The organism is Mycobacterium sp. UNC410CL29Cvi84 (assembly GCF_000686745.1).
GTDB lineage: Bacteria > Actinomycetota > Actinomycetes > Mycobacteriales > Mycobacteriaceae > Mycobacterium > Mycobacterium mucogenicum_B.
The window spans coordinates 1-105264 of the sequence record NZ_JMLM01000019.1 but is presented as its reverse complement, the minus strand read 5'-3'; the positions used below and the strand labels follow the sequence as shown (position 1 = coordinate 105264).

At 66.3% G+C, this 105264-nt stretch carries 100 protein-coding genes; 48 read left to right on the top strand and 52 right to left on the bottom strand.

The window, feature by feature from the left end; all coding sequences use genetic code 11:
* From BR47_RS0123570 to BR47_RS0123560, 3 genes are all read right to left on the bottom strand, one after another.
* The coding region (locus tag BR47_RS0123570) for a DUF222 domain-containing protein (protein WP_029120983.1) at positions 1-413 on the bottom strand (413 nt) is incomplete at its 3' end.
* A gap of 294 nt (positions 414-707) precedes the next feature.
* Positions 708-1466, bottom strand: coding sequence for a DeoR/GlpR family DNA-binding transcription regulator (locus tag BR47_RS0123565; protein ID WP_029120982.1), 759 nt, complete (start codon positions 1464-1466; stop codon positions 708-710).
* 24 nt (positions 1467-1490) lie between these two features.
* Entirely contained in the window at positions 1491-3464 is a 1974-nt protein-coding gene (locus tag BR47_RS0123560; RefSeq protein ID WP_029120981.1) for a PTS mannitol transporter subunit IICBA, read from the bottom strand.
* Between the two features lie 213 nt (positions 3465-3677).
* On the opposite strand from BR47_RS0123560, the gene BR47_RS0123555 reads away from it, so the two are divergent.
* Complete coding sequence (locus tag BR47_RS0123555; protein WP_020102520.1) at positions 3678-4751, top strand: zinc-dependent dehydrogenase; 1074 nt, start codon at positions 3678-3680, stop codon at positions 4749-4751.
* Between the two features lie 3 nt (positions 4752-4754).
* On the opposite strand, the gene BR47_RS0123550 is transcribed toward BR47_RS0123555, so the two are convergent.
* Positions 4755-5120 (bottom strand): hypothetical protein, encoded by a 366-nt coding sequence (locus BR47_RS0123550; RefSeq protein ID WP_029120980.1) that lies wholly within the window; start codon positions 5118-5120, stop codon positions 4755-4757.
* A gap of 137 nt (positions 5121-5257) precedes the next feature.
* Between BR47_RS0123550 and BR47_RS0123545 the strand changes: the two genes are divergently transcribed.
* The 10 genes from BR47_RS0123545 (at position 5258) to BR47_RS0123500 (ending at position 14379) form a co-directional block, all read left to right on the top strand.
* Entirely contained in the window at positions 5258-6670 is a 1413-nt protein-coding gene (locus BR47_RS0123545; protein WP_029120979.1) for an NAD(P)H-hydrate dehydratase, read from the top strand.
* Positions 6671-6686: 16 nt separating this feature from the next.
* Positions 6687-8066: a glutamate decarboxylase gene (gene gad, locus BR47_RS0123540; protein WP_029120978.1), complete on the top strand. Its 1380-nt coding sequence runs from the start codon at positions 6687-6689 to the stop codon at positions 8064-8066.
* Between the two features lie 99 nt (positions 8067-8165).
* Positions 8166-9311: an alanine racemase gene (gene alr, locus BR47_RS0123535; RefSeq protein ID WP_029120977.1), complete on the top strand. Its 1146-nt coding sequence runs from the start codon at positions 8166-8168 to the stop codon at positions 9309-9311.
* Between the two features lie 5 nt (positions 9312-9316).
* Positions 9317-10408: an alpha/beta fold hydrolase gene (locus tag BR47_RS0123530; RefSeq protein ID WP_029120976.1), complete on the top strand. Its 1092-nt coding sequence runs from the start codon at positions 9317-9319 to the stop codon at positions 10406-10408.
* On the top strand, positions 10401-10862 hold the full coding sequence (gene tsaE, locus BR47_RS0123525; protein WP_029120975.1) for a tRNA (adenosine(37)-N6)-threonylcarbamoyltransferase complex ATPase subunit type 1 TsaE: 462 nt from the start codon (positions 10401-10403) through the stop codon (positions 10860-10862). Before BR47_RS0123530 ends, tsaE begins: the two co-directional genes overlap by 8 nt.
* Positions 10859-11482, top strand: coding sequence for a tRNA (adenosine(37)-N6)-threonylcarbamoyltransferase complex dimerization subunit type 1 TsaB (gene tsaB, locus BR47_RS0123520; RefSeq protein ID WP_029120974.1), 624 nt, complete (start codon positions 10859-10861; stop codon positions 11480-11482). The genes tsaE and tsaB overlap by 4 nt, the downstream gene beginning before the upstream one ends.
* Positions 11479-11979, top strand: a complete 501-nt coding sequence (rimI, locus tag BR47_RS0123515) for a ribosomal protein S18-alanine N-acetyltransferase (protein ID WP_029120973.1) — start codon at positions 11479-11481, stop codon at positions 11977-11979. Before tsaB ends, rimI begins: the two co-directional genes overlap by 4 nt.
* The gene (gene tsaD, locus BR47_RS0123510) at positions 11976-13001 is read left to right on the top strand and encodes a tRNA (adenosine(37)-N6)-threonylcarbamoyltransferase complex transferase subunit TsaD (protein WP_029120972.1); all 1026 of its coding nucleotides are present in this window, start codon (positions 11976-11978) and stop codon (positions 12999-13001) included. The genes rimI and tsaD overlap by 4 nt, the downstream gene beginning before the upstream one ends.
* Positions 12998-13435 carry a nuclear transport factor 2 family protein gene (locus tag BR47_RS0123505; RefSeq protein WP_029120971.1) on the top strand — a complete coding sequence of 146 codons (438 nt, stop codon included), beginning with the start codon at positions 12998-13000 and terminating at the stop codon, positions 13433-13435. The genes tsaD and BR47_RS0123505 overlap by 4 nt, the downstream gene beginning before the upstream one ends.
* Positions 13432-14379, top strand: coding sequence for a DMT family transporter (locus BR47_RS0123500; RefSeq protein WP_029120970.1), 948 nt, complete (start codon positions 13432-13434; stop codon positions 14377-14379). Before BR47_RS0123505 ends, BR47_RS0123500 begins: the two co-directional genes overlap by 4 nt.
* Positions 14380-14386: 7 nt before the next feature.
* Here BR47_RS0123500 and BR47_RS0123495 read toward each other — a convergent pair whose 3' ends face one another.
* Genes BR47_RS0123495 through BR47_RS0123480 form a run of 4 tightly spaced genes read right to left on the bottom strand, consistent with a single transcriptional unit; the run spans position 14387 to position 19383 of the window.
* Positions 14387-16102, bottom strand: a complete 1716-nt coding sequence (locus tag BR47_RS0123495) for a GMC oxidoreductase (RefSeq protein ID WP_029120969.1) — start codon at positions 16100-16102, stop codon at positions 14387-14389.
* 10 nt (positions 16103-16112) lie between these two features.
* A complete protein-coding gene (locus tag BR47_RS0123490; protein ID WP_029120968.1) occupies positions 16113-17138 on the bottom strand; it encodes a Rieske 2Fe-2S domain-containing protein in 1026 nt (341 codons plus the stop codon).
* Positions 17135-18109 (bottom strand): PDR/VanB family oxidoreductase, encoded by a 975-nt coding sequence (locus BR47_RS0123485; protein ID WP_029120967.1) that lies wholly within the window; start codon positions 18107-18109, stop codon positions 17135-17137. The genes BR47_RS0123490 and BR47_RS0123485 overlap by 4 nt, the downstream gene beginning before the upstream one ends.
* Positions 18106-19383, bottom strand: a complete 1278-nt coding sequence (locus BR47_RS0123480) for a cytochrome P450 (RefSeq protein WP_029120966.1) — start codon at positions 19381-19383, stop codon at positions 18106-18108. Before BR47_RS0123480 ends, BR47_RS0123485 begins: the two co-directional genes overlap by 4 nt.
* 166 nt (positions 19384-19549) lie before the next feature.
* Between BR47_RS0123480 and BR47_RS0123475 the strand changes: the two genes are divergently transcribed.
* From BR47_RS0123475 to groL, 6 genes are all read left to right on the top strand, one after another.
* A complete protein-coding gene (locus tag BR47_RS0123475; protein WP_029105466.1) occupies positions 19550-20818 on the top strand; it encodes a PucR family transcriptional regulator in 1269 nt (422 codons plus the stop codon).
* Between the two features lie 110 nt (positions 20819-20928).
* Positions 20929-22107: an Abi-alpha family protein gene (locus tag BR47_RS32250; RefSeq protein ID WP_141772292.1), complete on the top strand. Its 1179-nt coding sequence runs from the start codon at positions 20929-20931 to the stop codon at positions 22105-22107.
* Between the two features lie 29 nt (positions 22108-22136).
* Entirely contained in the window at positions 22137-23558 is a 1422-nt protein-coding gene (locus BR47_RS0123465) for a DUF445 domain-containing protein (protein WP_020102502.1), read from the top strand.
* Positions 23551-24363, top strand: a complete 813-nt coding sequence (locus BR47_RS0123460) for a universal stress protein (RefSeq protein WP_231388080.1) — start codon at positions 23551-23553, stop codon at positions 24361-24363. The genes BR47_RS0123465 and BR47_RS0123460 overlap by 8 nt, the downstream gene beginning before the upstream one ends.
* A 208-nt stretch (positions 24364-24571) precedes the next feature.
* Positions 24572-24874, top strand: a complete 303-nt coding sequence (gene groES / locus BR47_RS0123455; protein WP_029367666.1) for a co-chaperone GroES — start codon at positions 24572-24574, stop codon at positions 24872-24874.
* Between the two features lie 79 nt (positions 24875-24953).
* Positions 24954-26573, top strand: a complete 1620-nt coding sequence (gene groL, locus BR47_RS0123450; RefSeq protein WP_029120965.1) for a chaperonin GroEL — start codon at positions 24954-24956, stop codon at positions 26571-26573.
* Between the two features lie 1255 nt (positions 26574-27828).
* Here groL and BR47_RS0123445 read toward each other — a convergent pair.
* Positions 27829-29139 carry a carboxylesterase family protein gene (locus BR47_RS0123445; protein ID WP_020102499.1) on the bottom strand — a complete coding sequence of 437 codons (1311 nt, stop codon included), beginning with the start codon at positions 29137-29139 and terminating at the stop codon, positions 27829-27831.
* 58 nt (positions 29140-29197) lie between these two features.
* Entirely contained in the window at positions 29198-29368 is a 171-nt protein-coding gene (locus BR47_RS33590) for a hypothetical protein (RefSeq protein ID WP_020102498.1), read from the bottom strand.
* 203 nt (positions 29369-29571) lie between these two features.
* Here BR47_RS33590 and BR47_RS0123435 point away from each other — a divergent pair, with 203 nt between their 5' ends.
* The 4 genes from BR47_RS0123435 (at position 29572) to BR47_RS0123420 (ending at position 33356) form a co-directional block, all read left to right on the top strand.
* On the top strand, positions 29572-29946 hold the full coding sequence (locus BR47_RS0123435) for a group I truncated hemoglobin (protein ID WP_020102497.1): 375 nt from the start codon (positions 29572-29574) through the stop codon (positions 29944-29946).
* A 170-nt stretch (positions 29947-30116) separates the two neighbouring features.
* Positions 30117-31400, top strand: a complete 1284-nt coding sequence (locus tag BR47_RS32245; protein WP_020102496.1) for an adenylate/guanylate cyclase domain-containing protein — start codon at positions 30117-30119, stop codon at positions 31398-31400.
* Positions 31400-32170, top strand: a complete 771-nt coding sequence (locus tag BR47_RS0123425) for an enoyl-CoA hydratase (protein WP_020102495.1) — start codon at positions 31400-31402, stop codon at positions 32168-32170. Before BR47_RS32245 ends, BR47_RS0123425 begins: the two co-directional genes overlap by 1 nt.
* Positions 32171-32252: 82 nt before the next feature.
* Positions 32253-33356 carry a ferritin-like domain-containing protein gene (locus BR47_RS0123420; protein ID WP_020102494.1) on the top strand — a complete coding sequence of 368 codons (1104 nt, stop codon included), beginning with the start codon at positions 32253-32255 and terminating at the stop codon, positions 33354-33356.
* On the opposite strand, the gene BR47_RS0123415 is transcribed toward BR47_RS0123420, so the two are convergent.
* The 3 genes from BR47_RS0123415 to BR47_RS0123405 all read right to left on the bottom strand — a co-directional run bounded on the left by BR47_RS0123415 (position 33337) and on the right by BR47_RS0123405 (position 34960).
* The gene (locus tag BR47_RS0123415; protein ID WP_029120964.1) at positions 33337-33819 is read right to left on the bottom strand and encodes an OsmC family protein; all 483 of its coding nucleotides are present in this window, start codon (positions 33817-33819) and stop codon (positions 33337-33339) included. The genes BR47_RS0123420 and BR47_RS0123415 overlap by 20 nt on opposite strands.
* 46 nt (positions 33820-33865) lie before the next feature.
* Positions 33866-34243 (bottom strand): nuclear transport factor 2 family protein, encoded by a 378-nt coding sequence (locus tag BR47_RS0123410; RefSeq protein WP_029120963.1) that lies wholly within the window; start codon positions 34241-34243, stop codon positions 33866-33868.
* A gap of 102 nt (positions 34244-34345) precedes the next feature.
* On the bottom strand, positions 34346-34960 hold the full coding sequence (locus BR47_RS0123405) for a TetR/AcrR family transcriptional regulator (protein WP_029120962.1): 615 nt from the start codon (positions 34958-34960) through the stop codon (positions 34346-34348).
* 92 nt (positions 34961-35052) lie between these two features.
* On the opposite strand from BR47_RS0123405, the gene BR47_RS0123400 reads away from it, so the two are divergent.
* Both BR47_RS0123400 and BR47_RS0123395 read left to right on the top strand, forming a co-directional pair.
* A complete protein-coding gene (locus BR47_RS0123400) occupies positions 35053-35526 on the top strand; it encodes a nuclear transport factor 2 family protein (RefSeq protein ID WP_029120961.1) in 474 nt (157 codons plus the stop codon).
* Positions 35519-36202: a hypothetical protein gene (locus BR47_RS0123395; protein WP_029120960.1), complete on the top strand. Its 684-nt coding sequence runs from the start codon at positions 35519-35521 to the stop codon at positions 36200-36202. The genes BR47_RS0123400 and BR47_RS0123395 overlap by 8 nt, the downstream gene beginning before the upstream one ends.
* Here the strand turns inward: BR47_RS0123395 and BR47_RS0123390 are convergent.
* A complete protein-coding gene (locus tag BR47_RS0123390) occupies positions 36199-36858 on the bottom strand; it encodes a potassium channel family protein (RefSeq protein WP_029120959.1) in 660 nt (219 codons plus the stop codon). The two genes, BR47_RS0123395 and BR47_RS0123390, sit on opposite strands and share 4 nt — an antisense overlap.
* A 94-nt stretch (positions 36859-36952) precedes the next feature.
* Between BR47_RS0123390 and BR47_RS0123385 the strand changes: the two genes are divergently transcribed.
* On the top strand, positions 36953-38449 hold the full coding sequence (locus BR47_RS0123385; RefSeq protein WP_029120958.1) for a potassium/proton antiporter: 1497 nt from the start codon (positions 36953-36955) through the stop codon (positions 38447-38449).
* 87 nt (positions 38450-38536) lie between these two features.
* Here the strand turns inward: BR47_RS0123385 and BR47_RS0123380 are convergent, their stop codons facing one another.
* Positions 38537-38827, bottom strand: a complete 291-nt coding sequence (locus tag BR47_RS0123380; RefSeq protein WP_029105464.1) for a WhiB family transcriptional regulator — start codon at positions 38825-38827, stop codon at positions 38537-38539.
* 413 nt (positions 38828-39240) lie between these two features.
* Between BR47_RS0123380 and BR47_RS0123375 the strand changes: the two genes are divergently transcribed.
* The 3 genes from BR47_RS0123375 (at position 39241) to BR47_RS31240 (ending at position 41975) form a co-directional block, all read left to right on the top strand.
* On the top strand, positions 39241-40065 hold the full coding sequence (locus BR47_RS0123375; RefSeq protein ID WP_051634957.1) for a tetratricopeptide repeat protein: 825 nt from the start codon (positions 39241-39243) through the stop codon (positions 40063-40065).
* 88 nt (positions 40066-40153) lie between these two features.
* On the top strand, positions 40154-40732 hold the full coding sequence (locus BR47_RS0123370) for a sigma-70 family RNA polymerase sigma factor (RefSeq protein ID WP_020102485.1): 579 nt from the start codon (positions 40154-40156) through the stop codon (positions 40730-40732).
* Positions 40725-41975 carry an anti-sigma-D factor RsdA gene (locus BR47_RS31240; RefSeq protein WP_036427692.1) on the top strand — a complete coding sequence of 417 codons (1251 nt, stop codon included), beginning with the start codon at positions 40725-40727 and terminating at the stop codon, positions 41973-41975. The genes BR47_RS0123370 and BR47_RS31240 overlap by 8 nt, the downstream gene beginning before the upstream one ends.
* A gap of 192 nt (positions 41976-42167) precedes the next feature.
* On the opposite strand, the gene BR47_RS0123360 is transcribed toward BR47_RS31240, so the two are convergent.
* A complete protein-coding gene (locus BR47_RS0123360; protein WP_020102483.1) occupies positions 42168-42572 on the bottom strand; it encodes a DUF5319 domain-containing protein in 405 nt (134 codons plus the stop codon).
* A 143-nt stretch (positions 42573-42715) separates the two neighbouring features.
* Here BR47_RS0123360 and guaB point away from each other — a divergent pair, with 143 nt between their 5' ends.
* The 3 genes from guaB to BR47_RS0123345 all read left to right on the top strand — a co-directional run bounded on the left by guaB (position 42716) and on the right by BR47_RS0123345 (position 47209).
* Positions 42716-44257 (top strand): IMP dehydrogenase, encoded by a 1542-nt coding sequence (guaB, locus tag BR47_RS0123355; RefSeq protein ID WP_020102482.1) that lies wholly within the window; start codon positions 42716-42718, stop codon positions 44255-44257.
* A gap of 32 nt (positions 44258-44289) precedes the next feature.
* Positions 44290-45417, top strand: a complete 1128-nt coding sequence (locus BR47_RS0123350) for a GuaB3 family IMP dehydrogenase-related protein (RefSeq protein WP_029120956.1) — start codon at positions 44290-44292, stop codon at positions 45415-45417.
* Positions 45418-45484: 67 nt separating this feature from the next.
* Positions 45485-47209 carry a GMC family oxidoreductase gene (locus BR47_RS0123345; protein ID WP_029120955.1) on the top strand — a complete coding sequence of 575 codons (1725 nt, stop codon included), beginning with the start codon at positions 45485-45487 and terminating at the stop codon, positions 47207-47209.
* Positions 47210-47270: 61 nt separating this feature from the next.
* On the opposite strand, the gene BR47_RS0123340 is transcribed toward BR47_RS0123345, so the two are convergent.
* The 3 genes from BR47_RS0123340 to BR47_RS0123330 form a co-directional block, all read right to left on the bottom strand.
* The gene (locus tag BR47_RS0123340; RefSeq protein WP_029120954.1) at positions 47271-49631 is read right to left on the bottom strand and encodes a glycoside hydrolase family 65 protein; all 2361 of its coding nucleotides are present in this window, start codon (positions 49629-49631) and stop codon (positions 47271-47273) included.
* A 7-nt stretch (positions 49632-49638) separates the two neighbouring features.
* Positions 49639-50373 (bottom strand): beta-phosphoglucomutase family hydrolase, encoded by a 735-nt coding sequence (locus tag BR47_RS0123335; protein WP_029120953.1) that lies wholly within the window; start codon positions 50371-50373, stop codon positions 49639-49641.
* A 70-nt stretch (positions 50374-50443) separates the two neighbouring features.
* On the bottom strand, positions 50444-51313 hold the full coding sequence (locus BR47_RS0123330) for a TauD/TfdA dioxygenase family protein (RefSeq protein WP_029120952.1): 870 nt from the start codon (positions 51311-51313) through the stop codon (positions 50444-50446).
* 66 nt (positions 51314-51379) lie between these two features.
* On the opposite strand from BR47_RS0123330, the gene BR47_RS0123325 reads away from it, so the two are divergent.
* Positions 51380-51937, top strand: a complete 558-nt coding sequence (locus BR47_RS0123325) for a TetR/AcrR family transcriptional regulator (protein WP_029120951.1) — start codon at positions 51380-51382, stop codon at positions 51935-51937.
* 9 nt (positions 51938-51946) lie between these two features.
* Complete coding sequence (guaA, locus tag BR47_RS0123320) at positions 51947-53506, top strand: glutamine-hydrolyzing GMP synthase (RefSeq protein WP_029120950.1); 1560 nt, start codon at positions 51947-51949, stop codon at positions 53504-53506.
* A 24-nt stretch (positions 53507-53530) separates the two neighbouring features.
* Here the strand turns inward: guaA and BR47_RS0123315 are convergent, their stop codons facing one another.
* The 3 genes from BR47_RS0123315 to BR47_RS0123305 are packed head-to-tail and all read right to left on the bottom strand — an operon-like array spanning position 53531 to position 57398.
* Positions 53531-55441, bottom strand: a complete 1911-nt coding sequence (locus BR47_RS0123315; protein WP_020102474.1) for a hypothetical protein — start codon at positions 55439-55441, stop codon at positions 53531-53533.
* Entirely contained in the window at positions 55438-57072 is a 1635-nt protein-coding gene (locus tag BR47_RS0123310; protein WP_020102473.1) for a S53 family peptidase, read from the bottom strand. The genes BR47_RS0123315 and BR47_RS0123310 overlap by 4 nt, the downstream gene beginning before the upstream one ends.
* 59 nt (positions 57073-57131) lie before the next feature.
* Positions 57132-57398: a hypothetical protein gene (locus BR47_RS0123305; protein WP_029120949.1), complete on the bottom strand. Its 267-nt coding sequence runs from the start codon at positions 57396-57398 to the stop codon at positions 57132-57134.
* Between the two features lie 209 nt (positions 57399-57607).
* Here BR47_RS0123305 and imuA' point away from each other — a divergent pair, with 209 nt between their 5' ends.
* The 4 genes from imuA' to BR47_RS0123280 all read left to right on the top strand — a co-directional run bounded on the left by imuA' (position 57608) and on the right by BR47_RS0123280 (position 61045).
* A complete protein-coding gene (imuA', locus tag BR47_RS0123295; protein ID WP_029120948.1) occupies positions 57608-58303 on the top strand; it encodes a DnaE2-dependent mutagenesis accessory factor ImuA' in 696 nt (231 codons plus the stop codon).
* A gap of 1 nt (position 58304) precedes the next feature.
* Complete coding sequence (locus tag BR47_RS0123290) at positions 58305-59873, top strand: DNA polymerase Y family protein (RefSeq protein ID WP_036427691.1); 1569 nt, start codon at positions 58305-58307, stop codon at positions 59871-59873.
* 266 nt (positions 59874-60139) lie between these two features.
* Positions 60140-60571, top strand: a complete 432-nt coding sequence (locus BR47_RS0123285) for a MarR family winged helix-turn-helix transcriptional regulator (protein ID WP_020102469.1) — start codon at positions 60140-60142, stop codon at positions 60569-60571.
* Between the two features lie 51 nt (positions 60572-60622).
* Entirely contained in the window at positions 60623-61045 is a 423-nt protein-coding gene (locus tag BR47_RS0123280; RefSeq protein ID WP_020102468.1) for an organic hydroperoxide resistance protein, read from the top strand.
* Positions 61046-61144: 99 nt separating this feature from the next.
* On the opposite strand, the gene BR47_RS0123275 is transcribed toward BR47_RS0123280, so the two are convergent.
* From BR47_RS0123275 to glnT, 8 genes are all read right to left on the bottom strand, one after another.
* A complete protein-coding gene (locus BR47_RS0123275) occupies positions 61145-62230 on the bottom strand; it encodes a nucleoside hydrolase (RefSeq protein WP_051634956.1) in 1086 nt (361 codons plus the stop codon).
* A 63-nt stretch (positions 62231-62293) separates the two neighbouring features.
* A complete protein-coding gene (locus tag BR47_RS0123270; RefSeq protein ID WP_020102466.1) occupies positions 62294-62941 on the bottom strand; it encodes a helix-turn-helix domain-containing protein in 648 nt (215 codons plus the stop codon).
* Complete coding sequence (locus BR47_RS0123265) at positions 62895-64211, bottom strand: allantoate amidohydrolase (RefSeq protein ID WP_029120945.1); 1317 nt, start codon at positions 64209-64211, stop codon at positions 62895-62897. Before BR47_RS0123265 ends, BR47_RS0123270 begins: the two co-directional genes overlap by 47 nt.
* A gap of 34 nt (positions 64212-64245) precedes the next feature.
* Complete coding sequence (locus BR47_RS0123260) at positions 64246-65424, bottom strand: NAD(P)/FAD-dependent oxidoreductase (RefSeq protein WP_029120944.1); 1179 nt, start codon at positions 65422-65424, stop codon at positions 64246-64248.
* Positions 65424-66779: an FMN-binding glutamate synthase family protein gene (locus tag BR47_RS0123255; RefSeq protein ID WP_020102463.1), complete on the bottom strand. Its 1356-nt coding sequence runs from the start codon at positions 66777-66779 to the stop codon at positions 65424-65426. The genes BR47_RS0123260 and BR47_RS0123255 overlap by 1 nt, the downstream gene beginning before the upstream one ends.
* A 13-nt stretch (positions 66780-66792) precedes the next feature.
* On the bottom strand, positions 66793-67473 hold the full coding sequence (locus BR47_RS0123250) for a protein glxC (protein WP_029105460.1): 681 nt from the start codon (positions 67471-67473) through the stop codon (positions 66793-66795).
* The gene (locus BR47_RS0123245) at positions 67470-68381 is read right to left on the bottom strand and encodes a class II glutamine amidotransferase domain-containing protein (protein WP_029120943.1); all 912 of its coding nucleotides are present in this window, start codon (positions 68379-68381) and stop codon (positions 67470-67472) included. Before BR47_RS0123245 ends, BR47_RS0123250 begins: the two co-directional genes overlap by 4 nt.
* A 65-nt stretch (positions 68382-68446) precedes the next feature.
* Positions 68447-69784, bottom strand: a complete 1338-nt coding sequence (glnT, locus tag BR47_RS0123240) for a type III glutamate--ammonia ligase (RefSeq protein ID WP_029120942.1) — start codon at positions 69782-69784, stop codon at positions 68447-68449.
* Between the two features lie 205 nt (positions 69785-69989).
* Here glnT and BR47_RS0123235 point away from each other — a divergent pair, with 205 nt between their 5' ends.
* Positions 69990-71234: an ammonium transporter gene (locus BR47_RS0123235; protein WP_029105459.1), complete on the top strand. Its 1245-nt coding sequence runs from the start codon at positions 69990-69992 to the stop codon at positions 71232-71234.
* Positions 71235-71317: 83 nt separating this feature from the next.
* On the opposite strand, the gene BR47_RS0123230 is transcribed toward BR47_RS0123235, so the two are convergent.
* A complete protein-coding gene (locus BR47_RS0123230) occupies positions 71318-73330 on the bottom strand; it encodes an SDR family oxidoreductase (RefSeq protein ID WP_029120941.1) in 2013 nt (670 codons plus the stop codon).
* A gap of 87 nt (positions 73331-73417) precedes the next feature.
* Here BR47_RS0123230 and BR47_RS0123225 point away from each other — a divergent pair, with 87 nt between their 5' ends.
* Together BR47_RS0123225 and BR47_RS0123220 are read left to right on the top strand one after the other, a co-directional pair.
* Positions 73418-74284 (top strand): MaoC family dehydratase, encoded by an 867-nt coding sequence (locus BR47_RS0123225; RefSeq protein WP_029120940.1) that lies wholly within the window; start codon positions 73418-73420, stop codon positions 74282-74284.
* 159 nt (positions 74285-74443) lie between these two features.
* The gene (locus tag BR47_RS0123220) at positions 74444-74935 is read left to right on the top strand and encodes a DUF5994 family protein (protein WP_225433715.1); all 492 of its coding nucleotides are present in this window, start codon (positions 74444-74446) and stop codon (positions 74933-74935) included.
* A 34-nt stretch (positions 74936-74969) separates the two neighbouring features.
* Here the strand turns inward: BR47_RS0123220 and BR47_RS0123215 are convergent, their stop codons facing one another.
* The 11 genes from BR47_RS0123215 to BR47_RS31230 all read right to left on the bottom strand — a co-directional run bounded on the left by BR47_RS0123215 (position 74970) and on the right by BR47_RS31230 (position 85531).
* Positions 74970-75173, bottom strand: coding sequence for a cold-shock protein (locus tag BR47_RS0123215; RefSeq protein WP_020102455.1), 204 nt, complete (start codon positions 75171-75173; stop codon positions 74970-74972).
* Between the two features lie 83 nt (positions 75174-75256).
* Entirely contained in the window at positions 75257-75712 is a 456-nt protein-coding gene (locus tag BR47_RS0123210) for a DUF5994 family protein (RefSeq protein WP_029120938.1), read from the bottom strand.
* A 291-nt stretch (positions 75713-76003) separates the two neighbouring features.
* Positions 76004-76489 carry an SRPBCC family protein gene (locus BR47_RS0123205; RefSeq protein ID WP_029120937.1) on the bottom strand — a complete coding sequence of 162 codons (486 nt, stop codon included), beginning with the start codon at positions 76487-76489 and terminating at the stop codon, positions 76004-76006.
* Positions 76486-77193, bottom strand: a complete 708-nt coding sequence (locus BR47_RS0123200; RefSeq protein WP_029120936.1) for a DUF899 domain-containing protein — start codon at positions 77191-77193, stop codon at positions 76486-76488. The genes BR47_RS0123205 and BR47_RS0123200 overlap by 4 nt, the downstream gene beginning before the upstream one ends.
* Positions 77194-77245: 52 nt before the next feature.
* Positions 77246-78706: an FAD-dependent monooxygenase gene (locus BR47_RS0123195; RefSeq protein ID WP_029120935.1), complete on the bottom strand. Its 1461-nt coding sequence runs from the start codon at positions 78704-78706 to the stop codon at positions 77246-77248.
* Between the two features lie 451 nt (positions 78707-79157).
* The gene (locus tag BR47_RS0123190; RefSeq protein ID WP_029120934.1) at positions 79158-80048 is read right to left on the bottom strand and encodes a 2-hydroxy-3-oxopropionate reductase; all 891 of its coding nucleotides are present in this window, start codon (positions 80046-80048) and stop codon (positions 79158-79160) included.
* 34 nt (positions 80049-80082) lie between these two features.
* Positions 80083-81030: an alpha/beta fold hydrolase gene (locus tag BR47_RS0123185; RefSeq protein ID WP_081831373.1), complete on the bottom strand. Its 948-nt coding sequence runs from the start codon at positions 81028-81030 to the stop codon at positions 80083-80085.
* Positions 81031-81035: 5 nt separating this feature from the next.
* A complete protein-coding gene (locus BR47_RS0123180; protein ID WP_029120932.1) occupies positions 81036-82058 on the bottom strand; it encodes an alcohol dehydrogenase catalytic domain-containing protein in 1023 nt (340 codons plus the stop codon).
* A 28-nt stretch (positions 82059-82086) separates the two neighbouring features.
* The gene (locus BR47_RS0123175) at positions 82087-82950 is read right to left on the bottom strand and encodes an alpha/beta fold hydrolase (protein ID WP_029120931.1); all 864 of its coding nucleotides are present in this window, start codon (positions 82948-82950) and stop codon (positions 82087-82089) included.
* 204 nt (positions 82951-83154) lie between these two features.
* A complete protein-coding gene (locus BR47_RS31235; protein ID WP_036427689.1) occupies positions 83155-84156 on the bottom strand; it encodes a GlxA family transcriptional regulator in 1002 nt (333 codons plus the stop codon).
* A 382-nt stretch (positions 84157-84538) separates the two neighbouring features.
* Positions 84539-85531 (bottom strand): helix-turn-helix domain-containing protein, encoded by a 993-nt coding sequence (locus tag BR47_RS31230; protein WP_051634955.1) that lies wholly within the window; start codon positions 85529-85531, stop codon positions 84539-84541.
* A gap of 277 nt (positions 85532-85808) precedes the next feature.
* Here BR47_RS31230 and BR47_RS0123160 point away from each other — a divergent pair, with 277 nt between their 5' ends.
* The 5 genes from BR47_RS0123160 to BR47_RS0123145 all read left to right on the top strand — a co-directional run bounded on the left by BR47_RS0123160 (position 85809) and on the right by BR47_RS0123145 (position 88635).
* Complete coding sequence (locus BR47_RS0123160) at positions 85809-86729, top strand: alpha/beta fold hydrolase (RefSeq protein ID WP_081831372.1); 921 nt, start codon at positions 85809-85811, stop codon at positions 86727-86729.
* Positions 86726-87016, top strand: coding sequence for a putative quinol monooxygenase (locus BR47_RS0123155; protein ID WP_029120929.1), 291 nt, complete (start codon positions 86726-86728; stop codon positions 87014-87016). The genes BR47_RS0123160 and BR47_RS0123155 overlap by 4 nt, the downstream gene beginning before the upstream one ends.
* Positions 87017-87165: 149 nt before the next feature.
* The gene (locus BR47_RS33865; RefSeq protein WP_231506760.1) at positions 87166-87471 is read left to right on the top strand and encodes an MBL fold metallo-hydrolase; all 306 of its coding nucleotides are present in this window, start codon (positions 87166-87168) and stop codon (positions 87469-87471) included.
* 48 nt (positions 87472-87519) lie between these two features.
* Complete coding sequence (locus BR47_RS33860) at positions 87520-88008, top strand: MBL fold metallo-hydrolase (protein ID WP_231506759.1); 489 nt, start codon at positions 87520-87522, stop codon at positions 88006-88008.
* A gap of 168 nt (positions 88009-88176) precedes the next feature.
* A complete protein-coding gene (locus tag BR47_RS0123145) occupies positions 88177-88635 on the top strand; it encodes a cupin domain-containing protein (protein ID WP_029120928.1) in 459 nt (152 codons plus the stop codon).
* 519 nt (positions 88636-89154) lie between these two features.
* On the opposite strand, the gene map is transcribed toward BR47_RS0123145, so the two are convergent.
* A complete protein-coding gene (gene map / locus BR47_RS0123135) occupies positions 89155-89925 on the bottom strand; it encodes a type I methionyl aminopeptidase (RefSeq protein ID WP_020102430.1) in 771 nt (256 codons plus the stop codon).
* 84 nt (positions 89926-90009) lie between these two features.
* Here map and BR47_RS0123130 point away from each other — a divergent pair, with 84 nt between their 5' ends.
* A complete protein-coding gene (locus BR47_RS0123130; RefSeq protein WP_029120927.1) occupies positions 90010-90276 on the top strand; it encodes a helix-turn-helix domain-containing protein in 267 nt (88 codons plus the stop codon).
* Between the two features lie 172 nt (positions 90277-90448).
* On the opposite strand, the gene aspA is transcribed toward BR47_RS0123130, so the two are convergent.
* The 7 genes from aspA to BR47_RS0123095 all read right to left on the bottom strand — a co-directional run bounded on the left by aspA (position 90449) and on the right by BR47_RS0123095 (position 98229).
* On the bottom strand, positions 90449-91867 hold the full coding sequence (aspA, locus tag BR47_RS0123125; RefSeq protein ID WP_029120926.1) for an aspartate ammonia-lyase: 1419 nt from the start codon (positions 91865-91867) through the stop codon (positions 90449-90451).
* 5 nt (positions 91868-91872) lie between these two features.
* Complete coding sequence (locus tag BR47_RS0123120; RefSeq protein WP_020102427.1) at positions 91873-93360, bottom strand: amino acid permease; 1488 nt, start codon at positions 93358-93360, stop codon at positions 91873-91875.
* 125 nt (positions 93361-93485) lie between these two features.
* Entirely contained in the window at positions 93486-94193 is a 708-nt protein-coding gene (locus BR47_RS0123115) for a FadR/GntR family transcriptional regulator (RefSeq protein WP_051128537.1), read from the bottom strand.
* Between the two features lie 33 nt (positions 94194-94226).
* On the bottom strand, positions 94227-95162 hold the full coding sequence (locus BR47_RS0123110) for an asparaginase (protein ID WP_029120925.1): 936 nt from the start codon (positions 95160-95162) through the stop codon (positions 94227-94229).
* Positions 95163-95387: 225 nt separating this feature from the next.
* Positions 95388-96200 (bottom strand): alpha/beta fold hydrolase, encoded by an 813-nt coding sequence (locus BR47_RS0123105; RefSeq protein WP_029120924.1) that lies wholly within the window; start codon positions 96198-96200, stop codon positions 95388-95390.
* Positions 96201-96325: 125 nt separating this feature from the next.
* On the bottom strand, positions 96326-97711 hold the full coding sequence (locus BR47_RS0123100; RefSeq protein WP_029120923.1) for an aspartate aminotransferase family protein: 1386 nt from the start codon (positions 97709-97711) through the stop codon (positions 96326-96328).
* Positions 97708-98229, bottom strand: coding sequence for an Lrp/AsnC family transcriptional regulator (locus BR47_RS0123095; RefSeq protein ID WP_029120922.1), 522 nt, complete (start codon positions 98227-98229; stop codon positions 97708-97710). Before BR47_RS0123095 ends, BR47_RS0123100 begins: the two co-directional genes overlap by 4 nt.
* A 114-nt stretch (positions 98230-98343) precedes the next feature.
* On the opposite strand from BR47_RS0123095, the gene BR47_RS0123090 reads away from it, so the two are divergent.
* The 3 genes from BR47_RS0123090 (at position 98344) to BR47_RS0123080 (ending at position 102638) form a co-directional block, all read left to right on the top strand.
* The gene (locus tag BR47_RS0123090; protein WP_029120921.1) at positions 98344-99837 is read left to right on the top strand and encodes a gamma-aminobutyraldehyde dehydrogenase; all 1494 of its coding nucleotides are present in this window, start codon (positions 98344-98346) and stop codon (positions 99835-99837) included.
* 631 nt (positions 99838-100468) lie between these two features.
* Positions 100469-101941 (top strand): APC family permease, encoded by a 1473-nt coding sequence (locus BR47_RS0123085; RefSeq protein WP_020102420.1) that lies wholly within the window; start codon positions 100469-100471, stop codon positions 101939-101941.
* Positions 101942-102323: 382 nt separating this feature from the next.
* Positions 102324-102638, top strand: a complete 315-nt coding sequence (locus tag BR47_RS0123080; protein ID WP_020102419.1) for a hypothetical protein — start codon at positions 102324-102326, stop codon at positions 102636-102638.
* A gap of 156 nt (positions 102639-102794) precedes the next feature.
* Here BR47_RS0123080 and BR47_RS0123075 read toward each other — a convergent pair whose 3' ends face one another.
* The gene (locus BR47_RS0123075; RefSeq protein WP_020102418.1) at positions 102795-103424 is read right to left on the bottom strand and encodes a TetR/AcrR family transcriptional regulator; all 630 of its coding nucleotides are present in this window, start codon (positions 103422-103424) and stop codon (positions 102795-102797) included.
* Positions 103425-104474: 1050 nt separating this feature from the next.
* Positions 104475-105264, bottom strand: a 790-nt coding sequence (locus BR47_RS0123070; protein WP_029120920.1) for a sensor histidine kinase, incomplete at its 5' end; no start/stop codon positions are given.

The window sequence follows — 105264 nt, the reverse complement described above, 5'->3', positions numbered from 1 at the left end:
GTCACCTGCGCGAACCGGGCGGCTTCATCCACCGGGCCGGGTGCGCGGGCCTGAATGTGGTTGATGCCTTTGACGATCGCATCGACATGCTCCCCGGAGATCGCCCCATCAGCAGCATGCGCCGCCAGGGTGGGTAACGCCGGCAAGGCGCCCGATACCCGGATAAAGCGCTCGGCCACCGACGGGGCACATCCCAACGCCATCAACAACTCCCGCGGCGTCTGCCCCTGCGCGGCCGCCACCCCGCGGCGATCCAGCGCCCCGGTCAGCATCGCTGCCAGATGATCGATCACATTGCGCAGTTTCATCACGCACGTCATCGCCGCCACCGCGTCGTCCCTGGACATGTCGTCGGTGACGGCCACGTCGCGAAGGCGCTCGAGAAGAGCGTTGAGATCCGGTGTGATTCCCATGCCCAATTGTATCGAACATATGTTCGAACAGCAAGGAGTTTTTCGGCCTACATCAGGAGATCGGTGACGGTTCGGCTGTTCGTGGTGAAGGCAGTTGGGCCCTCAAGCTCGGGCTTTGCAACTGCGTAGCGCATCGCGCGAACCGTCCGGAAAGGTTGGGCGCCAACTCGGCCGGGTAGCGCATGTGCTCAGCCAGGCTCGCCTGCGCACCGATGTAGCGATACACGTTGACACCCCGACCCGGCGGGCCAACGGCGCTGCGGGATCGGCTCGATCGCAACGCTCACGCGCTACTCAGGCGCGCACCACCGCCGGCCCTAGTGCCTCATAGCGCGCAGCCTCCGCGGCCGGCAGTTCCGTACCGGTGACGATCGCGTCGAAGTCGGACACGTCGGCGAACCGGCAGAAGCTGGTCTCGCCGAATTTGGAATCGGCGGCCACCAGGATGCGGCGCATCGCGACCGACACCGCGGTTTGCTTGACCGCGGCCACCGCGGGATCGGGGGTGGTCAGCCCGTGCTCGGGCGTGATGCCGTTGGTGCCGAGGTAGGCGACGTCGATGACGAGGCTGCGCAACCGCTCCACGGCCCAGTTGTCCACCGTGGCCAGGGTTCGTCCGCGCATTCGTCCGCCGAGCAGCATCACCGTCACGGTCGCGCTGTGGGCCAGCGCTTCCGCGGCCAGCAGTGACGACGTCACCACCGTCAGCTCCTGATCCGCCAGCTGCTCGGCGATCAGCCGCGGAGTGAAACCCTCATCCAGATAAACGGTTTCGGCTCCGTGCAGCAGATCCGCGGCGGCGGCCGCGATGCGGTGTTTCTGGGCCAGATCGACCTGGCTGCGGTACTCCACCGTCGATTCGAATGCCGCTGTCTCCAGTGGGATGGCTCCACCGTGGACCCGTTTGAGCATGCGGCGCCCGGCCAGCACCTTCAGGTCGCGGCGGATGGTCTCCGAGGCCACGTTCAGTTCTTCGGCCAGCGCCAGCACCTCGACCCGCCCACGGGTGCGGGCGAACTCGACGATCTGGCGCTGGCGGCTGTCTGAATCCACGGATGACATTCTTGCGTCCGTCGTCTACCGCGCTTCGCTCAGCACCGCCCGGACCTCCTCGGCTGTGCTGGCCCGGCGCAACCGGTCCACCTCGTCCTTGTTCAGGAACACCTGCGCGATCCGCGTGAGCAGCGCCATGTGGTCCTTGCCTGCGCCGGCGATGCCCACCACGAACTCGGCGGGCTTGCCGTTCCAGTCGATGGGCTCGGGATAGCGGACGAACGAGATTCCGGAATGGCGGATCGCGCTCTTGGCATCGTTGGTGCCGTGCGGGATCGCCAGGCCGTTGCCCATGTACGTCGACACGGATTTCTCCCGCTCGTGCATGGCTTCGACATAGGAGACGTCGACGGCGTGTGCGGACACCAGCAGGTTGCCGGCCTCGGTGATGGCGGCCTCGGCGGTGGTGGCCGAGCCGGCCAGCACGATCGAGTCGAGCGACAGCACATCGTCGGACTCGGCAGCGGGTTCGCTTGGCGCCGTGGCAGATTCGGCCGAGGATCCAGGGGCGCCGTTGGTACGCCCGAGCAGTTCCAGGATTTCGTCGTAGCGGGGGGAATTCATGAAGTCGTCGACCGAGACGTGGATCGCCGACGGGGTCTTCTGCCGGGCGCGGTCGGTGAGATCGCGGTGGGTCACGGCCAGCCCGTAGGTGTCGGTGAGATTGGAGATGGCCTGGTTGACGACCGTCACTCCAGTGAAGCCGGCGTCACGGATCTTCTTGCGCAGCACCGAGGCTCCCATCGCGGACGAACCCATGCCGGCATCGCAGGCGAACACGATATTGGTGATGGGAGCGGACGCGGAGCTGCCGACCAGTGCCGAGGCCACGCTGGAACGCTTGCCTTTCAGCGCCTCCATTTCGGCGGTGGCGGCAGCCAGATCGGGCTCGTCGGTGGCGCGGTCGGTCTTGAGTAGCACGGAGGCTACCGCGAACGAGACGGCTGCGGCCCCGAGCACCGACAGCGTGACGCCGAGGTAGCTGCCGGACGCGGTCTGGGCGTAGACGGCGATGATGGAACCGGGTGCGGCGGGTGCGCGCAGGCCGGAGCCGAACAGCACATTGATGAAGACGCCGGTCATCCCGCCCAGGATGGTGGCGGCGATCAGCTTCGGCTTCATCAGCACGTACGGGAAGTAGATCTCGTGGATGCCGCCCAGGAACTGGATGATGGCCGCGCCCGGTGCGGATGCCTTGGCGGCGCCGCGGCCGAACACCATGAACGCCAACAGGATTCCCAGGCCAGGTCCCGGATTGGCTTCCAACAGGAACAGCACGGATTTGCCGGTGGCGAGCGCCTGGGTGGTGCCCAGGGGAGTGAGCACGCCATGGTTGATGGCGTTGTTGAGGAAGAGCACCTTGGCAGGCTCGATGAAGATCGAGGTCAGGGGCAGCAGGTCGTGGCCGACGAGGAAGTCGACGCCGTGGCCCGCGCCGCGGGTGAACGCCGATACCACCGGACCGACACCGAAGAACCCGATGACGGCCAGCACCAGGCCGGCGATGCCGGCCGAGAAGTTGTTCACCAGCATCTCGAAGCCGGGGCGGATCTTGCCGTCCCACAACGCATCCAGCTTCTTGATGACCCAGCCGCCCAAGGGCCCCATGATCATTGCGCCCATGAACATCGGAACATCGGATCCGGCGACCACGCCCATGGTGGTGATGGCGCCGACGACGGCTCCACGGGTTCCGTACACCATCCGGCCGCCGGTGGATCCGATGAGGATCGGCAGCAGGTAGGTGATCATCGGCCCGACGATGCCGCCCTTTTCGTAGGCGCCCCAGCCGCCGATGTGGGCCACCCAGCCGTCCGGGTTCTGCAGCGCGTGAAAGAGGCCGGGCAGCCAGCCGGTCTTGATGAACAGCGCGGTGATCAGGCCCCAGGCGATGAAGGCGCCGATATTCGGCATGACCATGTTCGACAGCGCGGTGCCGAGCTGCTGCACCCGCACGCGCAGACTGGCGCGCTGCGGTGTTTCCGTCGTTGCGTTCACTGTGCTGGACCTCCACCTTGACCGGCCGCGAAGGTGATGCCCGTCACATCACCGTGTGTTTATGAGTAAAGCCCACATGTGGGCACGATGGCAAGCAAATGGGCAAAAATGGGCAGAGAAAAGTTTGGATTTATGCCCGAATTGCCGTTAGAGTGGGCACAGAGTGAATCACGACACACTTGCCGGCCAGGCCGGAGAACCGGAAGGAACGCCATGAAAGCGCTGCGCTACTACGCACCCGAGGACGTCCGGCTCGAAGACGTGCCCGAGCCGGTATGCGGACCCGACGAGATCAAGATCCGGGTGCGCAACTGTTCGACCTGCGGGACGGACGTGAAAATCCTGCACAACGGGCACCAGAACCTGACGCCGCCGCGGACCATCGGTCACGAGATCGCCGGCGACATCGTCGAGGTGGGCGCCGATGTGAACACCACCTACGGCACCGAGTGGGCCGAGGGCGACCGGGTGCAGGTGATCGCGGCGGTCCCGTGCGGTGAGTGCCACGAGTGCCGCAAGGGCTGGATGGCGGTCTGCCAGAACCAGACCTCGATGGGCTACCAGTACGACGGCGGGTTTGCCGAGTACATGATCGTGCCCCGCCAGGTACTCAAAGTCGATGGGCTGAACCGGATTCCGGACAACGTCGGCTACGACGAGGCGTCTGCCGCGGAACCGTTCGCGTGCGCCATCAACGCCCAGGATCTGCTCGGCATCGAGCCGGGTGACACCGTCGTGGTGTTCGGTGCCGGCCCCATCGGGTGCATGCACATCCGCATCGCCCGCGGTGTGCACGACTGCGGGCCGGTGTACCTCGTCGACGTCAACGACGCCCGCCTGGCGATGTCCGCCGATGCCGTGCACCCCGATGCGGTGATCAACGCGGCGGAGGTCGACGTCGTCGAGAAGGTCATGGAACTGACCGGCGGCCGCGGCGCCGACGTGGTGATCACCGCGACCGCCGCCAACATCACCCAGGAGCAGGCCATCGCGATGGCCGCGCGCAACGGCCGCATCTCGTTCTTCGGCGGCCTGCCCAAGACCAACCCGACGATCACCTGCGACTCCAACGTGGTGCACTACCGGCAACTGCATATCCACGGCGCCAACGGATCTGCGCCGGAGCACAACAAGCGGGCGCTGCACTACATCTCGACCGGCCAGGTTCCCGTGAAGGACTTGATCACCCGGCACATCGCGCTCGACGAGGTTCTCGATGCGTTCTCGATCGTCCAGAACGGCGAGGCCATCAAGGTGACGGTGGAGCCCAGCGCGGTTCTCGTCTGAGTCTCAGCCGCCGACGGCAGCGATATAGCCGCCGATCGCCAGCCCGCACAGAACGGCACACAACCCCAGCGTGCCGACGGCAAATGGCCAGGCGCGCAGGCGCTTCACCAGCCGGATGACGGTGACGACCGTGCCGGCCAATGCCACCACCATGGCCGCGATGAATCCCGCTGCCATGGCGTTGATCCCGGCGTCGATGTGACACGTCGCCGGCGGACAGTAGTCGGTGAACGCCAGCGCGAACACCGCGAAGAATGCCGCCACGCCGCCGCCGACGTAGGTGAGCACCAGCGCGCTGATCGACGCGGCGAGGTCCCCGCTCGAGAGCGGGGGCTTGGCCGGTGGCGGCGCCGGATAGCCGTAGGTCATGGCGGGATGTTATCCGCGCCGAACGTGAGCGTGTGTGCGAAAAATCGGCAGAAGTTCGCACACACGCTCACGCTCGACGCTCGAATTTGACGCACATGCCAACCCCCGCGGGGCGGATGTGCGTAACCTTCGGAGCTATGCGGCACTACTACACCGCCGAGCAGATCCGCGCGGCCGAGGCGCCGCTGTTGGCTTCCCTACCCGATGGCGTGTTGATGCGCCGCGCGGCCTACGGGCTGGCGACGGCGATTGCCACAGAACTCAAAACCCGCATCGGCGGCGTGAGCGGGCGCAGCGTCTGTGCGGTGGTGGGCTCGGGGGACAACGGCGGCGACGCGCTGTGGGCGGCCACCTTCCTGCGCCGCCGCGGTGCGGCCGCAACAGCGGTGCTCCTGAACCCGGACCGCGCCCACCCGAAGGCGCTCGCAGCATTTCGGAAAGCCGGCGGCCGAGTAGTTGAAAGCATTCCGCCGTCAACCGATTTGGTGATCGACGGCGTCGTCGGCATCGGCGCCAGCGGGCCGCTCCGGCCCAATGCCGCGGCGGTCTTCGACGCCAACACCGCGCCCGTTGTCGCCGTCGACCTCCCCAGTGGTGTCGACGTCCAGACCGGCGCCGCCGACGGCCCCCATGTGCACGCCGCGCTGACCGTCACCTTCGGCGGACTCAAACCCGTACACGGACTGGCCGACTGCGGGCGGGTCGAACTCATCGACATCGGACTCGACCTGCCCGAACCGGCGTTCCTCGGATTCGACGCGCACGACGTCCGCGTCCGCTGGCCGGTGCCGCACCCGGCGGACGACAAGTACAGCCAGGGCGTCAAGGGCGTGCTCGCCGGGTCGGCGACCTATCCGGGTGCGGCGATCCTGAGCACCGGCGCCGCCGTCGCCGCCACCTCCGGCATGGTCCGGTACGCCGGCTCCGCACACGCCGAAGTGGTGTCGCACTGGCCGGAAGTCGTTGCGGCGCCGGATGTGACGGCTGCGGGGCGGGTCCAGGCGTGGGTGGTCGGCCCGGGACTCGGCACCGACACCGCCGGCGACGATGCGCTGCGGTTCGCGCTGGACACCGACCTGCCCGTGATCGTCGACGCCGATGCGCTGACCTTGTTGGCCGCCGACCTCGACTTGGTCGCGGACCGCGCGGCACCGACGGTCTTGACCCCACATGCCGGTGAATTCGCCCGGCTCGCAGGACATCCGCCCCGACCCGACCGGGTGGCCGCCACCCGTGAACTGGCCGAACGTCTGGGCGCCACCGTCCTGCTGAAGGGCAACGTCACCATCATCGCCGACGCGGACGGCCCCACCTATCTCAATCCCGCCGGCCAATCCTGGGCTGCCACAGCCGGATCCGGCGACGTGCTGTCCGGCATCATCGGCGCGCTGCTGGCCTCGGGCATCGCACCGGGCGAGGCCGCCGCCATGGCGGCCTTCGTCCACGCCCGTGCAGCGGGCCTGTCTGCAGCTGACCCAGGTCCCAACCCCGTGCCCACATCGGCGCACCGCATCCTGGCCCATGTCCGGGCCGCCGTCGCATCGCTCTAACCAAGGGGGAATCAGTATGTCGCGCAAGCATGTTCATGGACCGACCATGAGCCCGGCCTACACCGGGCGGTTGTCCACCGCGCCGGTCCCGTCGCTGCGACTGCCCGACGACCCGCTGGACCCGCAGGCTGCCTACCGCTTCATCCACGACGAGCTCATGCTCGACGGCAGCTCCCGGCTGAACCTCGCGACGTTCGTCACCACGTGGATGGACCCCGAGGCCGAGAAGCTGATGGCCGAGACGTTCGACAAGAACATGATCGACAAGGACGAATACCCGGCGACGGCGGCCATCGAGTCGCGCTGCGTGTCCATGGTGGCCGACCTCTTCCACGCCGAAGACCTGCGCGACGATGACCCGGCGTCGGCATGCGGGGTCTCGACCATCGGTTCCAGCGAGGCCGTCATGCTGGCCGGCCTGGCTCTCAAATGGCGGTGGCGCGAGAAGGTCGGCGACTGGAATGGACGCACCCCCAACCTCGTCATGGGCGCCAACGTCCAGGTGGTGTGGGAGAAGTTCTGCCGCTACTTCGACGTCGAGCCGCGGTACCTGCCGATGGCCGAGGACCGCTACGTCATCACCCCGGAGCAGGTGCTCGCCAATGTCGACGAGGACACCATCGGGGTGGTGGGCATCCTGGGGACCACGTTCACCGGTGAGCTCGAGCCCATCGCCGAGATCTGCGCGGCGCTCGATCAGCTCGCGCAGGAGAAGGGCCTGGACATCCCCGTCCACGTCGACGCCGCCAGCGGCGGTTTCGTGGTGCCGTTCCTGCACCCGGATCTGCACTGGGATTTCCGGCTGCCGCGGGTGGTCTCGATCAACGTCAGCGGCCACAAGTACGGGCTGACGTACCCCGGCATCGGCTTCGTGGTCTGGCGCAGCAAGGAGCACCTGCCCGAGGACCTCGTCTTCCGGGTCAACTACCTGGGCGGCGATATGCCGACCTTCACCCTGAACTTCTCTCGGCCCGGCAATCAGGTCGTCGGCCAGTACTACAACTTCCTGCGCCTCGGCCGGGCCGGCTACACGCAGATCATGCGCTGCCTGTCGGACACCGCCCGGTGGATCGGCGACGAGCTGCGGGGCAGCGAACACTTCGAGGTCATCACCGACGGCTCGGCGATCCCGGTGATCGCGTGCCGGCTCAAGGGCAAACGGCCCTACACCGAATTCGACGTGTCGCACGCGCTGCGTGCCTACGGCTGGCAGGTGCCGGCGTACACCATGCCCGAAGGTGCGACGGACATCGCAGTGCTGCGTGTGGTGGTGCGCGAGGGCTTCTCGGCGGACCTGGCCCGCGCCCTGCGCGACGACCTGATCACCGTGCTGAACAGCCTCGATGAGCTCAAGCCGAAAGGCCAGTTCGACGACGTGCAGCCGTTCGCCCACTAGCGGGCGAACCTGAGCTTGTGTTCCAGATCTCCCGAAATCGTGGTGCACGAGCTCAGGCTCGACGCGCACCGGAGCGCGTCTGGGAGAATCGGAGGCGATATGAGCTCGCCCGATCCTCAACCTGCTGCCCAGGCCGTCATCGACCTGGGCGCAATTGCGCATAATGTGCGGCTTCTGCGGGAACGCGCAAGCAGCGCCGCGGTGATGGCGGTGGTCAAGGCCGACGGTTACGGGCACGGTGCGCCGCAGGTGGCGCGTGCCGCCCTGGCGGCCGGGGCCGCCGAGCTCGGCGTCACCAACATCACCGAGGCACTGGCGCTGCGGCAGGCCGGCATCACGGCGCCCGTGCTGTCCTGGCTGAACCTGCCCGGCACCGACTTCGCCCCCGCGCTGGCCGCCGACGTGCAGGTGGCGGTGGCTTCGGTCCGCCAGTTCGACGACGTGCTCGACGGCGTGCGCCGAAGTGGTGCGCCGGCCACACTCACCGTCAAGGTCGACACCGGCCTGAGCCGCAACGGCGTCAGCCCCGCCGAATACCCGGCCCTGCTCGACGCCATCGCCCGGGCCGCCGCCGACGGCGCGGTGCGTCCCCGCGGCATCATGAGCCACCTCGCATGCGGCGACGACCCACAGCACCCGATGAACGACACCCAGGCCGAGCGCCTCACCGCGGCTCGGAAACAGGCAGCGGCGGCCGGCGTGCATTTCGAAGTGGCCCACCTGGCCAACTCGCCCGCGACCCTGACGCGGCCCGATCTGCATTTCGACGTGGTGCGGCCGGGTATCGCGGTCTACGGGCAGACGCCGATCCCCGCGCTCGGCGATTTCGGCCTGCGGCCCGTCATGACGCTGAAATGTCCTGTCACCGCGGTACGTTCGATCAAAGCCGGCGACGGAGTGTCCTACGGACACACCTGGATCGCCGACCGCGACGCCACCGTCGGGCTGATCCCGCTCGGCTACGCCGACGGCGTGTTTCGCAACCTGAGCGGACGCATCGACGTCAGCATCAACGGCGCCCGGTACCGCAACATCGGCCGAATCTGTATGGACCAGTTCGTCGTTGACCTCGGACCCGACGGTGCCGGTGTCAAGGTCGGCGACGAGGCGGTGCTGTTCGGCTCGGGCGCCGCCGGTGAGCCGACGGCGCAGGACTGGGCCGAACTGCTGGGCACCATCAACTACGAGGTCGTCACCAGCCCGCGGGGCCGGATCGCCCGGACCTATCGCGAGTCGACGGGCTGACGTCCATGAGCGACAACAGGAATGCCCGGTGGCTGGCGGGCATGGCCGGACTCACGGCCGTGGGGTCAGTCGCCGGGATCAGTGTCGCCCGCTCGTTGCGCCGCCGTGGTGGTGAAGACCCGTACGCGGGTGAGGATTTCACCACGCTCGACGCCGACCGCGGCTATGTGGTGACGGCCAGCGACGGCGTGCCGCTGGCGGTCCGCGAGGTCGGCCCGAAAGACGCCCGGCTGACGGTGCTCTTCGCGCATGGCTTCTGTAACAGCATGGGCTCCTTCCACTTTCAGCGGGCCCGGCTGGCCGAGCGGTGGGGCGATCAGGTCCGCATGGTGTTCTACGACCAGCGCGGGCACGGCCGTTCCTCGGCCGGTCCGGTCGATTCGTACACCGTCCCGCAACTGGGGCAGGACCTCGAATCGGTCATGCGGGTTATGGCGCCGCGTGGTCCCGTCGTGCTGGTCGGCCACTCGATGGGCGGCATGACGGTGCTGTCCCACGCCCGGCAGTTTCCGCACAACTACCCGGCCCGGGTGTGCGGCGTCGCGATCCTCGCCTCTGCGGCACAAGGGGTTACCCGTTCACCGCTGGGTGAGGTGCTGCAGAATCCCGCGCTGGAGGCGGCGAAGGCGGCGGTGCGGTTCGCGCCCGGAGCGGTCAGTGCGGGCCGTGGTGCGGCGAAGGCCGTCATCGGCCCCGTGCTCAAGGCCGCGTCGTTCGGTGACGACGCAGTCAGCCCGTCGGTGGCGCGGTACGTCGAGAAGATGACGCACAACACGTCGATCCGCACGACCGTCGAGTTCCTGCACGCCCTCGAAACCCACGACGAGGCCGGCGCGTTGCCGGTCCTGCAGCACGTGCCCACCCTGATCGCCTGCGGCGACCACGATCTGCTCACCCCGCTGGCCAAGTCCCAGGCGATGGCCCGGCAGTTGCCGAAGTCCGAGCTGGTGATCGTCGAAGGCGCCGGGCACATGGTGCACATGGAGCAACCCGAACTGATCAACGAGGCGCTGGAGCGCTTCGTCGAGCACGCCACGCCGTCGCGGCTGGTGGCGCTCACCCGTCATCTGCGTGGAAAGGCCAAGCGCAATGGATGATTCGCACGGCACCGTGCACCTGCCGACCGAGGCCGACACCATGGCCCTCGGCGCCCGGTTCGGCGCCGAGCTCAAGGTCGGTGACGTCGTGGTGCTGACGGGTCCGCTGGGTGCCGGGAAAACCATGCTGGCCAAGGGGATTGCGCAGGGAATGGACGTCGACGGCGCGGTGACGTCGCCGTCGTACGTGCTGGCCCGGGTGCATCCCGCCCGCCGCGCCGGATACCCCGCGATGGTGCATGTCGACATGTACCGACTGCTCGACTCGGGCAGTACCGACCTGCTCGGAGAACTCGACTCGCTCGACCTCGACACCGACCTCGATGATGCCGTGGTGGTCGTCGAGTGGGGCGAGGGCCTGGCCGAGCGACTGTCGGCCAGCCATCTGGACATCCGGTTGGAACGCGCCGACGACGACACCCGTACCGCTGTCTGGCATTGGAGCCGTGGATGATTCTCGCCATCGATACCGCCACCCCGGCTGTCACTGCCGGTGTGGCGCGGCGTACCGCAGCCGGCGTCGAGGTGCTGGCCGAACGGATCACCATCGATGCCCGCGCGCACGCCGAGCAGTTGACGCCCAATGTGATTGCGGCCGTTGCCGATGCCGGTATCACGTTCGGCGACCTGGAAGCCGTGGTCGTCGGGTGCGGGCCTGGCCCGTTCACCGGGCTGCGCGTCGGGATGGCCACCGCGGCCGCGTATGGGCAGGCGCTCGGCATCCCCGTGTACGGCGTGTGCAGCCTGGATGCGATCGCCCCGGCCACTCCGGGAGAACTGTTGGTGGTCACCGATGCCCGTCGCCGCGAGGTCTACTGGGCGCGGTACCGCGACGGCGTGCGGGTCGACGGACCGGCGGTGAGCGCCGCCGCCGACGTCGAGCCCGGTTCGGGTTCGGTGGCCGGCCCGGCCGCGCAGGCCGCGCTGTTCCCGTTGCCGTCGCTCGACGTCGAGTACCCGACGGTGACCGGACTCGTGACCGCTGCAGACTGGGATCAGGCGCCCGCCGCGCTGGTGCCGCTCTACCTGCGCCGCCCCGACGCGAAAACCCTTGCCGAGCGGGGACTCTCGTGACCATCGAGTACGGGCCCCTGACGGTCGGCGACGCCGACCGGTGCGGCGAGCTGGAGGCGATCCTGTTTCCCGGCGACGACCCGTGGCCGGCAGTCGCCTTCATCCGCGAGCTCGACTCGGCGCACAACCACTACGTCGCCGCGCGGGACGGCAAGCTCCCGGTGGGGTATGCCGGCATCAGCCGGCTGGGCCGTAAACCGCCGTTCGAGTACGAGGTACACACCATCGGGGTCGATCCGGCGTACCAGGGCCAGGGCATCGGCCGCGAGCTGCTGGACCGGCTGTTGACCATCGCCGACGGTGGCACCGTGTTCCTGGAGGTGCGCACCGACAACGAGCCGGCGATCGGCCTGTACGAAAGCGTCGGGTTCGTGAAAATGGGCGTGCGCAAACGGTATTACCGGATCAGTGGCGCGGACGCGTACACCATGCGGCGGGACGCACATGTGAGCAGCGTGTCAGGCGACGCGGACGTGAGGAGCGAGTCAGGCTCATGACAATCATCTTGGCCATCGAAAGTTCCTGTGACGAAACAGGTGTCGGCATCTGCGAATTGGCGGACGACGGCACTGTGACGCTGCTGGCCGACGAGGTCGCTTCCAGCGTCGACGAACACACCCGCTATGGCGGCGTGGTCCCCGAGATCGCCTCGCGCGCGCACCTGGAGTCGTTGGGGCCCACCATGAGCCGGGCGCTGGCGACCGCCGGCATCGAGCGGCCCGACGTCGTCGCAGCGACCATCGGGCCCGGCCTGGCCGGGGCGTTGTTGGTGGGGGTTGCTGCGGCCAAGGCGTATTCGGCCGCGTGGGGTGTGCCGTTCTACGGCGTCAACCACCTGGGCGGGCATCTGGCCGCCGACGTCTACGACCACGGCCCGCTGCCCGAGAGCGTCGGTCTTCTGGTGTCCGGTGGCCACACTCATCTGCTGCATGTGCGATCCCTGGGTGAGCCGATCGAGGAGCTCGGCAGCACCGTTGATGACGCGGCGGGCGAGGCCTACGACAAGGTGGCCCGGCTGCTCGGGCTCGGCTACCCCGGTGGCCGCGTGCTCGACGAACTGGCCCGCCAAGGCGATCGGAACGCCATCGCGTTCCCGCGCGGCATGACCGGCCCGCGAGATGACCCGTACGCCTTCAGCTTCTCCGGCCTCAAGACCGCCGTCGCTCGCCACATGGAGAAGCACCCGGACGCGTCGCACGCCGACGTCGCGGCCGGTTTCCAGGAGGCCGTCGCGGATGTGTTGACCCGCAAGGCCGTTCGCGCGGCCACCGACCTGGGCGTGTCCACGCTGCTGATCGCCGGGGGAGTGGCCGCCAATTCGCGGTTGCGTGAGCTGGCCGAAGAACGTTGCGCCGAGGCCGGTTTGACACTTCGGGTGCCGCGGCCGCGACTGTGTACCGACAATGGGGCCATGATCGCCTCGTTCGCCGCGCACCTGATCGCGGCGGGAGCCAAGCCGTCGCGTCTCGACGTGCCGAGCGACCCGGGGCTGCCGGTGGTGAAGGGCCAGATCGCGTGAGCCTGCAGGGTGCCGCGGACAAGCTGGAGATCACCGAGCTGCTGTACCGGTACGCCGAACTGATCGACGCCGGCGACTTCGACGGCGTGGGAAACCTGCTGGGGCGCGGGAACTTCATGGGCGTTGCCGGCGCCGAGGCCATCGCGGCGCTGTTCGCCAAGACCACCCGTCGTTTCCCTGAGCACGGGAACACCCCGCGCACACGGCATCTGGTGCTCAACCCGATCGTCGAGCTCGACGGCGACACTGCCCGCGCGCGGTCGACGTTCTGCGTGGTGCAGCAGACCGACACGGTGCCGCTGCAGCCCATCGTGGTTGGCCGCTACGCCGATACGTTCGCGCGCGACGAGACGGGTTGGCATTTCACCGAACGTGTTGCGGATGTGCAGATGGTCGGCGACGTGTCCGACCACCTGAACATCTCGCTGCAATGAGCAACAACCTCACCCGGCATCTGGGCCTGCTGCAGATCTCTGCCGCGAGCGTGTTGTGGGGTACGGGTGGCTTGGTGGTCACCGTCATTCACGACCGGAGCGGTCTGGGCGCGATGACGGCCAGCGCCTGGCGAATGGCACTCGCGACGGTCGCGCTGGTGACTTTCATCGCGGTCACGGGCCGTGCCGGACAGGCGATCACGATGATGCGGTCGCGTCCGGTGGTGCCGATCGTCGTCGGCTGCGGTACCGCCCTTTATCAGGGCCTATATTTCGCGTCGGTGCTGTCCATCGGGGTGGCGGTCGCCACCGTCGTCGCGCTGGGGCTGTCGCCGATCCTGGCCTCGATCTGGCAGCACATCCATGCCCGGACCGCACCGTCGCTGCGCGAGATTGCGGTGCTCGCTGCCGCCCTGGGCGGGCTGTGTCTGGTTACGTTCGGCGGCGCACCGCATGAACGTGGCGGCGGCGCAACCAACTTCACGGCCGGGCTACTGCTCGCCATCGCCGCGGGCGCAACATATGCGGCCACGACGATCCTCGGGCACCGGCTTGCGAGCCGGACCGACCCCGTCGTCATCGCCACGTGCACCACCACTGCCGGCGCGGTGGCGCTGGCACCACTTTTCCTCGTAGCTTCTCTCAAAGGCGAGCCGGTTGTCCCGTCGGACCCGACGTCCCTGGGGCTACTGGTCTATCTCGGGGTTTTCACACTCGCATTGTCGTATGGACTTCTCTACGCCGGTCTGCGCACCACGTCAGGGGCAGCCGCGACCGTGGTGACCCTCGTCGAGCCGATCTCGGCTGCGGTACTGGCGGCGGTGCTGCTCGGACAGCAGCTCACCTGGATGTCGGTGGTCGGCGCGATTCTGATTCTGGGGGCCGTCGTTGGGCTGCCCGCAGGCCGGGACGTCCCTGATGGACGTCCCGACCCGGGCGTTTAGTCGGCCGCTATGCGTCGTTCGCGGCCGGCGAGAGCGGGATGAGCGGCAGCCGCAGCGCCCCCGGAGCGCCTTCCGGCACAACCGGTTTGATCGGAGCGACAGCGTCCACCCGACGATAGGGCTGCCCCTGCTCGGGGCGCAGATCGTCCTCACCCTTGTTGGGCCACATGGCCGCCGCACGCTCGGCCTGGGCGGTGATGGTCAGCGACGGGTTCACCCCCAAGTTCGCCGAAACCGCCGACCCGTCAACAACACTCAGCGTCGGGTAGCCGTAGACACGGTGGTACGGATCGATCACCGCGTGCTCGGCGTCCGAGCCGATGGCGCAACCGCCGAGGAAATGCGCGGTCATCGGGATGTTGAACAGCTCGCCCCACGTACCGGCCGTCACGCCGTCGATCTTTTGGGCAACCCGGCGGGTCGCGTCGTTTCCGGCCGGTATCCACGTCGGGTTGGGCTCGCCGTGCCCCTGCTTGCTCGACAAGTGCCGGCCGCGCAGACCCCGTTTCGTGAACGTGGTGATCGAGTTGTCCAGGTTCTGCATCACCAGTGAAATCACCGTGCGCTCACTCCAATTGCCCACCGTCAGCACCCGCAGCAGCGCGCGCGGATGCGTCACGGCCAAGCCCAGGGCCTTCAGCCAGCGCGGCCACCGGCCACCGCCATCGGTCATGAGGGTCTGCAACAGGCCCATCGCGTTGGAGCCCTTGCCGTAGCGCACCGACTCGATATGGGTGTCGCTGGTCGGATGGAACGACGACGTGATCGCCACGCCGCGCGTGAGGTCCAGCGCCGGGTCGACCTTGTATTTCATTGCGCCGACGATGGATTCGGAATTGGTGCGGGTGAGCACACCGAGCCGGTCGGACAGTTGGGGCAGGGTGCCGCTGTCCTTCATCTTGTGCAGCAGGTTCTGGGTGCCCCAGGTTCCGGCGGCCAGGACGACGTGCCGCGCCGTGAAGGTACGACGGTTCTTGCGCAGGGTCCGGCCGGTGCGCACCGTGTCGATCTCCCAGATGCCGCTCGGACTCTGCCGCACGGAAGCGACCGTCGTCAGCGGATGCACTGTGGCGCCGGCATTCTCGGCCAGGCCGAGGTAGTTCTTCAGCAGGGTGTTCTTGGCGCCGTAGCGACAGCCCGTCATGCAGCTGCCGCATTCGATGCACCCGGTGCGGTCCGGTCCGACGCCGCCGAAGAACGGGTCGGGCACGGTCTTGCCGGGTTCGCCGAAGAACACTCCGACCGGGGTCTGGACGAACGTGTCGCCCACGCCCATGTCCTCGGCGACTGCTCTCATGATCTCGTCGGCCGGGGTCATGCTCGGGTTGATCACCACCCCGAGCATGCGCCTGGCCTGGTCGTAGAACGGCGAGAGTTCGTCGGACCAGTCGGTGATGTGGGCCCACTGCGGGTCGTTGAAGAACGTCGCCGGCGGCTTGTAGAGGGTGTTGGCGTAGTTCAGCGACCCGCCACCGACGCCCGCCCCGGCCAGGATGACGACGTCGCGCAGCATGTGGATGCGTTGCACGCCGAAGCACCCCAGCTTGGGAGCCCACACGAACTTCCGGACGTCCCAACTGGTTTTCGGGAACTGGTCGTCGGTGAACCGGCGGCCGGCTTCCAGAACGCCGACGCGGTAGCCCTTCTCGGTCAGACGCAAGGCGGTGACGCTGCCCCCGAACCCGGACCCGACGACGATCACGTCATAGTCGGTGTTGGACATGTACTTCTCCTCAGTTGAAACGGCTGGTTTCGTCGTCGACCATGTCCATCGCGATACGGCGGGCCCGGATCGCGGCCCGGTCGGACTTGACGTTGATGTCGCGCCGGCGGCCGCCGGGTTCGTCGAGCCGCCGCTGGATCGTCTCCAGGATCGTGGCATTGCGGATGGCCCACTCGTGGAACATGATCCGCAGGTACTCGGTGATGGAGTCCTCGGCGCTGTCGTAGTTGCGGGCCAACTGCAGGAAGACGTGCGTCGCGCCAGGGGATTCGGGCGTGAATCCGTGAATTCGCAAGAGTTCGTAGGACTTTCCATCCAGAACGTCGATGGCGTAGTGCTGCGTGTGCAGCGCGGGTGACACGAACGTCCCCTCTTCACGCCGGATGGCCACCGTCTCTTCGGGCAATCCGGTGATTGCCGACTCCCATGGCGCCAGGCGACTCGGCTGGGTCACCCGGGTGTAGGCCACGGAGCGTTCGGAGATTTCGACTTCGTTGAGCGGCGGCAGCTGCTGGATATCCGGGGGCACCATCTCGGGGCGGGTGATGAACACGTCGGTCAGGTCGAGATAATGCTCATGCAGCAGAAGGTAATTCGCCTCGACGCGCAGGACCTCGGTGGACCCGGTCCAGCCGGTACCGTCGAGATACCACGGCACGCGTGGCGGCGGACGCAGGGCCGCGGCGCGTGGCTCACCGAGCCAGATCCAGATGAACGGCGCGGTCTCGACGACCGGGTACGCCGGCACCCGGGCCCCGGGCGGTACGTTCTCCTGCGACGGCACGTCGGCCAGACAGCCGTCGGGGTTGTAGCTGAAGCCGTGATAGCCGCAGACCACACGGTCGCCGTCGAGCCTGCCCTCCGAAAGAGGATAGGCGCGGTGCACGCAGCGGTCCTCGAGGGCGACGACTTCGCCGGACGCGCGGCGATACAGGACCACGTGCTTGTCCAGCAGACGCCGGGCGAGCAGTCCTTCGCCGACCTCATCGCTGAGCGCGGCCACGTACCAGCAGTTCAACGGGTAGTTGGTTCTCATAGGTCGAGCACCAGCCTTTCGGACCGGGAACGCGAGACGCAGATCATGATGGTTTTGTTCTCCGCCTTCTCGGAGTCGTTCAGCACGGAGTCGCGGTGATCGCCGATGCCGGCGATGATTTCGCATTCACAGGTGCCGCAGACGCCTTCCATGCACGACCCCAGCACGTCGAGGCCCGCTTCTTCGGCGACGTCGTAGATCGTCTTGTCCGACGGCACGGTCAGGGTGACGCCGGAACGCTGGCATTCGATCTCGAAGGTGTCGAGAGCGTCGGCCGGCTCCTCGATGGTCTTCGCCGAGAAGCGCTCGAGGTGCAGGCTGCCGTCCGGCCAGGGTTGGCAGCCCTTCTCGACGGCGTCCAGCAGTCCCTCGGGGCCGCAACAGTAGACCAACGTGTTGTCCTGCGGCGCTGCCAGCACCGCCGCCAGCTTCGTCCGGAAAGCGTCGCCATGCTCGTCGCGCGCACAGATGGTCACGCGGTCGCCGAAGCGCTCCAGCGCATCCAGGTACGCCATCGACGAGCGGGAGCTGCCGCCGTAGATCAACTGCCAGTCGGCACCGGTGGCCTCGGCGGCCTCGATCATCGGGAGCATCGGCGTGATGCCGATACCGCCCGCGACGAACTGGTAGCGCGGCGAGTTCACGAGCGCGAAGTGGTTGCGCGGCCCGCGCACCCGGACCGTGGTGCCTTCGTGCAGCTTGTCGTGCACGAACTGCGAGCCGCCGCGGCTGTTCGGGTCGAGCAGGATGCCCACCCGCCACTCGGTGCGGCTGGCGGTGCTGCCGCACAGGGAGTACTGCCGCGTCAGCGACGGCGACATGACCAGGTCGATGTGAGCGCCGGGGGTCCACTCGGGCAGGTCCGCGCCGGACGGGTCGGCGAGAGTCAGCGTGACGACACCGTCTGCTGACTGCTCGCGCCGACGCACCTCCAGGTCGACCTCGACTTCCCGGTATGCAGCGTTACTCACAGTGCCCTCTGTTCTTCGCCCGAGCGGCTCATCGCCGCGCGCCGGACGGGGATCGACTTGTACTGGTTCAGGAACAGCGCCCGCACTCGGGTGGGATCGCCGTCCAGCGTGAGGTCCGGGAACCGGCGGACGGTCTCCTGAATCCACAGCTTCAGTTCGAGGCGCGCCAGGTTGGCGCCGAGGCAGAAGTGCTTGCCGCGGCCGCCGAAGGCCTGGTGCGTGTCCGCCAGCCCCTCGCGGGTGATGTCGAACTCGTGCGGATTCTCGAAGACGGTCTCGTCCCGGTTGGACGCCAGGTACCACAGCAGCAGCCGGTCGCCTTCTTTGATCTGCTTGCCGTGCAGCTCGAAATCGGTGGTCGCGGCCCGGCCCATGAAGGCGAAGGCGGGCGCGTGGCGCAGGCCCTCCTCGACGGTGGGTTCGAGCAGCTCCGGGTTCTCCTGCAGCAGGATCAGCTGATCCGGGTTCTGCATCAGGGCCAGCATCGTCGCGCTGTAGGTGGCGCGCGTCGAGTCGTTGCCGGCGGTCATGAGCAGGGCGAAGAACGTGGCCATCTCGAGTTCCGTGAGCTTCTCGCCGTCCACTTCGGCGTTCATCACCGCGGTGATCAGGTCATCGCGCGGGTTGTCTCGCCGCTGTGCCATCTGGTCGTTGAGGTACGTGATGATCTCGCCGACGATGGCGCCGGCGTCATCCCACTGCTTGCGGATTTCCGGGTCCTCGAACGCGCTGAACACATTGGTCCAGTAGACGAGGCGCTCGTCGTCCTCGGCGGGCGTCCCGAGCATCGAGCCGATCACCCGGGCCGGCACCGGCCGGGCGACGTCGCGGACCAGGTCGAAGCTCTCGCGGTCGGCCACGCTGTCGAGGACGTCGTTGATGATCTGCTTGATGGCCTCTTCGTGAGCAGCGACGCGTTCGGGTGTGAATGCCTTGATGACGAGGGCCTTGAGTCGGTCGTGTCGCGGCGGGTCCATCGAAATCAGCTGCAGGCGCTGGATATCCAGCGGTACCCCGATGTCGTCGACGTTGAAGATGCCGCGCTTCTCGGACGAGAACGTGCGATGGTCGCGGCTGACGGTGCGCACGTCGTCGAAGCGGGTGATGGACCAGAAGCCGCCTTCGCCGGGGACAGTGCGCTGCGGGCTGTAGTGCACGGGGTCTTCGCGTTGCATGCGGGCGAACAACTCGTACGGCGGACCGTCGTCCCACACCGCCGGGTCGGCAAGGTCGACGGCGGCGAGGTCCACTTCGGTTGCGGCGGCAGTAGTCACGTTGCCCTCCTCGTTGGTCTGATGTTTACGAAAGCTATTCATCGCGGCCGCCGCGATCGACGTCTCGGGACGACCAACTCTCGGGGCGTTTGCGGAGCGTCGTTGTCGTGCGGCGACAAAGCCCGATTTGCAGCAACTTCGGGGCCGCGTGATCTACGGTCAGTTCATGCCGGAAAGACGCGTCGATGAGGGGAGCGTCGTCGCACGCGCAGCACAGATCATCGGCGCGCTCGACGGCAAGTTGGGCGACATCACACAGTCGATCCAGAAGATTCTTCTGACCGAGATCGCAGAGCTCAGCGACGATGCGCAGCTGCTCGAATTGCAGGCGCACACCGTCGCGGCCAACGTCGAAACGGTCTTCGCCTCCATTCGGCACCGGATTCCGATCCAGGACGTCGTACCGCCGACGGAGTCGCTCGAACACGCGCGGCGGATGGCCCAGCGTGGGGTGTCCGCAAACGCGGTGGTGCGCGCTTACCGGCTGGGCCACCAGGAAGTGATGAACTTCGTGCTCGACGAGATCGCCGACTCGGACATGGATCCGCGGTGGGGCCTCGACGTTTTCAAGTACTTCCAGACCGTCGCGTTCGGTTACATCGACTGGATTTCGCAGCAGGTCCTCATCACCTACCAGCAGGAGTACGACCGCTGGGTGGAGAACCGGAACAGCATGCGGGCGCAGCGGGTTCGGGCCATTCTCACCGCGGCCAGCGGCGATGTCGACGAGCTCACCGAGGAGATCCGCTACCCGCTGCGGCGCGTGCACCTGGCGCTGGCGCTGTGGTACCCCGATGACAACGGCGGCGACGAGCTCGTCCGCATGGAGCGGTTCGCGAACCATCTCGCCACGTCGCTCGGCACCCATGAGCCGCCGTTGTTCCTGTCGGTCGACCACCTCACCGCGTGGGTCTGGCTGCCGTTGTCGGCGCAGGGCGCCGAGGGCGCGTCGGACCGGATCCGGGAATACGCCGCGACACAACAGGATTCGCCATGGATCGCGCTGGGCAATCCGTTGCCCGGCATCGAAGGGTTCCGGCGTTCGCACGAGCAGGCAGTGGACGCCCGCGCGGTCGCGGTCGTGTCGGGCTCGGCCGACCGGCGCATCACCGCGGCGAGCGACCCAGGGCTACCCGTCGCCACGCTGCTCGGCGACAACGTCGGATCCGTCGGCGCCTGGGTGGCCGAAATCCTGGGCCCGCTCGCGAGCGACACCGAGAACGACGAACGGCTGCGCGAGACATTGCGCGTGTTCCTGCGGACTGGGTCGAGTTTCAAGGCCGCCGCCGACGAAATGCACCTGCATTCGAATTCGATCAAGTACCGGGTGAACCGCGCGATCAGTCGCCGGGGCACGCCGATTGTCGACGATCGCATCGAGGTCGAGGTCGCATTGCTGCTCTGCCACTGGTTCGGTCAGGCCGTTCTGAACTGACAATTCGTCGTTGCGGGCCCATTTGTGGACCGTCGACAACGCGTGCCCCGGGTGCGGTACGAACTTTGGCTGTTTGCGACGTAGTTCGCTTGCGCTGCCGTCAGTAGTTTTTGGATCACTGCGAAACGCATATCAGCGAGCCGGTCCTTTGGATAATTACTCGCACAGTCCGACGGAGGCGAATAATGGGCGACGATCCAAAATCCGACAAAGCGCGTGGTGCATCGCCCTCCGACGATCACGGTCAAGATCAAAGCAGTAATCCCTTGGGCGCCATAGTCGATCCGCTCACCAAGCTGGGCATCGACACCGCCCGGGACATCGCGGCCGCCGTGCAATCGACCCGGGCTGCCGCCGGCGATCTGCTCAAGGTCGTCAATATTCTGAGTCGGCTGCCCGGACGCGAGACGCACCCGGCGCCGGCAGCCATTGCGTCGCCTTCGGAAGTCACCGAGGACAGCGACGATATTGACGATGATGACGAAAATGCCGCTGCCGCAACCGCAGTGCTGCCCGTCGTGGCGCCGGATGCAGCGCCGGCCGAGAACCCGGGACTCTTCGGCGGCCTCAAGCGCGCCGCGGAGTCGGCGCTGAATCCTGCCACCGTCATCGGCGTTGCCGTCACACCGGTGCGCCGCGTGATGGGCTCCGGCGACGCCGCCAAGAAGAAGCCCGAACACCGCGACGGGGACAAGAAGGCCGCCAAGCATGACAGCGACGCCGACCTGCGCCACTGGGGCGACGACCTGATTGCCAAGTCGCAGAAGCCGACACGTAAACAGGCACACCGGCATCCGGCATTCGGCCAGATCCTCAGTGAGCTTGCGCCGGACGAAGTTCGGATGCTGCGCTTCCTGGCCGTCGCGGGCACCCAGCCGTCCATCGACATCCGGACGAAGACGATGTTCCAGGTCGGCTCCGAGCGGCTCGTCAGCGGCGTGAACATGATCGCGGACATGGCCGGGTGTCGTTGGCCGGAGTCCGACCAACGCTATCTCGCGAACCTCAATCGTCTTGGCCTGGTGCGCTTTTCGTCTGAGCCAGTGGCCGACTACCGGCGCTATGCGCTGCTCGAGGTGCAACCACGCGCACTCGAGGTGACCGAGGTGATACCCAAGACCATCAGCGTGTACCGCAGCATCTATCTGTCGGAATTCGGCCAACAGTTCTGCGAGGTCTGCATCGACACCGACGGCTACAACGCCGGGGGATGGGCCACTGATGAGCGCGGCGACAAGATCATCGGGAAAGGTCCGCCAGATCTCGCCGCGCACAAACCCAAGCACTGATCCGACCCCGACAAGCCCAGGGATATTTCATGACAACGCTCGCCGCCGGGCCCTTTCTTGATTGGGAGGAGCTCACCGGACAATCGAAATTCGTCGTCGACATCATCAGCGTGCCGATCTTCAGCGCGATCGCCGGCTTGATCACCAACTGGACCGGCGTCATCATGTTGTTCGCGCCCGTCCGGTTCACCGGCTTCTATGTGCCAGGCTTGAAACGGATATTTCCCTTTCTGCCCCGCAAGGTCCAGATTCTGCCGACCTTTGCACCCAACGGAATTCTGGGTTTTCAGGGATTCATCCCGTGTCGCGCCGAGAAGATGGCCAGCCTCATCGTCGACACCTCGATAGCCCGGATCGGCAAGATTTCGGACTTCTACGAACAACTCAATCCCGACAAACTCGCGAAAGCCATTGCGGTGGCAGCCAGGCCGGATATCGGCCGGCTGACCACCGAGATCATCGAGGCCCGACATCCGCAGATGTGGCGGTCGCTCCCGCAGCCGTTGAAGGACGAGGTGCTGCAGACCGTCGACGCCGAGTTGCCGACCATCTCCAAGCGGGCCTTCGCCAAGATCGGCGAGAACATCGACCAGCTGCTGAACGTCAAGCTGATGACCGTCAACTTCCTGCGTCGCAACCCGGAAGTGTTGCGGGACATCATCAAAGGCATGGCGGTGCCCGAGCTGCGCTTCATGGTGCGCGTCGGCGCGCTGGGCTTTCCGTTCGGTGTGCTGCTCGCGCTGTGGCTGTCGCTGATCTACTACTCCAGCGATGAGGCGCGCGAACACGCTGCGGCCCATGGCGGTTTCGCCATCCACCTGCCGGGGTTCCTCGACTCGATCCTGCACTTCCTGCCGACCTGGCTGTGGGTGCTCGGCGGGGCCGCGGTGATCGGCATCGTCGTCAACATCATCGCGATCAAGGTGGTGTTCGAGCCCGGCGAGCCACAGCCACGCTACAAATACCTCTGGAAGCAAGGGCTTTTCGCGAAGCGGCAGCACCAGGCCGCCCACGAACTCGCCACGATGCTGTCGTTACAGGTCCTGACGGTAAAGAACTTCGCGCACGAACTGCTCAACGGTGCCAGCGCGGACAAGACCCGCGCGCTGATCCAGTCCGCGGTCGGAGAAGAAGCCGAGCGCATCCTGGGCCCGTACCTGGTCGTCGCCCGCAACTCGTTCGGAGTCGTCGATGTCGAAGGACTGCAACGTGGCGCCGGGGACAAGCTGGTCGATTTCGCCCCGAGCGTCCTCTACGACCCCGGGTTCAACAAGACCCAGGCCAAGAAGATCGAGACGTTCGCGACGGAGAAGTTCCGGGCGCTGCCGCCGGACAAGTTCGGCGAGATGCTCTATTCGGCCATCGAGCAGGACGCCTGGCTGCTGTACGCCCACGGCGGACTCCTGGGCATCCTCGTCGGCGCCGTCCACATCCTCGTCTTCGGTGCCTGACACCCCGACCGAAAGGGCCGCCATGGCGTCCTATTCCAGAATCGTCGTCGGCACCGATGGGTCCGACGAGGCGACCGACGCGGTCAGCGTCGCCGGCGTGGTGGCGGCCGGCCTCGGTGCGCCGGTCACCGTCGTCACCGCGTGGAAGCCGAGCGTTTCGGTACCGGGCGGACGGGAACAGCCGTGGGCCGATCTGACGGCCGAGGGCGCCGACGTCGATCTCACCGCGCTGGGCGTCACGACGATCGAGAAGATTCCGGTGAAGGGCAGCGCGTTCGACGCCCTCGTCGACGCCGCCGCGCAGACCGAGCGGCCGCTGATCGTGGTCGGTGCGGCGGGTCTCGGCCACACGTCCAGCAGGTTCTGGGGGAGTACCTCGAACGAACTGTCGCACCACAGCCCCGTCGACGTGTTGTTCGTGCGCAAGCCGGTCGCGGCCGTACAGACGATCGCCCTGGCCACCGACGGCTCCGACACCTCGGTGCGTGCGGTCCGTGCCGGGTACGACCTGGCGGCCGCACTCGGCGCCCGGCCGATCCTGGTCACGGTCGCCGGCGACCCCGCTGCGGCCGAGGAGACGCTGAACGCCGTCGAAGGCCTACTGGGAATCACCGGCTCGTTGGAGCGGCTGGCGCTGGTCGGCGACCCGGCTGACGTGCTCGCGGCCGCCGAATACGACGTCGTCGTGATCGGGAATCGGGGCATGGCGGGCTTCGCCCGGGTTCTCGGATCGACGGCCAACACCATCACTCATCGGGCGACGTCCAACCTGCTCCTGGTCAACACGTCACCGGCGGCTGAGTAGCCTGCTGTTTCAGCCCACAGCGAGTTCGCCGAATCCGGCACTGCCCCACCCTTGAGCGCTAGCACTCGCGTGTATAGAGTGCTAGGTGGCACGCGGCCAACCGCGCTCCGGCACCCGCGACGACGGTGTGTGGTCAGGACGCTTGCCGAACAACCTGGCATCCGGGGATTGGCCCTGGATCGACATACCAACCAAGTGGAGGGCTTCCATCGTGGCAGTCAACATCAAGCCACTCGAGGACAAGATCCTCGTTCAGGCCAACGAGGCCGAGACCACGACCGCTTCCGGTCTGGTCATCCCTGACACCGCCAAGGAAAAGCCGCAGGAAGGCACCGTCGTCGCAGTTGGCCCCGGCCGCTGGGATGAGGACGGCGAGAAGCGGATCCCCCTGGACGTTGCCGAGGGCGACACCGTCATCTACAGCAAGTACGGCGGCACCGAGATCAAGTACAACGGCGAGGAGTACCTGATCCTCTCTGCCCGCGACGTGCTGGCTGTCGTTTCCAAGTAAGCATTCGTGTCCCGCCCCGGAAATCCCCGTGCCCGCACGGTGATATCCGGGGCGGTATGCGTATCAGCGAAAGGCTCTAATGAGCAAGCTCATTGAATTCAACGAAGCTGCGCGCCGGGCCATGGAAGCCGGTGTCGACAAGCTCGCCGACGCAGTCCGCGTGACCATCGGCCCGCGCGGCCGGAACGTCGTGCTGGCCAAGGCCTTCGGTGGCCCGCAGGTCACCAACGACGGCGTCACCATCGCCCGCGACATCGACCTGGAAGACCCGTTCGAGAACCTGGGCGCCCAGCTGGTCAAGTCCGTCGCGACCAAGACCAACGACGTCGCCGGCGACGGCACCACCACCGCCACCGTGCTGGCCCAGGCCATCGTGAAGGCCGGTCTGCGCAATGTCGCGGCCGGTGCCAACCCGATCGCGCTCGGCGCGGGCATCTCGAAGGCCGCCGACGCGGTGTCCGAGGCCCTGCTGGCCGCGGCCAAGCCGGTGTCCGACAAGACCGCCATCGCCCAGGTCGCGACCGTTTCGTCGCGCGACGAACTGATCGGTGAGCTGGTCGGTGAGGCCATGACCCGCGTCGGTGCCGACGGCGTCGTCACCGTCGAGGAGTCCTCGACCCTGAACACCGAGCTCGAGGTCACCGAGGGCGTCGGCTTCGACAAGGGTTTCCTGTCGGCGTACTTCGTCACCGACTTCGACTCCCAGGAAGCGGTCCTCGAGGACGCGCTGGTGCTGCTGCACCGCGACAAGATCAGCTCGCTGCCCGACCTGCTGCCGCTGCTGGAGAAGGTCGCCCAGGCCGGCAAGCCGCTGCTGATCATCGCCGAGGACATCGAGGGCGAGGCCCTGTCGACCCTGGTCGTCAACGCCATCCGCAAGACCCTCAAGGCCGTCGCGGTCAAGGCGCCGTTCTTCGGTGACCGTCGCAAGGCGTTCCTGGAGGACCTTGCCGTCGTCACCGGTGGCCAGGTCGTCAACCCCGACGTGGGTCTGACGCTCCGCGAGGCGGGTCTCGATGTGCTGGGCACCGCCCGCCGCGTCGTCGTCACCAAGGACAGCACCGTGATCGTCGACGGCGGCGGCACCGCCGAGGCCATCGACGGCCGCAAGGCGCAGCTGCGCAGCGAGATCGAGGCCTCGGACTCGGATTGGGACCGCGAGAAGCTCGAAGAGCGCCTCGCCAAGCTGGCCGGCGGCGTGGCCGTCATCAAGGTCGGCGCTGCCACCGAGACCGACCTGAAGAAGCGCAAGGAAGCCGTCGAGGACGCCGTCGCCGCCGCCAAGGCTGCGGTGGAAGAGGGCATCGTCACCGGTGGTGGCGCCGCTCTGGTCCAGGCTCGTTCTGCACTGGACGGCCTGCGCGGCTCGCTGTCCGGCGACGAGCTGATCGGCCTCGAGGTCTTCTCCTCGGCGCTGTCGGCCCCGCTGTACTGGATCGCCACCAACGCCGGCCTGGACGGTTCGGTCGTGGTGAACAAGGTGTCCGAGCTGCCCCTCGGGCAGGGCTTCAACGCCGCCACCTTGACCTACGGTGACCTGCTGGCCGACGGCATCGTCGACCCGGCCAAGGTGACCCGGTCCGCGGTGCTGAACGCCGCTTCGGTGGCCCGGATGATCCTGACGACCGAGACGGCCGTCGTGGAGAAGCCGGCCGAAGAAGCCGATCATGGGCACGGCCACCACGGTCACGCCCACTAGGTAGTTGCAACGAAACGCCCCCGGTCCTGTTGGGCCGGGGGCGTTTTCGTGTTTTGGGGCGGTCTCTGCGAATAAGCCTCGCTCCGCACAACTTGCGCCGACCTTGAACGCCTCGGCTGCGTGATGCGGGTTGTAGGTCGACGCGAGCGTTTCGCCGGCCCACGCCGCCATCTCGTGGTTATTGCTGTACAGCCACCAGGACGGCTTCCCAGCCTGGGTGCTTGACAAGTAACCAAATCAACTGCGCTGCAAAAGGTTACGCACTTGGGCGACGCGGTCTGTTTTCAACAGGCGGAGCCGAATCGGCGGGCTGTGCGCCATAGCCTGGCAGGAGCGTCAGGGCGACGTCTATAGTCCCAATCGCGTCTCCTGTTGCGGCTTTTCCGCTTGTGCTGCAGGGCCTTCTGTTTGCCGGTAATTTCTGTGAAGTTCCGTGCCAGCCACTCGCGTGCCTGTCACAATCTCGTCGTGGCATGTGGGGGAGTGGCGCGTGGGTAGCTGGGAAGTACCGACGTTTGTGGTCACGACGGCGAGCGCCGTTATCGCGTACCTAGCTTGGCAGCACCCAGTTTCGCCGGAGAAGCCGACTCCGGCGGCTTCAAGCCAGACCGCGCAGGCCGCGCCAAATAGTTGGCCGGCGTCGCCTCCGCCGCTGGTAACGGGGGCGGACATTAGCCAATCTCACCAGACCTGCGACAACGGATATTCGAACGGCGGCGTGCGGGCTGGTCGAGGCACCGTCGAGACCTCGTGTCAGTTCGTCAGGAACGTACTCAACACGTATGTGTCGACGGGTGGGCTGTCGACGAGCTATCGAACGCTATCGGTACCGGGCGCCGTCAGCTGTACCACTGTTCCTGGCGCAGTGTGCGACGGTGAGAACTTCCGTATGAACTGCCAAAGTGACCAACAGTGGGTCTCGTGCAGGGGTGGGCGCAATGCGATCGTCTGGCTCTGGTGACCAGTCCCGGTTGCTGATCAGGTGATCGCAGTAGCTCCAGCTCACAGCGCACCACTTCGATGGCTTCCAACGCCTTCGGATCATCCGGGTCCATGCCTTAGGCGCGGATCGCTTCGCGTTCGATTTCGTCCGTGCGGATTTAGAAGAGGCCTGAGCGTCGTGGACAAGGCGGCTGAGGAAGCCGATCACGGGCACGGCCACCACGGTTACGCCCACTAGGTAGTTGCAACGAAACGCTTCCGGTCCTGTTGGGCCGGGGGCGTTTTCGTGCAAGCGCCGGCCGACGGAGCGCTGTCAGCCGAAGACAAGTTGTCGCTGCCCGAGCGCGGCGACGCCGTCATGTGCGAAACCCGCCCAGAGGAAACGCATCTGACGCCCGAGGTTCTCGTCGACGGTGCGCGGCTCAGGGCCGAGCATCGGAGCGTCCGTCCACGCGCCCACTGCGCCCAGGAGTAGCGGAAGCTCGATGCAATGGCAGGCGCCCAGTGGCGCTCGCGGTGGTGCCCAGTCGACTCGGAAGGTCGCCGATCGTCCACCCGCTCGCTGCCAGGTCTGCGCCAGATCGATTGCCGGCCTGCCGAATTCGGTGCGGGTCAGGTTGCGCGCGATCACCGCGGCGAGCGCCGTGCCGAGCGGTCCGAACCGTTGGAGGCGGGCGCCGCGCGGATCCATCGACACGAAAGGCCGGCCGTCGTCGCGGGTGTAGCCGACCAGGATTTCGACACGCCTAGCTGCGTCGGCGATCTGCGGTTCGAACTGTTCGGCGGAAACCAGCGGTGCGTGACCGAGAATCGGTGCGTAGGCCATCATGCCGAGCCGGCCGAACGGCTGGGCGGCCACCAGTGCGGCAACCTGCGCCTCGAGCAGCTGCTGAATGTCGGCCTCCATGGCCGGGACGCCCGCCAACGACGCCAGCGCCGCGTTCGTCATGGCAGCGGCCAGGGCGGACCGCTCACGCGGCAGGCCGAGCGGTGCGCTCTGCAGGATGGCCCGGGTGAACAGGCCGGCTGTCTCCGGGCACAACATCAGTGACATGACGGAATCTCCGCCGGCTGATTGGCCGAACACCGTGACGCGCTGGGGATCGCCGCCGAACGCCGAGACGTTGTCGCGAACCCATTGCAGCGCGCAGATCTGGTCACGCAGCCCGAGGTTCTGTGTGTGCGGGTCGTGGATGTTCAAGTACCCGAAGATGCCGAGCCGGTAGGTGACGGTCACGACGACGACCCGACCCTCGGCCACCAGCGCCAGCGGGTCGTACTTCGGGGATTCACCGCCTCCCGACACGTAGGCACCGCCGTGGAACCACACCATCACCGGCAGTCTTTCGGCATCCGCCGGTGCGAAGACGCTGAGCACTTGGCACTGCTCGCTGACCGGGAGGCAGTCGACCACAGGGCCGGTGACGGGCTGCAGACGCGATGGCAGTTGAGGACACGCGGGCCCGCGCTCGGTTCCGTCGATCACCTCCGCGCCGGGAGAGACCACTTCCGGGTCGGCGAACCGGTCGGCGCGGGCATAGGGGATGCCGCGCGCGACGACCATGCCGTCGTTTTCGATCGCCTGCAGGGTGGTGCCGCCGATGTCGATGCGCTTGGCCGCCATCGGCTCACAATATGAAGGACCCCCGATCCGTGCGGATCGGGGGTCCTTGGTCGGCCGGTCAGAACGCCTGGTCGACGAAACCGTTGCTGGTGTTGGCGTTGTCGTGGTTGTCGACGCTGTAGTGGGGACCGATCGGGGTTCCGGTGGTGGCCTGCGCGGGGACGGCCAGACCCAGGACGGCGGCGGTCATGCTGGATGCGATCAGAGTGGCAAAGCCGAACTTCTTCATTTTGAACCCCTTTTTCGGTTGTTGTGGTGCTCTGATGGTTGAAACCGGTTGTGCGGCAGTGCCATTCCGATCGGCAGGATTTGATGCACGGTTGGCAGAATTAAGTCTTTTGTGACGGACGCGGTAGCCGTAGAGGGAATATCTGCGATTTGCCTGCACCGTCCTCACCGCCGGCGCGATGCTCTGCGTCAGAGGAGGGCGACATGACCGAGACGCCGCCATCGCTGTACCGGCGGCTGGGCGGCTACGACGTGATCGCGGCGATTATCGACGACATGTTCGCCTTGTTGCGAGCGGACCCGGCATTCGCGCGTTTCGGGTCGGGCCGCAGTACCGATTCCCACCTGCGGACCCGGCAGTTGCTCGTTGATCAGATGTGCGAGCTGACCGGCGGGCCGTGCCACTACATCGGCCGTGACATGGTGACCTCCCATGCGGGACTGGCGATCTCGGCCGCGGAATGGGACGCCAACATGAAGCACGCCGACGCCGCGTTGCTCAAGAACGGCGTGCCCGACGCCGAAAGAGCGGAATTCCTGGCGCTTTTCGAGCGCTACCGCGGCGACATCGTCGAATAGCGACTGGGCGGCTGGGGTCGTCCGCGCATCCTGACACAGTGTCCTGCTGAGAGCGTCCTCGAGGCTATATACGCTCAGCGACGCTCTCAGAGTGACGTTGTGATCGAGCCACGATCTCCTTCCGGCGGAACTCAGTTACGGCAGGCCCGAGTCTCCGCTATTTTCGCCCAATGGACGCGCAAGTGGTGCGGTGCTGGGTGCAGCAGCGGCATGCCCAGCTTCATATGCGCAAGTGGATGCTGGAGTTCGACGACGCAGACTCCGAACGCGAATTTCGGGCACACGACGACGCGAACGGCCTGCGGGCGGCGACCTTCGCTCAAGTGGTCGGCGTCCTGTTCACCATCGTGTACGCGGGCGTGGACTTCCTTGTCCTGCACGGTTTCGTCCCAGGAGCCCTCATCGTCCGCGCGGTCACCATCGGCATCTTCCTGCTGGGGATCGTGGCGGTCCGCCGGATGCGGACGCTCCAGGACCATCTGCAGGTCGCCGCTGTCGTACAGCTGACGATCGTCCAGGTGCTGCTCGTACCGGTGCTCGCCAGTGTCGGAGATTTCCCGACCCAGTACCTGATGACCTCGGCCACCGTCACGCTGCTGGGCGCAGTCGGCCTGTTGCGGCTGCGGATGCACGCCGCGCTGGCCAACACCGTGGTGTTCGTCGTGGTGTGCCTGGAACTGCCGAGTGCCCGGGGGAACCTGGACGAGCTCGGCACGATGGCGCCGCAGATCGCCGGTCTGGCCGCGATCAGCGTGCTGATCGCCTTTGCGCTGGAGCGGCTGCGGCGCATCGACTTCCTCCGGCAGCGTGAGGTCGAACAGGAGCGAGCCCGGACCGAGGAGCTGCTCTACAACGTGCTGCCGGCACCGATCGCGGACCGGCTGCGCGACGGCGCGCTGACGATCGCCGACTCGGCGCCCAGTGTCAGCGTGTTGTTCTCCGACATCGTGGGCTTCACGCCGCTGTCCGAGACACTGACACCCGAGGCGCTGGTTCAGCTGCTGGACACGATGTTCCGTGCCTTCGACGAGCTCTGCGACCGCCGCGGCATCGAGAAGATCAAGACGGTCGGTGACGCCTACATGGCGGTGGCGGGCCTGCCCAATCCCGACGAGGACCACGCCGCCTCGATGGCCGAGCTGGCCCTCGATATGCAACGCACCGTCACGGGGCTGTCATCGAACTGGCCGAGTCCTATCTCGATGCGAATCGGCATCTCGTCGGGTCCGGTGGTCGCGGGCGTGATCGGGCAGCGCAAGTTCATCTACGACCTGTGGGGCGACACCGTGAACACGGCGAGCCGCATGGAGTCCAGTGGCCGCCCGCACCGCATCCAGGTATCCGCGTCCACGCACGCGCTGCTGGCGCACCGCTACGCATTCAGCGACCCGCAGGTGGTCGAGGTCAAGGGCAAGGGACGCATGACGACGTACTTTCTGGAGGGTGCTCGCTGATGAGTGAACCGCTGCTGCTTCACCACCGCGATGACCGTGGTGTCGTGACGCTGACGCTGAACCGTCCACAGGCCTTCAACGCCCTGTCCGAAGTGATGCTCACGGAACTGGGGGAGGCCTTCGCCGCGCTGGCAGGCGACGCGACGGTGCGGGCCGTCGTGCTCGGGGCATCCGGCAGGGCTTTCTGCGCCGGTCACGACCTCAAGGAAATGCGCGCCGAACCGTCGCTCGAGTACTACCAGGACCTGTTCGCCCAGTGCACGGCGGTGATGCTGGCGATCCAGCGGTTGCCGGTCCCGGTGATCGCGCGGGTTCAGGGCCTGGCGACCGCGGCCGGCTGTCAGCTCGTCGCGATGTGCGATCTCGCGGTGGCAAGCCACGACGCCCGCTTCGCCGTCAGCGGCATCAACGTCGGATTGTTCTGTGCCACACCGGGAGTCGCGCTGTCGCGCAACGTCCCGCGGAAGGCCGCCTTCGAGATGTTGGTGACCGGGGAGTTCATCTCGGCGGACGAAGCCAAAGTCCTCGGACTGGTCAACCGGGTGGCGGCCCCGGAGGCACTCGACGACGAGGTCGAGGCGATCGTCGCGAGCATTGTCGCCAAGCCTGCCGTTGCCGTCGCGATGGGCAAGTCGTTGTTCTACCGCCAGCTCGAAGTCGGGATCGAAGCCGCCTATACGGACGCCGGAAACACGATGGCCTGCAACATGATGGACCCGAGCGCACTCGAAGGCGTGCTGGCGTTCATCGAGAAACGCCCAACCAAGTAGTTGACGGCTCGGCCGCCCGCGGCGCACTGTGATGTGAGTCATATTTCTATCTGGACACATCGGGGCAGAGAGGCGGCCGCTCGTGACCACGAAGGACAAGTACACGGAAGTGCCCACGCCGTACTCCTGGGACGTCGCGAGCGGCGGGGACGCACGCTTCACCTGGGAATATGACGATGGCCGTGGGCGCCTGCTGAACCTGTACCAGAAGGGCAAGGACAAGCAGTGGGACGCGCAGTCGCGTATCGACTGGTCGCTGGATGTCGATCCGATGAACCCGATCGGCCTGCCCGACGAGTTCCATCCGCTGTTCGGCAGCCCGATGTGGGAAGCGGCCGACGAGAAACGCCGCGCCGAGATGAAGCGCCACTCGCAAGCCTGGCAGTTCTCGCAGTTCCTGCACGGCGAGCAGGGGGCGATGGTGTGTGCGGCGAAGATCGTCGAGGTCGTCCCCGATCTCGATGCGAAGTTCTACGCGGCCACGCAGACGATGGACGAGGCACGGCACGTCGAGACGTTCTCCCGGTTCCTGCAGGAGAAGGTCGGTCTCGTCTACCCGATGAACAAGAATCTGAACCTACTGCTGGAGGACACCCTGCGGGATTCGCGCTGGGACATGCCCTACCTCGGTATGCAGGTGCTCATCGAAGGACTCGCGCTCGCCGCGTTCGGGGTGCAGCGCGACTTGGCGGCGCCCGGGTCGTTGGCCAAGCAGGTACTGGCCTACGTGATGCAGGACGAGGCCCGGCATGTGGCGTTCGGCCGAATCTCATTGAAGGACTACTACTCCGGGATCACCGAAGCGGAGCGGAGCGAACGCGAAGAGTTCGTCGTCGACGCCTGCTATCTGATGCGGGACCGGTTCCGCGGCGAAGAGGTCTTCGAGACCCTCGGGCTCGACGTCAAGGCATGTGCCGAGTGGGTCGATACCTCGGCGCCCATGATGAAGCAGTTCCGTGCGCATCTGTTCAGCCGAATCGTGCCCATTGTCAAGGACATTGGGCTGTGGGGGCCTAAGGTGCAGCAGGCGTTCGCCGATATGGGCGTGCTGGACATGGCCGGCTTCGACATCGAGTCGATGATGAAGGCCGACGAGGATCAGGCCGAGGCGCTCGACAAGGCCCACGCCGAAATGGCTGTCCGGGCAGCCGAAGTCGACGAGATCATCACGCAGGCAGCGAGCTAGTCGGCCGCAACGACGTGGAGACGTGCACCGACGAGGTCAGTGTCCGGTGCACGGGACAGCGCTCGGCGATGGCCAGCAGCTTCTCCCGCTGTTCGTCGTCGAGGTCGCCGATCAACTCGATATCGCGATCGATGTGGTCGACCATGCCCTGCTGCGTCTCGCACTCGGCGCAGTCCTTGGCGTGAATCCGCGAGTGCCGCAACGACACCCGCACCTGCTCGAGAGGCAGTCCCTTCTTGTCGGCGTACATCCGGATTGTCATGGAGGTACACGCGCCCAGGGCGGACAGCAGGAGGTCGTAGGGTGACGGTCCCGCGTCGTCGCCGAACGGACGTGGCTCGTCGGCGATCAACCGGTGCCCGCCGGCGATGATCTCCTGCGTGTACTTCCCCGCGCCGTTCTCGGCGACGGTGACGGTGCCTTCGGGTGATGTCGGAGCCTGGCCGGGCTGTGGGGTCGTCATGGAAGTCTCCTCCTCGAGATGGGGTTTGCGGCGTGGTCGGTTGGCATCACATTCGTTCGACCCATTGGGCTCGGGACGGGCCCGGCTCGAATGCCCCTGTGAAGTACTGGGTCTCGCGCACGACCTCGGGGCCGGAGAACTCCATGATGCTCACGGTATAGAACGGTTGGTCGTCATACGTCATCACGAGCTCGGTGAGCCACAGCTGGCCAGAGCCGACGATGCGCCGCACCTGGAAATGCTTCGCGTTCGGCTGTGCCGCGCGCGATGCCTGGATGTTCTGCCGCCCGCGGATTCGCTCACCCGACTGCGGATACTCGAGAACTGCATCGTCGCGGTAGATTTCGTGCTCCGCCACGAAGTCGTTGACGTCGGACGCGGCCCAGTGCCGCTGCAGTGCGGCAAGTAAGTCGTCGTCTCGCATCGGTGTTCTCCCTCGTGCTTCGGCGACGACGTTAGCCGCGGGATCCCGATTCCGCTGCCGCCTTCGTCCAACCGGCGGTTGAGGCGCTCACAGTGCCGGCGGCTAATCGGTGTCGGACAACGGGGCCAGGATCAACCGGCAGGCCAGCTGAATTTCGTCTTCGGTCTCGTCGGCGGAGATTCGCCCGTTCATGCTGGACTGCAGGATGCCGTGCCACGTGTGCTGGACCAGTCGCATCAACGAAATATCTTGTGGCCCTGGATCGTCCACGCCGCAGATGGTCAGCAGCATGCTGCGGACCTGGCGGTCGATGTGCCCCACCTCGGCCACGGCCGTCGCATCGGCGGTGTTCAGTGAATTGAGCATGGCTGCGGTCAGGTGCGGTTGGCGCAGCATCGGACGGGTGGCGCGGGACAGCACGTCGAACACGCGGTCGGCCGCGGTGCCGGCCGGGGCCTTCCGGCGGTCGATACCCTCCTGCATCCGGTCCACCCGGTCGGCCATGAGGCCGACGAACAAGTGGGTCTTGGACGGGAAGTAGCGGTACAGCGTGCCGAGGGCGACCCCGGCCGCGCGGGCGACTTCGTTCATCTGAACCTGGTCGGCGGGCTTCTGCGCGGCCAGGGCTGCGGTGGCCTTGAGGATCGCGTCGCGCCGCTGCTGCTGCACGGCGGAGCTGGGCTCGGCGGCCGGGCGGGGTTCGGCGATTCTTGCCAAGGTGCAGCTCCTTTTTGGGTCTGGAGCGAATTCTAGTTGTTCGGTAGAGTCCCGAAACTGAAATTGATTCTAGTCATCTTGGAGGTCTGGACATGCCACGCTTCACCCGCGACGAGCTGATGGCCGCGCTCGATCACTACACCAAGGTCGTCGAGGTCTGTTCGAGCACGGGGGATTGGGCGCCGTTCGCCGATCTGTTCACCGAGGACGTCCACTACATCGAGCACGCCTACGGCGAGATGCACGGCCGCGAGGCGGTGCGCGAATGGATCGTCGGCGTCATGAAGCCGTTCCCGCACATGCGATTCCCGCACACCTGGGTCGCGATCGATGAGGAGAACGGCGCGATCGTCACCGAGATCATCAACGCCCTCGACCACCCGACCGAGCCGGGCAAGGTATTCGGTTTCCCCAACATCACCCGCCTCGTCTACGCGGGGGACAACCTGTTCTCCTCGGAGGAGGACGTCTACAACCCGGTCCGGGACGCGCCGCGTGCCGTCGGCGAGTGGCTGCAGGCCGGCGGTGTCATGCAGGCCGAGCCGATGGCCGCCAAGCATGGCTGACGCCGTGAAGCTCATCTACGCCCTGTGGGGCGCGGGTCTGGACACCGCCCTGCATTCGACGCAATTGCACGTGCTGTTGCAGGCGGCGGGTGTGAACCGGTTGCAGATCAACGTCGACGATGCCGACGTCGAGGCCGCCATGTTGCGCATCACCACGTTCGACAACCCGGTCCCGGCGGTGGTCAGTGTGTGGACCGACGCCGGTGTCGATCCGGACCCCATCTCCGATCTGCTGGCCGCGATCTCTCAGCGCAGCGCCGGCTGGGAGGTCGAGGAGACGGTGCGGCTGGAACCGCCCGTCGTGGAAAACGGTGTCCGGACATTGGCCTTGGCACAGCTCGGCTTCCTGCGCATCCCGGCGGACCTCGACCCGGCCGACTGGCTCCAGATCTGGCAGGGGCAGCACACCAGCGTCGCGATCGACACCCAGGACACGTTCGGCTACGTGCAGAACCGCGTCCTGCGGACGGTGCACGGCAGCGAGCGGGTCGACGCCGTCGTCGAGGAACTGTTCCACATGGCGGCCATGACGGATGTGCACGCGTTCTACGGCAGCGGGGGAGACGACGAGGAACTGCAGCGGCGGATGACGCTCATGGTCGAGAGCGTGATGCGCTTCGGCGCCCACACCAACCTCGACTCGGTGCCGACGAGCAGGTACTGCTACGCGCTCTAGGCGCCGTGGATGAGGTCGCGGATGTCGCCGTCGACGGATTCGTCTGCCACGAAAAGCAATTCGTCGCCGTCCTCGAAGCGGTCCCCGGATTTGGGCACGATGATCCTGCTGCCGCGCTGCACCGTCACCAACAGTGTGTTCGGCGGCAGGGTCATGTCCCCGATGGTGCGTCCGATCAGCGGGCTGTCCGGCGGCAGCGTGAACTTCGTCAGGTTCGCGTGCCCCTGACGTAGCCCCATCAGCCGCACCAGGTGGCCGACGTCGATGGCGCCCTCGACGCCCGCGGCCATCGCGTGCGGTGTGGACACCGCGACGTCGACGCCCCAGTCGTCTGTGAACAACCACTCATTGGCGACGTTGTTCACGCGCGCCACCACCCGCGGGACGCTGAACTCGGTTTTCGCCAACAGCGCCATCGCGAGGTTCGCCTTGTCGTCACCCGTCGCGGCGATCACGACGTCGCACATCTCGATGCCGCATTCCTCGAGCGAGGCCACTTCGCAGGCGTCGGCCCACAGCCAGTCGGCCTCGGGCACCGTGTTCGGCTCGTATTTGCGGATATCGCGTTCGATCAGGAGAACCTTGTGCCCGTTCGCGACGAGTTCCTGTGCCACCGACCGGCCCACCGCGCCGGCGCCGCCGATCGCCACGCGCATGCCCCGGGTGCTCACGCAGTCATTGTCGCCTACCGCCGCCCGCAGCGAGTTCCCAGATACATTTGCTTCGGCCGCACACCGGAATGGGGGATTGATGACGCTCGAGCAGCTGAACCGGGTGCTGCTCGTCGGGGCGCTGGTGCTGTTGGCGAGCATCGTCGCCACGCGACTCGCGAACCGCGTCGGTCTGCCCAGTCTGCTGCTGTTCCTCGGTCTCGGCGTGCTGGTGGGCGAAGACGGCATCGGGCTGCGGTTCGACGACGTCGCGCTGGTCCGGGACCTGGGGACCGCGGCGCTGGCGATCATCCTCATCGAAGGTGGTCTGACCACCAAGTTCAGCGACGTCCGCAAGAGTTTGGCGCCGGCCGCGGTCATGGCCACCGTCGGCGTGGCCGTCAGCACGGCCGTCACCGCGGCAGGCGCGCATCTGCTGTTGGGCATGGACTGGCAGCTGGCGCTGCTGCTGGGGGCCATCGTGTCGTCGACCGACGCCGCCGCGGTGTTCTCCGTGCTGCGCGTGCTGCCGTTGCCCCGGCGCCTGGCGGGTCTCCTGGAAGCCGAATCCGGTCTGAACGACGCCCCCGCCGTCATCCTCGTCCTGATGTTCAGCGTGGTTCCGCTGGCCTTCCATCCGGTGCACGGGCTGGTCGACCTGGTCTACGAGCTGGCGGTCGGCGCGGCGATCGGCCTGCTGTGCGGCTACCTCGGTGCCGTCACGCTGCGCCGGATCGCACTCCCGGCGTCGGGGCTGTATCCGCTCGCCACGTTCGGGCTGGGCACGGTGGCCTTCGCGGCCTGTGGGGTGACGCACGCCAGCGGATTCCTCGCGGCCTACCTGACCGGTCTGGTGCTCGCGAATTCCGGGCTGCCGCACCGCGCGGCCACCCGGTCGTTCGCCGAAGGGCTGGGTTGGCTGGCCCAGATCGGGCTGTTCGTCCTGCTCGGTCTGTTGGTCACGCCCGGCCAGCTCGGTGACGACCTGGTGCCGGCCGTCGTCATCGGCCTGGTTCTGCTGCTGTTGGCCCGGCCGTTGTCGGTGGTGTTGTCGCTGATCGGCTTCCGAGTGCCCTGGCGGGAGCAGGCATTCCTGTCGTGGGCCGGACTGCGCGGCGCCGTGCCGATCGTGCTGGCCACCTACCCGATCGTCACCGGAGTGCCGGACAGTCAGCGGCTGCTGAACATCGTGTTCGTGCTGGTGGTGGTGTTCACGCTCGTGCAGGGGCCGAGTCTGAAGCCGATCGCGCATCGGCTCGGGCTGATCCGTCGCGACGTCACCCGCGAGATTCAGGTGGAAGCGGCGCCGCTGGACGTGCTCGACGCGGAGCTGTTGACGCTCACGGTGCTGCCGCAGTCGCGGCTGCACAACGTGACGGTGCTGGAACTGCGGCTGCCTGATCCGAGCGTGATCACCCTGATCATCCGCAAGGGCAACACCTTTGTGCCGCAGCCCGACACGCGCCTGGAAGCCGGTGATGAGTTACTGATCGTCAGCACCAGCACAACGCGCGAGGCCACCGAGCGCAGACTGCGCGCGGTGAGCCGTCGCGGGAAACTTGCCTATTGGTTCGATGAATACGGTGAGCCGGACTGACGGCTGCGATTACTGCGCCGAAAACCGCATTCCAGCAGCGATAGCTCGGGGAACGCCCCGCTGGGATGCGGCTTCGGTGGAGATGGACTACGACGCGCGGCGGATGCCCCGCTTCAGCAACAGTTCGCGCTCACCTTCGCTGAGCCCGCCCCAGATGCCATACGGTTCGCCGACGGCCAGGGCGTGCGACCGGCATTGAGTGATCACCGGGCAGGCCCGGCACATTTCCTTGGCGCGCATTTCACGCTGGGCCCGAGCCCGGCCACGCTCGCCATCGGGATGAAAAAACACCGCTGAGTCGACGCCACGGCAAACGCCGTGCATCTGCCAATCCCACATATCGGCGTTGGGTCCGGGAAGCTGCTGAGGCTGTGGCATTGGGAACGACTCCTCCCCGCGCATCCATTTTGGAAATCTGTGGATACGCGTTGATCTGCAAATGACCCGAGAACTTGTCGCCGATGACAACTCGTGCACACAAAGTAGAAGGATTCGGCAAATTCCGTCAATAGCCGCGCTCTGTGCGAAACCCCATAAGCGCAGGTCAAGAATTTACATCACGTTCATCTGCGCGATGCCTTGGAAACGAAACAGGTGGTGGCGATATTGGCGGAACCCACCTGTTTCGGCAGTTCGCGATAGTTCGCCACGTCTGTCAATATGTGGCGGAATTGGAAGTCGTTGACATGCTGTTAACACGGCCAGCATTAATTATTAACCAAAGCTCCCGAGCTCGCACGGCGAGAGAAGGCGGCCATGCGAAGGTGCGGCATTGATACCGTGCTGACTCGATGACCGCAACCGGTACCAGCACGGGCACTGTCGACCCGCCAGCCGTCCATCTGTATGACGCCGCTTTTGGCAACAACCTGCCGTGTTGGCCGCTGCCCCCGGCGCATTCGGCCGACGAACTGTGGCTGCGCGCCGTGGCCGCCGGCGGGCAAGGGCGATACGCCGCCGCCACCGCCGATCTCGACGCCGTCGCGCGGCGAGGTCGCGGTCCGTTGCTGTCGCTGGCGCACAGCACCCGCGCGTCGTTTCTCCGGCAGCTCGGTTGGCATCGCCTCGCCCGGGTTGCCGACGGTCGGGCGTGGGCCTTGGTCGCCGATCGGCCCGATGCTGCCGAGGCGCGCGCCGACGCCCTCGTCGGCCTGGCCGCCGACGCCCTCGGGATCGGTCGCTTCGCGGTGGCGCAGCGGTTGCTCGAGCGGGCCGCGGTCGACACCGACAACAGCGGAGTACCGCGCCAGCGGGTTCGCCTGGCCTGGGTGAGCGCCGAGTTGGCCATGGTCAGTGGTCGGGGTGAGGACTCCGTCGCCCACGCCGAACGTGCCCGCGAGTTCGTCGGCGACCTCGGCTCGCCGCGCCACGCCGTGAAAACCGACGTCGTGTATTCGGCGGCGCTGTGCAGCGCCGGCCGGTTCGACGAGTCCCGCCGCATCGCCGACGCCGCTTTGGAACGCACCCAGCAGTTCGGGTTGGTGCCGCTGACCTGGGCATTGGGCTGTTTGTTGAGCGATATCGGGAGTGCCGGGCACAGCCCGGAGGCGATGGCAGAGATCCGTGACGCGGCCGCCGCCACCGTGCGCGGCCGCGGCGGGCGATGGGCGGGATGAATCTGGGAGCCCACACCAGTCATTACTGTTGTCCTGACATACCAACCACGGCACTGCCTCGTCCGTAACGCTGGAGATTGCGCCCACGATGACATTTTCGGGAGATGGTCTCGATGCTGTCGTTGCTGATGCAGTTGCCGGCAATCGCGACGCGCTCCGCAAGGTGCTGGAAACCATCCGCCCGATCGTCGTTCGGTACTGCCGTGCGCGCTTCGGGGTCGGCGAGCGACAGGGTGTTTCCGCAGACGATGTGGCTCAGGAGGTGTGTTTAGCTGTGATCACGGCGCTGCCGCGGTACAAGGACCAGGGACGGCCGTTCCTGGCTTTCGTGTACGGCATTGCCGCTCACAAGGTTGCTGACGCGCATCGTGCCGCCGGCCGCAACCGCGCTGAAGCCACCGACAATCTGCCGGACCGCCCCTCCACCGAGCTGGGCCCCGAACAGCTGGCCATCGACGCCGACTCGGCGGCCCGGATGAACCGCCTGCTGGCCGTGCTGCCCGAGAAGCAGCGCGAAATCCTGATCCTGCGCGTCGTCGTCGGCATGAGCGCCGAGGAGACCGCCGAGGCCGTCGGCAGCACCGCCGGCGCGGTCCGCGTCGCGCAGCACCGCGCGTTGGCGCGGTTGAAGACCGAGATCGGTTCGACGGAGCGCGGCCATGCCTGACTCCGGACAATGGCCGCCGGGCAGCGGCGACCCCTCGCTCAACGAGATTCGACGCGTCGACCGATTCTTCGACGCGCTCGCCGCCGACCAGCACGCGTACTCGACGGACTCCACCGAAGCCGAGCTGGCGTTCCTGCTCGCCGACTGGCGCGACAGCATCCGCGAACCCGCGGTGACGACGCCCGTCACGGCCCGCGACGCGGTCGCCGCGCTGCAGAACGGGTTGCACCGCAAGGAATCTCGGACATCGCTGACGATCGTCGGCTCGGTCGCGGCCGCGCTGCTGTGCCTGGGTGGCTTCGGCACCGCGATCTACGCTGCCGGGCCGAACTCGTCGCTGTACGGCCTGCACACGGCGATGTTCGGCGCCGAAAAGGCCAGCCGCGACGACCAGGTGATGTTGGCTGCGCAGACCGAGATGCAGCAAGTGCAGCAGCTGATCGACAACGGCCAGTGGCAGCAGGCGCAGGAGAAGCTCCAAGCGCTGAGCCCGACCGTGCAGAGCGTCGACGCCCCGGAGCACAAGCAACAGCTGATCCAGCAGTGGAATGCCTTGACCTACAAGGTGGTTGAGCAGAACCCCGCGGCGACGCTGCCCCCGCCGGGAGAGCCGATGCCGGTCCTGCCGTCGTCGCCGCTGACCCTGTTGCCGGTGCCGGTGGTGGAGACGACGTCGTCTTCGACTTCGTCGTCCAGCACGTCGACGACGACCTCGTCGACCACTTCGTCCACGACGGCCACCTCGACCGACACATCCACGACGTCGAGCAGTACGTCGACCTCGCCGTCGGAGTCGACGAGCACGTCTTCTTCTACGAGTGCGACTTCCCCGACAGAGACGGCCGGTTCTTCGTCGGCGAGCAGCTCGTCCGTCACCTCGTCACCGTCGTCCTCGGCCTCGACGGCCACCTCGGCGCCGTCGACCGTGCCGTCGACCGCGACGGCGACCGCGACCGCCACGGTGCCCTCGAGCGAGCCCGTCGTCACCAAGCCACCCACGGCGACTGCCACACAGACGGCCACGGTCGCGCCGTCGACGCAGAACCCGGCGCCCGCGCAGACCGTCACGACCGTCGCCCCGACTGTCGAAGTGCCCTCGGTGACCACACCTGCACCGACAGCCCCGGCTGTGCAGCCCACCGTGGCGCCGACAACCAAGGAAGCGCAGCCCGAGCCGACCCGGGAGCGGTCCGTCGTGACGACCACGCAGGCCCCGTCAGGATCGGGACGCGGAGAGCACTGAGGTTGTTCGGCCGTTGAGCCTGTAGCCACGGCGCTGTCTACTCGGCCTTTTGTGCCCTGAGTGCAGGGTCAACGGAATTCGCCGGGCCTCGGTCGTTGACTCTGTAGCCACGGCTCCGCCTACTCGGCTTTTTCGCCCTCAGCGCAACTTCAACGTGGCCAGACGTGACATCCAGCACGTCAACAGAAAAAATCAGCGGTAGCCGTCGTGCTCCGAGGTCGCCTCGTTGAGCGAGGCATCGGCATAACCGCGGCAGTAGTCCCACGTCACGTAAGCATCAGGCTCGGGATCGTAGGCCGGCTCGTGGGGACGGACGGTGCCGTCGACCAGCAGCTGCAGCAGGTTCGCCCGCAGCATGTCCCAGTCGTGGTAATGGTCCTGCTGACACTCGTCGCAACAGACGACGAGGCCGCGAATGCCTTTGTGTGCCAACAGTGTTTCGTACACTGCCAGATCGGCGAGATCGGCCTCGACGGCCATGCGTTCCTGCGGGTCCAGGGGTTGTCCGGGCTCCAGCGCATCCAGAACGGCCGACGGGTCCATGGGATCGTCGGCGAACGGGTCGGGTGGCAAGCCCGGCGGCAGGTGGTCACGCACAGGTCCACCCTACTTATCACCCCCGACGATGCGCCAGCCGTTACCCCGGCGAGCCGCCACAGAGTGGAGTTCGTTGCACGCAGTCTGGGCCGATAGGATGGCTTTTTAGTTCCACGACTGTGTCTGCCCTGGAGGCCCCACCCATGTCGATCGCTGAAAGCAGCGTTCCCATCTCCGTTCCGGTGCCGACCGGCGGTGACGATCCGACCAAGGTCGCGATGCTCGGGCTGACCTTCGACGACGTCCTTCTGCTGCCCGCGGCGTCCGACATCATCCCGGCCACCGCCGATACGTCCAGCCAGTTGACGCGCAACATCCGGCTGCGGGTGCCGCTGGTCAGCTCGGCCATGGACACCGTCACCGAGTCGCGGATGGCCATCGCGATGGCTCGTGCCGGCGGCATGGGCGTGCTGCACCGCAACCTGCCGCTGAGCGAGCAGGCCGCACAGGTCGAGACCGTCAAGCGGTCCGAGGCCGGCATGGTCACCGACCCGGTCACCTGCTCGCCGAGCAACACCCTGGCCGAGGTCGACGCCATGTGCGCCCGCTTCCGGATCTCCGGCCTGCCCGTCGTGGACACGACAGGGCAGCTCGTCGGCATCATCACGAACCGCGACATGCGCTTCGAGGTCGACCAGGACAAGGCCGTCGCCGAGGTGATGACCAAGGCTCCGCTGATCACCGCCCAGGAGGGCGTCTCGGCCGAGGCCGCGCTGGGTCTGCTGCGCCGGCACAAGATCGAGAAGCTGCCGATCGTCGACGGACACGGCAAGCTCACCGGGCTGATCACCGTCAAGGACTTCGTCAAGACCGAGCAGTTCCCGCTGGCCACCAAGGACAGCGACGGCCGTCTGCTGGTCGGTGCCGCGGTCGGTGTCGGTGACGACGCCTGGACGCGCGCCATGACGCTGGCCGACGCCGGTGTCGACGTCCTGATTGTCGACACCGCGCACGCCCACAACCGTGGCGTGCTGGACATGGTCGCCCGCCTCAAGAAGGCCGTGGGCGAGAAGATCGAGGTCGTGGGCGGAAACGTCGCCACCCGGTCCGCCGCTGCCGCGCTGTGCGAGGCCGGCGCCGACGCCGTCAAGGTGGGCGTCGGGCCCGGCTCCATCTGCACCACCCGCGTCATCGCCGGTGTCGGCGCTCCGCAGATCACCGCGATCCTCGAGGCGACGGCCGCGTGCCGGCCCTACGGCGTGCCGGTCATCGCCGACGGCGGCCTGCAGTACTCGGGCGACATCGCCAAGGCCCTGGCCGCCGGTGCCTCGACGGCCATGCTCGGCTCGCTGCTGGCCGGTACCGCCGAATCGCCGGGTGACCTGATCTTCGTCAACGGCAAGCAGTTCAAGAGCTACCGCGGCATGGGGTCGCTCGGCGCCATGCAGGGCCGCGGTCAGGGCAAGTCCTACTCCAAGGACCGCTACTTCCAGGACGACGTGCTGTCCGAAGACAAGCTGGTGCCCGAGGGCATCGAGGGTCGGGTGCCGTTCCGCGGGCCGCTGTCCACCGTCATTCACCAGCTCACCGGCGGTCTGCGGGCTGCCATGGGCTACACCGGTTCGGCCACCATCGAGCAACTGCAGCAGGCGCAGTTCGTGCAGATCACGGCGGCGGGCTTGAAGGAAAGCCACCCGCACGACATCACGATGACCGTCGAAGCACCGAACTATTCCTCGCGCTAACTGACAGGGAAGTCAAAGAACACATGCGTGACATGGTCGAAATCGGCATGGGCCGGACCGCTCGTCGTACCTACGAGCTGGACGACATCAACATCGTGCCGTCGCGGCGCACCCGCTCCAGCCAGGACGTTTCGACGGCCTGGCAGCTGGACGCCTACCGGTTCGAGATTCCGGTCCTGGCGCACCCGACCGACTCACTGGTGTCGCCCGAATTCGCCATCGAGATGGGCCGCCTCGGTGGCCTCGGCGTGCTCAACGGTGAAGGCCTGATCGGCCGGCACCGCGACGTCGAGGACAAGCTCGCCCAGGTGGTCGAGCTGGCGGCCAAGGAAGACGACCCGTCGGCAGCCGTGCGGCTGCTGCAGCAGCTCCACGCGGCACCGCTGGATCCGGAGCTGCTCGGCGCCGCCGTGGCGCGCGTCCGGGAAGCCGGCGTCACCACTGCGGTGCGGGTCAGCCCGCAGAACGCCCAGGCCCTGACGCCGACGCTGGTCGCGGCCGGGATCGACCTGCTGGTCATCCAGGGCACCATCATCTCGGCCGAGCGCGTCGCCTCCGACGGTGAGCCGCTCAACCTCAAGACCTTCATCTCCGAGCTGGACGTGCCGGTGGTCGCCGGTGGCGTACTCGATCACCGCACCGCGCTGCACCTCATGCGCACCGGCGCGGCCGGCGTCATCGTCGGCTACGGCTCGACCTACGGCGCGACGACCAGCGACGAGGTCCTGGGTATCAGCGTGCCGATGGCCACCGCGATCGCCGACGCCGCTGCCGCGCGGCGCGAATACCTCGACGAGACCGGCGGCCGCTACGTGCACGTGCTGGCCGACGGCGACATCCACACCTCGGGTGACCTGGCCAAGGCCATCGCCTGCGGCGCCGACGCCGTCCTGCTGGGCACCCCGTTGGCCGCGGCGGCCGAAGCGCCTGGTGACGGCTGGTTCTGGCCGGCCGCGGCGGCGCATCCGTCGCTGCCGCGCGGCGCGCTGCTGCAGGTCGCATTGGGTGAGCGTCCGTCGCTCGACCAGGTCCTCAATGGCCCGTCCGACGACCCGTTCGGCTCGGTCAACCTGGTCGGTGGCCTGCGCCGTTCGATGGCCAAGGCCGGGTACTGCGACCTCAAGGAGTTCCAGAAGGTGGGCCTCACCGTCGGTAGCTAGTACCGGCGGTAGCGAGTTAGGCATACCTTGGTAGCTGGTTACCGAGCGGTAGGTCCATACTTCTGCCATGGAGCCTGACTACGACGTCTTGATCATCGGCTCGGGTTTCGGAGGCAGCGTCAGCGCCCTCCGGCTCACCGAGAAGGGTTACCGCGTTGGAGTGTTGGAAGCCGGCCCCCGGTATTCCGACGCCGACTTCGCAAAGACCTCGTGGGACCTGCGAAAGTTCTTGTGGGCCCCCAAGTTCGGTATGTACGGCATCCAGCGGATCCACCTGCTGCGCAACGTCATGATTCTGGCTGGCGCGGGTGTCGGCGGTGGTTCGCTGAACTACGCCAACACCCTCTACATCCCGCCGGACCCGTTCTTCAACGACCCGCAGTGGAAGAACATCACCGACTGGCGCGCCGAACTGATGCCGCACTACGAGCAGGCGCAGCGCATGCTCGGTGTGGTCAAGAACCCGACGTTCACCGACGCGGACAAGATCATCAAAGAGGTCGCCGAGGACATGGGGTGCGCCGACACCTTCGTCGCGACGCCCGTCGGTGTGTTCTTCGGCCCCGACGGTGAGAAGACGCCCGGCAAGACGGTCCCGGATCCCTACTTCGGTGGGGCGGGCCCGGCCCGCACCGGCTGCATCGAGTGCGGTGAATGCATGACCGGCTGCCGGCACGGCGCCAAGAACACCCTGGTGAAGAACTACCTCGGCCTGGCGGAAAAGGCTGGGGCGCAAGTACGTCCGCTCACCACGGTCACCAGCTTCGAGCAGCGCGGCGACGGGTTGTGGGAGGTGTCGACCCGACGCACCAACGGCAAGGTGCGGCGTGGCAAGCGGACCTTCACTGCCAAGTACCTCATCGTGGCGGCCGGTACGTACAACACCCAGAAGCTGCTGTTCAAGGTGCGCGACACCGGAAAGCTGACCAAGCTGTCGGACAAGCTCGGCGTGCTGACCCGGACCAACTCCGAGTCGATCGTGGGCGCCCAGACCCGCGAAGTGCCCACGGACATGGATCTGACGCACGGCGTGGCCATCACGTCGTCGATCCACCCGACGCCCGACACGCACATCGAACCGGTGCGGTACGGCAAGGGCTCCAACGCCATGGGCATGCTGCAGACGCTCATGACGGACGGCGCCGGCCCGCAGGGCACCGACGTGCCGCGGTGGAAGCAGTTCCTGGACCAGGCCGGCGAGGACCCGCGTGAGCTGATTCGACTGCTTAACCCCAAGCGGTGGAGCGAACGCACCGTGATCGCGCTGGTGATGCAGCACCTCGACAACTCGATCACCACCTTCACCAAGCGCGGACCCGGTGGCATCCGCATCATGTCGTCCAAGCAGGGCCACGGCGAGCCCAACCCGACCTGGATCCCGGTCGGCAACGAGGCGACCCGGCGGATGGCCGAGAAGGTCGGCGGCATCGCCGGCGGCACCTGGGGCGAGCTGTTCAACATCCCGCTGACTGCCCACTTCCTGGGCGGCGCGGCGATCGGCGACAGCGCCCAGACGGGCGTCATCGATCCCTACCATCGCGTCTACAACTACCCGACGCTGTTCGTCACCGACGGTGCCGCGATTTCCGCGAATCTCGGTGTGAATCCGTCACTTTCGATCGCGGCGCAGGCTGAGCGCGCCGCGTCGCTGTGGCCGAACAAGGGGCAGGACGACGCGCGTCCGGCACAGGGTGAGCCCTACCGGCGGATCGAACCGATCGTGCCGGACCGCCCCGTCGTCCCGGCCGACGCCCCCGGCGCGCTTCGCCGGCTCCCGATCACCCCGGTTTAGCAGGGATTTGTGCACGATTTTCCGCGCTGGCCGCGGAAAATCGTGCACAAATCCCCAGGGCTCAGGCGGTATTGAACCGCCGGTGTGCGGGCGCCCGGCCCGGTGGTTGCGGCGGTGGGGGCAGTAGCGACTGCCGCGGCGTGACGTCGACGACGGTCGGCTCGCGCGTACTCAGTGTGAGGTCGGCGCCGGCATGCCGGATGTCCAGGGTGGAGTCGGGGCCGTCGCGCAGGGTGTACGTCACCTCGCTGTGCGTCGCGTCGACGGTGATCCGAAATTCCCTCCACCGCAACCGAAATCGGAGCCGGGCCAGGCTGTCCGGCAGCTGGGGGTCGAGTGCGAGGACGCCTTCGTCGTCACGCAGACCACCGAAACCCGCGACCAGCGCGATCCAGGCACCGGCCAGGGACGCCATGTGCAGCCCGTCGCGGGTGTTGTGGTGCAGATCGCGGAGATCGATCAACGCCGCCTCGTAGGCGTAGTCGTGCGCCAGTTCCAGGTGCCCGACCTCGGCGCACATCACGGCCTGCGTGCACGCGGACAGCGACGAATCGCGGACTGTGCGCCGCTCGTAGTAGTCGACGTTGTGCGCCTTCTGCCGGGCGGTGAAGGCGTGGCCCTGCCACTGCATGGCCAGCACCAGGTCGGCCTGCTTGATCACCTGCGCCGGATACAGCCGCACGTACGGGTGGTGCAGAAAGAGGGGATAGGCGGTGTCGGACGAGAACTCCCATTCGGCGAAGGTGGTGAAGCCCTCGCACTGCGGATGCACGGCGAGCTCGTCGTCGTACGGGATGTGCGCGGCGGCTGCGGCATCGCGCCAGGCGGCGGTCTCCTCGTTGGTCACGCCCATGGCGTAGGCGTTGTCGGGGTGCCGCGTGCAGGCGTCGGCGGCGACGCGCAAGTTGTGCGCCGCCATCAGATTGGTGAAGACGTTGTCGCGCACCATCGCGGTGTACTCGTCGGGACCGGTGACGCCGTCGAGATGCCAGATGCCGTGTCGGTCGTGGTGTCCCAACGACATCCATAACCGTGCCGTCTCCACCAGCACGGTCAGCCCGCAGTCGAGTTCAAGCGATTGGTCCCCGGTGGCGTTGCGGTAGCGCTCGAACGCCATCGCGATGTCGGCGTTGACGTGCCACGCCGCGGTGCCGGCCGGCCAGTAGGCCGAGCACTCGGGCCCGGATATGGTGCGCCACGGGAAGCTCGCGCCGCGCAAACCCAGTTCGGCCGCACGGCTTTTCGCCAGCTCCAGGGTCGAGGCGCGCCAGCGCAGCGCGTCGGCGACGGTATGCGGTTTCGTGTACGTGAGCACCGGGAGCACGAATCCTTCGGTGTCCCAGAAGGCGTGACCGCCATAGCCGGTTCCGGTCAGCCCCTTGCCGCCGATGCCGCGGCATTCGGCGCGCGCACTGGCCTGCAGCACGTGGAACAGCCCGAACCGCACGGCTTGCTGGCAGTCGGGGTCACCGTCGACCTCGACGTCGGCGCTGTCCCAGAAATCATCGAGATAGGCGCGCTGCAGATCCAGCAGACCCTGCCACCCGCTGTAGTGCGCGCCGGCCAGCGCACCGGCGACCTGGTCTCGCAGCGCGGGTCGCGACCGCAGACTGGACCAGCCGTAGGCCAGGTATTTCACGATGCGCAGTTGTTGCCCCGGTCGCAGCCCGCAGATCACGGTGGTACGCGCCAGATCTGGGCGTGCGTCGGTGCTCACCTCGACACGGCCCGGGACCTCGATCTCATGGTCCATCGCGGCGGCCATCATCAGGCCGCTGCGCTTGGTCTGGTGGATCAGCAGGGCGCTGTGTTGGTTGTGCTCGTGGTGGATCGGCTGCAGTGGATTGGCAAGGGCCGACGCGACGCGGGGATCCGACGAGGTTTTCGGCTGGTCCTCATTGGCAACCAACTCCGATTGCACTGTGACACGGGCGAATTCGTCGATGGCCTCGACGATGTACTCGATGGCCGCGACGCTGCGCTGGGCCAGAGAGACCAGCCGAACCGACGTGACCCGCACCTGTTTTCCGGCCGGCGACCGCCAGTGCACGGTGCGTGAGAGGGTGCCGGCGCGCAGATCCAGAATTCTCTCGTGGTCGATGAGTTCGCCGTATCGGACGTCGAACGGCTCGTCGTCGACCAGTAGTCGGATGATCTTGCCGTTGGTGACGTCGACGATGGTCTCACCGCCCTGGGGGTAGCCGAATCCGCTTTCGGCGTACGGCAGCGGCCGGGTTTCGTAGAACGAGTTGAGGTAGGTGCCGGGCAGTCCGTGCGGTTCCCCTTCGTCGAGATTTCCGCGAAAGCCGATGTGCCCGTTGGACAATGCGAACACCGACTCCGACTGCGCCAGCAGGTCGAGGTCCAGCTGCGTCTCGCGGACCTGCCATGGCTCGACGGGAAACGATTCCTGGGTGATCATCGGCGGCCTACAGCAGGTCGGCCAGGTCGCGGACCACGACGTCTGCGCCGCTGCTGCGTAGCTGCGCGGCTTGATCGGCTCTGTCCACTCCGACGACGTAGCCGAATCTGCCGTTTCGGCCCGCCGCGACACCAGCCAGCGCGTCTTCGAAGACGGCGGCCGCCGCCGGTTCGACGCCCAAGAGCTGTGCGGCCCGCAGGAACGAGTCCGGTGCCGGTTTTCCCGCGATGTGCTCGTCGCGCAGGGTCACGCCGTCGACCCGCTGCTGGACGAACCGGGACAGGCCGGTGACGTCGAGCACCTGACGGGTGTTGGCGCTCGACGACACGACCGCGACGCCGAGCCCGGCGGCGGCAACCGCCTCCAGATATCGCCGGGACCCGCTGAACGCCTCGATACCGTCGTCGTGCAGGACCTTCTGAAACATCTCGTTCTTGCGGTTGCCCAGACCGGCGACGGTCTCGGCGTCCGGCGGGTCGTCCGGGTTGCCGTCGGGGAGGGCGATGCCGCGGCTGCGCAGGAACGAGCGGACGCCGTCCTGGCGCGGCTTGCCGTCGACGTACTGCAGGTAGTCGTCGTGACTGTCGAACGGGACGAACGGTTCGCCGTCACGTTCGGCGCGGTGCCGCAGGTAGTCGTCGAACATCGCCTTCCAGGCCTTTTTGTGCACGCTCGCGGTGTCGGTCAGGACGCCGTCGAGGTCGAACAGGCAGGCGTGTACGGCGTCGGGGAGACCCAGCATGGTTGCTCTTTCGGTCGGGAGCGGTTCTGCTGTGTCCTTTCCCGCTTTTCGGCGCGGTTATGCGTCGTCGCTATGCAGCGCTGATCACGCGGCTGGGTGCGCCGTGGATGTCGACCGGGACGTCGCCGGTCAGCGTGACGCGGTGCATCAGCCGGTGCTGGCCGTCGTAGTCGTCGACGGCGCGGTGCTGGGTGGCCCGGTTGTCCCACATCGCGACGTCGCCGGGCTGCCAGTTCCAGCGAACGGTGTTCTCTGTCATGGTGATTCGTCGTTGCAGCAGTTCCAGCAGGGCAGCCGACTCGTAGCTGTCCAGGCCGACGAAGCCGCGGACGAACTGCCCGGCCACCAGGGCGCGTTCACCTGTCTCCGGGTGGACGCGCACCACCGGGTGCTCGGTGCGGAAGTCGGGCTTCTGGAACTCGGCCTGGTAGCCCTTCTGCTCGTCGGTCAGGTGGGTCGTATCCACGGTGACGTCCTTGAGGTAGTCGAACCGGTTGGAGTGCACGGCCCGCAGGTTCTCCACCAGCGCCTTGAGCGGCGCGGGCAACGCCTCGTAGGCCGCGACGGTGGAAGCCCACAAGGTCGAACCGCCGTAGGTCGGCAGCGTGACGGCCCGGAGCACCGATGCCGAGGGGTAGTCGGGCATGAACGTCACGTCGGTGTGCCAGCGGTTGGCCTTGCCGTACTCCGAGTCGATCGGGGTGATCTTCGGTGCACCGGCGCGCTTCATCGAATGATGGCCGACCAGATCACCCATCAGTTCCCCGAAGGCCTGCTGCTGCGCGTCGTCGAGGTGGTCCTGGCCCCTGAAGAAGATGACCTTGTGTTCCAGCAGTGCGGCGCGAATCTCGGCGATGGTCTCGGGGGACAGGTCACCGCCCAGCCGCACGCCGTCGATGACGGCACCGATCTTGCTGGTCAGTTTGGTGGCGTTGAGCATGACGTTCCTTTCGGCCAAAGCAACTGTAGTCAGTCGACTACAGTGCGTGGACGCTAGTGTAGCCACATGACTACAGGTGTGCCAGTGGGTCGCGACGAGGTTGTCGCGGCCGTCCTCGAGGCCGCATCGGAGCTGTTCGCCGCGCGCGGTCCCGCGGCCACGTCGATCCGGGACATCGCCGCGAAGTCGAACGTCAACCACGGGCTGGTGTTCCGGCACCTCGGCTCCAAGGAAAAGCTGGTCGGAGCGGTGCTGGACCATCTGGGGCAACGGCTCAAGGAGCTGATCGACACCGATGCACCGGCCGACGTGATCGACGCGGCGGTGGACCGGCAGCTGCGGGTGATCGCCCGAGCCGCGCTCGACGGGTACCCGGTCGGGGAGCTGCAGACCACGTTTCCCAACATGGCGCGCCTGCTCGACGAATTTCTGCCCCGGTACGCCGACGAGAATCAGGCCCGGCTCGCGGTGGGCAACATCATCGCGCTGCAACTCGGATGGCGCCTGCTCGGGCCATTCCTGCGGTCCGCGCTGGGGCTCGGCGAGATGACCGACGACGACGTCCGCACCGCGGTCGGCGCGGCCGCCGAGCGGCTGGCAGAGCCGCCGGCCACCCACCACTAGACTGAGCGGGTGCAAACACCAGCTTCACAGCCCGTTCTGGTCATCGACTTCGGTGCGCAGTACGCGCAGCTGATCGCCCGCCGGGTCCGCGAGGCTCGGGTGTTCTCCGAGGTGCTGCCGCATACCGCGACGGTCGAGGACATCAAGGCCAAGAACCCGCAGGCCATCGTGCTGTCCGGTGGCCCGTCCAGCGTCTACGAGGAAGGTGCGCCGCAACTGGACGCGGCGATCTTCGATCTCGGCGTTCCGGTGTTCGGCATCTGCTACGGGTTCCAGGCCATGGCGCAGGCGCTCGGCGGCACCGTCGCGCACACCGGCACCAGTGAGTACGGCCGGACCGAACTGAAAGTCGCCGGCGGCGAACTGCATTCGGGCCTGCCCGCCACGCAGCCGGTGTGGATGAGCCACGGCGACGCGGTCACCGCGGCGCCCGCCGGTTTCGACGTCGTGGCCACCAGCCCGGGCGCGCCGGTCGCCGCCTTCGAGGACCGGGCCCGCAAGCTCGCCGGCGTCCAGTACCACCCCGAGGTGATGCACTCCCCGCACGGTCAGCAGGTGCTCAGCCGGTTCCTGCACGACTTCGCCGGCATTGGCGCGACCTGGAACGCGGCCAACATCGCCGACCAGCTGGTCGAGCAGGTGCGCGAGCAGATCGGCGACGGCCAGGCCATCTGCGGCCTGTCCGGCGGCGTCGACTCGGCGGTGGCGGCCGCGCTGGTGCAGCGCGCCATCGGTGACCGGCTGACCTGTGTGTTCGTGGACCACGGCCTGCTGCGCGCCGGCGAGCGGGAGCAGGTCGAACGCGACTTCGTCGCCGCGACCGGTGCCAAGCTCGTCACCGTCGACGAAGCCGACCGCTTCCTCGACGCCCTGTCCGGGGTGACCAACCCCGAAGGCAAGCGCAAGATCATCGGCCGCGAGTTCATCCGGGCGTTCGAGGGCGCGGTGCGCGACACCCTGGGATCCAGCGAGTCCGAGATCGAATTCCTGGTGCAGGGCACGCTCTACCCGGACGTCGTCGAATCCGGGGGCGGCACCGGTACCGCCAACATCAAGAGCCACCACAACGTCGGCGGCCTGCCCGAGGACCTGAAGTTCAAGCTTGTCGAGCCGCTGCGCCTGCTGTTCAAGGATGAGGTGCGTGCCGTCGGCCGCGAGCTCGGCCTGCCCGAGGAAATCGTTGGACGCCAACCCTTCCCGGGGCCGGGTCTGGGTATCCGGATCGTCGGCGAGGTGACCGGCTCGCGGCTGGACACGCTGCGCCGCGCCGACTCGATCGCCCGCGAGGAGCTCACCGCGGCCGGTCAGGATCAGAGCATCTGGCAGTGCCCCGTGGTGCTGCTCGCCGATGTGCGCTCGGTGGGTGTGCAGGGTGACGGGCGGACCTACGGGCATCCGATCGTGCTGCGTCCGGTGTCCAGCGAGGACGCCATGACGGCCGACTGGACCCGCGTGCCTTACGAAGTGCTGGAACGCATTTCGACCCGCATCACCAACGAGGTGCCCGAGGTGAACCGCGTGGTACTGGACATCACCAGCAAGCCGCCGGGCACCATCGAGTGGGAGTGATCTCCCTCCGCTGACGGGTGAGGCTCAGCGCGCCGGGTCGCCCCGCCACGCGAAGCTGTTGACGTACTGGCCCATGTCGAGGGCCAGCTGCAGGCCGACCGCGGACGGTTTCCCGGAGCCGAAGTCCGGTCCGAAGCGGTGGTACGGACCTGAGGCCGCGGCGATCAGTGCCAGGTCGTTCTTGACGGCGACGAGCACCAGCAGCCGCATCCGGGAGTACTGGCGGCTCGCGCCCTGCGGATACCAGTCGGCGACGATGCCGTAGCCCGTCTGGTAGCCGACCATGGCGTTCGGAATCTCGTACGCGGTCTTGGCATCCGGATAGGTCGCCTTGACCAGTTCGGCCGCAATGTCTTTCGGTTGACGTCCGGTCGCGGGCCGGCTGAACAGCTGCAGCATCCCGCCGTCGCCGGCGAGCAGTTTGGCCAGTACGCCGTGGTCGTCCTTGGTCACTTCGTACGCCGATCCGGTCGCCGGGTAGGCGACGCTGAACGAGCCGTCGGGTGCGGTGAACCGGGGGTTGATGGTCACCGGTTGGCCCATGGGCGGATGGCCGCATTCCGGCGGGCACACGTACCGTACGGCCGGCTTCTCCAAGAGCCCGGACACCCCGACCAGGAGCGCGGCCACCACCACCGCGGCGAGGACGAAGATCAGTGTCACCTGAACGCGTTTCGTGGTCCGGGTCGGCGTCGTCGCGTAGGCAGGGGCGTGCAGCGAGTAGCCGGGGAGGAGTCCCACCGTCAAGCTGTCGGCGGGTGCCGGGCGGTCGGTGCGCTGGCTCTGCCGCGCGGCCCGTGACGATGCCCGGGTGGCGGCGCCGCAGGCCGCACAGAACGGGGCGTCGGGCACCACGTGGCCGCACTGGGTGCACAGCAGCGGCTCGTCCATGTTGTAGTCGTCGTGGGCCTCGTGCAGCAGCGCCAGGTGCAAACCGACGCGCAACGCCAGCAGCGCCACGAGGGTGAGCCCGAAATACATTGCCAGCTGGACGAACTGGGGCAGCTGGACCGCGTCGATCAGGCCGAGCAGGGCATAGACCACGGCGACGATCACCGCGATCAGGGTCAGCGTCAGCCGGACGTAGCCGCGATGTTGGTGCGCCTTGTTCGGTGGCCGGGTGAACCACAGCGCCGCACCGATGAGGCCGCCGACGGTGGCGGCGATGATGGGGGTGGCCAGGCCGCGGATGCCGGCCTCGACCAACAGGCCCTGCAGCGGGCGGTCGCGGTTGACCATGCCGGTGCCGAACTGTGGGGCCAGCCGGGTAAGGGTTGCCGCCGCGGTGAAATAGATGGCTGCGTGGGCGCCAATGGCATAGCCGTGCAAGGCTTCTCGATGGCCGGGCCGGACCAGGCGGATCACCAGTGTGGGCACCTGCATCAGCAGTAGGCCACCGAGCGTGGCGCCGAGGCCGGTCCGCAGCATGCGGGCCGCCGCGATACCCGCGCCAAGTGGGATGCCGTACGACCGGGCGGCCACCGCTCCGGTGAGTAGCGCCCACCCGACGCCCAGGGCGACGGCGAGACCGGCGGTCAGCCAGAGGTTGCCCCGCGGTGCGTCCTGGTTGAATTCGGATTCCCGGAGATAGATTCCGAAGATCACGGGCAGCCCGAGGACGGCGACGGCGACGAGCGCGCCGGGCAGGCGGAGCATCGCGGTGGCGACCAGGGCGAGCACCAGGGCGACGAGCCCGAGCATGAACGACGTGCGCGACCGAGGGGACAGGTGCGGGAACAGCGAGCTGGTGATCGACAGGCGAAGCAGATGCTGGCCGGGCGCGGCGCTGAACGACCGCGCGCGCAACCAATGCGGTCCGTCGTGGCGGTGTTCGCTCAGCGGCGCGCCGCACAGCCCGCAGTACTCGCCGGCCGGGACGTCCAGCTGGCAGACCTCGCACTCCATCATCGGCCGGTCTTCGAGCTGGGTGGTCATTGCGTCACCTTCTGCAGCAACAACAGGTTTTCCGCCAGGTTCTCCACGTTCGGGGTGCCGAGGCCGCTGACCAGGTCGTAGCCCGGGCCCGCGGTGTCAACGGCGTTGCCGCCCAAGGTGATATCGCGGAATGCCGGTCGTGGGGCGCCGGTGGCGATCCGATACAGCAGCGGGTTGAGCGCACCGATCGGACGTCCGCCGTTGGCGGTGAGGTATTGCGTCATGACGGCCGTCAGCCCGGCCCAGATCGGTGCGGACTGCGAGGTGCCGCCGCCGACGACCACCTCCTTGTCCACCACGATCCGTACGCCGGTGTAGGGATCGGCGACGGCCGAGATGTCCGGCGTCATGCGCTTTCCGGCGCTGCGCTTCGGGTCGACCTGGTTCGCCGCGGCCGCCTGCCAGCGTGGCTGCTCGAACAGTGTGGAAACCCCGCCGCCGGTGCCCTGGGAGAGCGGGACGTTGAACCAGGCCTGTTCGTCCACCCACCTGCCGTCGGCGTCGGTGGACAGGGTGCTGCCGCCGACGTTGGTCATCTCGGGCAGCGACGCCACCGAATCCAGCCCGATGTCGGCCGGGCCGGGAGGAGAGTCCCAGTCGTCGCCGCCCTTGCACTCCAGTCCGGCCAGGTCGCCGCTGGCGTCAAATGCCGAGGTGCCGTGCGATTCTGCGGCGGCCAACGCCGAGCGGACGGGTGCGAGGTCGGCCGCGGTGGTCAGTTTGTCGCAGCCCCAGCCGATCGACAGGCTCCAGATCGCGCCGGGGAAATCACGGTCGGTCTGCTCGAACAGCTCGCCGATCTTCACGTACGCGCCGTCGCCGGTGACCGTCGGACGGGCGTTGACCACGACCAGTCGGGCGTCGGGGGCGATGGCATGGATCACCTCGAGGTCCATGGTGGTCTCGCCACGCTCGTCGCCGGGTTGCCCGCCGATGAGGGTCGGAGTGAACTTGGGTAGGCCGAAGGTGGTGGAGAACTGGTCCAGGTCGGCTTGGTCGTAGCCGTTGAAGGCGAAGACCACCACCGTGGTGCCCTTGCCCGTGTGGCCGGCGGCGCTCAACTTGTCGGCGTGGTAGGCGCTGAGCAGGTGGCTCGGGGTCAGGCCGCGTTCCGGGACACCCTGCGGCGGGTCCTGCGGTGCCGAATCGTGGTGCGGGGTGTAGCTGAGGATCCGGCCCAATTCGGCGACCGTGCCTTGTAGTTCGGTGGGGAGCTGGGGTTGCTGCGGCGCGGCGTAGAACTCCTGTCCACGCCGGCCGCGATAGTCGTGCACCTCGACCCCGAAAGCGGCGCCCATCCGGTCGGGGGCGCCTTCGACGACGGCCCAGTTGTCGCCGGGGCGCCAGCGCACCGAAAGGCGTTGCAGCTCAGCCCAATTGATCAGCGCGTCCGGTCGATGGTTCGCATCGAGCGTGGCGGTGAGCTGGACGCGCTGCGGATGGGCGGGCCCGAGATCTGTCGAGGAGGCGAGCAGCGACGCGAAGGGACCGTCGATGGTGCCCGACGGTTGGTCCGGCGCCGCGGTCGGCCGGCCCGGGGTGGGCAGGTTGATGACCACCAGCGTCAGCGTGGCGGCAAGTACCAGGGCAACCAGCCATCGCCGGTGTGGTGTCCGATTCGGCGGTGGCATGTACCAACGGTAGCGCGAACTCGGATTCTGCTGGGCCGGTAGGCAACCCGGGCCAGTTGTCAGTTGCGGTGCGTGCCCGGTGTGGCGGTGGGCGCCGGGTTGGCGGTGACCGACGGGGTGAACAGGTTGCCGCCGCCCGGGCTGATCGACTTCTCGGTCGGGGTGACCGCCGATGTGGTCGTGGTGGTGGTGGTGGTGGTGGTCGACGACGGCGTCTCGGGGGCCTTCTTCTCCTCGCCGCAGCCGGCGGTGAGGCCGATCATCGCGATGAGTGCGGTGCCTCCCGCTGCGGCGGTGACGCGGTGGACCAGACGATTCGAACGCATGATGCATGCCTTCCACTAGCGCAGCGGTCCACCAAGCCCCGAGCGGGATTTCCGGACCTATTCCAGTTACGAGCGTACAGGTCAGAACGCTGCGATGGCGGTGTTGTGGGTCACCGGCGGCTTGACCGTGTCGGTGGGTGGGTGTTTACTCACGGTATCGAACAAATATTCGAATATTGACAGTGTCCGATGGTGCGGGAGGTGTTGTTGTGGCGGCTGTGACCAGTCTGGCGAATAGCCGGATTGACCGCGCTGACCAGCTGGAACAACTCCGGCGCAAGATCGCCGAGATGTCGGGACCGGCGGGTTTGCGCGGCCGGGACCGGGGGCGGCCCGAGCCGGCTCCGAAGGTTCCCGAAAGTTTGCTGGAACCATCGGATCCGCAGTCTGAGCTGCTGCCTGACGTGTTGCCCCGCGGCACGGTCGCGGTGCTCTCGGGGGCCCGCTCGCTGCCGTTGCGGATGGTGGCCGCGGTGACGGCGGCCGGTGGGTATGCGGCCATCGTCGGTCAGCCCAAGGTCGGGCTGCTGGCCGCGGTGGAGATGGGGGCCGACCTGGAACGCATCGCGCTCATCCCGGACCCGGGGCCGGACCCGGTGGAGGTGGCCGCGGTGCTCATGGACGGGCTCGACCTGGTGCTGCTCGGCCTGGGCGGCAAGTCCGTTCCGGCCGGCCGGGCGCGGGTGGTGGCGTCCCGGGCCCGGCAGCGCGAGTGCACCCTGCTGGTCACCGACGGCGACTGGCCCGGGGCGACGGCCCGGCTGGAGGCCAGGGTCCGCGGGTACGAGGTGGTCGGCGCGGGCGCTGGGGACCCGACGCCGGGGTGCGGACGGATCGGCCGGGTACGGCTGGACACCCGGGCCCGCGGCCGCTCGATGCGCCCGCTGCGAGCGGTGGGTGGCTGAGATGTCCCGGGTACTGGCCATCTGGTGCATGGACTGGCCCGCCGTGGCGGCGGCAGTGGCGGCCGGGCTGCCGGTGACCGAACCGGTGGCCGTCACTCTGGCGAACCGGGTGGCGGCCTGTTCGGCGTCGGCCCGTGCATCGGGCGTCCGAAGGGGATTGCGGCGCAGGGAGGCTCAGGCCCGCTGCCCCCAATTGCACGTTGCCACCGCCGATCCGGCGCGGGACGCCCGGCATTTCGAGGGGGTGACGGCCGCGGTCGACGAGGTCGTGCCGCGCGCAGAGGTGCTGCGGCCGGGGCTGCTGGTGTTGCCGGTACGTGGCGCGGCCCGGTATTTCGGATCGGAGCAGACCGCGGCTGAACGATTGGTCGACGCGGTGGGTGCGGCGGGGGTCGAATGCCAGGTGGGCATCGCCGACCAGCTGCCCACGGCGGTCTTCGCGGCCCGGGCGGGACGCATTCTCGCGCCGGGTGAGGATGCGCAGTTTCTCGCCGGATTGTCCATCCGGCAGTTGGCCACCGAGCCGAGCCTGTCCGGCGAGGGCCGGGAAGAACTGGCGGACTTGTTGTGGCGCATGGGTATCCGAACCATCGGGCAGTTCGCCGCGCTGTCCCGGACCGACGTGGCGTCCCGGTTCGGTACCGATGCCGTGGTCGCGCACCGGTTTTCGCGGGGTGAACCGGCGCGCCGCCCGTCGGGGCCGGAGACACCGGCGGATCTCGATGCCGTGATGGACTGCGACCCGCCGATCGACCGGGTGGACGCGGCGGCATTCGCCGGACGCTCGCTGGCGGGCCGGTTGCACCGCAGCCTGGAGTCCGCCGGGGTGGGGTGCACCCGGTTGGCCATCGATGCGGTGACCGCCAACGGTGAGGAACTGCAACGGGTCTGGCGGTGCGCCGAGCCGCTGACCGAGGACGCCACCGCGGACCGGGTGCGGTGGCAGCTGGACGGCTGGCTGACCAGGCGGGGACTGGGCGGGGCCGGACCCACCGGGCCCATCACGGTGTTGCGGCTGCATCCGGTCGAGGTGGTCTCGGCCGCGGCGCTGCAGTTGCCGTTGTGGGGATCTTCCGGAGATGACGACCGGATGCGCGCTCGGCGGGCGCTGGTGCGGGTCCAGGGTCTGCTCGGGCCGGAGGCGGTGCAGGTGCCGGTGCTCAGTGGTGGGCGGGGGCCGGCCGAGCGCATCACGCTGACCCCGCTGGGGGATGAGGTGGTGCCGTTGAACGATCCGACCCAGCCGTGGCCGGGGCGACTGCCGGAGCCGGCTCCGGTGGTCCTGCTGGATGATCCGGTGGAACTTGTTGACGTACGCGGTGATTCGGTTCGGGTGACGGACCGGGGCATGTTCTCCACCGATCCGGTGGGGCTGACGGGTTCGGGTTATCGCGGGGCGTTGCGCTGGTGGGCGGGGCCGTGGCCGGTCGACGAACGCTGGTGGGACCCGGAGCGGGGGAAGGGCCGCACGGCACGGGCTCAGGTGTTGATCGGGGACGACGGGGAGAGTCGTGCGCTGCTGCTGTGCTACCGGCAGCGGCGGTGGTACGTGGAGGGGGTTTATGAATAGGCCGCGCTGCAGTTCGAACCATGGAGTTCCTGGGCGGGGCAGCACCCAGTGGTCGCCGATCGCTTCCTATGACGAATGTGCAGGTTTCGTTCGATATTTCGCAGGTCCACCGTCCGAAGCTGCACATTCGCCGTAGCACCCCTCAGGGACGGGTGGACTGTGGCGCCGCCGGAAGTACCCGAACCAAGCGGCATCTTCGAGGCCTGCTGGAAGAACAAAAAAAATTATGGTTGTGCACAACTGAATTGTGGGCTACAGTTCTTCACGTGGACGCACTCACCTTGGATCGCCAACTCTGCTTCGCCTTGTACTCGGCGTCGCGAGCGATGACGGCGGCCTACCGGCCGATCCTGACCGAGCTGAACCTCACCTACCCGCAGTACCTCGTGCTGCTGGTGCTGTGGGAAGAGGATCGGGTCACGGTCGGGCGCCTGGGTGAGCGGCTGCAGCTGGATTCGGGGACTCTCTCACCGCTACTGAAACGGTTGGAAGCCAATGGATTCATCCGTCGTGAACGGTCGCTGCAGGACGAGCGTCAGGTCGAGGTGACTCTGACTCCGGCCGGCCGCAAGCTCGAAGGGAAGGCTCAGTGCATTCCCCAACAGCTGGGCGCCCGGATGGGCATCACCGAGCGGGAAGCAACAGACCTGCGCGATGCGATTCACCGATTGACCGATGCGCTCACCGCATCGCACTGATTTACCGACGCAACCTGCGTCACCGGCACCAACCACCACAAGGAGATCGACATGAAGACGCTGTACACCGCAGAAGCCCTGGCCACCGGCGAAGGTCGCGACGGCCACGGCCGCACCTCCGACGGCAAGCTGGACCTGGATCTGGCCATCCCGAAGGAGATGGGTGGCAGCGGCAACGGCACCAACCCCGAGCAGCTGTTCGCCATCGGCTACGCCGCCTGCTACCACTCGGCACTGCGCTTGGTCGCCCGCGAAGCCAAGGCTGACGTCACCGATTCGTCTGTGGGGGCCCGGGTTTCGCTCGGACAGCTGGACAACGGCGGATTCGGCCTGGCGGTCGAGCTGGAGATCACCCTGCCCAACCTGGAGCACGACGCCGCGCAGGAGCTCGCGGACAAGGCTCACCAGGTCTGCCCCTACTCCAACGCCACTCGCGGCAACATCGACGTCAAGATCACCGTCACGGACGACTGAACTTCCGCCGCCGACACATTCGCGAGCAGACGTAAAACTGTCGAATTCCGTTGGAAAATGACAGTTTTACGTCTGCTCGCGGAGTCGTCTGAACACCCCTCATAGCTTGGACGCGAAGGCCCCGACCCGCTCGATGAACCGATCGAAGAACGCCACCGGGTCGACCTCGATACCGATGTGGGCATTGGGCTGGCGCCCCCAGTGTCCGCGCCAGTCGGCGACCGTCATGCCGCGCGTCAGCGTGCCCAGCAGTTCCACATCGACCGTCGCCTGCTGGTACCGGACGATGTCCGGGTCCAGCGCGACGGCCGCCGCGAGCGGATCGTGCAGGTGTGCCAGATAACCCTCGCCCTGGTCGAAATGGAACTCGAAGTAGAACCGCATGGCGTCTTCCAGCACCCGGATCAACGGGTTGGACGACGATGACCGCGTCCCACGATCGTCCAGCACGCTCATCGGGGACGACGGTCCGCCCGCTGCGGTCGCCAGCCGGCTCAGCAGTGACGGCGTCATCGCAACGTTCTCGGTCAGGTTGAGCCCCAGCACAATTGGCAGGTGGGCCGGGTCCTCCAGACCCCACGCCGCGCCCCAGACCGAGAACACCTCAGCCGCGGCCTCCGGGTCGACGCTGATGTTCCACTCGGACACCGGCGTGGTGTTGCCGCGGTAGTCGAAGGCCCCGCCCATGATCACCAGGCGTCGCAGCAGCCGGGGGAGCGACGGTTCCTGCCGCAGCGCCAGCGCGAAGTTGGTCAGCGGGCCCGTGACGAGACCGATCAACTCGCCGGGGTATTCGCGGGCGGCCTGAATCCAGGCCTCGGCGGCGTCGTACTCGGTGAGCACGCCACCGGTCTCGGACTCGGCACTGGGCTCAGGCAGTTCCGCATAGCCCAGCCCCTGCGGGCCGTGGGTGTCCTCGGCGGTGCGCAACGGCGCGACCAGCGGGACGCTCGAGCCCCTGGAAACCGGGATGGGGCCGACACCACACAGCTGCAGCAACCCCAGGTTGTTGACGCATACCTGGTCGACGGGGACGTTGCCCGCGGTGGACGCGATGCCCACCAGCTCGGCGTCGGCGCTGGCCAGCAGGTAGGCCAGTGCCATCGCGTCGTCTACGCCGGTGTCGACATCGGCAAAAACCGGCTGCACCCTGGCCTGGCCGGCGGGTAGTAAGCCCCCTGTCATGTCGCCAACCCTAAATGGCCGCGCGGGAACGGGCAGTCCGATCGCGGGCTCTGGGCCTGTTATCTATATCGCGCCATCGGGGAATGCGATGACCGACACAAAACGGATCGGCAGCCGGATCAGCCGGGTCGGCCCGTGGACGCCCTCACCGTCGAACTGCAGTGAGTCGCCGGGCTCGAGCCGGTACTCGGAATGGCCATGGCCGTAGTCCATGACGCCGTCGAGCATGTAGATGAATTCGGTCCCGGGATGCTGGAACAGCGGGTAGACCTCACTGTCCTCGTTGAGCGTCACCATCAGGCATTCCAGGCGCTTGTGCTCGCCGCGGAGCCCGCCCAGCAGTTCGTATTCGTGGCCGGCCTGTGAGCCGCTGCGGACGATCGGGGTGCCCTTGCCGGCTTTGACGAACGACGCGGGCCGCTCGGTGTCGGCGCCGCGGAACAGGTATGTCACCGGTACGTCGAAACCTTTGGACAGCAGCGCAAGGGTGCTCAGCGAGCAGGATGTTTGGGCGTTCTCCACCTTGGAAAGCATGGCCTTGGAGATGCCGATGCGGGCCGCCATCTCGCCGACCGACAGACCCGAATTGTGGCGCAGCTGACGAACATTGCGCGCGATGGCGACCTCGAGCTCGAGTTCCTCGACCTTGTCGTCGGGCCGTCGGTTACGGGTGGTGCCCGCATTGCGAAGTAGCGTTTCGTCGTTCTCCACCCGTCAACCGTAACGCATCAACGTCCACTGTCAGTAGACGGCGCGCGTTGGGATCCGTCCGCGCCGACTGGGTCTGGAGGAGATGCTGCAGGCTGTCGGCCAGGGCGACCGAGCCGGCCTCGGCGTCGGTGCTCTCGACAGCTTCGGAGGGCGCGTGGGAGACGCCGGTTGGGTTGCGCACGAACAACATTGCGGTGCTCACATGGTCCTTCAAGACCCCGGCATCATGCCCCGCGCCGGTGCCCAGTATCGGTGCGTCATCGAGCGTAGCGCTCAACCCGTCACGCAACGATGAATCGAAATCAACAGTGGCGCTGAATGATTCCTCGGTCATGGTGACACTGCAGCCTTCGCCGAGGGCGGCGGCGTTGGCGGCCTCCGCGATCTCGTGCACCAGGAACTTGGTCACCGCGTCTTCGGGGTGACGTACGTCCAGCCAGAGATCCACGCGCGAGGCGATGACGTTGGTGCCGCCGGGCACCGGGACGATCCGGCCGACGGTGGCGCGTGCGCCGCTGATGGCCCGCGCCTGTGTCTGGACTGCCGTGATCAGCCGGGCGGCGGCCACCATTGGGTCGGCCCGGTCCGCCATGAGCGTCGTGCCGGCGTGGTTGCCCTCGCCGGTGAACGACAGCCGCCACCGGCCGTGGCCGAGGATGGACGACGCGACGGCCACCGGCCTGGCCAGGTCGATCAGCCCGCGGCCCTGTTCGACGTGGAGTTCGATGAACGTTCCGATCCGCCCGAGCGACTCCGGGTCGGGCCCCAGATGCGCCGGATCGATTCCGGCGCAACGACTTGCCTCGGTGAATGTGGTTCCGCTGCTGTCGGTCAGTGATCGGGCCCGGTCCGGGTCGATCGCTCCGGTCAGCAGCCGCGAGCCCAGGCACGCGACCCCGAACCGGGAACCCTCCTCCTCGGGGAACACCGCGATGGCCCGCCGCCCGCCGACACTGCGGGCGGCCAGTAGATCGAAAGCGACCAACGCCGACGCCACCCCGAGCGGTCCGTCGTAGGCGCCGCCGCCGGGCACGGAATCCAGGTGACTGCCGGTGACGACGGCGTCGTCGCCGACTCCGCCCGACCAGGCCCAGATGATCCCGTTGCGGTCGGTCTCGATGTCCAGGCCGCGCTTTGTCGCGTGCGCGACGAACCACGATCGCAGGTCGAGCTCGGCGGTCGAGTAGACGGGTCGGGTGTAGCCGCCGCGCTGGTTGTCGACGCCGGTACCGGCGATCTCGGCAAGCAACGAGGTGACGGTGTCAGGCATGAAAGATCCTTTTTGACAGAGAGATTCGAGGTAGTCAGCGCATCTCGCCCGCACCGACGTACGGGTGCAGGCTGTTGAGCGGCTTGCCTTCGGCGAACCGTTCCAGCCGGAAGTCCGTGGCCGGGATGTCGGGATCGGTGCTGTCACCCTCGAACACCAGGTCCGCAACCAGCTCGCCGACCGCGGGGCTGATCTTGAATCCGTGGCCGGCGAAACCGGCCGCCAGGATCAACCCGTCGACCCCGCCGACTGGCGCGATCACCGGATTCCAGTCCGGCGGAACGTCATACACGCCGGCGTAGGTGTGGGTCACCGCCGGCTCGGGGAAGCCGGGGAACCGGTGCATCACCTTTTCGCCGTAGGCCAGGACGGATGCCTCCGCCGCGACATTCGAGTAGTTGTCCGGGTCGACGAACTTCTTCTGAAAGTCCGCGTGGTCGCTGTTGCCGACCAGGAACTGGCCGGAGCCTTCGACGCGGCAGTACTGCAGGCTGATCAGGTCGGAGATCACCGGCAGGTCCGGCAGAGGTGTGCCGGCGTCGACGATCAGCAGTTCCGATCGATACGCCTCGATGGGAAAGTCGATGCCCATGGCGGCCAACAGCTTTGCCGACCACCAGCCGTTGGCCACGATCACCAGATCGGCGTCGATGAGGTCACCGTTCTCCAGCATGACCCCGGTGACCTTGTCGCCGGCGGTCACGACACGGGCGACGGGCGTGTTCTGCCGGATCCTGGCGCCCGCCGCGCGGGCCGTCTGCCCGAAGTGCAGTGCCAGCTGGGTGGCGTCGGCGAATCCGCCCCGTGGTTCGTACGATGCCAGTGCCACATCGGACGTTTCGAGCATCGGCCACAGTTTCTGCAGGGTGTCGGCGTCGATCAGTTCGACCTCGACGCCGAGCGATTGGTGCATGGCCGTGTTCGCACTCAGCGCATCGACGTTGTCCTCACCGACCAGCACGGCGTAGCCGACCTGGCGGAACCCGACGGCGTCTCCCAGCTGTTCGATCACCGGCAGGCTGCGCCAGGCCATTGCGGCGATCGATGGCACACCGTAGTGGGCGCGAACGATGCCCGATGATTTTCCGGTTCCACCGCTGGCCAGCTGATGCCGTTCCAGTACAAGGACATCCGTGAGTCCGCGCTCAGTGAGGGAGTTCGCGATGGACAGACCGATGAGGCCGCCGCCGATGACCACGGCTTTCGATGCCATCAGAAACCACCTGCCGCGGAGTGGCCCGGAATCCACGACGTCCCGGCCAGGGGCACCCGTGCCATGGCGGCAGCCTCGATGGACACGGCAACCATGTCTTCGGGCTCCAGGTGCGTGACGTGCGCCTTGCCGCAGGCGCGTGCGATGGTCTGTGCCTCCATGGTCAGCACCCGCAGGTAGTTGGCGACGCGGCGGCCGCCGTCGACCGGATCCAGTGCCTGCTGCAGCACCGGGTCCTGCGTCGTGATGCCGGCCGGGTCCTGGCCATCCTGGAAATCGTCGAAAAAGCCTGCCGCCGAGCCGAGTTGGGCGTACGCGGCCTCGTACCTGGGGTGGTTGTCGCCGAGCGCGATCAGTGCGGCGGTGCCGATCGCGACGGCGTCGGCGCCGAGCGCCAGCGCCTTGGCGACGTCGGCGCCGGTGCGGATACCGCCCGAGACGATCAATTGGACGCCGTCGGGCTTGCGGTGCACGCCGAGCTCCTGCAGGGCCTGCACCGCTTGCGGTACCGCGGCCAGGGTCGGGATGCCGACGTGTTCGATGAAGACCTCCTGGGTGGCCGCCGTGCCGCCCTGCATCCCGTCGACCACCACGACGTCCGCGCCGGCGTGTACCGCGAGTTTGACGTCGTAGTACGTGCGCGACGCGCCGACCTTGACGTAGATCGGCTTCTCCCAGTCGGTGATCTCACGGAGCTCGTTGATCTTGATGGTCAGGTCATCGGGGCCGGTCCAGTCGGGGTGCCGCGACGCCGAGCGCTGGTCGATGCCCTGCGGCAGATCGCGCATCCCGGCGACGCGTTCGGAGACCTTCTGGCCCAGCAGCATTCCGCCACCGCCGGGTTTGGCGCCCTGGCCCAGCACCACCTCGATGGCGTCGGCGCGGCGTAGGTCATCCGGATTCATCCCGTACCGGTTCGGCAGATATTGGTAGACAAGGTGTTTGGAGTGGCCGCGTTCCTCAGGCGTCATGCCGCCGTCACCCGTGGTGGTGGACGTACCCACTTCTGAGGCGCCGCGCCCGAGCGCCTCCTTGGCCCGGCCGGACAGCGCCCCGAACGACATGCCGGCGATGGTGACCGGGATATCCAGGTGCAGTGGGTATTTGGCGTTCCGTGCCCCCAACACCACGTCGGTACCGCACTTCTCCCGATAGCCCTCGAGGGGGTAGCGCGACATCGAGGCGCCGAGGAAGAGGAGGTCGTCGAAGTGGGGGAGTGCGCGCTTGGCGCCCCAGCCGCGGATGTCGTAGATGCCGGTCTCCGCTGCCCGGTGGATGGCGGCGATGGTGGCGCGGTCGAAGGTCGCGGACTCACGTAGACCGCGGTTGGCGCGGTCGTCTGCCGAGAAGGTCATGAGCTGGCCTCAATCAGTAGGAGTTGTGTACTTGGAAGTGATAGAGGTTGCGTGCCGAGCCGTAGCGCCGGTACGTGGCCGGGTCGTCGTCGTAGCCGGCCGCCTTGAGCAGGCCCGCGAGCTCCTCGAGGTGTTCGGCCTCCATCGGCTTCTCGATGCAGTCCGCACCAAGGGATTTCACTTCTCCTCGGACGTACAGCCGGGCCTCGTAGATCGAGTCACCGAGGGCGTCACCGGCATCACCGCGGATGACGATGCGGCCCTTCTGCGCCATGAACGCGCTCATATGGCCCACCGAGCCACCGACGACGATGTCCAGCCCCTTCAGCGAGATGCCGCACCGGGCGGCAGCATTGCCGTCGATGACGAGCAGGCCGCCACGCCCCGTGGCGCCCGCCGATTGCGATGCGTCGCCGGTGACGTGGACGACACCGCTCATCATGTTCTCGGCCAGACCTTGTCCGGCATTGCCGTTGACGGTGATCTCGGCCTTCTGGTTCATGCCGGCGGCGTAGTAACCGACATGGCCGTGGACCGTGATCTCGACCGGCGAGTTGACCCCGACGGCGACGTTGTGGGCGCCCTGGGGATTGGTGATGACGAACTGGCCGTCGATGCCGTCGGCGTGCAGGGCCGCATTCACGTCACGCAGACTCACGGCCGAAAGGTCGAAAGTTGTTGGTGCGTCGCTCATGCCGGCACCGCCTCTCGGCTCCAGGCGTAGACCACTTCGGGTTCGGGCTCCCAGATGCGGGCGTCCTCGATCCCCGGAAGATGCGCCAGGGCGCGGAATTCCGATGCCATGGCCACCCAGTCCGTGGTTTCGGCGATCACCGCGGGCTTGCACGCGATGGCGTCGCGCACGATGGCGAAGCTGTCGCTGTTCGAGACCAGCAGCGTGTAGAAGCCGTCGAATGTTGTTGTCAGATCGGTCAGTGCCTGCTCGACATCGGATCCCGCGGCCAGCTCGTGGGCCACGAAGCGGGCACCGACCTCGGTGTCGTTCTCGGAATCGAATTCGACGCCGGCGGCGCGCAGGTCGCGCCGGATACCGGCATGGTTGGCGAACGAACCGTTGTGCACCAAACACTGATCCGGGCCCACCGCATACGGATGTGCGCCACTGGGCGTCACTGCCGATTCGGTGGCCATCCGGGTATGACCGACGCCCTGCCAGCCCTGTGCACCGGCCAGCCCCCAATTCCCGACCAGCGACGTGGGCGTGCCGACACCCTTGAGCACCGCCACATCGGTGCCGAATCCCCCGACGAGGGCGTGCGGGTACTCCACCTTGGCCGCCGCGAGTAGTGCCTCGGGTGTCGTGGACGCCGACACCAGATACGTCACATCGCGCGCGATTACGGTGATTTCGGCGCCCAGGCGGGCGCCGAGTGCTTCCGCGACCTGTTCGCGGGACTCGCCGACTTCGATCAGCGAGATGGTGCTCTGACCCGGCGGTGACCATTGGGGGTCGCCATACACGGCGATCCCGGCGGAGTCGGCGCCGCGCGCCTCCATGGCGGTCAGCATGCCGGCCAACAGTTCACCCAGCCTGGGATAGAGCTCGGGGTTGCGCAGGTGCAACCCGACGATTCCGCACATGGTTTTACTGGTCCTTTCTCGTCGCGGCCCGATGTTGTTGGCCGACAGAGGTTTTGTTGCCGTGCTCAGAAAGCGGTGAGGTAGCGCTCGTGTTCCCACGCGCCGACCGCGGAATGCCAGTCCCAGAACTCGGTCTTCTTCAGACGCGCGAAATAGGCGGCGACACTGGGGATATCGGTGTTGGGCGGGATGGCGGCATCCAGTGCGCCGGTCATCACCTCGTCGGTCTCCAGCCGTTCGATCGCGTGCAACAGAGTGGCGGGGAGGCGTTCCTGTTTCGGTCCCGTGCCCAGGGCGCCGGGGTCAGCAGCCCGCTTGATGCCGTCCAGTCCGGCGGCGAGTGCGACGGCCGCCGCCAGATACGGGTTGGCCGAACCGTCGGCTCCGCGCATTTCGATGCGACTGCTGTCCGGGACGCGCACGTAATGGGTGCGGTCGTTGCCGCCATAGGTCGGAAAGCGCGGCGCCCAGGACGCACCCGACGCCGTCGAGATGGCGCCGGTTCGCTTGTAGGAGTTGACCGTTGGCGCGATAACCGCTTGCATGGCGCATGCGTGATCGAGGATGCCGGCGATGAACGAGTACGCGGTCGCGGACATCGCGAGGCCGCGGTCGTCCTCGTGGGGTTCGGTGGGGAACACCGGGGTGCCGCCACTGGTGAGTGACATGTGCATGTGCAGGCCGGATCCGGTCTTGTTCGCGAACGGTTTCGGCATGAACGTGGCGATCATGCCCCGTTCAGCAGCCATCACGTTGAGCAGGTAGCGCAGGGTGATGACGCGGTCACAGGTGGTCAGCGCCTCGGCGTAGTTGAAGTTCTGTTCGAACTGGCCGGACCCGTCCTCGTGGTCGTTGGCATAGTTGCCCCAGCCCAGACCGTTGATGGCAGTGCTGATCGATGACAGGTGGTCGTACATCCGGGTGACACTGCGGGCGTCGTAACACGGTTGGGCCGCGGTGTCCTGGTCATCGGCCGGCACCAATGTGCCGGCGGCGTTCCGCTTGAGTAGGAAGTACTCGACCTCGGCGCCGATCCACGGTTCGAATCCGGCGTCGGCGGCCTGCTGGATCATGGCCTTGAGGATGTTGCGCGGTGCGAACGGCCACGGCTCGCCGTTGACATGCGGATCGCAATGCACAAGGGCCAGGCCCTCTTTGACGAAGGGGATCGGTGTGAACGACGCAGGATCGGGCATGGCGACCAGATCGGGGTCCTTCGGCTCCTGGCCGATCGCGCCGACCGCGTAGCCGGCGAACCCGACTCCGTCGGCGGCGAGTTCGTCGACCGCTTCGACCGGCACCAGCTTGGCGCACGGCTTGCCGTTCAGGTCGACGAAGAGCGCGAGGATGAACTTGGTTCCCGCCTCCGCGGCCAATTCCGCAAGTGTGTTGGGCTTCGTCATGCCAGCTCCCGACTACTGATAGGAATCATCGTTTCTCAATAGTAGACACGGCGACGTTGGGGATTGCAACAGCAGCTACGTAACTTCGGCGTTACGAGGTCGTTCACAAGTTTGTTACGCGCACCATATCGTCTACGCAAAGAAAACAATGTCTACTGTCCCGAGACGGGCATAGCGTGTGCCCACGAACCTGCGAGGAGGCGAAATGGACACCGGAACAACAGCATTCATGCTCTGTTGCATCATTGGGCTCACGATCATGATCCCTGGGCTGGCCCTGTTCTACGGCGGCATGGTCAGTGTGAAGAGCTCGACCAACATGATGATGATGACGTACGGCGCCGTGGCGGTCGTCGGAGTGCTGTGGGTGTTGTTCGGCTTCTCGATGACATTCGGTACTTCCTACGGTGGATTCGTCGGGAGCTTCACCGAATTCGCGGGGATGAAGAACCTCCTGGACCCGATGACCACCATCAACGGGCTGCCAGTCAGCTTGTTCGCGCTGTTCCAGGCGCTCTTCGCGGCGCTGACCGTGGCGATCGTCTCGGGTGCCGCGGCGGACCGGATGAAGTTCGCCGCCTGGATGACCTTCGCGACGGCGTGGGCGATTCTGGTCTATTTCCCGGTCGCCCATTGGGTTTTCGCGGTCGACGGCGTCGTCACGAGTGACGCCAAGGGTGGCTGGATCGCCAACAAGTTGCACGCCATCGACTTCGCCGGTGGCACGGCGGTCCACATCAACGCGGGCGCGGCCGCGCTCGCGGTCGCGCTGGTGCTCGGCCGGTCGGCCACCTGGTCGTCACGTAAGCCCCACAACGTGCCGCTCATCCTGCTCGGCGCGGGTCTGCTGTGGGCCGGTTGGTACGCGTTCAACGGTGGATCGGCGCTGTCCGCAGGCAAGCCGGCGGCGATCGTGATGGTCACGTCGTTCGTCGCGACGTGCGCGGCCACGCTGGGCTGGCTCCTGGTGGAGAAGTTCAAGGACGGCCACGTCACCGGCATCGGCGCCGCCTCCGGCGCCATCACCGGTCTGGTCGCCATCACTCCCGCGTGTGGCGCCGTCACCCCGGTCGGCGCCATCTTCGTCGGCTTCATCCCGGCGGTGATCTGCCCGTTCGCCATCGGGCTCAAGCACAAGTTCGGCTATGACGACTCGACCGACGTCGTCGGTGTCCACCTCGTCGGTGGCATCGTCGGCACGCTGCTGATCGGCTTCTTCGCCAGCTCGGGGATGCCCAACGGCGTCAACGGACTGCTGTACGGCGGCGGCGCAGACCTGCTGCTCAAGCAGGCCGTCGCCGCGGGGTCGGTCCTGGCCTACTCGTTCACGGTGGCCCTCGTCATCGCGCTTGTCATCAAGAAGATGATGGGGCTGCGTATCTCGGCGGAAGAGGAGGAAGAGGGCATCGACTCGACCCTGCACCGGGACCCGGCGTACGAATTGGTCTGACCTCGATACTGCGACACCTGGTCCGAGCCCCATTGCTGGGACCAGGTGTCGCTGTCTGTGCGGTATCTACCAGTGCGCTGTTTCTACCAGTGCACGCCCGGGATCAGTCGCACCGCGGTCTTGACCGGCCGGGGCACCCGGACCTTGCCGGCCGCGAGAGGCCGTTTGGGCCGGCGCGGGTTGCGTGGGCGTTCCGGACGATCAACCGGCGGCGGGGTTTCGGTGACACCGCGGGCCGCCGCCGAATCCGGGTAGCCCAGGTACAACTGGTGCAGCACGCGGCGAGACAGCTTGGGCGTGAAGTAGTTTCCGAGATCGCCCAGTGTGCCCATCGGGGTGTCGATGCGGGCCGGCTTGTCCACCAGGCCGCGCACTACCATCGCCGCGGCGTGTTCGGCGGTGATCGGCGGCATCGGATTCAGTCGCTTCGACGGCGCGATCATCGGAGTCTGGACCAACGGCATGTGGATGTTGGTGAACGTGATGTGGTCCGAAAGAGTCTCGGTGCCAACCACTTCCGAGAACGCGTCCAGCGCCGCCTTGCTCGGCAGATACGCGCTGTACTTCGGGCTGTTGGCCTGCACCCCGGCGCTCGACACGTTGACCACGTGACCGAACCGGCGTTCGCGCCAATGCGGCAGTAGCGCCAGCGTCATCCGCACGGCGCCGAAGTAGTTGACCGCCATCACGCGCTCGTAGTCGTGGAAGCGGTCGGTCGAGTTGACCACCGAACGACGGATCGAGCGGCCGGCGTTGTTCACCAGATAGTCGACGTGGCCGAACTGGCCGAGGATGTCCTTGACGGTGTGCTCCACCGAACTGCCGTCGGCGACATCGCACGTGAAAGCGTAGGCCTCGCCGCCGAATTGGCGAATCTCCGCCACCAGCTCGTCAAGGGCGTCGGCGCTGCGGGCCAAGGCGAACACCCGCCCGCCGCGCTCGGCGACCGCGACGGCCGAGGCCCGGCCGATACCGCTCGAGGCGCCGGTGATGATCACGTTGCGCCCGACCAGCGGGCCGCGCGGATCGTCCCGGCGAGCCCGGTCCGGGTCCAGGTGCTCGGCCCAGTAACGCCACAGCTTCGGTGCGTACGAAGCGAATTCGGGCAGCACGATGCCGGTGCCCTGCAATGCCGCCACAGTGGCTTCGGAGGCGAACGACGGCGCCAGATCGACGACGTCGAGCACCTCACCCGGGATGCCCAACTGGATGGCCGCCATGTTGCGCAGGACCTTGGCCCGCCCGGTGGCCTTGAGTACCGGAGCCGCCGTCGCCTTCGGCAACGTGCCACGCAACGGCGGTAAGCCGGCCTCCGATGCGACGCCGCGATAGATGTCTTTGAGCCCAATGGGATTCGGAGACGTCAGATGGAACGTCTGACCGTCGCGGCCGTCCGCATGCATGAGATGGACGACGGCTTCAACAACGTAGTCCACCGGCACGATGTTGGTGCGGCCGGTGTCGGGCACCATCATCGGCGTGAACCTCGGCAGCGCCGCCAGTCGCGACAGCACGCCGAAGAAGTAGTACGGCCCGTCGACCTTGTCCATCTCGCCGGTCCGCGAGTCGCCGACCACGACGGCCGGCCGGTAGATCCGGTGCCGCAGACCCGCGGTGGCGCGCACCAGCTGCTCGGCTTCGAACTTGGTCTGGTGGTAGGGCGTCGGCAGCTCCTGTGAGACGTCGAAGTCGTCTTCGGTGAAAACGCCCCGGTAATTGCCGGCCACCGCAATCGACGACACGTGGTGCAGCGTGGCACCGAGACCGCGCGCCAACTCGATCACCGCGCGGGTGCCTTCGACGTTGGCGGCCTGCTGGGTAGCGGCATCGACGGTCATGTCATAGATCGCGGCGCAGTGCACCACATGGTCGATCGGACCCAGATCGGCCAGATCGGCCAGGCCCAGACCCGCGGAGGTGAGGTCGCCAACCAGGGGTTTTGCCCGGTCACCCCATTCCGCTGCCAGTTCTTCGAAGCGGGCCAACGAGGCCCGACGGACGAGAACGAATACTTCGGCTTCGTCGTGCTGAGCCAGAATCCGGCTGACGACGCGGCGGCCAATAAACCCGGTACCGCCGGTAACGACATATCGCATGCGAGTCATCGTGAACCTGTCGCGGGCTGAGGTCAATAGCGCGTAGGGTCCGATTTGTCACACCCACCTCTGAGGGAGAACCGCCGAATGCCGATCAACCCCAATGCCATCGGAGCCAAGACCGCACCGCAACCCTTCGAATGGACCGAACGCGACACCCTGCTCTACGCGCTCGGAGTGGGTTGCGGGACGAAGGATTTGGCGTTCACCACGGAGAACAGCCATGGCATCGATCAGCAGGTGCTGCCCACCTACGCGGTGATCTGCTGCCCGGCCTGGGGTGCCGTCGGGGAGGTCGGCAGCTTCAACTTCGGCAAGCTGCTGCACGGCAGCCAGCAGATTCGGCTGCACGCGCCGCTGCCGCCGTCGGGCCGATTCAACGTCAGCTCCGAGGTGGTCGACATCCAGGACAAGGGCGAGGGCAAGAACGCCATCCTGACGTTCAAGGGCACCGCCACCGACGACAGCGGGAACGTGATCGCCGAATCCTGGTCGACCGCGGTGATCCGCGGCGAGGGCGGCTTCGGCGGGCAGCCAGGGGAGCGGGCGGCCGCGCCGGAGATTCCGGATCGTCCGGCCGACGCCGTCGTCGCGCTACCCACCACCGAGGATCAGCCGCTGATCTACCGGCTCTCCGGCGACCGAAACCCGCTGCACAGCGACCCATGGTTCGCGCAGACCCTCGCCGGCTTCCCGAAGCCGATCCTGCACGGCCTGTGCACCTACGGCGTCGCTGGCCGCGTCCTGGTCGCCGAGCTCGCCGGCGGTGACGCCGCCAAGATCAAGGCCGTCGGGGCGCGCTTCACATCTCCGGTGTTCCCCGGCGAGACGTTGACGACCTCGGTGTGGCGCACCGAGCCCGGGCGAGCGGTGTTCCGGACCGAGGCCGCCGGGGCCGACGGCAGCAACGCCCGGCTGGTGCTCGAAGACGGCACCGCGGAGTACAGCGACTGACGGTTGCGAGGCGCTTAGCCATAGATGCGGCGTAGCGTCATAGGTAGAGCCGCGTCATTTGTTGCTTGGCGGCTCCGCTCGAAGTCATTGGCAGCGGATGTCTATGTGTGATTCTGCCGGTGGGTGATCGCGGCACCGACCGTTAGGACTTGTCATGGAATGGCGCACCAGTCGGCTTCTGCATTCAGCGGCAATCTGATGGCGTACGTCACGCAACGGGTGCGCGTAGACAAACCCGTCCGGCTGTGCCTGGCCGACACGCTCGGTCGTCGGATCGACGGTGCTTGGTGGCCGTACACGGGCGCGCTGGTGGACGAATTCGCTGGCCTGATGTCGGTTCTGAATGACCGGCTGGGGAAGATCGTCGAGGTTGACATCAACTGGTCGCCCCTGCACAATCCGCCGAATCTCAATTGGCGGGATTGGCGGGGTCGGGCCCAACACATCATGACGGTGCGCGGGAGTGATGCCACCGCGACTGTGTTGATCGTGCCCAGCACGACCAACAACACGCTCGCCGGCATGGTGCTTCGTCGCGCCGCCGGTCAGCCTGTCGACCTACGGCGTGGTGAGGACGCGATGCTCGAGACGGCCGAGGAAATCTTGACAGCCGCTCGGCGGCAACGTGTTTCGGGAAAGGTTCTGGACTGACGCGGATCGCGTCAGTCCAGAATTTCCGCGGGAATCAGAGCGTGGTGACGCCGACGGCCTGCGGGCCTTTGTTGCCCTGGGTGACATCGAACTTCACTCGCTGATTCTCCTCGAGCGAGCGGAAGCCGGCGCCCAGGATTTCGGTGTGGTGCACGAAAACATCGGGCGCACCGCCGTCGGGGGAGATGAAGCCGAAGCCCTTAGCGTCGTTGAACCACTTCACGGTTCCTTCGGTCATGTGACTACTACTTTCTTTTTGAACATGGATGCGAACGTCCGCATCCAAATCTGTTGTGATTCAGCGCAAGAAGCGAAGAATCGCTAGTCCGCGTGCTGCGCTGCCGCGAGAATGCCCGACACCGTCGTGTGGTCGTTGGGCTGTGCGGCGTTCATAAGTGCGCAATGGGCTTCTGCCGGGTCCGTGTCGACGGGCACCGTCAGGAGCACGATCCGGTCGCGGTCGAGTCCAACCACTTCAACGGTGTTGATCGGCTGGCGCTGGTAACCGTCGAGGCGTACCCGCCGTCCGCCTGCCGCGAGTTTGGTGGGGGCGGACGACCACTCGTGCACGTTGTAGAGCACCCGGTCGATCCGTCCGAGGCGCACCGACAGCACGGCCAACAGGTCGGGCAGTTCGGTGCTCAGGTTGCTGCTGTGCGGCCACCACGCCCCGTCGACGTATCCACTGTGGGGAGCCTTGGGCTTCAACCGCAATCGTGGAGTCTGCGTCGGCGACGTGCGTTGAATTGGGGACGTGCGGTCATGTTGCGGCGTCATTGCGACGCTCCTGCCTTGACCGCGAATCGGTCAAACTACTTCGAATCGGCGACGGCGTGGCTTTGAACCGCCACGCGACGAAGTACCGCCGATGGATCAAGCATACGCGGGAAACGCGCAGGACCAAATCAGACAGGAGGTGCCCCGTCGAGCCGACGCAATGAACAGCACGCTACGCAGGTGACACCCGCGAGTCGAAACCGGGGTCGGCGAGCCGACGACCGCCCCGCCCTCTGCGCGACAAATACGTTGCTGTGCAACATTTCTCGCGCAGAGGGAGTGGCGTGCGTCTTAGCCGGTGACGGCGCGGTCGAGAGCGGCGAGCGACTCCTCGATGAACCCGAGCGGGAACGGCGGCATGCCGCCGATCTGATCGCGGAAGGCCTGCGGTGTCTCGGTCCAGTCGTACGTGAGGGTGACATCGGTGCCGTCGCTGTTCGGGGCCAGGTCGTAGCGCCACCACCAACCGCCGGGGAGGTGCTGTCCCGACTCGTCCAGACTGCCGGTCGCCCAGCCGACGGTCTTATCAGGCTCGAAATCCGTCACCAGGTTGTACGTGACGTAGTCGCCGCCGGCCTGGTCCAGGTACATGTTCATGGCGAAGACCTGGCCGGCTCCGGTGATCGGTGCGGTGTCGACGGCGTCGCGAACCCAGTCGCCGGGCTCGGTTTCCTTGTGCCGCGCCGGGTTGGCCAGCACCGCGAAGACCGCGGCGGGCGGCGCGGCGATGGTGCGGGTGGCGACGAAGCGTTCCTGGGCAACTGAGCTGCTGGTCATCGGTTTTGTCCCTTCTGTCCGTTGGTTCCGTATGCGCGAGCAATGTCCTGCGAACTGGCCCATTTGGAGTACGTCGGCGACTGCGGCCAGCCTTCAGGCGAATCCTGCCACTGCTCCTGGCGGCCGTAGGGCAGAACGTCGATCAACGCGAAACTGTGGCCCAGCTGTTCGCAGCCGCGACCGTCGGTATGCCAGGTGCGGTAGACCGTATCGCCATGTCGCAGAAACACATTGACGGCAAAGCCGGCGCCGGGCGGGGTGCCCATGTCCGACCCAAAACTGCTCTCCGACGACGAGTACCAATCCATCTTGTTGCCCACTTTGGCCTTGTAGGCCAGGGCTTCCTCGATGGGCCCGTTGGTGACGATGACGAACCGGGCGTCGTAGTTGGCCAGGAAATCCAGGCGCGTGAATTGAGAGGTGAAGCCGGTGCATCCGGGGCACTGCCACTCGGCGCCGTCGGTCCACATGTGGTTGTAGACGATCAGTTGCGACCGGCCGTCGAAGATGTCGGCCAAGCGGGTCGGACCGTCGGCGCCGATCAAGGTGTATTCGGGCAGCTCGACCATCGGCAGCCGGCGCCGTTGTGCGGCGATGGCGTCGAGTTCGCGCGTCGCGGCCTTTTCGCGGCGGCGCAGGTCGTCGAGGGCGGTCCGCCAGGTGTCCTGGTCGACCACCGGCGGCAGGGCGGTCTGCTCGGTCATAGTGCCTCCTGAAAGTTGCGTCCATTGGATAGACCGATGCGGGCGCGAATACTCATCGCGGATCGCCGAACCAATGCGTCAGCGCCTCCCGCAGCCCCGCATCGGAGGCGCCGGCCCACGCGATGTGTGCGTCCGGGCGGATCAGCAGAGCGTCGGTTTGGCGACTGATGATGTGGACGCGGTCCGCCCACGGCGCCGCGACATCGCACAGCTCCGCCGGCCCGACGAAGACGGGTCGCGCCGCGCGCAGCGCCGCCACGACGTCGTCGGACAGGTGCGAGGCGAACGTCCCGGCGAGCGGGTGTGACTCCGTGCCGGGCATCGGATACCGGACGTCAGACGCGGCGATCATCGCGCCGACACGCGCGAGAGCAGGCGCGTCGGAGAGCAGCTCGCTGAACACTTTTCGCAGCGCCTCATCTGCGGGGTCGTAGCCGCGCCGCAACGACACCTGGGCCTGCGCGTGCAGCAGCAGGCGTTCGCCGGCGAGGTGCCGTTCGGAGTGGTAGGTCTCGAGCAGGCAGGGCGGTGCCCAGCCCCGGAGTGTCGCGGCGAGCTTCCAGGCCACGTTCACCCCGTCGAGCATCCCGGCCGATACCGCGACACCACCCGTCGGAATCTGATGCGCCGTGTCACCGGCCAGCAGCACCCGTCCCGCCACGTAGCGCTCGGTGTGCCGGGCCGCGTACGTGAACCGGGTGAGCCGTCGCGGTTCGCCGAGCGGGAGATCCACCCCGAGCACGCGGCGGACGCTGGCGCGGAATTCGTCCAACGTCATCGGGTCGTCATCGTCGTAGTCGTGATCGGGCGCCTCGCTGGTGTACAGGCCCAGCCATCCGGGCTCCGACGACGCGATGGCGAAGATGCCGCCCTCGGTCTGGCTGTAGCCCCACGGCAGGCGGCCATAGCCCGGCGCGTCGTAGTCGCCGTCGTCGCGGACGGTGATCTCGCGCGGCCACGTGACGGTGGCCATCCGGTGGATCTCGGGGTAAACGATGCCCGGGAAGCCGATTCCGGCCAGCTCCCGCACCCGGCTGCGCACGCCGTCGCAGCCCACGACGTACTGGGCGCTGATGCGGTACGGGCCGTCCGGACCGCGGACCTCGAGGTGCACGGCGTCGTCGTCCTGCTGTAGACCGGTCACCTCGTGGCCGCGCCGGACCTCGACGCCGAGGCTGCGTGCGTAGTGCTGCAGGAGTGCTTCGAGCTGAGGCTGGGGGAGCCGCTGCACCTGCATCGGCGACTCGTCCAGCTGAGTGAGATCGACGTGGATGCCGCCGAACGGAAGTTTGGCGGTGACGGGCGGGCCGGCAGCGTCGTCGAGCAGGTCACCGAGTTCCCGGTAGCGCAGCAGGTTGAGGATCTGGCCGCCGATGCCGCCGGCTTTGGCGACCTCGCGGATGTCGGTGAGCCGTTCCAGGACAAGCGGTTTGATCCCGGTCAGGCAGAGTTCAGTGGCGAGCGTCAGGCCGGTCGGTCCCGCGCCCACGATGATCACGTCAATATTCGTCATGCGTCCCCCTCAAGACGATCCAGCTGCAGTTACGTTGCAGCCCAGCGATTCTGGTGCATGAGGGGGGCCTTGCCACAAGCCCCGGGGTCGGCTATATGTTGAAAGTGGGGGGGTAAGTAGGTTGTAATTCCCCGTGGCGGATTGCATTCGGTGATGGCGGAAATTGGCGGCTCCGCCGACTGGAATGCAAAGAGCTGAGACTCTCTAAGCAACGGTGGCGGCGTTTGCGCGCGGGCTCGGCATGCGCTGCAAAATCCGGAATCGACGACGAACCGTCTAAATTCCCTTGTTCTGTACCGGTTTCGCAGTTTTGAAGGGGATCTCACGTGCTGCCGCAGATGGCTAGTTGACGAAGACTGGTGCTATCGGCATAGGTGGTCGATGGCGGAGCGAGCTATCTAGGCACTTCGCAACCGGTCGATCTGGCAAGCGATCTGGGAATGACACGAATTCAGGAGTCCGCTACATGACGGCCGCACAGCCGTTCCACCCCACGCAGGAGCGCCGCGTGGTCGAGACCGCCGTCACCGTTGGCGCGGGCAGCAGCCATGAGTTGCGCAACGACGGCGCCCATGGGGCTGACGATGCCCGCATCGCGTGCGGCGGCGGCGAAGATGCCGAGGTCTTTGTGGTGCAGGTCGATACGGAATCCGGGGGCGAACGAGCGCCTGAGCATGTTCTGCCCCTTTTGCTCGAGAACGGCTGAACCGGCGAGCCCTCCGCCCAGAACGGTCATCGCGGCATGGGTATCGACATTGTGGGCTTCGAGGAAAACGATGGCCTCGGCGAGAAGTTCGATATTGCCCGCAACGATGAGCTGGTTGGCGGCTTTCACCGTTTGTCCCGATCCGCTGGGTCCGACGTGGACGACCTCGCTTCCCACAGCGTGCAGCACGGGTTTGGCTCCTGCAAAGTCCTCGGGCGTTCCGCCAACCATGATCGACAGGTTGCCGTCGATGGCGCCGCGCTGGCCGCCGGATACCGGGGCGTCGAGCATTCGCAGGTGGCGTTCGCGTGCCTGCCGGCTGAGCGCCGCGGCGACGTCGGGCCGGATGCTGGAGAAGTCGATGATCAAGGCGCCCGCTCTCGCGCCTCCGAAAACGCCGCCCGCAGTGGTGAGCACGGCTTCTACATCCGGTGAGTCGGGCAGCATCAGGGCAACGATGTCGGCGTCGTTGACCGCATCCGCGACGGAATCGGCGGCCTTCCCACCCGCGGCCACGAGGTCGGCGACCCGGTGCGGCGATCGGTTGTATCCGGTCACGTGGTGGCCCGCGCGGACGAGATTGACCGCCATGGGGCTACCCATGATTCCCAGTCCTATGAAGGCGATCGCGCTCACGGCCGGCCTCGATCCGTTTGTGGTTCAGCTGAAGTTAGTTGGTGAAGAAATTCGACAGCGCCGCTGCGGTCTCGCCAGGCAGTGCTTCGGGGATGAAGTGTCCTGAGGGCATCACGGTGGTGGAGACCTGCGCGGCACATTGCGCCTGCCATAGCCCATGGGCGTCGAACAGGCGGTGCACCGATCCCCATTGCGCCACGAGAAGCTGGGTGGCACAGGCGATGCGCTGACCGCGGTCTCGACTCTGTTGGTCGTGTACGAGGTCGATGTCGGCGCTGGCGCGGTAGTCCTCAGCGCTGGCGTGCAGTGCCTGAGGCGTGCAGAATACGCGTTCGTACGCGGCCACCACGTCAGGCTCGAGGTAGTCGGCGTTGCCACCGGACAGTTGTCGCAGCACTGTGGCCAGGTAGGCCGACGGGTTCCCGCCGATGAGAAGTTCGGGCAATGGCGCGGGCTGAATGAGCAGGAACCAGTGGTAGTAGGCAGTCGCGAAATCCCTGTTGGTGGCTTCGTACATGTCGAGCGTGGGCGCGACGTCCAGGAGCGAGAGCTTCGTGACCCGATGGGGATGGTCGAGCGCGAGCCGGGCGGCAACGCGTGCGCCGCGGTCGTGGCCGCAGAGATAGAACGAGTCCCGCCCGAGCCGGTCGACGACGCCTACGAGATCATTGGCCATCGTGCGCTTGCTGTAGTTGCCGTGATCGGGTAGCCCGGCCGGCTTGTCGGATTCTCCGTAGCCGCGTAGGTCGGGCAGGATGAGGAAGTAGCGGTCTCGCAGGAGCGCGGCGACATGCCGCCACATGAGGTGGGTTTCGGGGTAGCCGTGCACGAGCAGCAGTGTTGGGCCTTTGGGGTTACCACCCCATCGTGCGAAGATGCCGACTCTGTCGATGTCGAACGTGCCTGAGGAGAATTCCGGGAACCAGCGTGAACCTTGTAGTGGAACAGCCGATTTGATGGTGGACCGCGGTAGACCGGGCATTTCGGTCAGTGGGCGGATCCGGCGATATCCAGTACCACTCGGAAGCGGGCTTGGCCCGACATCATCCGGGCATAGGCTTTCGGGGCCTCCTCGAACGGGATGACTTCGATCATCGGTGCGATGCCCGTGGCGAGAGCGAACGTCAGGTTGTCCTCGTTGTCGATCGATGACCCGGTCAGGCTGCCGACGATGCTGCGCCCGGCGAGGATGAGATCCAGGGTCTGCACGGACACCGGGTCTGGCGCGGCGCCCACGACGATCAGCTGGCCGCGGGGGCGAAGGCCATTGATCAGCGGTTCCATCGACGCCCCGCTGGTCGCGGTAGCCACGATAGCGGCGGCACCGCCCAGCTCCAGTAGAGCTGCACCGCCGTCTACGGCCGCACTGTCGATATAGACGTCGGCGCCGAGTCCGCTTGCCAGATCGGCCTTTTCGGGTCCCCGCGCGATCGCTGCAACGCGGTAGCCCAGGGCTTTGGCGTACTGCACGCCGAGGTGGCCCAGTCCGCCGATGCCCTGAATTCCGACGAGCGCGCCGGGTGCGGCGTCGACGTGGCGCAGGGCGTTGTAGACGGTCAGACCGGCGCACAGGAGCGGGGCGGCGAGCCGGGCTTCCAGTCCATCCGGAACCCGAACCACTCCGGTGGCTCGGGTGTACATCACCTCGGCGTATCCGCCGTCGTGGTTGAGCCCGACCTGCGGTTGATCGATACAGCAGACGAAGTCTCCCCGGCGGCAGAACTCGCATTCGTTGCAGTGGCCCCCGAGGAACCCGACGCCGACGCGATCCCCGGGCGCCCAGGCGTGCACGCCGGGGCCGACCGCGTCGATGATGCCGACGATCTCGTGGCCCGGAACGAGCGGTGGCTGTGGTTCCGTCTGGCCCTCGACGAGCATCGCTTCGGTATGGCACACGCCGCAACTGAGTACGCGTACTCGTACTTCACCGTCGACTGGCGGCCGCAGCTCGCGTTCGACTGCTGTGAGGTCGCCGCGCCCGGTGCTCTCGTAGGCCCGATAAGTTGTCATGGTGATGGTCCCTTCGTGAGTAAAGGCGTCAACGGCCGATGTGTTCGAGCAGGTGCTTGGACCACACGTCAGGTGACTCCAACGGGCTGAAATGGCCGCAGTTGTCCAAATATTCGAGGGTGAAATCCGCATAGAAGTCACCCAGGGTGTCGCTCCACGCCTGGGGGAAAAGCGGGTCCTGGTCCGGCCACAAGATGGTGACCGCCTTGGCGAATCTGTCGCCGCGCGCCGGCGTGGTCTCGTTCGCATAGTACGTGATCGGATTCCCTTCGGCATTGCGGAACCACAGCACGCCGGCCAGGAATGCCCCTGGCGCGGAATGGTTTTCGGTCAGATGGTCCAGCAGTTCTTCGACGACGGACGACCCGGGCGCCGACCAGTTCTTCAGATTCTCCTTCAGTGCCGCCCGGACGGCGTCTGGCTTACCGTCGATGATCTCCTCGACCAGCTCAGATTTGTAAAAGATCGCGTGCACGAATGCGTTCACCGCATCCTCTTCCAGGATCCGCCGCCCGACCCCCAAAGTGGGCGGGGCGATGACCAGAGATCGCACCAAGTCGGGCCGTGTCGCTGCGATCGTCTGGGCGGTGAAGCTGCCGACGTCATATCCGCCCAGCACGGCGTTGCTGATCCCGAGTTCGTCGAGCAGCGCGACGACACCGTCGACCTGGCGACTGAGTGCATAGGCGGTCGGATCCTGTAAGTGCTTGTCGGACTTTCCATAACCCCGCAGATCGACTGCTGTCACATCGGCTTGCGCGGTGAGCTGCGGGATTACTTTGGCGTACTCCCGGTGGTCGCCGGGATTGCCGTGGATGAGCACCACGGGGACACCTTGCCCGGCGCGTTCGTAGTAGAGCTTGAACCCATCGTATTCGGTCGAATAGGGCACGGCATTGTTCCTTCCTTTTCAGCGCACGAGTCGGCGCGCACCGGTGCTGCGAAAAGTGTTGATCCGGAATCGGTCTCGGTTTCCCCAACGATCGTAAGAGCCGCCGCGCCAGGATGGCCGCGTGCTGGCTGGAATCGATCGTTGTCTGACTCGTTTTCCCCGGTATGGCTGGGGTGCAGTGGATTCCGTGGTCCGCTGAGAGACTCAGTTGGTGTGCCGGTGATTCCGGTCGGCCGGCTTGTGCGCATCGATCACCTGAAATGCCTGCCGGTATGCCTGAGGGCTGAGGCCGACGATGCGCCGGAACGTCGGGCGCAGCGATACCGCGGTCGCCAGGCCGACTTGGCGGGCGATGGCGTCCACTGTCAAGTCGGTGCGCTCCAGGAGGTTCTGGGCGCGCAAAATTCGTTGGTGCAGCAGCCATTGCAACGGCGAGACGCCTGCCTGGACGCGGAAGCGCCGGTCGAACGTCCGCCGGCTGAGCCCCGCCTCAGCGGCCAAGGTATCGATGTCCACGCTTTCCAGATGCGTGATCGCGTATTCCATCACCTTACCCAGGTCGAGGTCATCGGACCGGGCACGCACCGGGCGTTCGACATACTGGGCCTGGCTGCCGCAACGGGCAGGCGAGAGCACCAGATGACGCGCGATCGCCGCCGCGGCGCCGGCTCCCCAGTACCGGCGAACGACGTGCAGGCAGGCATCCAGGCCCGCGGCCGTCCCGGCGCTGGTGACGATGTCACCGTCGTCGATATAGAGCACCGTGGGGTCCACCCGAATGGTCGGATACCGCGCTGCCAGGGCGGACGCGTGAAACCAGTGGGCGGCGGCCCGCCGGCCGTCGAGCAGTCCGGCGGCCGCGACGACGAAGGCACCGAGGCGCAAACTCACGATCAGCGCTCCGTCGGCGTGGGCCGCGCGAACCGCCGAGAGGGCGGCCGGTGGTGGGGCCTCGTGGGGACTACGCCAGCTGGGCACGACGACGATCCCGGCACGATCCAGCGCCGCCAGGCCGTGTGGCGGATCGAATCCGACGCCATCGGTTGTGGCCATCGGACCGGGCTCGCCGGCCACCGGTAGCACGGTGAACGCGGGAGCCCCCACAGGGTTCATGCCGAACACGCTGATCGGCACCGACGTCTCGAACATCGACGCCCCGTCGAACATCAGCACCGCGACCGTCCGCAGGTCTCGCGCCGCGCTCATGTGGCGAAAGACAACAGGGTGCACACCGCCGAATTCCATAGTCGGCGCTGTGTCGTCGTGCCGAGCGAGCAGTCGTTGATCCATCTGCTTTTCCGGTCAGATCGGTTGTGCCGCAGTGAGTATTATCCGCGCCCGCTGTGTTGTGCTTGCGGACGCTTGGTGCTGGTGAACAGTCGTCATCTGCGTGGTCCTCCGGCCGCCTAACCCACCGTTCAGTTCGGCGGTGCGGCTGTCGTCGTGCAATCAAGAAGTGCGTGTGGCCAAATGTTTGCGCGCATATGTGTCCCCGTGTGTGCCCGGGCTGCACGGATCTGTGCGTCCGCTGCAGACACTGTCGGCGGCCTCTGCCACCGGATCACGCGGGCGGCGACCGAGCCGGAACCTACTGGGCCTGGCCCAATTCGAGTTCAGTGTCAACAGCAGCACGCAGTCGATGACCGCGCCAGTCTCGCGGAGATAGTCCGTAGGCCGAGCGGAAGGCGCGGCTGAAACTCGACATGTCGGAGAATCCGTGGCGGCGGGCGACACTGGCGATGGTGACCGTGGCGTCGCTGCGGCCGAGTTCGTGGCGTGCGCCTTCGAGGCGGCGATTCCGGATGTACTCAGCGAGGCTGATGTCGGCGTCGGCCAGCACCTTGTACAAATGCCGGACGGAGATGAAGTGGGCCGCGGCAATGCGCTCTGCATTGAGTTCGGGATCGCTCAGGTGGCGGGAAACGTAATCCAGAACGCGGATCTGCAGCGTGTTCGAGAGGGGTTCGGCCGCGCGGTCGGGAAAACCCAGCTGCGTCGTGATCACCGCGCGGAGCAGTTCGATGCTCGGATGCCCGACAAGGTCACCGTTGACGGCGGTGAACAGGCTCGGATCAGCTGCTACCCGTCGGAGGTAGTCGAAGGTCAAGCTGGCCAACGGATGCCCGGGGATCAGGGGGACGGCGCAGGCTTTGCGGATGAGGTCGGTCGGCAAGGCCAGTGCCGAGTGCGGGATCTGGAAGAACTCCCCGCCCATGCCTTGCGCATTCAGCAGCGTGTAGGGGGCACTGGAGTCGTACATAGCCATCGCCCCGGGCCGCAGCACCGCTTCGCGGTCCTCTTGCACCACCATGGCGGTGCCCGCCAGCTGCAGATTGACGAAAACGGTCGGTTCCGCGCCGTCACGCGCCAGCGCAGGTGTCCGGACCACCCGGTTGGCGGTGGTCTCTCCGACGCAGACGGTCAGGTCGCCCAACGGGGTGACCAACCCGTGCGCGGTGGCGCCAGGCCCATCCTCGACCCAATGCCATTCGACCGACACCATGGCGGCGCCCATCGCCCAGTGCATGTAGTCGGAGCGTTCTACCGGGTCGACAGGATCGGTGTCGAGGACGATGGCCATGGGGGACAATTCCTCTCACCTTTCGGCAGCACGGTGGCCCTGCAAATTGTAGAACCGCGGCGCAGACACGGCCAAGCCTGCGGCATGGTCTCGTAGCAGGCCGGCCCCCTCTGGACTGTCTGCAGGGTTGGGTGTCCGACCTCATCCCGAGAAGAATCAGTCAACCACCGATCGATTCCAGCCACGGACAGGCAGGTTCCCGGCGGACGCTCATAGCATTGCCTCAAGAAGCCCAAAAGCATTTGCCAGCAGCCGTTTACAGCCGGGAGGGGCAGCCATGCCGACGTTCGACCACAACATGTTCGACCATGCCGAAGTCCGGATCCATTACGTGACCGTCGGTACCCCGCCCAGCGCCGGTGGCGAGGATCGCACACCGGTTCTATTGCACGGTTGGCCTCAAACGTGGTGGGAGTGGCGTCACGTGATGGAGCCTCTGCGCGCTGACGGATGGTTTGTCGTCGCGCCCGACTACCGGGGCGCCGGAGGGTCTTCCAAACCCGACCGCGGCTACGACAAACACACCATGGCCGGCGATATCAAGGCGCTGCTCGATCACCTGGGCGTAAGCAATCCGATCACGCTGGTTGCTCACGACCTCGGTCTGATGGTCGGCTACGCCTTCGCTTGTCTCTACGAGGCTGACGTGGAGCGTCTTGTGCTGATGGAGGCGCCGATTCCTGGCACCGACGCCTACCAGAGCGTGGCGACAACCGATTACCGCACAAACAAGTTGTGGCACTTCCATATGCATGGAGCGGCGGACAACGTCGCCGAAACACTGATTGCCGGAAGCGAATTCCCATACCTCCGGTCGTTCTATCAGCGATTGAGCGCCAATCCCGATGCCATCTCCATCGCCGATGCGCAGCGCTACGTCGCCGACTACACAGCACCGGGAGCGATGCGTGCCGGGCTCGAGCTGTTCCGTGCGTTCGAACAAGACGCCATCGACAATCGGCGGATCCTGAGCGAGAAGGGCAAGCTGACGATGCCTGTGCTCGGACTCGGCGGCACGGCGAGTTTCTTTGTGCCGATTGCCGAAGCCATGTTGTCCGAGGTCGCCGACAACGTCACCGTCCGGCCGATCGATGATTCGGGTCATTGGATTGTAGAGGAACAACCCGAGACTTTCCTGTTGCGCCTACGGGAATTCATCGCCGAAACCGGTGGCGGTACGAAGGGTGCCGCGGCGTGATCATCCTGAACGTGTTCTTCGACGTGGCGCAAGAGCACGAGGCTGCGTTCTTGAAGCTCCTGAACCACATGGTGATCGAGTCCAACAAGGAAGAGGGCTGCGGCCTATATCAGCTGTGGTGCAATGCTCACGACCCATATAGCTATGTCCTTGTCGAACACTGGGCATCTCAGGACAGCCTGACCGCCCATGGCAAGACACCCCATTGGGTGCACTTCAACGACACCGTCAACGCGTACCTGAAGTCCGATTACGAGGAGCATCATTACCGCGAGATTCCGCGCTAACTGGTGCGACGAGATAAGGGTGCTCTCTCCGCACGAACGCCTCGATACCGAGTTGTCCCGCCGTAGACAGCGGTCCGGTGCGCCGACACATCGGCGAGCATCAGCTTTGACTGATCTCTGGTTCGAACTGCGCAACAAAGAGGACGCCGATGCAGCAGCAGTCGGGCGGCGACGAGCCCATTAATGCAGACCGCCATCGGTTCGCCGTCGCCGCCAGCGCTGGTGCGACGACGGTGATCGACTACGGGTGGTTGCGGTTCGTCACCGACCCGACCTTCGACCCGCCCGGCGACTACGGGGCTCATCAGAAGACGGAGTTCCCAGCGGTCGAGCCCGGGCAGCTGGGACCGGTTGACGCAGTGCTCCTGAGTCACGATCTGCACATGGACAACTTCGATGTTGCCGGCAAGGAATTCGCCAGCGCGGCGCCCATCGTGGTCACCGGGCCCCAGTAGGCGCGCAGACTCGGTTCCAACGTGGTGGGCCTCCGGCCATTCGATTCGATGGCCATTGCGTCTCCAGTCGAGCCCGCCCTCAAGGTTTCGGTGTATGCCGTGCCTGCGCAGCACGGACCGCTGGATGGCGACCGCGACGAATTCGGCAACATGAACACCGAGGTGACGGGCTTTGTCCTACTCGGTCGCGGATTGCCGACCGTATATGTCAGCGGCGACAATGCCTCGATTGGCCCGGTAATCGAAATATCAAAGCGCATAGACGATATCCAGGTCGGCGTGTTGCATATGGGCGCCGCACGTGTGGCGTCCAAGTATTCAGGGCGCCCGTTGACCTTGACAGCCGACCGGGCGACCGATGTAGCCGAGCTGTTGGGGCTGTCAGTGGTAATACCGGTGCACTGCGAGGAATGGTCGTTGTACAGCGAAGGCCCCGTCCACATTCGAAAGTCATTCGAGGAAGCAGGAATTGCGCAGGTTTCCGAACTGGCGCGCGTGGGTCGTGGGTGCTGCGAGAGAACCCACAGATGCTGTTAGCACCGGCGGTAGTGGTCACCCGGACGCTACTCAAAACTGCGCGGCTTCTCGGGCGCAGTCGGCTCACGCCCTCTGCAGCACCGTGCTGACTCGAATTGATCGTTGATTGTCCGGAATTCGTCGGCGGCGGGCGTCTGCTAAAGCACCAAGCAGGTTTACGGTGAATGCATGGCTGGCCCCGACGGCTTTCACCCTGATTTCCCTCACAACGCTTCGCGTCATGCGCGGCGAAATCGCGTGCGCCATATCAGGTCAACCGAACTTGACGCGACAACCGCACAGACGGACGGAATGCAGCGCTTCGCCGCGCTCAGTGGCGCTTCGGTGGGGAGCGAGAAGCTCTGGATGGGAGAAACGGTGGCCTCTCCGGGCAGCGTGTCAGCGAACCACCATCACGGTGATTCCGAGACGATGATCTACGTCCGCAGTGGCCACCCGGAATTCGTGTTCTTCGACGGGGATGACGAAGTTCGGGTCCGTACCGATCCCGGTGACTACATCTTCGTCCCGCCGCATCTGCCGCACCGCGAGGAGAATCCTGACCCGAATACGCCCGCCGAGTTGGTCATCGCCCGCAGCAGCCAGGAAGCGATCGTCGTCAATCTGCCGGCGTTGTACGCGCTTTAGTCGCATCCGGACCTGGCATGGCCGGACTGTTGCCCGAGCGCGGCCTTTTCGCCATACCCGTGATGCACCTGCGTGAGCAAGAGAGAAACGGGGACCAGGACTTGGACTGCCGCCTGCGCGGCTGAGCCGGTGTGGCGGGCAGCACGCCGACGATGCTCCGGGAAGCGTGGCAAGTCCGGCGGTCCAGGCGTGATCGAGGTTGGGCAGGAGGGCGACACTGGAGGCCCGGCCCGCGCATGCGCAATTCGGAAAGGGTATGGAACTCACGCCAGTGCCGACAGGTCGGATACCTGGCCGAGAGTGACCTCGGCGTGGACGCGGCGAGATACTCATCGACCACGCCGTCGACGATGGTGATGATCGCTCTGCCTCGTACCGATAGGGCGCGGACATCGCAGGGGTGGCGCCGCTGTCGATGGTGAGTGCGACGTCCGGACGGGCTGGCAACACCCGGAGCTTTAGTCAAGCGGTCCCGACTCGGCAGTCCCGGAGGCAACGTTGAGAACCCCCGGTATGAAGTCACCCGAGTGCGGTGAGTACGCGCGGCCCCGCCTCGGTGATGGCGACGGTGTGCTCGGAATGTGCGGTGTTGGAGCCGTCGGCTGACCGCAAGGTCCAGCCGTCGGCGTCTTTGACCAACCGGTTCGATCCGCGCGACCACCACGGTTCGAGCGCGAGGCACATGCCCGGTTGAAGCCGGAGCCCGCGACCGCGCTTACCGCGATTGGGCACGTGCGGGTCCTCGTGCATGGTGCGACCGATGCCGTGGCCGCCGTAATCGGTGTTGACGGCGTATCCGCAGGCAGAGGCGACATCGGAGATGGCCGCCGAGATGTCGCCGAGGTGGCCACCGGGAACCGCGGCCGCGACAGCCGCGCTGAGGGCCCGTCTCGTGGATTCCACAAGTGCGGTGTCGGCGTCGTCGGCGTTGTCACCGACGATGACAGTGACGGCGGAGTCAGCGGCCCACCCGTCGATGGACACTGCGAAGTCCATCTTGAGCAGATCGCCATCACGCAGCACGTAGTCGTGCGGAAGTCCGTGCAGCACACCGTCATTGACCGACAGGCAGATCACGTTGCGGAACGGGCCGCGGCCGAACGACGGTGCGTAGTCCCAATAGCAACTCGTCGCGCCGCGGTCGGCGACCAGCGCTCTGGCCCGACGCTCGAGCTGCATCAGATTCACGCCAGGTTCGGCTGCGCGCGCCAGCGTCGCGAGTGTCTGCGCGACGAATTCACCGGTGACCGCCATCTTGTCGATCTCGTTGGCGGTCTTCAGTTCGATCATGCGTGGACTCCATCTCGACGCGGTATTTTTATACCATGCGCGACGGTACCAGCAGTGGTATTTGAATACCACTATGCTGTCCACATGGTGCGTATACCGCTCAGTCCCGAACAGATCCGAGCCGGGCAGCGCCTCGGTGCGTTGATCAGGACTGCGCGCGCCGGCCGTGCGCCCGAGGTGATCGCCCGGAACGCGGGCATCTCACCGGAGACGCTGCGCAAGATCGAAGTCGGCAGGCTGCCCAGCCCCAGCTTCGGTACGGTGGTCGGCCTGTGCGATGCGCTGGGCTTGTCACTGGATAAGGCCGTGGCGGTCTGGCGCGGTGACGGTGACGATCAGATCGCGATCTGAAGCGGTCGGCGACGATCAGAGTTTCGTCGCGCACCGATTCACGCCATTGTCGTCTGCTGCGTGTCACCGACCTGATCGCACACCATCACTGTCACAGCGCGAGCAGGTGGTCTGTCACGCGAGTGAGAACGTCACATCTGCCCAGTTCAGATGATCAGGGCTGACAAGCATTTCAAGAACTGACCACCGCCTCGCTGTCGCTGGAGAGATTGGCGAGGCGCTCTGGCGCCAAGATCTGCCGGAGCTCCTGTTCGCCGAGGTAGCCGCGCTCGAGGACGATGTCGGCGACACTGCGGTGGCTGTCGAGTGCTTCGCGCGCTACGTCGGTGGTCTTCGTGTAGCCGAGGTAGGGGTTGAGCGCGGTGGCAAGGCCGATCGACTGGTGCACGTGTGCGGCCATCGTGGAGACGTTGGCGGTGATGCCCTGCACGCATCGGGTGGTCAGTGTCCGGCACGCCGCGGTGAGTTGGGTGATGCTCTCGAACAGCGATCGGGCGATGATCGGCTCGAACGCGTTGAGCTGCAGTTGGCCTGCCTCGGCGGCCATGGTGATCGTCAGGTCGTTGCCGATCACCGAATAGCACACCTGAGTGACGACCTCGGGGATGACGGGGTTGACTTTTCCGGGCATGATGCTCGAACCGGCTTGGACTGCAGGCAGATTGATCTCGTGGAGGCCGGCACGAGGGCCTGAGGACAGCAGCCGCAGATCGTTGCAGATTTTGGACAGCTTGACCGCGATCCGCCTGAGTATGCCCGACACATGGACGAACGCGCCGGGGTCCTGTGTCGCCTCGATCAGATTCTCGGCAGTCACCAAAGGGAGTCCAGTCAGTGCGCGCAGGTGCTTACACACCGCGTCGACGTAGCCTGGCGGCGCGTTGAGCCGGGTTCCGATGGCCGTTGCGCCCATATTGATTTCGTGCAGCAGCGCAGTCGACTCGGCCAGCCGCTGGCGGTCCTCACTGATGGTGACCGCATAGCCGCGCATCTCCTGGCCCAGCGTCATCGGCACGGCGTCCTGCAGCTGCGTCCGGCCCATCTTTATGACTCGATCGAACTCCGTGGCTTTGTCGTCAAACGCCGAAATCAGCTGCGCCATTGCGGTATCCAGGCCGTCACACGAGGTAATCGTGGCGATGTTGAGCGCTGTCGGATAGACATCGTTGGTGGATTGGCTCATGTTCACATGGTCAGCGGGATGCAGGTACTGATACTGGCCGATTTCGTGGCCCATGATCTGCAGCGCACGGTTGCCGATCACCTCGTTGGCGTTCATGTTCGTCGACGTCCCGGCTCCGCCCTGGATGACGTCGACGATGAATTGGTCGGCCAACTGGCCTGCGCGGATCTCGTTGCAGGCCTGGTCGATGGCCGCGGCCCGTTCGTCGCTGAGCAATCCGAGGTCGGCGTTGGTGCGTGCCGCGGCTTGTTTCACCACGGCAAGCGCGCAGATCAGGTGCTCGTACCGGCCGATGGTGGTACCGGTGATCGGGAAGTTTTCGACCGCGCGTGCGGTGTGTACGCCCCAATAGGCCTGGGCCGGTACCTCTTTGGCGCCCAGAAGGTCATGTTCGATGCGGGTTTTCATTTCTCTCAATCCACTTGTGGGTTGGCGATGACGGGGAACTCGCCGGTATAGCCGAGGCGTTCTTGCGCGACGGCTCGCACGCGCCCTCGCACCAGATACCAGCCGGCGATCAGCATTGGGATGAGCACAACGAGTGTCCCGACCGTCCAGGTGCCCACCGGTGCGTCGCAGGCCATCAAGACCAGCACGGCGACGAGGAACGCCAGGGTGAGGTAGCCGCTGTAGGGGGTGAATGGCATCCGGAACTTTGGTCGTTTCATGGTGCCGGCGTTGGCCATCTTGACCAGTCGCAGTTGGCACAACACGATCGTGCCCCACGAGGCGATGATGCCCAGAGCGGCCATATTCAGGACGATCTCGAAGGCTTGACCGGGGTTGAACGCGTTGAGCACCACACCGAAAAGGCAGATCGCACAGGTCAACAGGATGCCGCCGTAGGGTACGCCCCGTTTGGACATCCGTGCGGTGAACTTCGGGGCGCTGCCATTCATTGCCATGGACCGCAGGATGCGGCCGGTTGAGTAGAGGCCGGCGTTGAGGCTGGAGAACGCGGCGGTGAGCACGACGATGTTCATGATGTCGCCGGCGCCGCCGAAGCCAATCTTGGAAAAGAACGTCACGAAAGGACTTTCGCCGGCCTTATAGGCGGTGTAAGGCAGCAGTAATGCCAGCAGCGACACCGATCCGACGTAGAAGATCGCGATACGAGCGACGACTGAGTTGATGGCGCGCGGCATGATCTTCTCGGGCTCAGCTGTCTCACCGGCGGCGGTGCCCACCAATTCAACTGCGGCATAGGCGAATACCACCCCCGAGGTGACAATGAGCAGTGGGAGCGCGCCGGTGGGAAACAGCCCGCCTTGATGTGACCAGATGCTGAATCCCGTGCTCTGGCCGTCGATCTTGAAGCGTCCGGCCAGGAAGATGGTTCCTGCGACCAGGAACGCCATCAGCGCTATCACCTTGATCAGCGCCGCCCAGAATTCCATCTCGCCGAACCATTTGACCGAAATCATGTTGACCGACAGCACGATCACGAGCGCGATTAGCGCCACCGCCCATTGCGGCACGACGTCGAACGCCTTCCAGAAATGGAAATACGTGGCGATCGCGGTGGTGTCGACGATGGCGGTCATCGCCCAGTTGAGGAAATACATCCAGCCGACGACGTAGGCGGCTTTCTCGCCGAAGAATTCACGCGCATAGGAGACGAACGAGCCCGATGACGGCCGATGCAACACCAGTTCGCCGAGGGCGCGCAGGATCAGGAACACGAAGATGCCGCACACCCCGTATGCCAGGAAGAGGCCCGGTCCTGCGGAGTGCAGTCGGCCGCCCGCCCCGAGGAACAGGCCAGTCCCGATGGCGCCGCCTATCGCGATCATTTGCAGCTGCCGCGGCTTGAGGCCCTTGTGATAGCCCTCATCCTCGCGGGTCAGGTTGACAGCTTTTCGGCGCGCTGTCGGGTCGGTGGTGGTTGGCACCGTCGCCATCGGACTCCCATTCGATATGTGGTCCAGCTGCCAGGCTGTCAGACAGCTTTCCTGCTGAGTGTGGCATGGGTCACTGTCCGCGTCAATAGGAAGTCAGCGGTCGCGACGGCCGTGACTTGGAGGACTCAGGCGGGCGTGTCTCCGGCGAGTTCGGTGACGGCTTGCTCCACCTTGTCGAGATGCCGGCGCATGCATTCGCTGGCGTCGGCGTAGTCACCAGCGGCGATGGCCTGGAGGATCCTGCCGTGTTCGGCGTTGGATGCAGATCTGCGTTCAGCGAAGGCGGCGTTGAGGATGCGGGACTGCTGGCCAAGTGCGTCACGGATCGCTGCGACGACGGTGGTGAACACTTCGTTGCCCGAGGTCTGGGCGATGGCGAGGTGGAATTCGGTGTCGAGCTGAACCCACAGCGCTGGGTCGGTCTCGGCTTGCATCGCGTCGTTGATGCGCGTCAGGTTGGCCAGTTGGGCGTCGGTGCGCCGACGCGCGGCCCAGCCGGCGGCGGGCACTTCGATGTAGGGACGCGCTTCGATGAGGTCCCGTGCCGAGAACTTGCCGTAACGCGGTGAGGCCGCATGCGACGCTACGACCACGGTTCCGGAGCCGGTCTTCGTCGAGGTCAAGCCCAGGGTTTGGCAGGAGCGCAACGCTTCGCGGATTACAGAGCGGCTGACCCCGTAGCGCTCGGCGAGCGCGGCTTCCGGTGGCAGCTTGGCTCCGATGGGCAGGTCGCCGGCTTCGATGGCCGTGCACAGATCCTCGAGCACTGCTTCGGTTGCGTTGCGCCGCACGATCGTCGCGGGCCGATCTGTCCAGCTATAAGGCAGATTCACGCCTCTTAGGGTGCGCGCGCCGATCGGACGCTGTCAACGCGCCGCGACGGGGTCGCGGGCTTCGGCGAAGGCGTCGACCATCTGGTCTCGCTCGGCGCCGCAGGCCAGCAGCGCGGCCAGCTGGATGCGAGCCTGCGCTGCCCGTAGCCACGGAGAGGCGATTGCGCCGGCGGCAATCAGGTCGTGACCGCCACCGCTACCCCCGTAGACGGGTTCGACGACACCATCGGGCACCCGACTGGTGACCACGACGGCGACACCACGCAGGATGCAATCGCTCACGGCGCCAAGGATATTCGGGTTGGCATTGCCTGAACCCATCGCATCGAGGACGATCCCACGCGCGCCGGCCGACACGCTGGCATCGATGTGCGTTCGGTCGGCGCCCGGATACAGGGCGACGATGTCGACGCGTTGTTGGCCGATTGTTGGGTGCCAAGGTAACGCCGCGGGACGCTGAGCGGCCGGTGCGTACTGCCGATAGGCATCGAGCTGGGTGGTGTGAGCCTTGCGCGCGCCCCGGGCGGCTAGAAGCTGGCCACCAAACGCAATCAGCACTCCTTGCTCGCGCGAGTCGGCGCTGCGCGCAGCCTGTATTGCAAGCGAGATGTTGTGCGGCCCGTCGGGGTCGGGATGGTCGGCAGGCCGCTGCGCGCCGGTCACCACCACCGGACGGGGATCGTCGTGGAAGAGATCGAGGAACATTGCGGTCTCCTCGAGGGTGTCAGTGCCATGCAAAATCACCACCGCATCGGTGTCCGGATCATCGAGCACCTCGGTAACGGCGTTGCGGAGGGAGGTCATCCGCTGTAACGACATCGTCGAGGAGTCGATCGCCATGACGTCGCGCACCAAAACATCCGGACCGATGAGGTGGCTGATCGCGCCCCGCGCCAACGGAGAGATACGGCCATCACAGCTGCGACCGCTGGCGATTGTGCCACCGGTGGTCAGCACTGCAACTGGCACTGTCGCCTCCTCCAGATCCGGCCCAAAGCGCCATTTGTACCACGAGCATGCCAAATCTGTCAGACAGATTATTGCGGAGGTGGGAATCCTCCTCGACGGCGGTGGCTGCCGTCAGGCAAGACGGGGACTCAGCCCGCTAGAGCACGCAGGGTCCGCTGGGGACTGACCAGTCTCACGAACGTGTCTGTCGTGTAACGGAATAACCGTTCACAGTTGTCGTCCGAGTCACGCCGGCACCTCGGCGTCGATCGTGCCGGGCGCGTGCTGGGCGATGGCATGGGCGGCGATGAGGTCGGCGACCCGACGGTGCGCGACTTCGTTGAGCACGTCGTGCGCGGCACCCTCGATGACCTCGACCCGCAGCCGCGGCAGTCGGTCGCGCCAGCCCAGGATTGCGGTCGGCGGCGCGATGGTGTCGTGCTCGCCGTGCACAGCGAGGATTGGTAGCCGTAGCTCCGGCAGCTCGGCTTCGAGGCGCCGCCACGCTGGCGGGAAGAGCCGGGATAGGAGGCCCACTACGTCGGCACCGGTGAATGCCAGCGGGTCGTTGACGAGTTCGTCGCGGTAGGTGGGGTCGGCGGACAGCGCGTCGAGTTCCAACTCGAACGGCTGCGCCGAGTCGGCCTCGTTGAGCCACGGCAGCGGATCGAGAGCCGCTCCACTGACCACCACGGCGCGGTACCGGTTGGTGTCCTCGAGTGCGGTGAGCAGCGCGCCTACGCTGCCGAGCGAATGCCCGGTGATCACCAACGGGACGTCGGGGCCCTGTTGGACGGCCAGTGCGGTGAGCGTGCGGGCGTTGGTGACGACATCGGTGAAGGTGCCGACGTCGCCCCGGGTGCCGTCGGACAGTCCGTGGCCGGGCTGGTCGAGTGCCCATAGATCGATGCCGTGGCGGCCGAGCTCGGCGGCGAACCGGTGGTAGAGACCGGAGTGCTCGCCGAACCCGTGCAAGAAGACCAGTGCTGCGGCTGGCTCTTCGGTGAAGGTCCAGTGTCGGTAGAAGACCCGTCCGGCGGCGCCGTCGAAGAAGGGCATGTGGGCTCCGTATCGGTGGTGAATTGTGTATTCGATTGCCACCGTGGCCGATTCGCCGCCGCCGGCCCACCGTTTGAACCTGCTGGATTCGAAAGTCGCCGTGCGCGACGTGTCGGGCCGGTGCCCTAAAGGCGGCGCCCGGCCTCGTCGAGAACGTTGCGCAGGATGTCGTAGATCGCGTCGAACTCCTTCTGCCCGCTGATCAGCGGCGGAGCCAGCTGGATCACTGGGTCGCCACGATCGTCCGCGCGGCAGTACAGACCCGCCTCCCACAGTGCGGGGGTGAGGAAGCCGCGCAGCAGGCGCTCAGACTCTTCTGCGTTGAAGGTCTCCCTGGCGGCCTTTTCTTTCACGAGTTCGATGCCGTAGAAGAATCCCTCGCCGCGGACATCGCCGACGATGGGCAGGTCGTACAGCTTCTCCAGGGTGGCCCGGAACGCCGGCGCGGTCTCCTTGACGTGAGTGTTGATGCCCTCACGCTCGAAGATATCGAGGTTGGCCAGCGCCACCGCGGACGACACCGGGTGTCCGCCGAAGGTATAGCCGTGCGCGAACATCGTCTTGCCGTCGTTGAAGGGTTCGAACAGGCGATCGCTGGCGATCATCGCGCCGATCGGGGAGTAGCCGGACGTCAAACCCTTTGCGCTGGTGATGATGTCGGGAATGTAGCCGAAATCGTCGCAGGCGAACATCGAGCCGATGCGGCCGTAGGCGCAGATCACCTCGTCGGACACCAGGAGTACGTCGTACTGGTCGCAGATCTCACGGACGCGCTGGAAGTACCCCGGTGGTGGGGGGAAGCAGCCGCCGGCGTTCTGCACGGGCTCCAGGAATACGGCGGCGACGGTATCGGGACCCTCGAATTCGATGGCCTCGGCGATGCGGTCGGCGCAGTACCGGCCGAATGCCTCCGGGTCGTGTGCGTAGGCATCGGGCGCCCGGTAGAAGTTGGTGTTCGGTGCGCGAAAGCCGCCCGGGGTGAGCGGTTCGAACGGCGCCTTGAATGCCGGGATGCCGGTGATCGCCAGCGCGCCCTGAGGGGTGCCGTGATACGCGATCGAACGCGAAATCACTTTGTGCTTACCGGGTTTTCCGGTCAACTTGAAGAACTGCTTGGCCAGCTTCCACGCACTCTCGACCGCTTCGCCGCCGCCGGTGGTGAAGAAGACCCGGTTCAGGTCGCCCGGCGCATAGTTGGCGATACGCTCGGCCAGTTCGATCGCGGTCGGCGTTGCGTAGGACCACAACGGGAAGAAGGACAGCTGCTCGGCCTGGCGGGCAGCTGCCGCTGCGAGTTCTTCGCGACCGTGCCCGACCTGCACGACGAACAGGCCCGAAAGCCCGTCGATGTAGCTCTTGCCCCGGTCGTCGAAGATGGTGACGCCCTCGCCGCGGGTGATGATCGGTGGGGTGATGTCAGCGCCATGGCGGGCGAAGTGTCCCCACAGGTGCCGCTTGGCCTTGGCAGCGAGGTCGGTTGAAAGTGCTTGTGCTGCATTGATTGTTGTCATCGCGTGCCCCAGTTGTATTGCTGTTTGACGAGTTTGAGATAGACGAGCGTTTCGGTGGACAGCACCCCCGGCACCGCTCGAATCTTGCTGTTGAGCAGATCGAGCAGGTGGCTGTCGTCTTCGCAGACGACTTCGATGATGATGTCGAAGGTTCCGGCGGTCAGCACGACGTAGTCGACGGACGCGCAGGCGGCAAGTTCGTCGGCGACCTTGGTGGTATCGCCGGTGCAGCGAACCCCGATCAAGGCCTGGCGTCCGAAGCCCATTTGAACGGGGTCCGTCACGGCGACGATCTGCATGACGCCGCAGTCGATCATGCGCTGGACCCGTTGGCGCACGGCTGCTTCCGACAGTTCGACCGCTTTACCGATGGCGGCGTAGGACTGCCTGCCATCCTGCTGCAGTTGCTCGATGATCTCTTTCGAGAGTTCGTCGAGCTGGAATGCGGTGCCGCCCCGAGATTGGCCGCTGCGCGTAGGCATCGCAGCGGCATCGGGCGGTGCATCTGGGATGGCCATGGCGTCAATTGTGCACGGATTTCGTCGTCCTGCACAACATATTCGACGAAATCAGTCGACGAACACGTGATTTCAAGTGGAATCCGCAGCAGTGTTGAGGTAGTGTTCAGGATCGTGAGCGCAGGTGTAGGCCAGGTCGTCGCAGGTAGCTTCATCAACGGAAAGACTGTGACGACGGACGGGAGTCCGTTCGAGATCGTCAATCCGGCGACGGGTGCTGTCGTGGCGTCGTACGCGCTGGCGACGCCCGCCGATGTAGACGCCGCAGTGGCCGCGGCCCGCGCCGCACAGCCGAGCTGGGCCCGGGCCACTCCGGCCGAACGGGCCACGGTTCTGGCACGGTTGGCCCGACTGGCCGCCGAGAACGCTGACGAGCTGGTAGATCAGGAGGTCAGCCAGACCGGTAAACCGGTCCGGCTGGCGGCAAACTTCGACGTCCCCGGCAGCATCGACAACATCGACTTTTTCGCCGGTGCCGCCCGACACCTCGAGGGCAAGGCCACTGCCGAGTACTCGGCCGACCACACGTCGAGCATCCGGCGCGAGGCGGTCGGCGTGGTCGCCACCATCACGCCGTGGAACTACCCGCTGCAGATGGCGGTCTGGAAGGCGTTGCCCGCGTTGGCGGCTGGTTGTGCCGTGGTGATCAAGCCTGCCGAGATCACCCCGCTGACCACGCTCACGCTGGCCCGGTTGGCGGCCGAAGCGGGGCTGCCCGAAGGTGTGTTCAATGTCGTGACCGGTCTGGGCGCGGACGTCGGCGCGGCCCTTGCCGGGCATCGTGACGTCGACATGGTGACGTTCACCGGCTCGACGGCGGTCGGGCGACGGGTGATGACAGCTGCGGCGGTCCACGGCCACCGCACGCAACTCGAACTCGGCGGCAAGGCTCCGTTCGTGGTCTTCGATGACGCCGACTTGGATGCCGCGATCCATGGTGCGGTGGCGGCATCCCTGATCAACACCGGCCAGGATTGCACTGCGGCGACCCGCGCCATCGTGGCGCAACCGTTGTACGACGACTTTGTTGCCGGCGTTGCCGAACTGTTCGGCAAGGTCGTCACCGGAGACCCGCATGACCCGAATACCGATCTGGGACCGGTGATCTCGACGCCACACCGGATCAAGGTCGCCGGCATGGTGGAACGGGCGCAGCAGCACGGTGGGAGGATCGTGACGGGCGGCACACTGCCCGAGGGTTCCGGCACGTTCTACCCGCCGACACTGATTGCGGATGTAGCGGAAGACTCCGAGATCTACCGTGATGAGATTTTCGGTCCCGTGCTGACCGTGCGGCCCTTCGTTGACGACGACGACGCACTGCGGCAGGCCAACGACACCGAGTACGGCCTGGCGGCCTCGGCATGGACTCGCGACGTGTATCGAGCTCAGCGGGCATCGCGCGAAATCCAGGCCGGCTGCGTGTGGATCAATGACCACATTCCGATCATCTCCGAAATGCCACATGGCGGTTTCGGTGCTTCCGGGTTCGGTAAAGACATGAGCGCCTATTCGTTCGAGGAATACCTGACCATCAAACATGTGATGAGCGATATCACCTCGGTTGCCGAGAAAGACTGGCATCGAATCATCTTCGCCAAGAGGTAATAGTCCGCGGGATCGCAGATGTTGATCCCAGGTGTCAAAGCCCTGTGAAGTGCTCAATTCGGCACTGTCGAAGAAATTCAGGGCTCGCCAAACCAACGTCGACCATGTTTCACGCAGATTCACGTTGCATGCGCGTATAAGTTTGTGCTGCAACACTATTCAGTGCAACGGTCCCTCATCGCCGACCGGCTCCCGAATTCCAGAACCCAGGCTTTCTTTCAAGATTTCGCGACGCGAGCGTATATCGACGACGCTGATCTCTGGCTCTGATTCCGCGTTCCCTGGTGTGGGGATATGTGGACTCATGGTGTGAGCGGTGGCACCTTCGGTAATGCTTCGTTTCAGGAAACGCGGCGGCCGAAATAATGACGAATGCACTCAATGCTGACCAGACATGACTGGCTTCTGTGACGACCGTCATGGCTGACAGTGGATTTTGTTGGCGCTTTTAACATTCGTTGTCACTACCGGTAACAAGCCGACCCTAAAGTTGGCCGCGGATGGTGGACCGAAAGCGGTTGTCCCGCTGGGTCAATTCACCCAATACACACGTCAGCCGCCGGCACCGCAGCCGGCAGGCGGTCCGCGCCGTGGTCGCGGACCGACCAATCGCCATTGAGGAGACCGATCAATGCCGTCTATATCCAATGTCGAGCGGCTCGAGGAAGTCAGAGATGCCCAGGAGAACGCGGGCACCGGACTCGCGGCCGCCAGCATGAGCGGTGTCGAGCTCGTCGCGCAGTCGACCGCCGGCATCGCGCCAAGTGCCGTGATGGTTTCCGGCGCAACGCTTGTGGCGGCCAGCGCCAGCGCAGGCACCTTGTATTCCTACGCCGTCTCCTTGTGCGTGCTGCTCTTGGTGGGCTGGTGCGTGTCCCGGGCGGCACGGTTGCGGCCGGGAGAGGACCTGCTCTCACATATCACCGCCGCGTTCGGTAGAGCGGTCGGGTTCGTCGGGTCGACCGGTCTCGCCTTCGGGTACCTGCTCATCTCCGTCGGCTGCGTCGCCCAGTTCTCGCAGTACGCCAAACCCCTTCTCGGAGTGGCTCCACCGGCGAGCGCCGGCGCGCCCGCTACTTCGATCTCGGTAATGGTGATCCTCGAAGTTGTGTGCGTGGTCTGCGCAGCATGGATGATGATCCGCGGCGTCCGGATCTCCGCCTGGACCGGTGTGGTACTCGAGGTGCTCTCCATCGGAGCAATTCTGTTGGTGCTCACCATGGTTTTGATTCGGCATGGGGTCAGTCTCGCGCCGCTGATGCCCACGGGAATCACGGTGCAACAGGTGGTCAGCGGCATGGTGCTGGCGACCCTGGGTTTCGTCGGGTTCGAGTCAGCCGCTTGTTTGTCGGTCGAGGCCAAGGACCCACAACGGACAATCCCACGTGCCGTCACGGGCAGTGCGCTACTGGCCGGCGCGCTCTACCTGTATGGGTCTTACGCGCAGATCGTCGGTTTCGGTGGTGCCGACAACCTGGCCGCCGACGCAACGCCTTTGAACACATTGGCCGACGGCCTTGGCATGCACTGGCTTGGGCTGTCCATCGATCTGGGTGCGGTGGCTTCCAACTTCGCCTGTGTGGCCGGCTCACTGACAGCGGCCAGCCGCGTACTGCGCTCGATGGGTGAGTCGCAGTTGGTGCACAGCAAGCTCGCCGCGACGCATCCCATCCGCAAGACGCCGCATGTGGCGATCATCTTGCTCAGTGCGGCCGCCCTGGTCGCGGCACTCGGATTGGGACTCAGCGGAATCAACGAGCTCGACGTGTACTCCTACACCGGCACCATGGGAACCTTCGGCTACATGATCGCCTACATGCTGATGGGGCTGGGTATCCCGATTCTGGTGCGGCGCCTGGCGCCACAGACCAGCGTTGGCATCGCCGCCATCATTGGGCTGACCGTCACGTGCTGCCTCGCGTACGTCTTCTACCGCAACGTGTATCCGGTCCCGGCCTGGCCGACAGCCGTGATCCCGTGGATCTTCCTGGCAGTGCTGCTCGCCGCGGCGGCGTGGTATGTCGCGGGACCGGCCCGCGTCGCACGCAGGCAGACCCGCGAATCGTCGGTGGCCGCGGAGCCGGCGCCCGAGCCGGCGAGGTGAGGGTGAGGGCGCCCGCATCGGCACGTAACCAAGCGGGCGTCATGCCACCGGCTTAACCCACTCCAAAGCCCCGGAACGGACCGGAGTCAAGGCGGCGAAGCCGCAACCGATGTGCGCCAACTCAGCGCTACACCTTTTGGTGTGGCGCTGTTTTGGCGTTCATCGGGTAACGAGCGTGACGATGGTCTGTTCCGTGGCGTGGTTACCTTCGCCCATCGACCTCGCGCAATTTCCCATGCCGTGCCGGGCTTACGGCGAGGACAAGTCAATTCGGAAACCAGGGATAGCCATAGTCGGCTCTCATTACGTCGATACGGATTTCCCAGAGTGGACGGCTACCTTTTGCCAAAGGCAGCAGTCAATCGAGGGAGGTCCGCGCCACATGACGCTCACACTGATCACACGAGGCGCCATCATTTCAGCCACTGCGCTTGCGGTTTCGGTGGCTGGCGCCGGCGTTGCGCAGGCGTCTCCCGACACCGTCAACCAGGACAATCACGCCGGCCAGTCGCGTTCGGGCAAGACCGCACGCAACAACACCAACGGCCTTGACTGGGGCGACGATTGGAGTCTGGGCGGCTTTCCGCCGATCAACCTGTCGAGCTTGCCGGCGCCCAACGTGAACCTGTCGGTTCCGCTGTCTTTGGGCTTGCCCGGCTTGTCCCTACCAAGCCTCAACCTCAATCTTTTTCACTGACTTCGCCGCGCCTCTGAGCCCGTCAGACCGCAGGCCTGCGGAGCAAGGGGTGGGCTTGTGTTTGCAGCGACTGCACTCGTCTGACCCGGTGGCACCCGGATGAGTCACCTGCGAGCGTCAGATCCCTTGTCAAATCGAGGATTCCGCGATTGCCTGTCAGCCGGCAAGTAGTCTGTCTGTAATCAGCAGCTCGAAAGCACTCACGATGGCCGGGAGATTCTCGGCAGGGCCAACTGCCGTCGGATAAGAGGCGATACCGCACAGAACCGCGACCATCGCTTCGGCGGCGTCCGCGATATTGGTTTCAGAGCTGAGTTCGTCGCGGTCGACAGCCTCGCGCATTGCCGACGAGATGAACGTCCGGGCAGCACGCAGCACCGAGTGGTCGGTGACGATCAACTTTGCGTCGCGTACCGATTCACGCACTGCGGCGGCGACGAGCTGGGCGTTGCACTGGTCGGGATTGTCGGCGCCCAGTGCCGCTGAAAAGAAGCTCACGAGCTGGGAAGTCAAGGTTTCCGAGTTTCGGGCCGTAGCGGCCGCTTCTGCAATCACAGCGGCCGCCGGACGGTCGATGGCGTCGCGGTACAACTGTGGCTTGTTGGCAAAATGATAATGAAGTGCCGGTCGGGACAAGCCTGCCCGGGCTGCGATGACCTCGAACGTCGTTGTTGTGTAACCGAATTCAATGAACGACTCGCGCGCCGCACGCAGGATGCGCTGGCGGTTGGCAGTAGTTGTTTCCGCCGACGGGCGGCCCGGCTTGCGACGCGCTATCGGTGCCATCGCTCCATTATGTGTTGATACAACCGCTGTCACGCCTCGCCGGCAATATGCGTTTTCTGTCAATTGCCACTGTGGTAACTATTAGCCCGAAGGCGACATGCGGAGGCGAGCGTCACGTGAAGCAGGCTCGAATGAAATATCCATATTCCCAATCGAACTGCAGCTCCGAATGCATATGGATATCACAGGACAGTGAAGCGTTACGCATTGCATGTTGGATTACAGTCGTTGCAGGACAACATAATTGATGCAAGAAGGGAGCTACATGTCCAGCTCAGTCACACGCCGGCCCAAATTCGTCGGCGCCGCCATTTTCGTCACCGGACTTGGATTGACCGCCAGCCTGCTGGGTGCCGGGGTCGCCAACGCTGATCCGCCCCCGCCGCCGCCAGGACAGTGCGCACCGCCCCCTGCTCCATGCCCTCCTCCGCCGCCCCCTCCGCGGTGATCAAGAAGGGTCGCTGACCAAATCCAGGCGGCGCGGCGTGCGATCAATTGCGCGCCGCGCCGTCGCCATTTTCTTCACGTCCCACCTTAAGACGTTGTCCTACAAATTGATTGCTGCATCCGACAAGCATTGCGATCGCGGTCGTCCGGTGGCACAGATAATCCCGGAGCTCGTTCCGAAGAGTGCCGCGCGGAGAGGCCGCCCTGGCATATGGTGCATGTGAGTGCGGCGCTCGGACACGTCACATACGCAGTTCCTAGCCGCACGACAGTTTGCTCATAACGGGTGGGCATACGCTCGAAAAGCCAGCGGCCCCGCGACAGCCAGTTGGTAACGATGATGTCCGACGACATCGTCTCAGTTATGCGACACGCGAGCGATCACTCCTCCCGATCGCTCGCGTGTCGCGCCTGTGCGGAGGCCAGGAATGCTGTGCGGCAGCCATTTTCACTAGTTCAGCAGACCGGAACACTCTGGGATATGGTCTGCTGCTGTGGGGTTGTTCCACGGCGAAGAAGCGGTTACCGGGCGCGAGACGGAGACGGGTTGCGCCCGCCGCGGGTCGGTCACTGCGGACCGCGTATGAGCGGTCTTGGGCGCGGCTATGTCTGTATTTCGCGTGCCGGGAGCGTCACTGTGAATGCAGACCCATTCGGGCTGCTGTCGACTGCGATGGTGCCGCGATGTGCCTTGGCGACGGCTTGCGCGATGGCCAAACCGAGGCCGGTGCTGCCGGCCGCACGCGATCGGGATTCGTCTCCTCGCGCGAAGCGTTCGAAAATGTCCGGCAGCACATCGGCGGGGATGCCGGGCCCGTTGTCGGACACCGTCAACGAGATGGCACCGTCGGCGGTATCGGTGAGCGCAGTGACCACCGTGGTGCCGGCGGGGGTGTGGACGCGGGCGTTCGACAGCAGGTTGGTCAGTACCTGTTGCAACCGCGGCCGGTCGCCGACGGCGATCACCGGGTGATCCGGCAGGTCCAGGGCCCACCGATGTTCGGGGCCGGCCATGTGGGCGTCGCTCACCGCGTCGATCACCATCTGGGACAGGTCGACTTCGTCATGGGCCAAGGGCCGGCCGGCGTCGAGCCGGGCCAGCAGCAGCATGTCCTCGACCAGTTGACTCATTCGGCGGGACTCGGCATGGACGCGGGTCAGCGCATAGACCAGATCGTCGCGTGACGCATCGGTTGCGTCCCCGGGTATTCCCGTGACCAGGCGGCGGGCCACCTCGGTGTATCCCTGTATCGAGGCCAGCGGGGTGCGCAACTCGTGGCTCGCGTCGGCGACGAACTGGCGTACCCGGGTCTCGCTGGCATGGCGGGTGGCCAGCCCGTCGGCGACGCGGTCGACCATGCTGTTGAGAGCGGTGCCGAGCCGGCCCACCTCG

Coding starts and splice junctions, on each gene's coding strand:
- tsaE (WP_029120975.1), top strand. CDS start 10,401: ATGGATGATTCGCACGGCACCGTGCACCTGCCGACCGAGGCCGACACC.
- BR47_RS0123555 (WP_020102520.1), top strand. CDS start 3,678: ATGAAAGCGCTGCGCTACTACGCACCCGAGGACGTCCGGCTCGAAGAC.
- BR47_RS0123445 (WP_020102499.1), bottom strand. CDS start 29,139: ATGGCGGCCAAGCGCATCGACATCGGCGGCACCACCCTGCAGGCGATC.
- BR47_RS0123180 (WP_029120932.1), bottom strand. CDS start 82,058: ATGACAACTTATCGGGCCTACGAGAGCACCGGGCGCGGCGACCTCACA.
- BR47_RS0123275 (WP_051634956.1), bottom strand. CDS start 62,230: ATGACAGGGGGCTTACTACCCGCCGGCCAGGCCAGGGTGCAGCCGGTT.
- BR47_RS33860 (WP_231506759.1), top strand. CDS start 87,520: ATGGCCATTGCGTCTCCAGTCGAGCCCGCCCTCAAGGTTTCGGTGTAT.
- BR47_RS0123495 (WP_029120969.1), bottom strand. CDS start 16,102: ATGTCCAACACCGACTATGACGTGATCGTCGTCGGGTCCGGGTTCGGG.
- BR47_RS0123380 (WP_029105464.1), bottom strand. CDS start 38,827: ATGCCACAGCCTCAGCAGCTTCCCGGACCCAACGCCGATATGTGGGAT.
- gad (WP_029120978.1), top strand. CDS start 6,687: ATGTCGCGCAAGCATGTTCATGGACCGACCATGAGCCCGGCCTACACC.
- BR47_RS0123095 (WP_029120922.1), bottom strand. CDS start 98,229: ATGGCCATCCCAGATGCACCGCCCGATGCCGCTGCGATGCCTACGCGC.
- BR47_RS0123530 (WP_029120976.1), top strand. CDS start 9,317: ATGAGCGACAACAGGAATGCCCGGTGGCTGGCGGGCATGGCCGGACTC.
- BR47_RS0123085 (WP_020102420.1), top strand. CDS start 100,469: ATGCCGTCTATATCCAATGTCGAGCGGCTCGAGGAAGTCAGAGATGCC.
- BR47_RS0123215 (WP_020102455.1), bottom strand. CDS start 75,173: ATGACCGAAGGAACCGTGAAGTGGTTCAACGACGCTAAGGGCTTCGGC.
- BR47_RS0123205 (WP_029120937.1), bottom strand. CDS start 76,489: ATGACCAGCAGCTCAGTTGCCCAGGAACGCTTCGTCGCCACCCGCACC.
- BR47_RS0123280 (WP_020102468.1), top strand. CDS start 60,623: ATGAAGACGCTGTACACCGCAGAAGCCCTGGCCACCGGCGAAGGTCGC.
- BR47_RS0123100 (WP_029120923.1), bottom strand. CDS start 97,711: ATGACAACAATCAATGCAGCACAAGCACTTTCAACCGACCTCGCTGCC.
- BR47_RS0123235 (WP_029105459.1), top strand. CDS start 69,990: ATGGACACCGGAACAACAGCATTCATGCTCTGTTGCATCATTGGGCTC.
- BR47_RS0123145 (WP_029120928.1), top strand. CDS start 88,177: ATGGCTGGCCCCGACGGCTTTCACCCTGATTTCCCTCACAACGCTTCG.
- BR47_RS0123550 (WP_029120980.1), bottom strand. CDS start 5,120: ATGACCTACGGCTATCCGGCGCCGCCACCGGCCAAGCCCCCGCTCTCG.
- BR47_RS0123395 (WP_029120960.1), top strand. CDS start 35,519: ATGGCTGACGCCGTGAAGCTCATCTACGCCCTGTGGGGCGCGGGTCTG.
- BR47_RS0123335 (WP_029120953.1), bottom strand. CDS start 50,373: ATGCTGGGTCTCCCCGACGCCGTACACGCCTGCCTGTTCGACCTCGAC.
- BR47_RS0123425 (WP_020102495.1), top strand. CDS start 31,400: ATGAGTGAACCGCTGCTGCTTCACCACCGCGATGACCGTGGTGTCGTG.
- BR47_RS0123130 (WP_029120927.1), top strand. CDS start 90,010: ATGGTGCGTATACCGCTCAGTCCCGAACAGATCCGAGCCGGGCAGCGC.
- BR47_RS0123195 (WP_029120935.1), bottom strand. CDS start 78,706: ATGACGAATATTGACGTGATCATCGTGGGCGCGGGACCGACCGGCCTG.
- BR47_RS32245 (WP_020102496.1), top strand. CDS start 30,117: ATGGACGCGCAAGTGGTGCGGTGCTGGGTGCAGCAGCGGCATGCCCAG.
- BR47_RS0123345 (WP_029120955.1), top strand. CDS start 45,485: ATGGAGCCTGACTACGACGTCTTGATCATCGGCTCGGGTTTCGGAGGC.
- BR47_RS33590 (WP_020102498.1), bottom strand. CDS start 29,368: ATGAAGAAGTTCGGCTTTGCCACTCTGATCGCATCCAGCATGACCGCC.
- BR47_RS33865 (WP_231506760.1), top strand. CDS start 87,166: ATGCAGCAGCAGTCGGGCGGCGACGAGCCCATTAATGCAGACCGCCAT.
- guaB (WP_020102482.1), top strand. CDS start 42,716: ATGTCGATCGCTGAAAGCAGCGTTCCCATCTCCGTTCCGGTGCCGACC.
- BR47_RS31240 (WP_036427692.1), top strand. CDS start 40,725: ATGCCTGACTCCGGACAATGGCCGCCGGGCAGCGGCGACCCCTCGCTC.
- BR47_RS0123200 (WP_029120936.1), bottom strand. CDS start 77,193: ATGACCGAGCAGACCGCCCTGCCGCCGGTGGTCGACCAGGACACCTGG.
- BR47_RS0123260 (WP_029120944.1), bottom strand. CDS start 65,424: ATGGCATCGAAAGCCGTGGTCATCGGCGGCGGCCTCATCGGTCTGTCC.
- BR47_RS0123250 (WP_029105460.1), bottom strand. CDS start 67,473: ATGAGCGACGCACCAACAACTTTCGACCTTTCGGCCGTGAGTCTGCGT.
- BR47_RS0123465 (WP_020102502.1), top strand. CDS start 22,137: ATGACAACGCTCGCCGCCGGGCCCTTTCTTGATTGGGAGGAGCTCACC.
- BR47_RS0123075 (WP_020102418.1), bottom strand. CDS start 103,424: ATGGCACCGATAGCGCGTCGCAAGCCGGGCCGCCCGTCGGCGGAAACA.
- BR47_RS31230 (WP_051634955.1), bottom strand. CDS start 85,531: ATGGCCATCGTCCTCGACACCGATCCTGTCGACCCGGTAGAACGCTCC.
- groL (WP_029120965.1), top strand. CDS start 24,954: ATGAGCAAGCTCATTGAATTCAACGAAGCTGCGCGCCGGGCCATGGAA.
- tsaD (WP_029120972.1), top strand. CDS start 11,976: ATGACAATCATCTTGGCCATCGAAAGTTCCTGTGACGAAACAGGTGTC.
- BR47_RS0123490 (WP_029120968.1), bottom strand. CDS start 17,138: ATGAGAACCAACTACCCGTTGAACTGCTGGTACGTGGCCGCGCTCAGC.
- tsaB (WP_029120974.1), top strand. CDS start 10,859: ATGATTCTCGCCATCGATACCGCCACCCCGGCTGTCACTGCCGGTGTG.
- BR47_RS0123185 (WP_081831373.1), bottom strand. CDS start 81,030: ATGCCCGGTCTACCGCGGTCCACCATCAAATCGGCTGTTCCACTACAA.
- glnT (WP_029120942.1), bottom strand. CDS start 69,784: ATGACGAAGCCCAACACACTTGCGGAATTGGCCGCGGAGGCGGGAACC.
- BR47_RS0123255 (WP_020102463.1), bottom strand. CDS start 66,779: ATGACCTTCTCGGCAGACGACCGCGCCAACCGCGGTCTACGTGAGTCC.
- BR47_RS0123325 (WP_029120951.1), top strand. CDS start 51,380: ATGACTACAGGTGTGCCAGTGGGTCGCGACGAGGTTGTCGCGGCCGTC.
- BR47_RS0123415 (WP_029120964.1), bottom strand. CDS start 33,819: ATGACGACCCCACAGCCCGGCCAGGCTCCGACATCACCCGAAGGCACC.
- aspA (WP_029120926.1), bottom strand. CDS start 91,867: ATGAAAACCCGCATCGAACATGACCTTCTGGGCGCCAAAGAGGTACCG.
- BR47_RS0123230 (WP_029120941.1), bottom strand. CDS start 73,330: ATGCGATATGTCGTTACCGGCGGTACCGGGTTTATTGGCCGCCGCGTC.
- BR47_RS0123265 (WP_029120945.1), bottom strand. CDS start 64,211: ATGCCTGACACCGTCACCTCGTTGCTTGCCGAGATCGCCGGTACCGGC.
- BR47_RS0123400 (WP_029120961.1), top strand. CDS start 35,053: ATGCCACGCTTCACCCGCGACGAGCTGATGGCCGCGCTCGATCACTAC.
- BR47_RS0123315 (WP_020102474.1), bottom strand. CDS start 55,441: ATGACCACCCAGCTCGAAGACCGGCCGATGATGGAGTGCGAGGTCTGC.
- BR47_RS0123220 (WP_225433715.1), top strand. CDS start 74,444: ATGGCGCACCAGTCGGCTTCTGCATTCAGCGGCAATCTGATGGCGTAC.
- map (WP_020102430.1), bottom strand. CDS start 89,925: ATGATCGAACTGAAGACCGCCAACGAGATCGACAAGATGGCGGTCACC.
- BR47_RS0123290 (WP_036427691.1), top strand. CDS start 58,305: ATGTCCCGGGTACTGGCCATCTGGTGCATGGACTGGCCCGCCGTGGCG.
- BR47_RS0123160 (WP_081831372.1), top strand. CDS start 85,809: ATGCCGACGTTCGACCACAACATGTTCGACCATGCCGAAGTCCGGATC.
- BR47_RS0123435 (WP_020102497.1), top strand. CDS start 29,572: ATGACCGAGACGCCGCCATCGCTGTACCGGCGGCTGGGCGGCTACGAC.
- BR47_RS0123370 (WP_020102485.1), top strand. CDS start 40,154: ATGACATTTTCGGGAGATGGTCTCGATGCTGTCGTTGCTGATGCAGTT.
- BR47_RS0123475 (WP_029105466.1), top strand. CDS start 19,550: ATGCCGGAAAGACGCGTCGATGAGGGGAGCGTCGTCGCACGCGCAGCA.
- BR47_RS0123080 (WP_020102419.1), top strand. CDS start 102,324: ATGACGCTCACACTGATCACACGAGGCGCCATCATTTCAGCCACTGCG.
- BR47_RS0123330 (WP_029120952.1), bottom strand. CDS start 51,313: ATGCTCAACGCCACCAAACTGACCAGCAAGATCGGTGCCGTCATCGAC.
- BR47_RS0123500 (WP_029120970.1), top strand. CDS start 13,432: ATGAGCAACAACCTCACCCGGCATCTGGGCCTGCTGCAGATCTCTGCC.
- BR47_RS0123225 (WP_029120940.1), top strand. CDS start 73,418: ATGCCGATCAACCCCAATGCCATCGGAGCCAAGACCGCACCGCAACCC.
- BR47_RS0123410 (WP_029120963.1), bottom strand. CDS start 34,243: ATGCGAGACGACGACTTACTTGCCGCACTGCAGCGGCACTGGGCCGCG.
- alr (WP_029120977.1), top strand. CDS start 8,166: ATGAGCTCGCCCGATCCTCAACCTGCTGCCCAGGCCGTCATCGACCTG.
- BR47_RS0123390 (WP_029120959.1), bottom strand. CDS start 36,858: ATGCGCGTGGCGATCGGCGGCGCCGGCGCGGTGGGCCGGTCGGTGGCA.
- BR47_RS0123120 (WP_020102427.1), bottom strand. CDS start 93,360: ATGGCGACGGTGCCAACCACCACCGACCCGACAGCGCGCCGAAAAGCT.
- BR47_RS0123385 (WP_029120958.1), top strand. CDS start 36,953: ATGACGCTCGAGCAGCTGAACCGGGTGCTGCTCGTCGGGGCGCTGGTG.
- BR47_RS0123545 (WP_029120979.1), top strand. CDS start 5,258: ATGCGGCACTACTACACCGCCGAGCAGATCCGCGCGGCCGAGGCGCCG.
- BR47_RS0123210 (WP_029120938.1), bottom strand. CDS start 75,712: ATGACGCCGCAACATGACCGCACGTCCCCAATTCAACGCACGTCGCCG.
- BR47_RS0123310 (WP_020102473.1), bottom strand. CDS start 57,072: ATGCCACCGCCGAATCGGACACCACACCGGCGATGGCTGGTTGCCCTG.
- BR47_RS0123375 (WP_051634957.1), top strand. CDS start 39,241: ATGACCGCAACCGGTACCAGCACGGGCACTGTCGACCCGCCAGCCGTC.
- BR47_RS31235 (WP_036427689.1), bottom strand. CDS start 84,156: ATGAGCGCGGCGCGAGACCTGCGGACGGTCGCGGTGCTGATGTTCGAC.
- BR47_RS0123305 (WP_029120949.1), bottom strand. CDS start 57,398: ATGCGTTCGAATCGTCTGGTCCACCGCGTCACCGCCGCAGCGGGAGGC.
- BR47_RS0123350 (WP_029120956.1), top strand. CDS start 44,290: ATGGTCGAAATCGGCATGGGCCGGACCGCTCGTCGTACCTACGAGCTG.
- BR47_RS0123105 (WP_029120924.1), bottom strand. CDS start 96,200: ATGCCCTTCTTCGACGGCGCCGCCGGACGGGTCTTCTACCGACACTGG.
- BR47_RS0123340 (WP_029120954.1), bottom strand. CDS start 49,631: ATGATCACCCAGGAATCGTTTCCCGTCGAGCCATGGCAGGTCCGCGAG.
- BR47_RS0123245 (WP_029120943.1), bottom strand. CDS start 68,381: ATGTGCGGAATCGTCGGGTTGCACCTGCGCAACCCCGAGCTCTATCCC.